We start from the raw sequence: 115,343 nt of genomic DNA, 5'->3' as shown, positions 1-115,343 counted from the left end.
GGGTAGAACTTATAAAAGGCTTAATTCAGGAAGTGAGAAGAAAGCGAATAGTTTGAATGACAGAATATTATTTGTTTCAGAGGCAAGAGCAGCTGCTTTGTTCTCTTTACTTACGTTTATTCTTTGTGTTACTAAGCTTTTATATAAACAGACAATTTGGCTGCTTTTGGTGCTTTGGCTTTTTGTTTGATGATAACGTAGCTTTACATCATGAACATAAAAAGCCGGCATGCCCTGCATGAAACTGGCAGAAGATAAAACGATGACAAAAATCAGATCAACTACCGTATGTGGCATCTACCACAATGGCGAAGTAGCACTTGGCGCTGACGGTCAGGCTACCATGGACAAGCACATAGCAAAAAGCAATGTGAAAAAAATCCGCAAGCTGCTGGATGGCAAAATTGTAACCGGCTTTGCAGGCTCTACTGCTGATGCCTTTACTTTGCTGGAGCGCTTTGAGGAGAAACTGGGAGCGTACCAGAGCAACATGAAGCGCGCGGCCATAGAGCTTGCCAAAGACTGGCGCAAGGACCAGTACCTGCGCAAACTGGAGGCCATGATGGTGGTGGCCAACAAAGAGGAACTCCTGATTATTTCCGGAACAGGCGATGTACTGGAGCCGGACAACCAGATTGCAGCCATTGGTTCTGGAAGTATGTACGCGCACGCTGCCGCTTTGGCACTTAAAAAGCACGCACCGCACTTATCGGCAGAAGAAATGGTGCGCGAGGCGCTGAATATTGCAGCTGATATCTGTATCTATACAAATCATAACCTTGTGGTGGAGAAGCCAGCATAGTAAGTACAATTTTTCAGACTGAAAAAATCAAAAAAATAGCAGACAGAAATTGAATTTTTCTGTCTGATGAATGTTTAACAACTGAATCCGGAGGTCATATACCCGGCTATCATTCCACCCTCATACGTTTGGTGTTCGAACAGCTGCTGTTTATATGCCGTAAGGTATAAATCAGTAAATAATTCATAAATTGCCGGGCCAAACTGCCTTACATGGCAGAGGTTGGTGCAAAATAATCAACTATGCAGGTAACAGATTTCTTAAAGAAACACTACAAACATTTTAATGCAGCCTCTTTGATTGATGCTGCTGAAGGTTACAAAACACACCTGAACAACGGTGGTAAAATGCTGGTGACATTGGCAGGTGCTATGTCGACAGCTGAGTTAGGCATCATCCTGGCTGAGATGATTCGCCAGGATAAAGTACATGCTATCTCCTGTACCGGTGCAAACCTGGAAGAAGATATTTTCAACCTGGTGGCGCACGATTTCTATGAGCGTGTTCCGCATTATCGCGAGCTTTCTGCCGCTGATGAAGAGGAACTGCTTAGCCGCCACCTGAACCGTGTAACAGACACTTGTATTCCGGAAGAAGAGGCCATGCGCCGCTTGGAGCACGTGGTCTTGAAATACTGGGAGAAAGCAGATAAGGCTGGTGAGGCCTATTTCCCGCACGAGTTTTTCTATCAGATGCTTTTGTCAGGAGATCTGGAGCAATACTACCAGATAGATCCGAAGAACAGCTGGATGCTGGAAGCAGCAAAGAAAAACCTGCCTATCATCTGCCCGGGCTGGGAAGACTCTACGCTAGGTAATATCTATGCAGGTCACGTTATCAGCGGCGACATCAAGAATGTACATACCATGAAAACGGGTATCCAGTACATGATGCAGCTGGCTGACTGGTATACTGAAACTGCAAAAGAAGAATCTACAATAGGTTTCTTCCAGATCGGTGGTGGTATTGCCGGTGACTTCCCGATATGCGTAGTGCCAATGCTGCACCAGGATCTGCAGCGCGAAGGGGTTCCGCTGTGGGGTTACTTTGCCCAGATTTCTGACTCTACTACCAGCTACGGTTCTTACTCAGGCGCTGTGCCTAACGAGAAGATTACGTGGGGTAAGTTAGGCAAAGACACACCGAAATTCATGATTGAGTCGGATGCTACTATTGTAGCGCCACTTATCTTCGCGATTGTGTTGGATATGTAAGAAAAGTAAACCTGCTTTTAAAAGTAGCAGGCTTTGATAATATAAAAGCACCGGCTCACGATGAGCCGGTGCTTTTTTTGTGTCTTCTAAAAACAGCTATTGCCTGCATTAAGACAAGCGGGTTATCATCAATCAACAGGTTTGGTACAAACAAACACCGGAACACGCTGTATCGAGTTTACGCCGTAGCCGCCATAGTTCCATACCTCATCACTGTCTATTGGCTGTACGTTGCCGGCTGAATCGGTGGCCCGGCAGCAAATCTCAAATTCTCCGGGTTCGTTCACTATCCAGTCATACTGCCAGCGCTGCCAGGCAAACTCTCCGATTGATTTTCCGAGTTCAGCCTCATCCCAGGTTTCACCGCCGTCTGCACTGAATTCTACTTTTGTAATGGAGCCCCAGCCTGACCAGGCCTTGCCGATAATGGTTGTTTTGCCTGTCAGTACGTAGCGGTTGCGCTGCACCAGGTCGGGCATGCCCGGGGGCATCATGGTGGAGTTCACATTGATTTTGGTGACAGGGGTACCGGGGTCGTCTGCGGCATCTTTGTACCAGAGATGGTCTGTTACCTTCTGAGCTAGCTTTGCTACAGTGGATTGTGGTTTTTTGTATCGGTACTGAATGGCTTGCTGCACCCCCCGGAAAGGCTCCTTAATAGCAGTGATAGACTTGAGCCATTTTACTGATGTCATACCGTACCAGTTAGGTACAATTAGCCGGAGCGGGAAGCCATGTTGTGCCGGTAAAGGAATACCGTTCGCCTCATATACCAGCATCACTTCTTCGCGCATCGCTTCTTCAAGGGGAAGGCTGCGCTCAAAGTTGTGCTCAAAACCCTGGTCAAAGCCTCTGTCATGGCCTGTGAAGAGGATTTCGACGGCATCTTCCAATATGCCCGCCTCCTCCAGTATACCTCGTAATGGAGTGCCTGTCCATTCGTAGCAGCCGATTGACTCATCTTTCCAGGGCCACACAATAGGGCGGGGATACAGCTTTACACGCCCGGTGCCCCCGCACTCCATCATCACCGGGATTGTTCTGGCGGGGCGGCTCTTGATATCGTCCAACGTCAGCGTCATCCTCTTTTGAACAGCACCGCCGATTTCGATGGAATAGGTATCCGCATCTATTTGTGGGATGTCGAAATGAATGAGCAGGTAATGCATGCCCAACGGGGTAATGTCCCACTGTACGCCTTCCGGGTGGTGGCCGTGATTGCGCAGGCCCAGTACAACTTCCTCGCGTGTAAAGTCTGTATTGGTGGTAACATCCTGCTTTGCATCATTCTTTTGCATTGCCAGCAGCTCACAGCCCTTGTGTTTACGTGATTCTGTCTCGTTTTTGTCCCAGGCTGGTGCAAATTCGTATCCTTCCGGCTGCTTATATTCTTTCTTTACTTTCAGAGTTTTCATAGAGTCCCTTTGTTTGTTCTTATAACTAATTTTAAACTAGGGTGCTTTGTTGGTTGGGGTCTTCCACCTTCTACAAGTGCAGCAGGTGCTTTAAGAAAAGAAAGGCCAGTCTGTAAACTGGCCTTTCTTCCTTATGTTTCTCCTGTATCAGGCAGGAACCATCATTTTCTCTTCACGGTCCCAGTGGCGATGTTCTTTGATTGCCTCTATAAAATGAACCACAAATTCTTTTGCCTCTGCATCGTTGCCTGCCGTAACAACGCCCTTGTCCGTCATCACATTACCGGAGGTCTTGTCAGCAAATTCTACCCCCAGCACATCTGCTTTCTCAAACAAAGCGATGCCATTTCCGGAAGTGGCAATGGCTTTGCCGTGCTTGAATGCTTCATTGATGAAGTGCAGGGCATCGCCTTCTTTCATCAATGCTTCCAGGTGCTTCTCACCGTCAGGGATGTATACCGCGTCATACATAATAGAACCAGTTGTAATATGGCTCTTATCTGTTTCCATCTCCTCGCCGGTGCTGGAGGTGCGCATGCCATGGAACTTGGATACTATTTTAGCACGCGCGCCAGCGTCCATCAGCGCCTGCTTTACCTGCATGACCTCGCAGTAATCGTAGCCGTCTTCCAGGAGTATGGCAATTTGCCTGGATTTGGCCGTTCTGATCTTATTTTTTTCCATGCTCACGAACTCTGTCTCTTTCACAGATTTGCCCTTCTTCATCTTTTTGCTGGCATCGTCCGCCACATAGTTGTTACCGCTTTTATCTGGCTCAAATTCTTTTGGTATTTCCACGCCAATGCCTTCTGAAACGCGCTGTGCTAAATCAGGAGAGATTTTGTTGAAGTGTCCCAACATGCGCCGGCGGATGTCCTTAGACATTACCTTACCTAATTCAAAATGCGCGGCCTTCACAATATGTTTTTTCTCTGGCTCCGTCATGGAGTTCCAGAAGAGGGTAGCCTGGCTGTAGTGGTCGTTAAAGCTTTCGCTGCGGCCACGTATTTTATGTCCTTCCACTCTTTCAGCATGATGTATGTAGCCTCCCATGTTTCCAGGGGCCATCATCGGGCAGCCACCGCCAAGGGAATTCGGCCAGTAGTTCACTTTGCCTTTGTTAATGGTCTGGCGCATAAAGCCGGCTCCCTGGTGGTTATGCACCGTGGTAACAGGGCGGTTTATCGGCACCTCTCCAAAGTTAGCGCTGTTGAAGCGGTTTAACTGCGTGTCAATATAAGAGAAGAGGCGGCCCTGCAGCAGCGGATCGTTTGTCACATCTATACCTGGCACTAGGTTACCCGGGTGGAACGCCACCTGCTCTGTTTCTGCAAAGAAGTTGTCGGGGTTGCGGTTCAGCACCATTTTGCCCACTGGCCGCAGCGGCACCAGTTCCTCAGGTATGATTTTGGTGGCATCCAGCAGGTCGAAGTCGAACATAAACTCATCTTCCTCCTCCACAATCTGCACGTTTAGCTCAAACTCCGGGTAGTCACCCATCTCGATGGCTTCCCACAGGTCGCGGCGCAGCCAGTCGGCGTCTTTGCCCGCCAGCTTCTGAGCCTCGTCCCAAACCAGGGAGTGAGAGCCAAGTAAAGAGCGCCAATGGAACTTGACAAAGCGGGCTTTTCCTGCTTCATTGATAAACCGGAAGGTGTGCACGCCAAATCCGTCCATCATCCGGAAGCTTCTTGGTATGGCCCGGTCCGAGAGCACCCACATGATCATGTGCATTGATTCCGGCATCAGCGAAGCAAAATCCCAGAAAGTGTCATGCGCGGCAGAAGCCTGCGGTATTTCATTGTCCGGATCAGGTTTGATAGCGTGCACCAGGTCTGCGAATTTGTTGGCGTCCTGAATAAAGAAAGGTGGCATGTTGTTGCCTACCAGGTCGTAATTGCCTTCTTCGGTATAAAACTTGGTGGCGAAGCCCCGTACATCCCGCACCGTATCAGCAGAGCCTCTGGAGCCAACCACAGTTGAGAAACGCACAAACACCGGCGTTCTGGTGTTCGGGTCCGTCAGGAATTTAGCCTTCGTGAATTCTTTCAGGGAGTCGTCATAGGCCTGGAAATAACCATGCGCCCCTGATCCCCTTGCATGCACCACCCGCTCCGGAATAGACTCGTGGTCGAAGTGCGTCATCTTCTCACGGAAGTGGAAGTCTTCCATCAGGAGCGGCCCCCTTGGACCTGCCTTCAGATGATCTGCCGTATGGTTCACCCGTACTCCCTGGTCCGTTGTCATGTACTGGTCTTTCGGATCCTCCCGGAACTGTTCAAGCTGTTCGTCCTTGCTGTTTTCGTCGATATTCGGTTTGCTTTCTTTCAATTTACCTTTGTCTTCGTTCTCTTTCATGATTGGTGTGGATCAAGGTTTATAGGAATATAGATTAAATACCAGCTTATAAAGCATATTATTGATAGACTGTATAAGAGTTGAAACAGTGATAATCAGCCTTGGTGAAATACCGTTTTCTATGATGAAGCTACGGGTAACAAAGGTATAATGTTGAATAATTTAGTGATAATACTAGATTAAAATCCCATTAAAATTGTATTATATAGGAAGTGCATTTATTAGAGCGGCGGCTGTAGCCCCTCCTATGGAGTGGAAGCAACTGGTTCAGACTCTGTAAGAGAACTACTAAACCAGATGGTACTGTTCCTTTAGTTTTTATAATACTACTGCAGTACGTTCAGGTGCAGAAAAGCCTCGACGTGATGAGGCTAATTGAATTTTAAAGCAGAAGCGGGTATTGTTAGAAGCAGTATCGGAAATTGTACTGTGAAACGACAGAAAAGGAATATCTTTTTCAGGCTTTTCAATAAAACAACTTACAGGAGAAGGTTGCTGCCTCTAAGGCGGTAAGTTTAATTTAGAGAGGAAGGCAGGCAGTGCTACAGTTTAGCTTATCAGTTCTCTTCTGCCAAACCGGAATTCATCATCCTTCAGATAGTAATCCCCGCACTTTTGCATAATGGTAAGGTTATCAAGAGTTATTTCCCAGTTAAAGTTGTAGTTGCATAAAAACGACAGAACAGGGCCAAGTACCTCAGGGGTCGTGTCGCCCAGAGCTAACGTGATATGAGGCAGCCATAGGTTTGGGTTATAATAGACTCCCATTTCTACACTCATTTCGGCAATGTCGCGGTGCAGGCGGCCATGCAGGTCGTTCAGTGGTGGTGTGCGCAGTACGGGTATAAATATAACCGGATTTTGTCCGGGGAAAACCCCGATTCCTGTAGTTCGGACGGTAATTTTACGTGTTTCAAGACAAGTCAGTTCCAGGTACTCCTTCAACTCCTCCATGTCTGGTATCTCAGCAGTAAGTGCTGTCAGGTGGGGGTATGGGGTGATTTTAACACCACTTAAACCGAATCTACTCTCCAGGTTGGATGTCAGTTCTGACACACGCTCTGAAGCTCTTTTGTCTAAAAGCGAAGTAATCGCAATCATAAGGGTAGAGCTTTTAGTCCTAATATTAGCTAAAGGCAAACCTTGCTTTGGCTATAGCATAAAGATATGAAACGTACCTTATTTATTATTGTTTAAGTAGCGGGGGGTGAATATTAGGCGTCTTATGTTAAAAAATAATCTTTCGACACTATATCATCATCACTGTTACAAACTATTCATAATATACTGCTAAGCCTTATAAACTTACTATCAGTTGGGGCTTAACCGCTTGGCTCACCTCACGAATCTGAGAACATTATAAAGTTCCTGTCAGAAAGCCCCGTGATGCTGTTCAGGAGGTGCTGTTATATTAAAAAAAGTTTAATTGCACCTTCGGGAGCGTTGCTGTGTTTTTAGGAGACGGACAAAATTAAGTACCTTTGTTATTCAGTATACGCTAACACATGATTTCGATCAACAACCTCAGTTTCCATTTTGGCAGCCGCCCCATGTACGAGGATGCCAACCTGCACATAAAACCCAAAGACAAAATCGGCCTTATCGGGTTGAACGGCACAGGTAAATCCACACTGCTGCGCATCATAGTAGGGGAGTATACCCCGGACAGTGGCAGCATACAGATGAGCAAGGAAACCTCTATCGGCTTTCTGAACCAGGATTTGCTAAGTTATGAGACACATGAAAGTATTCTTTCTGTGGCCATGCAGGCCTTTGACGAAGCGATAAGCCTGCAGCAGGAAATAGACAAGGTGCTGGTGGAGTTTGAGAATAATTTCCATGACGACCTGGTAGACAAACTGGCACACCTGCAGGAGCGCTTTGAGGCTTTGGGAGGTTATACGATGCAGGCCAGTGCGGAGGCTATACTGGAGGGACTTGGCTTTAGTACGGCAGAACTACAGCAGCCATTGGCTACCTTTTCCGGCGGCTGGCGCATGCGGGTAATGCTGGCAAAAATCCTTTTGCAGAAGCCATCGCTGCTGCTGCTGGATGAGCCGACCAACCACCTGGACCTTCCGTCCATCAAATGGCTGGAGTCTTACCTGGAGCGTTATGAAGGGGCAGTGGTCATCGTGTCGCACGACCGGGAGTTCCTGGACCGGACCACAAACATGACGGTGGAGGTGTCGAACAGCAAGCTGAACGTATATGCCGGCAACTACTCATTTTACATGGAGGAGAAAGTACTGCGCGACGAGATTCAGAAGGGTGCGTTCGAAAACCAGCAGGCCCAGATACGGCAGGCAGAGCGTTTTATTGAGCGCTTTAAAGCAAAAGCCTCTAAAGCCAAGCAGGCACAAAGCCGCATGAAGCAACTGGAGCGCATGGACCGCATAGACGATGTAGCTCCGGATGCCGCAAAGGTGAACTTCAGCTTTAAGTTTAACACGCAGCCAGGCCGCCATATTCTCCGCCTGGAGCACATGAGCAAAAGCTACGGCGATAAGGTTATTTTCAAGAACACCAACGTGCACATTGAGCGGGGCGATAAAATAGCTCTGATTGGTGCCAACGGTAAAGGTAAGTCGACGTTGCTGCGTATTATTGCGGGCACCGAGCCTATCAAAGGGCAGCGGGAGTTGGGCCATAACGTCATCATGTCTTTTTATGCGCAGCACCAGCTGGAGTCGCTGAACGTGGACAACGAGATTCTGCAGGAAATGCAGCAGGCGGGCTCCAAGAAATCAGAAGTAGAGCTGCGGACGCTGCTCGGCTCCTTCCTTTTTACAGGTGATACGGTTTTCAAGAAAATCAAAGTGCTGTCAGGGGGGGAGAAGAGCCGGGTTGCATTGGCAAAAACGCTTATTTCAGAAGCTAACTTCCTGATGCTGGATGAGCCGACCAACCACCTGGACATGCAGTCAGTGAACATCCTGATACAGGCATTGGAGCAGTATGAGGGTACCTTTGTGGTGATTTCGCACGACCGTTTCTTTGTTGAGAATGTGGCAACCAAGATCTGGTACATCGAAGACTATGAACTGAAGACCTACCCTGGCACCTACCATGAGTTTGAGGCCTGGCAGGAAAAGCGTGAGAAGGAGCAAAAGAAGCTGGAAGCCGCAACTCCGGAGCCAAAGCAGCAGGAAAAGCAGCCTAAGGAGAAAAGCGATTTCTCGCAGCTCACGAACCAGCTGAAGCAGGTAAACAGGCAGTTGCAGGAGGTAGAGAAGGAAGTGCAGCAGCTGGAAAAAGAGAAAGCGGACTATGAGAAACAGCTGGCTGATCCAAAGGTTTTCGGTACTATTGAACTGCTCCAGGAAGTAACTCAGCAATTTGAAGCCGTACAGCAGAAGCTGGATACAGCCCAGGAGAAGTGGGAAGAAATTATGCTGGAAATTGAAGAAATAGAAACTAAAATAGCCGAGTAGTCTAAAGGAAGCAGAACTACCGGCTACTTCTGCGTACTTTTTCCAGTCTTTACGCTGAGTACAGGAGACAGGGAATGTGTTCTTTTAAATGAATGTACGGCTGTAAGATATAGGTATAAATGTAGTAAAGCAGCAAAGGCCCAGGATACAACTCCTGGGCCTTTGCTGCTTTTGAGGCATCTGCAGTGAAATTGAATTCTGCTTTCCCGAATGCCTCTGCTCTTCCGGCAGTTTGCAAAACCTAACAGGCGAACGAGCAGGAAGGTAGTTTTAGGCCTGGCTCTGGTAAACGAGCACACTGAGTGGTGGTATGGTTACCGACTGCCCTGCTGCAATTTGCTCAGCAGTTTCGTATTCTTTTTTTTCCTTTTCCTGTAGCCATTGCTTTTCTTTCGAGTTAAGAAGTTTGCTCCAGTGTGTTCTGGTGTCCGGTAATGCATAGCTTATTTCTTTTTCAGAAAAATTGAACAGGCTGATCAGCTGCTCAGATTCGTCATGGTTCTGGCGCATAAGTACCAGGCCATCCTGTTCCAGTGTCTGTGCTTTTACATCAGCCTTGTTAAAGTTCTGCAGTACAGAATGCTTTCGGCGTAGCTGAATAAGGGCCTGGTGCCATTTCAGGAGCTGCCGGTGCTGCCCTTGCTCTCTTTTGTCCCAACTCAATTTGGAACGCTCAAAGGTTTCTTCGTGCTGTGGGTCGGGTAGATCGCCTTTGAACTTATAATCAGCGAATTCCTTTTTACGCCCTTCCTGCACCGCCTTTATAAGTTCTTTATCTGAGTGGCTCACAAAATACAGGAAAGGGTTGTCTTCACCGTATTCCTCGCCCATGAAGAGCATCGGAATGTAAGGAGACAGGAGGGTAGCCGCTGCAGCTATTTTCAGCCTTTCAAAGTCTACCAGTACCGACAGCCGCTCTCCCTCCGGGCGGTTCCCGACCTGGTCGTGGTTTTGGTTGAAGGCTACAAAATGATTGCCCGGCACAGAAGCGGAGGAGGCTCCAAAGGTTTTTTTACGGAACTTCACATAGTCACCGCTGTGCACGAATCCATCTGTGAAGGCTTTCGACAACTGCTCCATTTTGCCGAAGTCCTCATAAAACCGGAGCCCTTCTTTGTCCAGCAGCACGTACAGGGCGTGGTGGAAATCGTCCAGCCATTGTGCATTAAATCCAAACCCGCCAACTTCTGTTCTTGCCACAACCCTTGGGTTATTCAGGTCACTTTCTGCAATCAGGTAAAAGGACTTGCCCATTTGCTCCGTCAGGGGCTGTAGCTTTTTCTGCAACAGTTCCCAGAAGGACACGGCGCTCTGGTCGAAGATGGTATGAATGGCATCCAGGCGGAGCCCGTCGATATGGAAATACTCTAACCAGTATACCGTGTTGTTCGCAAAGTATTCCCGGACAGCATCAGAATAAGCACCATCGTAATTGATGGCCTTGCCCCAGGGGGTGTTATACTTTTCGCTGAAATAGGGACCGAATTTCTCAAAATAGTTTCCTTCCGGCCCCAGGTGGTTGTACACCACATCGAGGTAAACGGCTATGCCTTTGGCATGGCAGGCATCCACCAGTTTCTTTAACCCCAAAGGCCCTCCGTAAGAATGCTGCACCGCGTAAGGGTACACCCCATCATAGCCCCAGTTCCGGTTACCAGGAAAGGCTGCCACCGGCATGAGCTCCAGGGCATTTATACCTGTTTCTTTCAATGCATCCAGCCGGGGGATAATAGCTTCGAAGGTACCTTCTGGTGTAAAGGTGCCCACATGTAGTTCGTAAAGCACCAAATCCTGCAAGGGCAGGTTTTTCCAGTCGGCATCGCGCCAGGCATAGACTCCATGGTCTACCACCTCTGATGGACCATGCACACCCTCTGGCTGGTGGTGGGAGGCAGGGTCAGGATAATCCTGACCGTCTTCCATTTTGTAATAGTAGCGCAGGCCGGGTGCCGCGTCCTCCAGTTCAGCTGTAAAGTATCCCCATTCAGCGCAATCCATTTCTATTTCGCGTTCCTGCGGGTGCAGGAGGTGGAGTGTCATCTTTTTCTTTTCGGGAGCCCACACCGTAAAACGGCATCGGCCATTACCCAGGAATTCTGAGCCGGCGGTTTTCATTCTAGTTTATATTAGCTCTGTGTGAAGCCTTCACTGAAAAGCAGAAACAAAAGTTAAAGCTGTAGCTTTAGTCCAGAAGAACCACAATGCCCTCATCCCCGGAAATACTGATGTTTTTCTCTACCTGCTTCCCTTCCCGCTCCGGGTCTGTGGCCAGTACTATTTTGCCTTTAAAGGTATGGTGCTCAGCCCGGAACAAACAGGGTTTGTGGCTCAGGTTGAGGATGACCAGGAACTGCCTGTTTTCATGCTTTCGGGTAAAGGAAAGAAGGGCTCCCTTTGAGGAAACAGGGGCATAGGCGCCAATATGCAGCGCAGGTTCCTCCTGGCGCAACTTTATCAGCCGGCGGTAATAGGTCAGCATCGAATACTCGTCGTTGCGTTGCGCTTCCACATTCACCCTCCTGAAATTGTCCGGAAGGCGAAGCCAGGGCTTTCCGCTTGTAAACCCTGCATTCTCACTGCTGTCCCACTGCATGGGGGTCCGCTCCGGGTCACGGCTCAGGTCTTTATCCGGCATGTTCAGCCCCTGTGGGTCCTGCACCTCTTCCGGTGGAATGGGTACATCGCGCATCCCTATCTCGTCTCCGTAATACATGGTCGGTATCCCCCGGAGCGTAAGCAGCAGCATAGCGGCTACCTTCGCCTGTGAGTAGCCCACACGGCTGGTGATGCGCGGCTGGTCGTGGTTACCGATAACCCAGTTCGGCCACCCGCCTGGCGGAATGGCCCCCTCGTATTCATCTATCTTCATAGAGAGTTTTCTGGCATCCCACTCCTCGTTCACGAGCATAAAGTTGAAGGGCAGGTGCACCCCTTTGTTGTCGGAACCATAGTAGGTGACAAGCCGGTGAATAGGGAGGTAAATCTCTCCAATCATCACGCGTGCCTCGTACGCATCCGTTACCTGGCGCATTTTAGCTACAATGTCATGTACTTCCGGCTGGTCCGTTGAGTACGCCGGAACCAGCTTTTCGTAGGTGGCCATGTGCTCCTTGTAATCCGCGTTAACCGGGTTGTCACGGAGGTGCTTGTCTTTCACCATGTGCCACATCACATCCACTCTAAAGCCGTCTACGCCTTTGTCAAGCCAGAAGCGCATGACATCGAACATAGCCTCCTGCACCTCCGGGTTTCGCCAGTTCAGGTCGGGTTGTTCTTTTAAAAAGGCGTGGTAGTAGTATTGCTGTGTATTCTCATCCCATTCCCAGCCGCTGCCGCCAAACACACTCAACCAGTTGTTGGGTTCGCTGCCGTCTTCTGCGGGATCCTCCCAGATGTACCAGTCCCGCTTGGGGTTATCGCGCGATGACTTTGACTCCAGGAACCAGGGGTGCTGATCGGAGGTGTGGTTAGGCACCAGGTCCAGAATGAGTTTCATGTCGCGGTCATGTACCTCTTTCAACAGTGCATCAAAATCATCCATGGTGCCAAACAAGGGGTGAATGGCGCAATAGTCAGAGATATCATAGCCAAAATCGGCCATGGGCGAGGGGTAGATAGGAGAGACCCAGATGGCAGTAACACCCAGCCATTTCAGGTAATCCAACCTGCTGATGATGCCCTTCAGATCGCCGACGCCATCCCCGTCGCTGTCCTGAAACGAGCGGGGGTATATCTGGTAAATGATTCCTTCGTGCCACCATAAATGATTTAGTTCCTGCTGATTCGCCATATGTTCTGTCTATAGATGTGTTTGCTGATAAATTTTTATGTTCAGTTTTGGTTGTACGGAACAAAGCATAAGGAGATATTATGCAGTTAAAATATAGCGGCAGGTGGTTTAAGAAGTTTAGTAAGCTGCCGTAAGTTTTTTAAAAGTGCAGGCAGTTGTTGCTGATGAGGCGAAGCAGGAGGGGCAAAAAAGCAGCAGGGCTGTAAAAGAAAGAGCCGCACTATCAAATGATAATGCGGCTTGCCTTGTAGCGGGGAGCAGAATCGAACTGCCGACCTCAGGGTTATGAATCCTGCGCTCTAACCATCTGAGCTACCCCGCCGAATTGTGGTGCAAATATAGGGCATTGTTTCTTAAATAAGCAAGCAGGTTTTTGAAAAAAAAATATTTTATTTTTAAGATATATAAAGATTGGGAAATTAACCTTATACTTACTCAGATACTTTATAATGAATTATGACCAAAGCTACGAAGACTAAATTTGTTCGCGAGTACCCGATCAATGCTTCAGCAAAGCTTCTTTACCCTTATTTATCTACACCAGGCGGACTTTCGCAGTGGTTCTGTGATAATGTAACCGTAGACGAGGATAAAATTTACAACTTCTACTGGGATGGCAAAAACCACTTTGCGGAACTGACCGGCTACCGTACAAACCGTTCTATTCGCTTTCTTTTCCTTAACGACAGGAAAATGCATATGGCTGATCCGGCCTACGTGGATTTTTCGATCGAAACAAGTGAGTTGACACAGGAGCAGTTTCTGAAGGTAACAGATTACACTGATGAAGATGACATAGAGGAGCTGGAGGAACTGTGGGACAACCTGATGCAAAATCTTCGGGAATTAGTAGGGGGGTAGCAGGTTTACCATTGCATCTGCTTATCTTTGCACGATATTTGAGAGCCTTATGATAGGCTCGGGCTCTGTGGTGCCCAGCCATTTTGCCCCTTGTTGCTCATGAAGAAATTAGATAAGCTTATATTAAAGGCCTTTTTCGGCCCGTTCTTTTTAACATTTGCTGTGGTGGAGTTTATTCTGCTCACACAGTACATGCTCAAGTACCTCGATGAACTTGTAGGAAAAGACCTTGGTGCCGAGGTGTTCGGAGAGCTTCTTTTCTATTTCAGTATTAACATGGCACCTGTGGCCCTGCCACTGGCTGTGCTGCTTTCTTCCCTGATGACCTTTGGTACCCTCGGTGAGCACCATGAGCTAACGGCCATCAAAACCTCTGGCATCACCCTCACGCGTGTGCTGCTCCCGGTTTTTCTCTTTGTTTCCCTTCTGACCATCGGGGCATTTTTCTTTAACAACCACATTGTGCCAAAGGCTAACCTCAAAGCCTACAGCCTGCTCTGGGACATCCGCCAGAAAAAGCCAGCCATGAACTTTAAGGAAGGCGCATTTTACAATGGCATACCCGGGTACAGCATCAAAGTAAACAAAAAGATGAACGACGGCCAGACACTGGGCGACGTGATGATTTACGACCACTCCAAAGGCGGGTCCAATACAACCGTGATACTGGCAGACTCCGGCGAAATGTACATGGCCCACAACGATAATTACCTGGTGCTGGAGTTATACAGAGGGAACACGTATGTGGCGCAGGGCAATGCCTCTTTCAGAAGCTCGAACGATCAGTTTGTGCGGCAGAAGTTTGATGTCAGCAAGATTATCCTGAGCATGGCCTCCTTTAACCTGGACCGTACCCGCGAAGAGCTGTTTTCGGACAACAAGATGATGAAGAACATCCAGCAGCTGACTACGGTAACTGATTCCTTGCGCAAGCAAAGTGTGCGGGAGGTTAGTTTCTTTGCACCCAACGTAGATCCTTTTTATTCTTACTTCAAAGCAGACACCGGCCAGGTGAAAAACGGCCTCCGTCTGATGGGTAAGACATTGGATCGGGAGATAGAAGCACCCACAGAGGAGGTGCTGCGGGTGGCAACCAACAAAGCGCGGAATGTGAAGAGCTTTACCAGTAGCTATAAGGAGCGTGTGAAGAATACTTTGCGTGAGGCGAATAGCTATGAAGTTGAAATCTGGAAGAAGTACACACAGTCGGCAGCCATTATTATCATGTTCCTGATCGGAGCCCCTTTAGGTGCCATCATAAAAAAAGGGGGGCTGGGCGTACCGGTGCTGATCTCAATCTTCTTCTTTATTCTGATGTATGTGATGGCCATATTAGGGGAGAAGTGGGCCCGGGAGGGCATGGTGCCGGTAGGAGCCGGGCTATGGGCGGGTAACTGCATTCTGCTGCCCATTGGTCTTTTCTTCCTTTACCAGGCGCGCAACGACTCCAGTTTGCTGGAGGTAGACTTCTGGCGCAAGTTTGTGGCCCGCCTTCGCCGCAACAAACTATAGCCTTGCCGATATATAATTTGCAGCAAAAGTTTTTTTGTAAAAAGTAAATTATATACCTTTGTGGCTTGTATAGTAGTCTTTGCAAGAAAAAACAGATTGATATATTTACGCAATGAGATTAACCACTGAAGCGAAACAAGACATTTTCGAAAAGCATGGCCTTAGCAAGTCTAAGACTGATACAGGTTCTGCTGAGTCACAGATTGCGTTGTTTACAACACGCATCTCAGATCTAACAGAGCACCTGAAAACGCACAAAAAGGACTTTAGCACGCGTTTAGGCCTTTTGAAACTGGTAGGTAAAAGAAGAAGACTTCTGAACTACCTGCAGAAAAACGATATTGAAAGATACAGAGCAATCATTGCGGAACTAGGTATCCGTAAGTAAGCTTTCAAGCGTTAGGGAATTTCTTCTACAGGGATTCCCTAATCTTTTTTATAGCACCTCCCTTTCCTTCCTCAATTGCCAGTACCGACAGCGGCCACAATGGGTAGCCCTGTCTTTTTGATGTAAAAGAAAAACTGATGATGCCTTACAACGCGATAAACAAATCCATAATACTTCCGGATGGCCGGGAGATAACAATTGAAACAGGAAAGCTTGCCAAGCAGGCTGACGGCTCCGTAGTAGTGAAAATGGGTAACACCATGCTGCTGGCAGCTGTCGTTTCTAACAAAGAAGCCCGAGAAGGGGTGGACTTTTTGCCTCTTTCAGTAGACTACCAGGAAAAATTTGCTTCATCCGGTAAAATTCCCGGTGGTTTCCTAAGAAGAGAAGCCAGATTGTCAGACTATGAAGTTTTGGTTTCCCGTCTGGTAGACCGTATCCTTCGTCCGATTTTTCCTTCTGACTACCATGCCGAAACACAGGTAACCATCAACCTGATTTCTGCTGACACAGAAATTATGCCCGATGCGCTTGCTGCCCTTGCAGCCTCTGCGGCCATCTCGGTTTCTGATATTCCTTTCAATGGTCCTATCTCTGAGGTGCGTGTAGCCCGTGTAGATGGCAAACTGGTGATTAACCCTAGCGTGACTGAGTTGCAGCGTGCGGACATCGACCTGATGGTGGGTGCTTCTTTCGATAGCGTGGCCATGGTAGAGGGAGAGATGAACGAAGTGTCTGAGGCAGAAATGCTGGAGGCAATTCAGTATGCCCACGAGGCAATTAAGGTGCAGTGCCAGGCGCAGGTAGAGCTTGCCGAACTGGTAGGTAAAACTGTAAAGCGCGAATACTCGCACGAAACACATGACGAAGAACTGCGTCAGCGTGTGTATGAGGCAACTTACCAGAAGGCTTACGAAGTAGCCAGAAGAGGCCGCGCCAACAAAGCCGAGCGTAAAGAAGGTTTTGCTGCTGTTTTAGAGGAGTTTGTGGCCTCCCTGCCGGAAGATCATACCTACGACATGGGCCTGATTAAAACTTACTTCCACGATGCAGAGAAGGAAGCCGTTCGCAACATGATCCTGAATGACCGTGTTCGTCTGGATGGCCGTAAGCTGGATGAAATCCGCCCTATCTGGTCCGAGGTTAACTATCTGCCAGCTACACACGGTTCCGCTATTTTTACCCGTGGCGAAACACAATCACTGACTACTGTAACACTGGGTACTAAGCTGGACGAACAGATGATCGACAGCGCCATGGTATCCGGTACAAATAAATTCTTACTGCACTACAATTTCCCGGCTTACTCTACCGGTGAAGTGAAGCCAAACAGAGGCCCTGGCCGACGTGAGGTAGGTCATGGCAACCTGGCCCTGCGTGCCCTCAAGAAAGTGCTTCCGCCGGAAGATCAGAACCCATACACCATCCGTATCGTTTCCGACATCCTGGAGTCAAACGGTTCTTCTTCTATGGCAACTGTATGTGCGGGTTCTTTAGCCCTGATGGATGCCGGTATTCCTGTTAAAGGAGCTGTTTCCGGTATTGCAATGGGACTTATCACAGACGAGAAAACAGGAAACTTTGCGGTGCTTTCTGACATCTTGGGTGATGAGGATCATCTGGGAGATATGGACTTCAAAGTAGCTGGTACAAAAGACGGTATCACTGCCTGCCAGATGGACATCAAAGTGCAAGGCTTATCTTACGAAGTGCTAAGCCAGGCGCTTGCTCAGGCAAATGCCGGTCGACTGCACATCCTGAACGAAATGGCCAAGACTATTTCTACAGCCAACGCTGATTACAAGCCGCATTCACCACGTTCCTTCAACATGGTGATCGATAAAGAATTTATCGGTGCCGTAATCGGACCAGGCGGTAAGGTAATTCAGCAGATTCAGAAAGACACGGGTGCTACCGTTATCATCGAAGAGAAGAACGAGAAGGGGCACGTAAACATCTTTGCCACCGATCAGGAATCTATGGCAAGCGCCGTTTCCAAGATAAAGGCCATTGTTGCCCAGCCGGAAATCGGTGAAGTATACATCGGTAAAGTAAAATCCATCCAGCCTTACGGTGCCTTCGTAGAGTTCATGGCGGGTAAAGACGGCTTGTTGCATATTTCTGAGATCAAGCACGAGCGCCTCGAAACTATGGAAGGTGTGCTGGAGATTGGCGAAGAAGTGAAAGTGAAACTGATCGATGTAGATAAGAAGACTGGCAAATTTAAGTTGTCCCGCAAGGCTATCTTACCTAAACCAGGTGCTCCTGAGCAAAATCAATAGTAATATTGTCTCATAAAAGAACTCTTGGTGCCTCACTTTGGTTAAGTACATGGTGCCAAGAGTTTCTTTCATCACCAAAGCCTCACATCTTGATTTTATTTGTAGGATGTCAGAACTTTGCGCGATTTTGTAGTGTTCAGACACCGAACTAAAATTTAAAATTTCACATTTTTTGCAATAACAAATTACTCTGATGAGACAACTCAAGATAAGCAAACAGATTACGAACCGCGAGAGCCAGTCGCTTGACAAATACCTCCAGGAGATTGGTAAAGTAGATTTGCTTACACCAGACGAAGAGGTTTCGCTGGCTCAGAGAATCAGAGAGGGAGATCAGTTTGCGCTTGAGAAATTAACAAAAGCCAACTTACGATTTGTAGTGTCGGTGGCAAAGCAGTATCAGAACCAGGGCCTTTCTCTGGGTGACCTTATCAATGAAGGTAACTTGGGTCTGATCAAAGCAGCCAAGCGATTCGATGAAACAAGAGGTTTCAAGTTTATCTCATATGCCGTTTGGTGGATCCGTCAGTCAATTCTGCAGGCTTTGGCAGAGCAGTCGCGTATTGTGCGCCTGCCGCTAAACCGTGTGGGTTCCCTAAACAAGATTTCGAAGTCTTTCTCAGAGCTTGAGCAGAAGTTTGAGCGTGAGCCATCACCGGAAGAAATTGCCGAAGTACTTGAATTAACTACTGCGGAAGTTGTAGATACCCTCAAAATATCTGGCCGCCACGTGTCTGTAGATGCGCCTTTCGTGCAAGGAGAGGAAAACCGCCTGCTGGACGTGCTGGAGAACGAAGACGAAGAGTCGCCGGATATGGGCCTGATGAACGACTCGCTGCGAAAAGAAGTACAGCGTGCCCTTTCTACCCTCACAAAACGCGAAGCTGACGTAATTTCCCTTTACTTTGGTCTGAATGGAGAACATTCACTGACGCTGGAGGAAATTGGTGAGAAGTTTAACCTGACACGCGAGCGTGTGCGCCAGATCAAAGAGAAGGCTATCAGAAGACTTCGCCATACATCCAGAAGCAAAGCATTGAAGCCTTACTTAGGCTAAAGGCTCATTCACACGAAAAGTAATAGCCCTGGCCCTAAATGCCAGGGCTTTTTTATTCCACGATGCAAGGCAAAATCAGCAGCCTATGCAGGCAGAGGCACAGAAATTTTGTATGTTTGCATCCAAATTTCTTTTGAAACAGATTTGTAATGGAAATAGAAAAAGTAAAATGTTTGATTATCGGTTCGGGGCCGGCAGGTTATACAGCTGCTATTTACGCCTCCAGAGCCGGTCTTAACCCCGTTTTATACCAGGGCCTTCAACCAGGGGGGCAGCTTACCATCACCAACGACGTGGAGAACTATCCTGGTTATCCTCAGGGTGTTAACGGCCCGCAGATGATGGAAGACTTCAAAACTCAGGCAGAGCGTTTTGGTACTGATGTACGCTATGGCATAGCCACAGCAGTAGATTTTTCTTCGCAGCCACACAAGGTAACTATCGATGACCACAAGGTGATTGAGGCGCATACAGTTATCATTTCTACAGGTGCTTCTGCTAAATGGCTTGGACTGGAGTCTGAGGCAAGGTTGAACGGAAGCGGGGTGTCTGCTTGTGCCGTTTGTGATGGCTTTTTCTACCGTGGCCAGGATGTAGCCATTATTGGAGCCGGCGACACGGCTGCCGAAGAGGCGACTTACCTGTCTAACCTGTGTAAAAAGGTATATATGATTGTGCGCCGTGATGAAATGCGTGCGTCCACTATCATGCAGGAGCGTGTAAAGAATACCAAGAACATCGAAATACTCTGGAACTCCATCACAGATGAAATCCTGGGAGAGCATGCCGTTGAGGCTGTACGTGTAAAAAACGTGCTGACAGAGGAAACGCGTGAGATTCCGGTAGCAGGTTTCTTTGTGGCCATCGGGCATAAGCCAAACTCAGATATTTTTGCCGATTACCTGAACCTGGACGAAAACGGCTATATCCGCACGATTCCCGGTACTTCCAAGACGAATGTGGATGGCGTGTTTGCGTGTGGCGATGTGCAGGATTTTACCTATCGGCAGGCGGTGACGGCTGCAGGTTCCGGCTGTATGGCTGCCCTGGATGCAGAACGCTATCTGGCAGCTCAGAATTTGCACTAGAACTTTCATATAAGAAAGCATCCTGCCATTTGGTTAAAAGCACGAATGGCCTGGTGTTTTACAATAAAATGGCTGTGCTGTAGTTTACATAGCGAAATATGTGATGCGGTTTGGGCAGCACAGCCAAGGTTTAGAAAAGAATGTTTACATCCAAAGCACCCCTTTCTTTTGTACTGTTGTTTCTCTGCATGCTGTGGTGTGCCGGAGGTGCCATGGCGCAAGGCAAGGTGAAAGACCTTTTTAAGGTTAAAACACCTAAGATCCAGTACGTGCGCCCTGATACGACCATCCTCATCAAGTATGAGGATTTTCCGGATGAAGGGTCTGACGCGGATGCCTCTATCTTCTTCAACCCAAAGAAGGAGCTCTCTATTGTGAGCGAAGACACTTCTGAACTTGACCTGGGGGAGCAGCACATTGTAGAGATGTCGGAAGAGGTATTGGTAGATTCCAGCTGGATTAAAATAGCCGGCTACTACGCTATCTGGGATACCCATAACCTGAACCCCTACAGGATGGATGGGCGGCAGTTGAAGGACACCGTTGATATCAGGCTGTATGACATGGCTTTGAACCGCAAGTACAATATGCCATTGGAGTCTACGCCCATCACGAGCCATTTCGGAGCAAGGGGCGGGCGCTGGCACTACGGCACAGACATAGACCTGAATACCGGTGATACCATTTTCGCCGCTTTCGATGGGGTGGTGCGTATTAACAAGTGGGACGGCGGTGGCTATGGCAACTATATTGTGGTGCGGCATTACAACGGGCTGGAGACCCTGTACGGCCACATGAGCAAAGCCATTGCGCAGCCAGGTCAGTATGTAAAGGCAGGGGAATTGATAGGGTACGGGGGGAGCACCGGGCGTAGTTCAGGTCCGCACCTCCACTATGAGGTGCGTTACCAGGGAAACCCGCTGGATCCGGAAAACATTTATGACTTCCCTGATTACCTGCTGAAAGGGGAGAGCTACCAAATTACTGCCGCCGTTTTCAATTATTACAACAAAGCGAAGAGCGGGGGTACGAGTGCTGGCAGACGTGCCGCATATCACAAAATCCGTAGCGGCGACACTCTTTCAGGTATATCCAAGAAATACGGAGTGCCAGTCAGCCAGCTAACAAAGCTCAATGGCATGAGTACCCGTTCAACCTTACGCGTTGGGAAGTCCCTGCGCATCAGATAAACACTACAACTACATGAAGTTAGATATTCTCGCCTTTGCCTCGCATCCTGATGACATTGAATTGGGTTGCTCAGGTACGCTCATTGCACACATTGCCGCTGGTAAGAAAGTGGGCATCGTGGATTTGACGGAGGGAGATCTGGGCACACGCGGCACACCCGAAATTCGTTTACAGGAGGCGGCGGACGCAGCCAGCGTAATGGGAGTAGTTGTACGCGACAACCTGGGGTTTGCCGATGGGTTCTTTCAAAATGACAAAAAGCACCAGCTGCAGGTAATCCGTAAGATACGGCAGTATCAGCCGGAGATTGTCATTGCGAATGCCATCCACGATCGACACCCGGATCATGGGCGTGGTTCTGAACTGGTAACCGAAGCCTGTTTCAAAGCGGGGCTACGGATGATTCCTACTACCGATGATACCGGTGAAGTGCAGGTAGCATGGCGTCCGAAGGTGGTGTATCATTTTATCCAGGACCGTTTGATTACCCCGGATATTGTGGTGGATGTGACGCCCTACTGGGAGAAAAAAATGGAAACAATAAGGGCCTTTAAATCCCAGTTTTACGATCCCAATGCCTCGGAACCAAATACGTACATCTCATCCCCGGAATTCCTGGGTTTTGTAGAGGCCAGAGCCAAAGAACTTGGCCATGCCATAGGAGTGACGTATGGAGAAGGCTTCACCAAAGAACGCCTTATCGGTGTCCGAAACCTGTTCGACCTGGTTTGAGGTATTAAACAACTTTCTTCAGCTACGAAAAGCAAAGGCCGCTGCATTCATGCAGCGGCCTTTGCTTTTATATATGTGAATTCTCCTTTAGAAGAGTTCCTGTAAAGCTTACCTTGTCCTGTTCTTTCTCCAGTTAGAAGTAGCAAGGGCGCTATCATTTACTGCATTAGTAACGGTTTCTGGTTTTTTCTTGTTTAGGAGCATGGCAGCAAGTACTACAGCAATTTCTTCAGCAGGCTCTTCTGGTTGCTGCTGTAAGGAATCCGGAGCAAAATAGCGCTCTATGAATTTTGTGTCAAAGTTGCCACTGACAAAGGCTTCATGCTGCAGCACATACGTGCCAAAAGGTAAAGTAGTCTCGATACCGGTGATCTGGTATTCATCAATGGCCCGAAGCATTTTGTCTATCGCTTCCTGGCGGTCCTTGCCAAAGGTTACCAGCTTGGCTATCATCGGGTCATAATAAATCGGGATATCCATACCCTGCTCAAAACCGTCATCCACCCGGACCCCTAAACCCTGCGGGCGCTGATACGTTTCGAGTCGGCCAATGTCTGGAAGAAAGTTATTGGCAGGGTCTTCGGCGTACACCCGCAGCTCCAAAGCGTGGCCTTTTATTTGCAGGTCTTCCTGCCTGAAAGCTAGTGGTTTGCCTTCTGCTATGTGTATCTGTTCTTTAACCAGGTCCAGGCCCGTAATCTGCTCTGTTACCGGGTGCTCTACCTGCAGGCGCGTGTTCATCTCGAGGAAGTAGAAATTCAGGTTCTCATCCAGCAGAAACTCTACTGTACCCGCCCCAATGTAATCACAGGCTTTTGCCACGTTCACGGCACAGGTACCCATTGCCTCCCGAAGGGCAGGTGTGAGCACTGCGGAAGGCGCTTCTTCAATCACTTTCTGGTGGCGACGCTGTATGGAACACTCGCGCTCGAACAGGTGCACGATGCTTCCGTGCGTATCGCCTAAAACCTGGATCTCGATATGGCGCGGAGAGCCAATATATTTCTCTATAAAAACAGAACCGTCGCCGAAAGCAGAAGTTGCCTCGCTCACAGCTAGCTTCATCTGGTCTTCAAATTCTGCTACGCTTTCAACCACACGCATGCCTTTGCCGCCGCCACCGGCACTCGCTTTAATCAGGATAGGGAAACCCACCTCTGTGGCGATTTGCTTTGCCGCTTCCACGTCCGTAATGGCTTCTTCAGTGCCGGGTACCATCGGAATGTCATATTTCGCTACAGCGGCCTTGGCGGCCAGTTTACTGCCCATCAGTTCGATGGCGGCCGGAGACGGACCAATGAAAATAATGCCCGCTTCTTCCACTTTTGCAGCAAAGCCTGCATTCTCTGATAAGAAACCGTAACCTGGGTGTACAGCATCTACCTTTAGTTGCTTACAAACTTCAATGATGTAGTCGCCGCGCAGGTAAGACTCGCTTGATTTAGGTCCACCCACACATACGGCCTCATCGGCAAAGCGTACATGCAAAGCGTTGCGGTCGGCTTCGCTGTAAATGGCTACTGTTTTGATACCCATTTCTTTAGCTGTTCGCATCACCCGCAGGGCAATCTCTCCCCGGTTGGCTACAAGAATCTTATTGATTTTTCTCATGCAGAAGCGTTTGTTTGTTTCCTTCAAAGAAAAGGCTTTAATACGAAACTTAAAAATGAGCCATCGAAAAGCAGCAGGTCTACAGCTCATAAATTGTAAATGAGTTGAATAAACCATAACTTTGCAAAGCAGTATACCTAAATTATATATTTTGTATATATTGTATAAAGCAAACTGAAATTATACAGATAACCTAATCATTACACAAGTGGATTTATTTGAAAAGTTGTTGACCAACAGAGGTCCTTTAGGCAGCCACTCACATTATGCACATGGCTATTTCACATTTCCTAAGCTTGAAGGTGAGATTGCTCCCCGCATGAAATTCAGGGGGAAAGAGGTGCTAACGTGGAGCCTGAACAACTATCTTGGCCTTGCCAACCATCCTGAGGTGCGCAAAGCTGACGCAGAGGCTGCCGCTGAGTGGGGAATGGCTACGCCTATGGGTGCCCGCATCATGTCTGGTAACACCAATCTGCACGAGCAACTTGAGTCTGAACTGGCTGATTTTGTGCAGAAGCCGGATGCGCTGTTGCTAAACTTCGGCTACCAGGGGGTAGTGTCTATCATAGATGCCCTTGTAGATCGCCACGATGTAATAGTTTACGATGCTGAGTCGCATGCCTGTATCATTGACGGTGTGCGTCTGCACCAGGGCAAGCGCTTTGTATACAGCCACAACGACATGGAAAGCCTGGAGAAGCAGCTGGAGCGTGCTACACGCTGGACAGACAACACAGGTGGTGCCATTTTAGTGATAACAGAAGGGGTGTTTGGTATGTCCGGTAACCTGGGCAAACTGAAAGAAGTAGTGGACCTGAAGGAGAAATTCAATTTCAGGCTGTTTGTAGATGATGCACATGGTTTCGGAACAATGGGTGCCACAGGTGCCGGTACCGGAGAGCACCTTGGTGTGCAGGATGGTATCGACGTATACTTCTCTACCTTCGCGAAGTCTATGGCCAGCATCGGTGCCTTTGTGGCGTCTAACGAGCAGGTAGTGGAGTACCTTCGCTATAACATGCGTTCTCAAATCTTCGCGAAGTCCTTGCCAATGCCGCTTACAGTGGGTGCCCTGAAGCGCCTGGAGCTGCTGCGCTCTAACCCTGAGCTGAAAGATAAGCTGTGGCAGGTAGTGGATGCGCTGCAAAGCGGCCTGCGTGAAAAAGGTTTCAACATCGGAACAACCGAATCTCCAGTAACACCAGTGTTCCTGAACGGCCAGATTCCGGATGCCACCCAGTTAACCCTTGACCTGCGTGAGAATTACAGCATTTTCTGTTCGATCGTAGTATATCCGGTAGTACCGAAAGACGTGATTATGCTGCGCCTTATCCCAACCGCTGCCCACTCCCTGGACGATGTAAACGAGACGATTGCGGCGTTTGAGAAAATTGCACAGAAATTGGACAAAGGCTTGTACTCAAGCCCGGCAGTTACCGCTTAACTGGCTCTAAAGGCTTATATTAAAAATCCTTAATTTTTGCTTGTTTTCATTAAATGTGTATATTAGAGCAATAAATTCAAATGTTTCACAAATAATCAATGCACAAATGAACAACAACTTTAACAAACTCAAGGACCTTGTAATGTCGCTGGAAGCGGACTTCGAAAAGTTCTACGAAAAAGGAAACGCTGCTGCTGGTACGCGTGTACGTAAAGGTATGCAAGACCTGAAAAACATGGCTCAGGACATCCGTAAGGAAGTTCAGGACATGAAAAACAGCACTGAAAGCGCAAAATAAGACATCCCCTAACAGGGCTGATAATAAAAAAGGTGGCTTATTTAAGCCACCTTTTTTATTTAACATGCTATTTTTGAGTTAGTTAACAGTAATCAGGAAATAGTTTTTCTTTCCTTTCTGCACCACCAGGTATTTTTGCTGCAGCAGGTCAAAAGAAACCGCATCATCAGGGTTCTGCACCTTCTGGCGGTTCACACTAACGCCGCCGTTCTTGATCATGCGCTTCGCTTCGCCTTTCGATTCGAAAATCTGGCCGCCTGTTATCTCTGACAGAAGGTCTGTAACGGTGGCTGCCTCAGCATAGCTTTGCTTGCTCACCTCAAGCTGTGGAACTCCTTCGAACACAGACAGCAAAACGTCTTCCCGAAGTCCTCTCAGTGTCTCTAAATCCCCTTTGCCGAATAAAATTTCTGAGGCTTCTACAGCAGCCTGATAGTCTTGTTCTGAGTGTACCCGAATTGTAACATCTTTAGCTAAGGCTTTCTGTAAAGCCCGCTGATGGGGCGCTTGTTTGTGCTCTTCAGTTATAGCGGTGATTTCATCCTGCGGTAGCAGCGTGTATACCTTAATCAGTTTTTCTGCTTCCTCATCTGACAGGTTCAACCAGAACTGGTAAAATTTATAAGGAGAGGTCAATTCCGGGTCAAGCCACACGTTGCCGCCTTCTGACTTCCCGAACTTGGTGCCATCTGATTTAGTAACCAGTTTACCTACCAGCGCAAACGCCTTTCCTCCGTCTATACGCCGGATAAGCTCTGTACCTGTAGTGATGTTACCCCACTGGTCTGAAGCGCCCATCTGTAAAGTAACGCCTTTGTTTTTATATAAGTGGTAGAAGTCGTATCCCTGAATAAGCTGGTAAGAGAACTCCGTGAAGGACAGCCCTTCGGCACGGTCGCCTTCCTCATCGGCACTGATGCGTTTCTTTACCGATTCTTTCGCCATCATGTAGTTTACCGTCAGGTGTTTGCCTACCTCACGCAGGAAGCCCAGGAAGCTGAACTCCTTGAACCAGTCGTAGTTGTTAACGATTTCGGCAGAATTGGCGCCGCTGTTAAAATCCAGAAACTTCTCCAGTTGCTTGCGGATGCCTTCCTGGTTTGCCCGGAGGGTGTTTTCATCCAGCAGGTTTCTTTCCGCTGACTTTCCTGAGGGGTCGCCGATCATGCCGGTGGCTCCGCCAACCAGCGCGATGGGTTTATGCCCTGCCCGCTGCAGCTGCACCAGCAGCATGATAGTAGCCAGGTTGCCGATGTGTAGGGAAGAGGCTGTGGGGTCAAAACCAATATAGCCAGCCGTCATACCGGAGGCAAGTTGTTCTTCTGTTCCTGGCATGAAGTCGTGGAGCATGCCTCTCCATCTCAGTTCTTCTATCAAATTCATGTAAACCAAATTCGTGTATCAGGGCAAATATAAAAAAGAGTTAGCAGTTTGGAGCCCACAAATCAGTTTCCATCAACAGAAACCATGTTTCTTATGCTGTTTCAGCAGTTGTGCCCGGCCTATCAGGTTTCTTAAATACAGAACCTCTCATACAAGCTGGAGTAAAACAACTACTGGTTACGCACAACAGAAGCTATGACATTTTCCATCAGAGCTGCAGGAGTGGAAGATCTCCCGCAGATAAAAGCCATTGATGATTATATTTTTGAAGAGGACGCTTACCCCACATTTGTTTTACGACAACTAATCGATATCACTCCTGAACTCATCAAAGTTGCCGCAGTGGAAGGAGAGGTGGTGGGTTATGCGATAGGTCACCACAACATGGAAACGGGGGAGGCATGGATACTTTCGGCTGGTGTGTTACCGGGTTGCAGGTGTGGTGGAATCGGTTTTCGCCTGCTTCAATCTTTAGTAGAAGATATGGCTGGCAATGGAGCAAGAACCATTGTTTTAACAGTGCAGCCACACAATAAAGCTGGCATTAACCTTTACCAAAAGTTGGGTTTTCAGGCTTTCAGGACATCAGAAAATTATTATCTCGACCAACTGCCCAGGCTGATCATGAAGAAGGACTTGAAGTAACCCATAATGATGCTGTTTTCGATACTAAGAGCGCAAGATAAACTGCTGACTCAGACGTAATCTATGCTGAAAGAATAAAGTAAGTCCTCAAGCCAAACACTTTCATAGTGTACATAAACCATTACTTTAAGCCTGAACAGAGGGTGTATTTAATTTCACAAGAGCCTCATTTTATCCTTTGACTTTCCCCCTGATGCTTTAAATTTGTATGGAAGAGTTCGCTTTTACTCAGCAGCTTTCTGCTGTTTTTCCAACTAATAGTTACCATGTCGCACACTCCCGAAGGCATCTTAGAACAGCTAAAGAAGAGGCAGTTTGCCCCTGTGTATTTTCTGCAGGGAGAGGAGCCTTATTACATTGACCTGATTGCGGATTATATAGAAGAGCACGCGCTGGAGGAACATGAAAAGGGATTCAACCAGGTGGTGGTGTATGGCAAGGATGTGGATGTTTCGACGGTGCTGCTACAGGCAAAACGCTTCCCGATGATGTCAGAGAAGTCGGTGGTGATTGTAAAAGAAGCGCAGAGTGTACTGGACATCGAGCGGGAAGAGGGGATGAAGCAACTGGAGACATACCTTCAGCACCCACTGCCGTCCACGATTTTAGTTTTTTGCTACAAGCACAAAACACTGGATGGACGTAAGGCGCTGGCCAAGGCGGTGAGCAAGCACGCCATACTGCTCACCACAAAAAAACTGTACGACAACCAGGTACCAGCCTGGGTGAATAATTACCTGAAGCAGAAAGGAGTTAAAGCCACGCCGCCAGCAGTTCTCATGCTGAGTGAGTTTATCGGGGCCGATTTATCCAGGCTTTCGAATGAGATAGAAAAACTTTTGATTAACCTGAAACCTGGCGCAACAATTGATGAGCGGGTTGTACAGGAGAACGTGGGCATCAGCAAGGAGTATAATATTTTTGAATTGCAGTCGGCCCTGATTGCGCGCGATGCACTGAAAACACATCGCATCATTCAGTATTTCGAGGCAAATCCCAAAAACAACCCGCTGATACCGAACCTGAGCCTGCTTTTCTCTTTTTTTACAAAACTGCTCAGCCTGCACACTGCAGCCGATAAATCGGAGGCAGGCATACGCAAAAGTTTGGGGAATCGGGGCTTTCTGGTAAAGGAGTACATGCAGGCACTACGGGTTTTCCCATTACAGCGCTGCATCGATATCATCCATTTTATCCGGGTGGCTGATTTGCAGGTGAAAGGTATAACAGGAGGCGACATGTCTGATGCCGCCATATTAAGGGAACTGGTATTTAAGATGCTGCACCCGGTGCCGCGTGTTGTAGCTGTATAGAATCTATTTATCCACAGCACACAATATTTAGCGGCGGCCCGACATTATATAGGTAATATACGATGTATGGTGCTACGGATGACTTGCATAAATGTTGGTCGTGCGGGAGAGGCTGTATAAAATTCATTAACTTTGAAACAGGGCGGTTATCACAAAGGGTGAAGGAAAGCCCTGCGGCAACAGGTTTAATTTTATTTGAGAGCAGAACATTTTGAAGGCCTGCAGAGGCAATTGATAGACATATGAAGATAGCGTACAAAATAGCACTTGCATCCGTACTGGCAGGAGGCTCTCATGTGGTGGTAGCCCAGCACACGCAGGTTTTTACCAACGAAGAAAGGTATTTCCATGAGGGAATAGAGCTGTTCGACCGGGCCAAGTATGGTGCGGCACAGGAAGCTTTCAGAAAGTATATGGAACTGGTAGGAGACGAAGCCCGCAAGGCTGATGCACAATACTATTATGCGCTCAGCGGCCTGTATCTTTTCCATCCGGATGCAGAGCAGTTGATTCTGAACTTTGCGCGTAACTACCCGTCGCACCCCAAAACGGCGCTGGCTAATTACGAGCTGGGCCTGTACTACTTCGAGAAGAAAGACTATAAGAAGTCAATCGAACTGCTGAAGCAGGCGCCCACACACCTGCTGAGCATCAAGCAAAACAAAGAGCTTGAGTTTAAGCTGGGTTATTCCTACTTCGCAACAAAAGACTTCGACAACGCCAAAATCTATTTCGATAAGAACAAGACAACAGGTTTCCGTGAAGATGAGCATCGCTTTGCCTATGCCTCTAACTACTATGCCGGTTATATTGCCTACAGGCAGGGAGACTATGCGTCTGCCAAGGCTGACCTGAAGATTGCCGAGAAGAATGAAGCTTATGCGAATATCGTTCCTTACATGATCACTGAAATCCTGTACAAGGAGAACGATATCTATGAGGTAATCCGATACGGGGAGGCTTCGCTGGCAAGAAAACCTGCCGTACAGCAGTCAGATGAAATCGCGCTTTTAGTCGGTGACGCTTATTACCAGAAGGCTGATTACAAAACCGCGGAGAAGTACTTCAACCAGTTCGCCTCGGGTAAGCGCACGCTTGATCCGGTAGTCCAGTATAAAATTGCGCTCACGGACTATAAGAACAACAACTACAAGAATGCGATAGCCAACTTCAAGGAGATAGCGCTGAAAAGGGATGCTATCGGACAGAATGCTGCTTATTACCTGGGCTTAAGTTACCTGAAGGAAAACAACAAGCAGTTTGCCCTGACAGCCTTTGACCAGGCGCGCAAAAACGACCAGGACAAAGACGTAACAGAGGCAGCTACACTAAAGTATGCCCAGGTAAGTTATGAGCTGGGGAACTTCAGGGAAGTAATCAGCTCGCTTGCGGAGTTCAACGAAAAGTATCCTGATTCGGAGCAGGGAGAGGAAGCCGACAAGCTGCTGAGCGAAGCCTATTTCGGCTCGAACAATTATGCAGAGGCTATCCGCCATATCGAGAGCCTTCCGAATAAAAGCTGGCGCATCCTGCAGACGTACCAGCGGGTTACCTACCATCACGCCGTAAACCTGTTCAATGATGCCAAGTTCCCGCAGGCTGTACAGATGCTGGATAAGTCCCTGCAGTACCCTTACGACAAGGAGGTGACAGCGTCTAGCCACTTTGTGAAAGGAGAGGCCTATTCTATCGGGCAGCGCTATAACGATGCCATCGCCAGCTATGGTGCTGTTTTCAGAACTACGCCTTCTACAAAAGCGGATTATTACACCAAGTCGCGCTACGGTTTAGGTTATGCCTACTTCAATACAAAAGAGTATGACAAGGCCCTGCCGCACTTCAAGGCATACCTGGAGTCTATTCAGCCGAGCAACCCGAACTACAACGATGCGACTGTACGACTGGCCGACCTGTATTATGTAAACAAGAACTACAACGAAGCACTGAACCTGTATGAGCGTGTGCTCTCTTCCAGTTCGCCGGACCGTGACTACGCGCTCTTCCAAAAGGGGGTCGTGCTGAGCATCAACAATAGGAACGAGCAGGCCAAAGCAGCACTGCAGGAGCTAATCAATAAATACCCGAAGTCGCGCTACCTCGATGATGCCTATTACCAGCGGGCCCTGATTGACTATGAATCAGGTAATTATCAGGCTGCCGTAACCGGTTTTACCACCCTCATCAATACAGTGCCGGACAGCAAACTGGTACCCAATGCACTGCAGAAACGCGGTACAGCCTACAGGAACCTGGGGCAGAATAATTTAGCCATCGCCGATCAGAAGCGTGTACTGGAGGAATATCCGTCTGCTAAAGTAGCCAGCGGCGCCCTTTATTCGCTACAGGAGGTGCTGGGAACAGAAAATCGCAGCAATGAGTTTGATGCCTACCTGGATAGGTTCAAAGTAGCCAACCCGGAAAGTGATGCGCTGGAAAGCGTGGAATACGAGGCTGCTAAAACCTTGTACTTCAGCCAGAAATACGACCAGGCGGTGCCTAAGTTCGAGTCTTACTTAAAGTCTTACCCGAAGAGCTCTTTCGCAGCAGATGCCCGTTATTTCCTGGCTGACTCTTACCTGCGCCAGAACAACATGCAGGTAGGCCTGCAGCGCATGAAGGAAGTAATTAGCGAAAACCGCTCAGAATATGTGAACCGTGCGATACAGCGTGTGGCAGACCTGGAGTTTGAGGCGAAGAACTATCCTGAGGCCATCAAATACTACAGCCGTCTGCGCGATTTAGCCACGAATAGAAAAGAGCAGCAGACAGCCCTGACGGGTCTGATGCAAAGTTACTTCCGCACCAACGACTATGAGGCCACAAAGCGTGCGGCAAATGAGTTGATTAGCCAGGGCAACGCTTCTCTCAATGCCTACAATTCCGCCTTACTTTTCAGGGGCAAGGCAACCTATGCCCAGGGCAACCTGGACCAGGCACTGACGCAGCTGCGCGAGACAGTGGAATCAGCATCTGATGTGAACGGCGCCGAGGCGAAATACCTGATAGCTGAAATTCTGTACAAGCAGAAGAAGTACCAGGAGTCGCTGGATGTGGCTTTCGATTTCAACACCAAGTACTCGAACTATGATTTCTGGCTGGGCAAGGCCTTCCTGATTATTGCAGATAACTATGCCGCACAGAATGAGATGTTCCAGGCCCGCGCTACCTTAAACTCCATCATCGAGAACGCGCCGAACCAGGAGATTGTAGCGGAGGCGAAGCAGAAGCTGGCAAAGCTTGATGGCAACAACCCAGCAACGCAGCCGCAGCAGAATGTGGCGCCACAGCAGGATACAGTTCCTCAGCAGCAGCCTCAACAGGGGCAGCAGGGCGCTGCCCCGAAGCAGCAGCCGGCTCAGCAAAAGAAGACGACAACAACAAAGAAGCAATAGGAAGAGATTACAACATCAGATTTTTAGAACCGGATCATCATGAAAAATAAGATAAGATTAGCCTCACTTGCTATTGTTTTGTGTGTTGGGTACAGCTACCAGAATAATGTGCAGGCGCAAAACCAGGGCTGGGGCGAGGGCGCCAAACTGGAAGATGCCGAGGTAGTTGTAGAGAAGAACCGTGTGATTGAACTTCCGCAGGCTGCCCGTAACTTCGAGAAGTTCCGTGTAGACCCACCTGAAACCGGCGACCGCAATGTGCGCTACCGTTTTGTGGACTACCGTTTGCCTTCGCAGGATATTAACCTGCAGATGCGTGTGCTTACCATAAAGCAGGATGAGTTGACAAAACTGTACGGCAATTATTTGAAGGGAGGAATCGGTAACTATGCTTCCCTGTACCTGAAAGGTTACTTCCACAACAAGCGTAGCGAAACCTCAGACATTGGCGCCGAAGTGAGCCACATCTCTTCCGCCCGTGGCCCTGTAGACAAAGCCAACTCAGCAGTCGCCAACTCTGATATCAGCGTGCATGGCGAGCAATACCTGCGCGACATGACAGTGGGCGGCAAGGTGAAGTACGGTCGCGATAAATACCACTTCTATGGCTACGAGCCGCTGCTGGAGGGTGACCAGGAGGTGGAGAGAGACACCATCCGCCAGGTGTTCAACAGAATCTCTGCCGATGCCTTCCTGCATAACCAAACCTCAGGCTCTCCTTTCCAATTCAGGGGAGATGCACAGTTTCGCTACCTGAACGACCGATATGCCATGAGCGAGAGTAACCTCGCGATGAAGCTGCGCAGTGAATACGGCATTGATGAAGCGTCAGCCTTCAGGGTAGACGCAGACCTTTCTTTCCTGTCGCATAAAGACTCCGCCACTGTCAGCCGTAATTTCTTTAAGCTGAACACAGCCTATGAGCGCCAGTTAAATGCCATCCGCCTTACGTTAGGTGCCAAAGTTGCTTATACCGGCGACACGGTTAACAATGCCCGCAAGCTGAATGTGTACCCGATGGTACGTGTCGGCTTGGAGCCTATCAAAGGTAACCTGTTGATTTACGCAGGATTAGGTGGTGACCTGGAAAGGGTTACTTTATATCAGCTGACGCAGGAGAACCCATGGCTCGCACCTGATGTTCGCGTAGCAGATATAAACAAAGGGCTGGAGGTGTATGGTGGCTTCCAGGCGAACCTGGCGAACTATGTGCAATTGAATGCGCGTGTAGCTTACCAGAACTACCGCAACCTGTACTTCTACAACAACACTGTTGCCGATCCGGCAAAGTTTGACCTGGTGTATGATGATGGTGTTACAAACGTGCTGAATTTTTATACGGAGGCTTCTTTCAACTATTCCGATGAAATCAGGCTGGGTATAAAGGCTGATTATAACAGCTATAACACAGATGAGTTAGAGAAACCCTTTCATCGTCCGGAGCTGATGTCGAGCATTTACGGCACCTACAACTTCTATGATAAGATTCTCTTTAATTCAGAACTTTACTATATTGGGAGTTCATTCGGGCGCGTTTACCGTGCTGATGGCTCATCAGAGTTGCGGGAAACGGACACCATTGTGGATCTGAATCTGAAGGCGGATTACCGCTTTACAAATAACTTTACCATTTTCCTGATGGCTAATAACTTGCTCGGGCAGAAGTACGAAAGGTTCGTGAATTATCCGAGCAAAAGCATCAACATAATAGGAGGCGTAACTTACTCATTCTAATTGCTTATGGTAGAAAAGCATATTAAGTCACTGCTCTATGACCACGACTGTGTCATCATCCCCGAGTTTGGCGGGCTGATAACACGTTATGTGTCAGCTAAAATCAATCCGGTGAAGCATACGTTTGCGCCACCCTCCAAGAAGATTGCTTTCAATGAGAAGCTTGTTCTGAACGATGGCTTGCTAATCAGCACCATTGCTTACCACAACAACATCTCTAAAGAAGAGGCACAGCAGCTGGTGACTTCTTTTGTGCACCTGGCAAAAGCTAAACTGCATACTGAAAACCGGTTTGAGCTGCCGGAAATCGGGGTGTTCCGGTATAACCCGGAGCAAAAGCTGGAATTCGAATACATGGAAGGAGACAACCTGCTGGACGCGAGCTTTGGATTGCCTGAGCTTGTTGCCCGACCTGTGCGGGTGGAGGAGCCAGCGGTGCTGCGCACCCTTATCAAGGAGCGACAGCAGGAGCGGGCGGAAGAAAAGCAGCCGTTCCGTAAACGCCTCAAGAGAGCTTATAATGTTGCAGCCGGCCTGGCTCTTGCCGGTTTAACAGGCTCCGCACTGTATTTTCTGTCGCTTCAGGCAGATTACAACCTGAGCAGCCTGAATCCCATTTCGCTGTTTAACTCAAACTACACCTTGAGCAAAGCTTCTTTAAGTAACAGGTATGCAGCTAATTATATGCCTGTTTCAGAAGATGAGCGTGTTGCTTTATATGCAGCTATTCTTCCGGAAGAAGCTACTGAAGTAGTTTGGGAAGAGGAACAGCCTGAAACTGTAGCAGAAGCCTCTTTTACCTCTGGTGCTGACAGTGCTGCTTTAACTGTTCTTGCAGAGGAGCAAGTAAATCAGGAAGTTAAAGAAGAAGTGGTTCTTCCTGCCAAAGAAGTAAAGCCAGCAGAGCCGGTGCTCACAATTAAAGAGAAGAGCGGACGTTCCTACATCATCATCGGCGGCTATTCTACAACAGAGAACGCGGCTGTAAGACGTGATGCTGCCCGCCAGGACGGTCATGATTCTAAAACACTGACGCCCGGGCCAAACAGCAAATTATACCGCGTTTCCATAGCTGACTTTGCTACACCAGAAGAGGCAAAAGCGGCGCTTAACAACTATAAAAAATCATTCGGAGAAACTATTTGGGTACTTAATTACTAACATGACCTCACTCTTATTACAAATCACGACTACTGCTGCTGACACAACAGCAGCCCTTGCTGAGGGAGCCGAAGCAGGACAAGAATCTGTAAGGCTGATTGACCTGGCGCTAGCAGGTGGCTGGGCCATGATACCGCTCGCGTTGCTTTCTCTCGCTGCCATTTACATTTTTGTGGAACGGTTCCTTACCTTGAAGAAAGCCGCAAAAAACCCGGAAGGCTTTAACGACCGCATCAAGAAAATGGTATTGGCCGGAGATATCAACGGCGCCAAAATGCTTTGCGCGCAAACCAACACTCCGGTTTCACACATGATTGAGAAAGGCCTGACAAGAATTGGTAACCCGCTTAAGAACATCGAGACTTCTATCGAGAACGTGGGTAAAATCGAAATCAGCCGTTTAGAGAAAAACCTTTCTGCGCTGGCTACTATTGCGGGTGCTGCCCCTATGCTCGGGTTCCTTGGTACAGTAACCGGTATGATTGGTGCCTTTATCGCTATTGCACAGGCAGAGGGTTCTGTAAGCCCTAAGTTGCTTTCAAGCGGTATCTACGAGGCCATGGTAACCACTGCTACCGGACTTATCATCGGTCTTCCGGCTTATGTAGGATACAACTACCTGGTATCTAAAATTGACAGCATTGTGCATGCCATGGAATACTCTTCTATTGAGTTCCTTGATGTATTACAAGAACCACAACTGTAGAAATGAATCTTCGCTCCAAAAACAGGACTAATGCAGAGTTCAGCATGTCGTCTATGACGGACATTATATTCCTGTTGCTTATCTTCTTCATGCTTACCTCTAACTTTGTAACGCCATCCGGCTTGCCGGTAAGCTTGCCAAGCAGTAAGACTTCTGACATTGTAATGCAGAAGATAAGCATCACGATTAGCAAGGACCTGGAATATTACCTGAACGACAGCCGTATCGCGCCAGAGGAAATAGAGCCACAGCTCACAGCGCTGCTGCAGGGAACAGAGCAGGGTGCTGTGGTGTTACACGTAGACAAGAGCGTGCCTGTGGAACACCTGGCAAGGGTGGCCGGCATCGCTAAAAACCTGAATGCAAGTGTTACGCTGGCAACAGTGCCAGCCGAATAAGAAAGAACTATGGCAATTGCCCAATCCCATGAGGAAGAAAAGAACAAGCGCATTGCGGCTGGTGTCAGCATTGGCATGCACGTGCTGCTTGTCCTTTTCCTGATATACATGCTGGCATGGCGGGCACCTGATCCGCCTGCACCCCAGTTCGGCATTGAGTTGAACTTTGGTATGGATGCTGCAGGCAGTGGTAACATCCAAACGACAGCAGCTAAAAACGTGTCGAAGAACACAGAGGACAGTAAACCTGCCCCTACACAACCAGACCCGCTGCCAGAGCCGCAACCTATCGCCAAAGCGACGCCACCATCCCCGCCTCAGCCGGTGGAAACACCGAAAGTGACGACTACTACAGCGGAAGCACCGGTTTCGGTGAAGGAGGTAACCAAACCACAGCCAAAGCCGCAGCCTACTAAGGAAGAGGTGAAGCCACAGCCAAAAGCAGAACCGACAGAGGAAGTGGTGAAGAAAGAGCCGGAAAAGCCACGGTCGCTTTACCCGGGCAAACCCACTACCAGCACCGGAAACGGTAAAAGCGGCTCATCTGATGAGGCTACAGGCAACAACAATGGCGACGATAAAAACGCGGTTGGAGATAAAGGTGACCCTGAAGGCAAAGTAGATGCGAAGGCACTTTACGGAAAAGCCGGTGGTGGCGCAGGAGGCTCCCTGAACATGCCGGGCTGGCGCTATGATATTGAGCCTCGTAAAGACCCTTACAGCAACGAAACTGGTATCGTAAAGTTCAATATCAGGATTGATGCAGACGGAAACCTGACCGGGGTGACGGTGGTAGAGAGCAATGTGTCGCCGCAGGTAGTGGCCTGGTACAAAGAGCAGCTTCAGAAAACGACTTTCAGCCGTACAGGCTCCGGAACGACGAACGCAGGAGCTACTGGCGTGGTAACATTCCGGATTACCTCCCGCTAAACAGCATACACGATTACGATTTATGACTTATCAAGAGTGCCTTGATTATTTATACCAGCAATTGCCGATGTTTCACCGCATCGGCAATGCTGCTTTTAAGAAGAGCCTGGACAATATAATAGCGCTTTGTGAGGCCTTGGGGCAACCGCAGCACCAGTTCAAAACAGTGCATGTAGCGGGCACAAATGGCAAGGGCAGCAGTTCTCATATGCTGGCTGCCGTGTTGCAGGAGTCCGGTTACAAAACAGGTCTGTATACCTCGCCCCATCTTAAATCCTTTACCGAGCGTGTACGCGTGAATGGGGTAGAGGTGCCCGAAAGGTATGTGGTGGATTTTGTTCAGCAGCACAAGCCTTTATTCGAAAGCATACAGCCTTCTTTTTTTGAGATGACTGTGGCGCTGGCCTTCAAATACTTCGCCGATGAGCAGGTGGACATTGCCGTCATAGAGGTAGGACTTGGCGGCCGGCTTGATTCAACGAACATCATCATACCGGAGGTGTCGCTGATTACGAGTATTGGCTACGATCACCAGGCCCTGTTAGGAGACACCATCACCGCTATTGCCACCGAAAAGGCAGGAATCATCAAAGCGGGTGTGCCTGCCGTTATCAGCACCCGCCAGCAGGAGGCGCAGGAGGTTTTCGAGGCTAAAGCCGAAGAGGTAGGAGCACCACTTTATTTTGCAACGGACCTTTTCAGGGTGGAGCGAACAGAAGCCTCTAATGAGCGGCAGGTCTTTCAGGTATACCGGGAAGAAAAGTCTTTCCTGCCGGGCCTGGGCCTGGATTTAGGAGGCACCTACCAGAAGTATAACCTCCCGGGCGTGCTGCAGACACTTTTCCTTTTACACGACAAAGGCTACACCATCACGAATACCTCCTTAAGAAAAGGTCTGGCGAACACGAAAGCTATTACGGGCCTGAAAGGGAGGTGGCAGGTGTTGAACAGGAAGCCTTTAACTATCTGTGACACGGGCCATAATGAGGATGGAGTCAAGCAAATACTGAAGCAGTTGGAAGCGTTGAAGCCTAAGCACGTGCACATGGTATTCGGTGTCGTAAACGACAAGGATGTCAACAGTATTCTGAAGCTGCTGCCAGCGCAATACTCGTATTATTTCTGCCAGGCCAATATACCACGCGCTCTTCCTGCACACGAGTTGCAGGAGAAAGCAGCAGCAGCAGGCCTGCAGGGGCAGGCGTTTGACGCTGTACCTGCAGCAGTTGAGGCTGCTAAGGCAAATGCTGCACCCGATGAGGTTATTTTTATTGGAGGTAGTACCTTTGTGGTTGCAGAGATTGAAGAACTATAATTAATGGCAAGATCTAAATTAGCAAAATTTGCCGCTATCGGTGAGCGGCATAATGTAATAGAACCGGGCGATGAGCGATACGGCCAGTTAAAAGGGAAGTGGCGCACGGAACACTTTCAAAACAACAATCCCATTGTACTGGAAGTAGGTTGTGGTCGTGGAGAATATACCTTAGGTATGGCCCGGCTTTTTCCAAATAAAAACTTCATAGGGTCTGATATCAAAGGAGAGCGTCTTTGGAAAGGAAGCACACTGGCAGAGGAGGACGAAATGCAGAACGTGGCTTTCCTGAGGACTTTTATCGAGCAGATGGATGATAACTTTGCAGAGAACGAAATAGATGAGATCTGGATAACATTCCCGGACCCACGCCCCCGCGACCGTGACATCAAGCGCCGCCTCACGTCGCCTCGTTACCTGGAATTGTATCGAAGGATTCTGAAGCCTGGCGGGCTAATTCATCTTAAAACGGACAACCTTGGCCTGTATGAATACACCTTAGAGGTGCTGCAGGAGCAGGAGGCTGACATCAGCCACCTGTTGCATACCTCCGACCTATATCAGTCAGACCTGCAGGAGCATACACTGGGTATTTATACTACCTACGAAAAGCGATATCTAGCTGAGGGTGTTCCTATTAAGTACCTCCAGCTGCAGTTTAAGTAAGCATTAAAAAAACACCCAACACCGTGCGGATTTTTCTCCTGCTGTGTTGGGTGTTTTGAATTTAAAAGTAGTTGTCTCCAGGGGCTGTTGGTAGTGCCTAGAATTTATTGCTCTTCAACCAGTTCAGGCCACGTTCAAACCAGGCATCAGTAGTAGTAGGGTTGTTTAAGCCAAACCCATGGCCGCCGTTCTGGTATACATGAAGTTCTGCCGGCACCTGGTGCTGCAGGAGAGCCTCATAAAAAACAATGCTGTTTTTTACCGGCACGGCTTTGTCATCTGAAGCATGCACTAAAAAGGTCAAAGGTGTCTGCGCGGTTACTCTTTTCTCATTGGAGAATTCATTCTGTTTGTCTGCTGTGGCTTCCTTTCCAATTAGATTGTCAAAGGAGCCCTGGTGCGCGAACGTTTTGTTACTGCTGATAACAGGGTAGAGGAGCATCATGAAGTCCGGGCGAAGGTTCGTTCTGGAAGGGTTGGGGATATAAGCCTGCTGAAAGTGTGTGCCAGCGGTAGAGGCCAGATGCCCTCCGGCAGAAAAACCCATGATTCCGACCTTCTCCGGGTTGATATTCCATTCCTTGGCGCCCTCACGTATGAGCAGCAGGGCCTGCTGTGCGTCCTGAACAGGTGCCAGGTCAGGGCGTGTGGAGGTTTTCGGGTCAGGTAACCGGTACTTTAGCACAAATGCTGCAATACCCTGTTCGTTAAACTTCCTTGCCACATCGTGCCCCTCGTGGCCTGCCGCTACAATGGCATAACCTCCTCCCGGGCAAATAAGTACTGCAGTGCCTGTTGCTTTCTCTTTTGGAGGAAGATACACTGCAAGCGTGGGTTTCCTGATTTTACTGAACCGTAGCCTGCCGCCCTCGTTACTGGAAGCCTCTTCATCCGGACCCGGAATATCATTCGGAATCTGTTTGCTATATAAAGGAATTTCCAGCTGCTTTTGCTGGCTTAAAGCGTTGGTCAATGGCATAAAGCAAATTAAGAGTAAAAGCAGGAGCAGGTTTTGCCTCTTCATAAAATTTGTTGTTTACAGGTGCGACTTGGGGAACAGTAAAGAAGGTTTACGCCAATTTAAGTACAAAGAAGAGAAAAGGAAGCCATGGGAGTGTGCACATGGCTCTTCTTATCTTGCGTCTCAAGCGTACACGGTGGCGTTACCTAAGCTTCTTCTATTTCTTCAAATATTTCCTGCAGTTCATCGAAGTCTTTCAGACCTGGCTTAATTTCATGCCCCCCCTGCAGACCAATACCTGCTGGCTTTATCTTATCAAGCGTGTGCTTGATGTTTTCTTTGTCTATTCCGAAGCCGATGTACACATTGAATTCCTTGGCGATGCTCTTCAGAAACTTCATGTTCGTTTCATCCACTTTTTGGAAGTCATCCGAATACACAATAAACGCATGCACAACAGGGCTGTACAGCTCCATCATTTCTAAAAGCTCGCTCTCTACCGTGTCCTTGTTGATGAATATCTTTTGTATAACCGGGCGCGATATTTCTTCAATCTCATCAATCAGGTAAGGAGTGTCCAGCTGGATGTAGTCGAGGCCAAACTCTTCTGACATGTCGTTGATGATTTCAGGCTTGGCGCGGGTAAACTCCCCCGCAATCTGAACACCTGATACCCATCCTGCAATTTCCTTCAGCGTTTCCGGTTTCACGCGCTCCGGGTCATCCAGTTTCAGGTTAAAACCAATTATGTCTACACCCATTCCGGCGCAGTAACGCGCATCACTTAAATTATTAATGCCATTTACTATAACAGAGGTACGTAAGCCCATGTTTGATTATTTATTTGTATAATTTAAAATTTCCTGTAGCTGTATTGTGATTCAAAGTAAAACCCATTTACTGAACCATGCCAACTTTTTACGCTTTTTTTCTATATTGGGATGGTTTTCTAACCTGTTTAACGCTATTGGAATTGGATTATTTACCTTCCTGAATCTTTATAACTCTCTTGTTGTTGCTATATTTGCATTATCAATAAATATTTAAGTAGAAATACACTTTTTATATAGATGAGTAACAAAGGAAGGGTATTAGTAGCCATGAGCGGCGGCATCGACAGTTCGGTGGCAGCCGTAATGCTGCATGAGCAGGGCTACGAGGTAGTGGGGATGACAATGAAAACTTGGGACTATGCCTCCAGCGGGGCAAGCAAGAAAGAAACCGGTTGCTGCAGCCTCGACTCCATCAACGATGCCCGTAACATTGCCGTTCAATTAGGATTCCCGCATTATATTATAGACATCCGCGACGAGTTTGGAGATTATGTCATCAACCATTTCACAGAGGAGTACTTGGCGGGTCGTACGCCAAACCCATGTGTGCTGTGCAACACGCACATAAAATGGGACGCGCTGTTGCGCCGTGCCGACCAGCTTGGCTGTGATTTTATTGCGACCGGGCATTATGCCAATGTGCGCGAAGAGAACGGCCGCTACATTATTTCAAAAGGGCTTGACGAGAACAAAGACCAGTCTTATGCGCTGTGGGGCATCTCACAGAAGAGCCTGAGCCGCACCATTTTCCCGCTGGGAAAACTGCATAAATCAGAAATCCGCCAGATGGCCATGGACCGCGGCTTCACTGAGCTGGTGAACAAGCCGGAGTCCTATGAAATTTGTTTTATTCCGGATAACGATTACCGCGGCTTTCTGAAGCGCCGTGTAGCCGGGCTGGAAGAAAAAGTGGCCGGTGGTAACTTTGTGCTCGAAGATGGCACAGTAGTGGGCAAGCATGAAGGCTACCCTTTCTATACCATCGGGCAGCGCAAAGGCCTGGGCATTGCCTTAGGTTTCCCGGCTTACGTTACCCGCATCGAAAAGGAGACTAACCAGGTGGTATTGGGTAACTATGAGGAACTGGCGAAAAATGCCATGACCGTTGGCAAACTCAGCATGTCCAAGTACGAAAACCTGATTGACAGGCCAATTCCAACTGTAACAAAGGTGCGTTACAACGACCCTGGTACTGAGGCTATCATTGAGCAGGAGGGAGATAAAATGAAGGTACACTTCCTGAGCGGTGTGCATGCCATTGCGCCTGGCCAGGCCGCTGTGTTTTACGAGGGAGACGATGTAGTAGGAGGTGGATGGATCGAGTCTAATTATAACCTGGATTATATTAAACTAGACGTGCTACAATAATGAGAAAAGCGCTGTTGCTTTTGGTCGTACTGGCTGGCTTTTTAGCCGGCTGTGAGGACAAGTACAAAGAACCTGATCCGCAGGCCATGGGCTACGGCTACTATCCGCTCGAAGTTGGGGATTACCGCATCTACAATGTGCTGGATATTAAATACCTGCATGATGTGGGCGATACCACCCGTTTCCAGTTGAAGGAACGCGTGGAAACCTCCTTCTATGACCAAACCAACAAGCTCAATCATAAAATAATCCGCTCTGTTCGGCCGGATGCCAACAGCCCCTGGGTAGATGATTCTGTGTTTGTGGTATCAAAGCAGAACACCATGGTACTGCTTACAAAGGACAACACGAAATATGTAAAGCTTGTATTTCCCATGAAAGCGGGCCTTACCTGGCTAGGCGATGCTTATAACAACAGGATAGCAGACAGTTATACACCCGGGAAGAGACGCTCGGACTATTATGAGAGCAAGGAATCGTATACCTATATGAATCCTGGACAGCCCATCACCATCAATGGTACAGTTTATCCGAAGTCTGTTATTGTTGTGCAAGGTTCTCCAACAGAAACCTGGATTGGCTATGATGATCGCAAAGAGGTGTATGCAGAAGACATCGGAATGGTGTACAGGCTGTTTACCCGTATCATTTATTGCAATGATACGGATTCAGAAGACTGTGATTACGCCATTGGTTATAAGCTTCAGGGCCACGAGCGCCACGAAGAGTTAGTGTCCTACGGAAAAGAATAACCTATGCGTCAACTGTTCCTCTTCCTCAGTTTTACACTCCTTATTATACCTGCCGTATCGGCGCAGGAAACAGGTGGTGGCGCTGGGGCAGAGGAACAGAAACGCTTGGTGTACTTCACAGATAAAAACAATACGCCCTACTCCATTTCCAACCCGCTTCAGTTCCTGTCGCTGAAGGCCCTGGAGCGCAGGCAACGGCAGAACATCCCCCTCACACACCGGGACCTGCCTGTAAACCCCGCCTATGTAGCGGGTCTAAAAGCTCTGGAGGTGACGGTGTGGTATACTTCCCGTTGGTTCAATGCAGCCGTGGTACAGTGCTCTGATGCGAAGATGCAGGAGATAGAAGCCCTTTCCTACGTCAGAAGCTCAAGAACTCTGAACCGTATTGCTCTCAAAACGGAAGCCAGGCAGCATGTAAAGCAGGAGGTGGAGGAGTTGGTGTCAACATCTTCAAGAACAAAAGTATCGCTCGAAAGCAGTGACTATGGCCCAGCCTTTCACCAGGCCGACATGCTGGGTGCGGATGCGTTGCATGCTGCCGGATATGCTGGTGAGGGTATGACCATTGCTGTCTTCGATGCAGGTTTCCCTGCTGTGAACACCCTCGATGCTTTTTCGCACCTTTTTCAGAATAACCAGCTGAAAGGTACGTTTGATTTTGTGCAGAAGCAGCAAAACGTATTCGGCGCAGATGCACACGGCACCGCCGTACTCTCCACCATGGCAGCTTATGCCCCTGGTAAAATTATCGGGACTGCCTATGCGGCCAACTACCTGCTGCTGCGTACGGAGGAGGCCGCTTCTGAACACAATATAGAAGAAATCAACTGGTTGCTGGCGGCAGAGTATGCCGATAGCGCCGGTGCCGATGTCATTAATTCCTCACTTGGCTACACGACCTTCGACAGTCCTTCCACAAGCTACACGTACAGCGACATGGATGGCAATACCGCCTTGGTATCAAAAGCGGCAGACATGGCGGCTGCAACAGGTATCCTGGTGGTGGTGAGTGCCGGAAATGAAGGGGCCAGAACCTGGCGCTATATTTCAGCCCCAGCTGATGCCGATTCTGTTTTGGCAGTTGGGGCCGTAGACTCCCTTGGCGTGAAGGCTGCCTTCAGCTCCTTTGGGCCTACAGCAGACGGCCAGGTGAAACCGGATGTGGTGGCACTGGGTCAGAGAGCCTACGTGCTCACAAGGACAGGGGCAGTAGTGCAGGCAAACGGCACTTCTTTTGCCGCGCCTATCATGGCAGGTTTTGTAACAAGCCTCTGGCAGGCAAACTACAGTAAGACCAATATGCAGATGATACAGCTTGTGCGGCAAATGGGGAGCAACGCTACCTCACCGGGAAACAGTACCGGTTACGGTATTCCGGATTATGCCAATGTGCTGACGTCACTCCCACAACTGCCTTTGAAGGGTACTGCGTATATCTCGAACCCGGTAAAGGAGGAGGCGATTGTGCTGGCATTGAATCAGAACTGGTGGAGGCAGAGCCTGGAGGTGCAGGTGCTGGACGCCACCGGCAAGCAGGTGTTCCGGCAGTTTATACCCTCAGCGCAGGCAGAGCAGGCACTGCATCTTCAGCCACAGCAGTTAAAGGCCGGGCTGTACCTGTGCCGCCTGCGCTCCGGCAGCCGCGTCATCACACTTAGGTTTGTAAAATTGTAAGTTTAAAACTGTCATGCCGAACGCAGTGAGAAGTCCGGGTTCCGCAATCTGACAGATTGCTCACTGCGTCCGAAACAGCATTTATACATTAAGCTGACTGCCCTGGCTCTTCCACAGAGGGAATGAGTCCTTCTTTTAATCATTAAATAGTTACCTTTGCCGGTATGAAACCTATCATTGCCCCTTCTGTACTTGCCTCTGATTTTGCCAACCTGCAGGCAGAGGTAGAAATGCTCAACAAGAGCCAGGCTGACTGGCTGCACATCGATATTATGGACGGCCGCTTTGTGCCTAACATTTCTTTTGGCTTTCCGGTGATGGAAGCTATCAGGCGCTATGCGCAGAAGCCAATGGATGTGCACCTGATGATTGAAGAGCCGGAGCGGTACATCGAACAGTTCCGAGCAGCCGGTGCCGATACCATCACTGTACACTACGAAGCCTGTACGCACTTGCACCGCACGGTGCAGCAGATAAAGGCCACCGGGGCGAAGGCCGGTATTGCCCTCAACCCGCACACATCTGTGGCTTTACTGGAGGATGTGGTGGCAGATGCCGACCTAGTATTGCTGATGTCGGTGAACCCTGGTTTTGGCGGTCAGAAGTTTATTGAGAACACCTACCGTAAAATAGAGGCAATGAAGAACCTGATCATTGCCCGTAACTCCAAGGCTTTGATTGAGATTGACGGCGGAGTGAATCAGGACAATGCGCAGCGTTTACTCGAGAAAGGTGCTGATGTGCTGGTAGCAGGAAGCTTTGTTTTCTCTTCTGCTGATCCTGTCCAAACGATCGCCGACCTTAAATCCTCAAAATAAACAGGACTCATGCTGAAGTACTTGCCTGTATGGTTCCTGCTGCTGTTGCCCCTGGCTGTTTCAGCGCAACAGGCACGAATCATCGGTAATGTGCTGAACACAGAGCGTCAGCCCCTGGAACTGGCCACAGTAGCCGTAAAAGGTACTTCGCTGGCAACCCAGACAAAGGCCGGTGGGGCTTTTGAGCTGCAGGTGCCGGCCCAAAAGGAACTGGTACTGCTGGTCAGGTACCTGGGGTACAAGGAGCTGCAGCAGACAGTACAGCTGAAGCCCAATGAAACACTGCGCCTGCAACTGGTGCTGCAGCCCAACAGCCAGGCGTTGGGTACACTGGACGTACGCGGGAAGAATGATCAGGACACGCGGGAGCAGGTGAGCGTGACGAAGCTGGACCCGCGGGACATCAGGAACCTGCCGTCCGCCTACGGCGACTTCAACAAAATACTGGTGACACTGCCCGGCGTAACCAGCAACAACGAGCTTTCCAGTACCTACTCGGTGCGCGGCGGCAACTACGACGAAAACCTTGTGTACGTCAACAACATCGAAATCTACCGGCCTTTCCTGATAACAGCCGCGCAGCAGGAGGGGCTGAGCTTTGTGAATCCGGACCTGGTGGAGAACATCAACTTCTCTTCCGGCGGATGGCAGCCGAAGTACGGGGATAAGCTGTCTTCGGTGCTCAATATCCAGTACAAACAGCCCAGGAAATTTGCCGGCTCTGTTAGCGGTGGTCTGACGGGTGGTACCTTGCACCTGGAGTCCGCTTCGAAAAACAGGAAAGTGTCTTACCTGGTGGGGGCGCGCCATAAAAACGGGCAGTACCTGCTGCAGGGCTTGCAGGTGGATGGCAGGTATAATCCAGTCTTCACCGATGCACAGGCTTATGTGAGCGTGGATCTTTCAGGTGACACATTAAAAAGAGGACGCACGGTATTAGGTATTTTGGGCAGTTACGCCCGGAACAATTTTACTGTTGAGCCGGAGTCGCAGGTTACCACCTTTGGTACGCGCCAGGCCCCGTTACGCCTTTCGGTGGGATTCGAGGGGCAGGAGCTGATGGAGTATACGACGTATCAGGCAGGGCTGAACCTGACGCACCGTTTTTCAGATAATGTTACCTCTGAAGTCATCATTTCGGCTGTGCATTCCTGGGAGCGCGAGTTTCGGGATGTGGAAGCCTACTACCGGCTTTGCGACGTAAGCACCACCGGCAATAACATAGGGGAGTGCCAGCAGGAGCTGGGTTTTGGAACCCAATACGACAATGCCCGCAATACCCTGCTGGCACGCATCGGCACTGCCGAAATCCGGAACAGCTGGCGTATGAGCCAGCGCAGCAACCTACAGTTCGGTGCTAAGATAAGTTCAGAAAACATAACCGATAAGCTGGCAGAATACGGTTTCACCGATTCCGCCGACTTTGTGAGTCAGAATTACTTCCTGCGTTCGGCCCTCGATCTGAACACCCTCCGTTACAGTGGCTATGTACAGCAAACCATCGAACTGGATTCGCTTAAAACCATCACCTACGGGCTACGGGCCACTTACTGGGATTATAACCAGGAGCTGAACATTTCGCCACGGGTACAGTATTCCTTTATCACGCGGCATAACCCGGATCTGTCTTTCAAGGCCGCACTGGGGGCTTATTACCAGCCACCGTTTTACCGCGAGCTGCGTAATTTTGAGGGGGAGCTGAATCCGCAGATCAAAGCGCAACGGGCAGTGCATGCCATCGTGGGCAGCGATTACCTTTTCCAGTCCTGGGACCGCGACTTTAAATTCACGGCAGAGGCCTACTATAAGTGGATGACCAACGTGATCCCGTACGACATCGACAATGTGCGCCTGCGCTATTATGCCCGCAACAATGCCAAAGCTTACGCAGCTGGTTTGGATATGCGCGTACATGGGGAATTTATACCCGGTGCGGAATCCTGGCTGAGCCTGGGGCTGATGACGACAAAAGAGAATGTGCTGGGCGATTCCTTGTCTGTTTACAACGCAGCAGGTGAAGTGGTAGGTAAGCAGGAGCAGGGCTACCTGCGCAGGCCGACAGACCAACTGGTGAACGTGGGGGTTTTCTTCCAGGACCACCTGCCGGACAATCCCACTATCCGGATGTACCTGAACCTGGTGTATGGCAGCGGCCTGCCTTTTGGCCCTCCCCGCCAGCCGGAATACCGGAACGCCTTCGACGGCAAAGCCTACAAACGCATCGATCTGGGTTTTTCCAAATTGATTGTACTGGAAAGTGAGTTGGTGGAGCGAAAAGATGTGTCGCTGGAGAGCCTGTGGATTGGCCTGGAGGTGCTGAATTTGATTGACGCCAGGAACCGCGTGTCGTATACCTATGTCAGCGACGTCAACGGCCTGACCTACGCCATTCCCAACTTCCTCACCGGCCGCCGCCTCAACCTCCGGTTTGTAGCGAAGTTCTGATAAGTTTCAGTATTACAACACACAGTGCTTGCTGTCATCTCGAGCAAAGCGAGAGATCTGGGATATTGCATGACCCTTCATAATCCAGATCTCTCGCTTTGCTCGAGATGACAATAAAAGAACAGAACCTACTCCTGCACATCCTCATTCAAAAACCTCCAACCAGGGTTAAGGCTCCTGATCAGGTTCTCCTTTTTCGAACGACTCCATTTCTTGATTTCTTTCTCCCTTTCAATAACATGGTTGACATCAGTAAATCGCTCATAATAGACCAGGTTGTTACAATGATACAGACCAGCAAAAGTAGAAGGATTGCCTGCATTTGCTGCATGCTCCCTAAGCCGTCGCACTAAATCATTTGTCATCCCAGTATATAGTGTCGTCTTTTTTGGATTGGTTGTGATGTATACAAAGTAGTTGTGAGAGACCATAGTATAGATACGGAACATCAACACATGTTGTCATTTCGAACATGCCTGAGACGAGAGTCGAAAGGGACCTGCGTAGCAGTGAGAAATCTGAATGATTTCATGACCCTGCCATAACTCAGATTTCTCCCGATGGTCGAAATGACAATAATGGTCGAAATGACAATAAAGGAAAAAGGGAAGCTACACTAACTGTAACTTCCCTCTCTCAATTTGCAACTTATCCTTACTTCCGCTTCTTCCACTCATTATAGGCCCTTTCTATCTGGGGGGCATACTCTTTGTAGGTTTCCGGCTCTGTTGTGCCAAGCTTCATGGCCTTGGCAGACAGGGTAGAAGCCATCTGGTATTCTTTGTTGTAGGCGTACAGCCTCGCTTTGATCCAGTTGTTAAAGAAGTTGTCTTTGATGGCGATGGATTTGTTTATCCACTCCAACGCCTTCTCATGGTGTTCCTTGCGTGGGAGCATGTATTCGGCACATTGCGCCCAGATATACCAGTCGTCCGGAGCTGCTTTGGCAAGCGCCTCGTTGATATTGGCCAGGGCTTTCTTTTCTACCTCCGTCTCTATGTTCAGGGTCACTTTCCTGTTCTCCCACATCAAATTCAGTTTGCCTTTGTTGGCACTCAGGTCTGAGAAGGAGAATTGCATCGTCTCCGTAAAAGTATTCTTCTTTGGTCTTACCTCCAAGTAGGCCACATCGTTCAGTTCATTATAGCCTTCCAAACCCCACAGGCCGGTGTCCTTGTTCAGTACCACCTGCCATACCGAATCGCTTTGCGGAAAAATGAAGAAAGAGTACGTGCCGGCGGGTACACGCTCCTGGTTCAGGAACAGGTCGTCGGTGAAAGTGATAAGCGTTGCCTCGTTGGCACCAGCGCGCCAGAGGGAGCCATAAGGCACAAGGTCACCGAATATCTTTCTGCCTTTCACACTGGGGGCGTGGTAATTCACGGTAATGTCAGTTAAACCAATCGTCTGCTTCACCATCGCCGCAGGGCTGGCCTGTGGCAGCACCACCTGGGCGGAGGCAGAATAGGTGCCGGTGAATAGAAATAACAGCAGACAGAACAGGTAATTTTTCATGGTGATGTAGTGTTGATAGCCCTTAGATATTTTACAGCATAGGAGAAAAAATTATGCCAGAGTATACGAATTCTTGAATAATGTGCGAAGGTAGTAAAATTAGCCGCAGGTTTTACACGGCTGTTCTTCCTCATCAGGCAGGGTGCAGTTCTTTTTATACTGCTCATACACTCTGTTCATCTATATGTGAAAGAATAAAAAGATGCTTTTATCTAGTCGAATAGCACAATATTCTGCTTTAAAAATATTTGTAGACAAGCATGAAACATTTGCATCTTTATATAGTATAACGCCTATTTAATATTGATTAATTATAACGGTTTTTACAAGAGCTATTACCAGCTAAATTCATCTTGTTCATGTTATAAGTTGTTGTTAGTCATATACTTTATGTAAGATAATAGCTGCTCTATTGCCTTTAGATTATAGTATTCAGCTACTTGATTATAACCAAATATAATTGTTAGCATAAATTCTTTTAATAAAAATACTTTACATAACTTTGTGCCATTGTAAAATAAGTACATAAATTTGAACTATTAGAACTTTAGCCGAGTTGGTAGCATTATAATAGTCAATCACGTCTAAAAATTTACCCATTCCACTTCAGACAGTAGAAATGTAGTCCCGGCGGTTTCCAGGTAGACCTTAGGACAATTGCATCTTCGCTATGTGCCACAGCTTTTCGCCCTGGTGAAGGCCTTGCTGTGTATTTTTTCACCTCTTTAACCTATTTGTTCATCAACTAACACATGAATGTAAAACATTTACTCAAACCAAAGGCTAATTGGCGGGTCTTCTTCCTAGCTGCCTTTATTACATCACTCACAATGCTGGGAGTTACAGCATTTGAAAACTATGCACCGACGGTGTCATCTGACAAACTGGATTATGCACCAGGTGAAGTAGCTATAATTACTGGTTACGGTTGGACGCAAGATGAATATGTGGATGTGCACTTCGAGGAAACGCCTGCATATCACGAAGAGCATCAGCATGATTATCATGGAATCAAAGTTGAACAAGATGGTACCTGGACAATCAGATACCAAATTGAAGAACGGCATTTAGGAGTTGCATTTGATGTGCATGTAATAGGCAAGCAGTCTGGAGCTGAAGCACATACTCATTTTACTGATGGTAGTGCTGATTTCAAAGTAGAAGGTGTTCCTGCAAACACTAATATTACCGTTGGATTAGACTACGAAGCTGCGGTTGGAACTTCATTAACTTCTATATCTTTTTTATCGCAGAATACTTCCTCATCTATTGCAGCAAAAAATGGGAGTGGTTTGATAAAGTTTAAATATCCTTTATTATTAACTGGTTCAGATGGTAAATTATATAAAGTAACAGGTTTAAATTCTACGGTTGGTAGGACTGTTACAAACTTGAATTATACTACTTCAGAAACTCTTAATACAGTGGAAAGTAGTGTAGAATCAGGGGGACAGAGTGCTGTTAGTAATATAAAAGCTATTTACAAAAAAGCGACAACACTAACAGCAGCTAACATAACAGGTCAACAAGGAGGTTCAGTAACACTATCGGCTAACCTAAAAGAAAGTGGAGTGAACCTTGTGAGTAAAACAGTAAGATTTACTTTTAATGGTACAAACTATACTTCTCCTCTAACTAATAATGGAGGAAATACAAGTGTAACAATTAATATTGGTAATATTGCTGTAGGAGACTACTCATATGCAGTTGCCTTTCTAGAAGACACTGAATTCGCAGGTAGTACTGCAACTGGAACTGTTACAGTTACTCCAGCTTGTACGGCTCCAGTAGTTTCTGTTCCAGCTATAGCCTCCGTAAATACTGAAGCAGGCACATGTGGTGCCTCGGTTTCTTTTGAAGCCACAGCAACAGGTACTACGCCATCTATCACTTATATTATCAATGGTAAAACTGAAGTATCTCCATTTGTATTTCCTGTTGGTTCTACTACAGTAACTGCCACTGCAGCTAACAGCTGTGGAACAGATAGTAAGTCATTCGTANGACTGTTGAGGATAACGCTGGCAACACTGAAACTGCCACTCAGGTGGTAACAGTGACAGACAACGTGAAGCCAAGCATCACGGCTCCTGCTGCCGTGGCTGCCACGACCAACACTGCTTGTACTGCCACAGGTGTTGCCTTGGGCACGCCGGTGACTGGAGACAACTGCGGCGTGAAGAGAGTGACCAACAACGCTCCTGAGGCTTTCCCACTTGGTGAGACTACTGTAACGTGGACTGTTGAGGATAACGCTGGCAACACTGAAACTGCCACTCAGGTAGTAACAGTGACCAATACATCTCCGAGCAATATCCTTATAACTGGTCCAGTAGATCCAGTTCAGCTAAACAGTAGTGTTACTCTGAAAGCTACATTCTCTGACAACAACATCAAGTCAGCAACTTGGGATTGGGGTTATAAAACTACTACTGGTGCATCTGTAGTAACGAATCAGAATATCAGTGCAAATACAACTACTGCAAGCCACACTTACCCAGCAGCTGGTGTTTATACTGTGACTCTGAAACTAGAAGATCATTGCGGTTCAACAGCTGAAGAAACATTTAAGTATGTTGTTATGTTTGATCCAAATGGTGGATTTGTAACAGGTGGTGGTTGGATAGATTCACCTCCAGGTGCACATGTTGCTAACCCTGAAGATAAAGGAGGTAGAGCAAACTTCGGTTTTGTAGCTAAGTATAAAAAAGGTTCGAATGAAGTTGATGGTAACACTGTGTTTCAATATCAGACTGGTAACCTCAGTTTTAAGAGTTCGAGCCATACAGCTGGTACACTTGTAATATCTGGAGGTATAAAAGCAAACTTCAAAGGTGAAGGTTACATAAACAACGATGCTACCACTGTTTACCAGTTTACGGTTGTAGCCACAGATGGGCATGCGACAGGTGGTGATGGCAAAGACCGTTTTAGAATGAAAATAGTTAATAAGAGTAACGGTACTCTTGTTTATGACAATCAATTTAATGCTGATGAAAACGCTGAACTTGATAATAGAACAGTTCTTGGTGGTGGTTCTATTGTAATTCATCAGCCTACTAAGACAACTTCAGGAAGTAAACTTGTTGCTGCATCTAAGCCGGAACTCGAGCAACCAGCTACCAAATTCCAGAACTACCCGAACCCATACAACGACAGAACAACGATCACTTTCACTTCTGTGAAAGAAGAAAGCTTCGCCCTGGAAGTGTATGACGTGAAAGGTGCGTTGGTGAGAAAAGTAGACATGGGCGTGACAGAGGCTGGCAAAACTTACTCTTATGAGTTTGAAAGCCGCAACATGCCGGAGGGTATGTACTTTGCACGACTGATTACGCCTTCAGGTGTACAGACAATCAAAATGGTGCTGAAAAAATAGTACCAGGTCTTAAGCCTTTTTAAAAGCAAAAGAGCCGGTGCCCCAAAGGGTGCCGGCTCTTTTGCTTTTAAAAAGGCTTATCAAGACGCTAATTTTTTTCAACTGCAGAAGTTGTTCACTAGATAAGCGCTTGCCAGCATCATACTGCTGTTGCCAAAGTCAGCAGAAGCTAAAACCCTCAGGCTGTATCTATCCATTTCCTTTTCTGTTCACTAATATAGTGCGTAGTACATGTTGTGTTATATCTACAACCTTTTCATTTCCTGAAGGTATAAGAGGGGAGATGATGTAATTCAGAACGCTTTCTGTAGAAGAGGCGTCACCTTAAGAGTGTACCATGGTTGTTTGCAGATTAATATTACGAAAGCTTTTCGAACTGATCTCCTAGTGGTTCTCCAGCTGTGTTTTACTTCTTATGTGCTGCCTGTTTTGTTTAAGTTGCATATTTTAACAGCGTTTGTTTTTATATATTCAAAAAACCGCTTTACTTTGTAGCATTCTACATGAGCGCAACTTATCTCTATAGCACCCCATCTCCTTTAGCAACACCAGTTGCTTCGGCTGCACATGTACGTTTCTACCACATCCATCATTCCTCGTAAGAGGAATAAAACTACTATATTGCCCCCCAGGGTGTGTGCCCGATTTTGTTCTTTGCCGGAAGCAAAGGCATCTTTTCCTGTTATAAAAAAAGAATTCTCTAAAAATACCTTTTATGCTACGATTAGCTATCCAGAAATCCGGTAGGCTGAGTGAAGATTCGCTGAACCTGATCCGTGAATGTGGTATCTCCTTTGTCAACAGCTCCCTGAAGCTCAAAACTGAATCAACGAACTTCCCACTCGAAATTCTGTACCTCCGCGATGATGATATTCCCGGCTATGTAGCCGACGGCGTGGCCGACATCGGCATAGTGGGCGAAAACGTGCTGGTAGAAGAGGGGAAGCAGTCGCTGACGGTGGAGAAACTGGGCTTCTCTAAATGCCGCCTGGCTCTTGCTGTTCCTAAAACCATGGAATACAACTCCATCCAGGACCTGAACGGAAAAAACATAGCCACTTCCTACCCGAACCTGCTGCAGGCTTACCTGAAAGAGCAGGGCGTGGAGGCGGATATCCATACCATCAGCGGCTCCGTAGAAATTGCCCCAAGCATCGGCCTGGCAGAAGCGATTTGTGATATTGTGAGTTCGGGCAGCACCCTCATCAGCAACGGTCTGAAAGAGGTGGAGCGCGTGTTCAAATCAGAGGCAGCCCTTATTGCAAATGAGGACCTGAGCGAAGAAAAGCGGGAGATCCTGGAAAAACTCCTGTTCCGGATACATGCCGTGCAGCGTGCTCGCAAAAAGAAGTATATTCTGCTGAACGCACCAAACGAGAGCCTGGATGAAATCCGTGCCTTACTGCCAAGCATCAAGTCGCCTACCATTCTGCCGCTGGCCGAAGATGGCTGGAGCTCGCTGCATTCCGTGGTGAATGAAGACGACTTCTGGGAGATTATCGAGAAGATAAAAGCTGCCGGTGCACAGGGCATTCTGGTTATTCCGATAGAAAAAATGATTATCTAAGGCATGCGTAAAATCATAAATCCAAATCAGGGGGAATGGCAGGAGCTGGTAAAGCGCCCTACCAAAAAACTGGAAGAACTGGAGCCGGGCATACTCGAAACATTCAGGCTGGTGCAGGAGCGGGGTGATGCTGCCCTGCTGGAACTGGCTGCGAAGTACGACGGGGTGCAGTTGGAAAGCCTTTTAGCCACAGAAGAAGAAATTGCGGCGGCAGAATCCAGGATATCCGCGGAACTGAAAGCGGCCATTCTACAGGCATACAGCAACATCCAGGTATTTCATACACAGCAGGCAGAGCCGATGAAGCAGGTAGAGACCATGCCGGGTGTGACCTGCTGGCGCAAAAGTTTGGCCATCGAAAATGTAGGCCTGTACATTCCGGGTGGCACAGCGCCTTTGTTTTCCACGCTGCTGATGCTGGGCGTGCCGGCACGTATTGCCGGATGCAAAGAACTTGTGCTTTGCACGCCTCCATCCAAAGATGGCTCTGTACACCCAGCCATATTGTATACCGCTTCTCTTTTAGGGGTGAACAGGGTGGTGAAGACAGGCGGTGCACAGGCTGTAGCCGCACTGGCTTTTGGTACAGAAACAGTGCCTGCCGTTTACAAGATATTCGGCCCCGGAAACCAATACGTGACGGTTGCCAAGCAACTGGTGAGCAAAGCCGGTGTGGCGATTGATTTACCTGCCGGACCGTCGGAGGTGCTGGTGATGGCCGACGATTCTGCCAACCCTGCTTTTGTGGCCGCCGACCTGCTGTCGCAGGCAGAGCACGGGGCGGATTCGCAGGTGGTACTGCTCACGACTTCTGAAAAACTGCTGGCGAAAGTGGAGCAGGAACTGGAAGCACAGTTAGCTGTTTTGCCCCGTAAAGAATTTGCACAGAAAGCACTGGATAACAGCATCGGAGTTGTTTTGGGAAGCGTGTCAGAAATGATGGACTTCTCGAACCTCTACGCCCCAGAGCACCTGATCCTTTCCATCCTCAATTTCGAAGAGGCGCTGGACAGCATCACCAATGCGGGTTCGGTTTTCCTCGGGAACTACAGCCCGGAGTCTGCCGGTGACTATGCTTCGGGCACCAACCACACGCTGCCTACCAATGGCTATGCCCGCGCCTACAGTGGCGTGTCATTAGACAGCTTTGTGAAGAAGATTACCTTCCAGTACATCACGCCGGAAGGTTTGCAGCAGATTGGCAGCACCATCGAAACCATGGCCGCCGCCGAAGGGCTGGAGGCGCATAAAAATGCAGTTAGTATAAGATTGAAGGAGGTAAACCGTGTTTAACCTGAATGCTATTATCCGGCCGAATGTGCAGAAGATGAAAGCCTACTCTTCGGCCCGTGACGAATTTAAAGGCGCTGCCAGTGTGTTCCTGGATGCCAATGAAAATAACCTCGGCAGCCTTGCCGGCGAAAACTATAACCGCTACCCGGACCCGCACCAGAAGAAGCTGAAGGAGCGCATTGCGGAACTGAAGGACGTGCAGCCAGACCAGATTTTCCTGGGCAACGGCAGCGACGAGGCCATCGACCTGCTGTTCCGGATGGTGTGCCGCCCCGGGCAGGATGCTATGCTGCACCTGCCGCCTACCTACGGTATGTACGAGGTGTCTGCCAACCTGAACGATGTGGCGCTGGAGGCCGTGCAGCTGACGCCTGATTTCCAGATACCGGTAGAGGAGCTGCTGGCGCAGGTGAAGCCGAACACCAAAATCATCTTTATCTGCACGCCGAACAATCCCACTGGGAACGCCATCGACACGAAGAGCATAGAAACCATTCTGCGCAATTTCAACGGATTGGTGGTGCTGGACGAGGCTTACGTAGACTTCGGCCATACGCCAAGCTGGACCACCCGCCTGGCTGAATTCCCGAACCTGGTTGTGTTGCAGACTTTTTCAAAAGCGTGGGGAATGGCCGGTTTGCGCCTCGGTCTTGCTTTCGCCTCTGCCGAAATCATCTCTGTACTGGATAAAATCAAGCCGCCTTACAACATCAACGAGGCCACGCAGGAACTGGCACTGGAGGCCCTGACCCGTTCTGAAGCCCTGAAGGACATGGTAGAGGAGATTGTGCAGGAGCGCACGCTGCTCATGCAGGTACTGCCTACACTGGACGCGGTAGAGAAAGTTTTCCCTTCGGATGCCAACTTCATCCTGGTGAAGGTGAAAGACGCAAATGGCCTGTACAAATACCTCCTGGGCGAAGGCATTGTGGTGCGCAACCGCTCCAGCCTGCCCGGTTGCGAGGGCTGCCTGCGCATATCAGTCGGTACACTGGAAGAAAACCAGCAGTTGATACAGGCGATTTCTGAGTTTGAGTAGGCCTGTACTCCTGATTTGATTAACCTGCACCAAAGCCTTCAACTCAGAAAGCAAAAGCTGTACTGTCATTTCGAGCGCAGTGAGAAATCTGTGTTATTTCATGACCCCGCAATATTTCAGATTTCTCACTGCGTTCGAAATGACAATGGTTTTATATAATAGGTAGGTACCTTCCGCCCTTGCTGTGTCTTTTGACCAGCAAGCATTTGTAGGTGAAAACACACAACAAGGGCTGCGTTTGAAGCCAGAAGTAAAGTATTTACCATTAAGCTTTCGAAGCAATTAATTAAACCAGTCCACATAATTTTAAAAGACTACCATCACTTAGTCCCTATGTCATTTGCCCTTTATCTATAGACCTCAACATGAAAAAAGCATTAATCATAGACCGTGACGGCACCATCCTGGTTGAGCCGAAAACGGATTACCAGGTAGACTCTTTTGAGAAGTTTGCCTTTGTGCCCGGCTCCATCAGCAACATGGCGAAGATTTTCCGCGAACTGGATTACGAGTTCGTGATGGTAACCAACCAGGACGGCCTGGGCACCGACTCTTACCCGGAAGATACCTTTTGGCCTTATCAAAACAAGATGCTGGAGATTCTGGAAAGCGAGGGAATCAAATTTGATGACATCCTGATTGACCGCAGCTTTGAGCACGAGGGGCTGGAGACACGTAAGCCGGGCATTGGCATGATGAAAAAATACCTGGCAGGAGAGTATGACCTGGAGAACAGCTACGTGATAGGCGACCGTCTGACAGACGTGAAGCTGGCGCAGAACCTGGGAGCCAAAGCCATTTTTATCGGCGACACTCCGGCAGAAGGGGCAGCCCTGAGCACAAACAGCTGGGAGGAGATCTACGCTTTCCTGAAGCAGCCAGCTACACGCAAAGCAACTGTAAGACGCCGCACTTCTGAAACAGACATCCTGGTGGAGCTAAACCTGGATGGTACTGGTAAAAAGGATTTAAATACCGGCTTAGGCTTCTTTGACCACATGCTGGAGCAGGTGGCGAAGCACGGAAAGCTGGACCTGACTGTACAGGTAAAAGGCGACCTGCACATAGACGAGCATCACACCATCGAAGACACAGGTTTGGCATTGGGCGAAGCCTTCCTGCAGGCACTAGGCGATAAGCGCGGTATCAGCCGCTATGGCTTTTTCCTGCTGCCTATGGACGACGTGCTGGCCCAGGTGGCCATCGACTTCAGCGGCAGGCCCTGGGCAGTATGGGATGGTGAGTTCAGGCGGGAAAAAGTAGGGGACATGCCAACAGAGATGTTCTACCACTTTTTCAAGTCTTTCAGCGATACCTCCAAATCGAACCTGAATGTAAAGGTGGAAGGGCAGAATGAGCACCACAAGATAGAGGCTGTTTTTAAAGCTTTTGCACGGGCCATCCGAATGGCCGTAGAGCGAGACCTGCAGGATACCACCATCCCTAGTACAAAAGGTACGCTTTAGAGGAAAAAATATAGCAGTAAAAGAAGTGTCTGTGTTCAACCGCTTCTTTTACTGCCATTTTATATAATTTAATTAGCCCGGAGCCAATCTTCTGCTTCTTCCACTGTTTCGAAGGTGCTGATACATTCATAATCCTGCACAAAGCGCAGTGATTTGTCTGTAGAGAGCCTGCTTAGTTTACTAGGCGAGTACACCCAGGCAAAACATAGCATCCCGGCCGCATTCATCCTTGGCATCCAGTCTTGCCCAACCCATTTTGAAGCGCCAGACCATATTCCTTCCACATTGGTGTTGTCGTTCAGGATTTTATAGCATTGATGTTCCTCCATGAAGTGGAGGATCTTTTCACAGCCTGCTGTAACTGTATCAACATTTACATATCCCCGCCAATTCACATAGATCCAATCTTCCAGGTGGTTTAGCTCGATTACAATATAAGTGTCTCTGTATAAAATTTCGTTTCGTGCTAATTTCATCATTCAGCTCACCTTTTAGTACGAAGGCCACAAATTTAATACGCAAAAATGAAGGAAGCTACTAAATATAGTATATTTATTATATCTTAATATATAAGGCAGTATCCAGCTAAAATGCTATATGTTTTTTCCTGTTACCAAATCGGGAGTTTTCAAAACATTGATTTCCTGATTTTTGCCAGTTAAGAAACAAATTGTATATAGCCGGTCCACCTCCTTAATGAAAAATCAAATTTTTACACAAAACTGTAAAATTTATACTAGGAGTATGCGACCGGGTGCTGCGCGGCTCATATTATCCGGACAACTGCTGTCTTTAAACGTTATTCCCCTAATCCCGGAATCTACCCCAAAGGGTCCTGCTGGAGTCAGGTTCTACCAGTCGTCTTTAGTCAGAAACCTGGTAAAGTCGCCTATACTACGTTCAGCCATAGCAGGTCATTCTTTAATTCGCAGGCTCTTGGGTGGACTGATACCTGTCTTACAATATCTACTTTCGATACTGTTTTACCTCGTATGCCTGCACAACCTAAAAATTGTTCTTTTTTCATTATAAAAATTTAAGCGTAACTTTAAGACTAACGGGTAAAAAGAAGGTTTCATTGTTGCCTCAAACCTCCTGAAGCACGAATCTCCCGGCTTAGGGAAACAATACTTCAGTTGCATAGCTAGTTATAATAGAAGCAGGCATCCTGCCTTTTCCCATATTTCTTCAGAATTAATTTTACATTCCTTCGGGAGATACCGGTCAGCATGAGGCGAATTGTTATTTTTTTTATTTTTCTGTTTTTTTCTCACCCTTACACTTTTTCCCAGGATATAGGTTTTGATAATGTTGCCTCCGCTGCGGTTACTGCTGAAGCGGTTCAAAAGTTATCTAAAGCCATTACTTTTCAGACCGCTTCAGATGTGAATGAGGAGGAAGTCCGGTATTCAGAGTTTCTGGACCTTCACGACTACCTCGGGGAAGCATTTCCTGCCTTGCACCAGCAACTGCAGAAAAAAGTTGTGAATGGTTACAGCCTGCTGTATACCTGGCTAGGCAAGGACCCTGAACTGCCTCCTATACTGTTAAGTGCACACATGGATGTGGTGCCGGTAGAGGAAGAGACAAAAGACGACTGGCAGCAGCCCCCTTATGCGGGCGTGGTGAAAGACGGCTACATCTGGGGCCGTGGGGCTTTAGACGACAAGTACCGTGTAATAGCCATTATGGAGGCTGTGGAGCAGCTGGTGCTGCAGGGGTATAGCCCCGAAAGAACTATTTACCTGGCTTTTGGGCATGATGAAGAAATAGGGGGCACCGCCGGGGCTGGCAAAATAAGCGCTTTTCTGCAGGAGCAGGGTGTGAGACTCGAAGCTGTGTTTGACGAAGGGCTTGCCATAGCCAAAGGCGTGCTGCCGGGTATAGAAGAGCCTATTGCTTTTATCGGCACGGCCGCAAAGGGGGGCATTAACCTGCAGCTAAAGGTAAAAGGGGAGGGAGGCCATTCTTCTGCACCACCCCGCGATACCCCGATCTCCATTTTAAGTGCTGCCCTGAGTCGCCTGCACGACAACCCTTTTCCAGCCCGCATGATTCCGACCTCAAAAGAAACCATGGAATTGATGGCTGATAAAATGGGAGGCAGGTACAAATTTGCCATGCGGCATTATGGCCTTTTCAAAGGTAAGATTTTAAAGATGCTGGCACACGACAGGGCCACCGATGCACTCATTCGCACACAAATGTCTCCTACTGTTTTAGAGGCCGGAGACGCTTATAACGTGATGCCTCGTATGGCGAAGGCTGTACTGAACATTCGCATACTGAACGGGGAAACAAAGCAAACGGTGCTGGAGCACGTTAACCGAGCCATCAACGATGAGCGGGTGCTGGTAGAGCAGGTGGGCGTGTATACCCCGCCATCGCCCATCACTACAACGGATACCTGGATTTATGCTGCATTAGAGCAGAGTATCAGGCAAACCTTTCCGGATGTTTCACTTGTGGTACCAGCTCTCTTCCCGGGTTCAACAGACGCGAAGCATTATGCCAGTCTCACGAACAACATCTTTCGCTTTGCGCCACAGGTGGTAAGCCGGGAGGATGCACAGTTGGTGCATAATGTAGATGAGCGCCAGGAGGTGGAGGTTTTCGAAACCAGCATTGGCTTCTATAAGAAGCTGATAAGGAATACCTGTGGCGATGCTCCTCTCCAGGTAGTACTGCAGCAGGAGGAGGAGGGTTTTCCGGTTGATGTAACGAATGATTAAAAAAACAGGGCTAATTGTTGGGAGTTTTCAAATTAGCCTCTACATTTGTAAAAGTCGGGGCTAAGTTAGCCTTTCCTGTTAAAGACAAAGATATAAGTGAATCAGAACCTACATACAGCTTGGTGGTGGCACGTTGAAAATCAGAACGTGAACAGCACAGCTATGTAGTTTATGAAGAAATGAAATAGCACACGATATAAGAGAAAAGCCCGCTGTTCACAGGAATAGCGGGCTTTTTGTTTAGCACCTTCTATAAAACAATGAAGAACTACAAAATCAGTACTACCTTTAAGCGCCTGCTGGCCGATACGCTGACACCTGTTAGCGTATACCTGAAACTACGCGATCGCTTCCCTAACAGCATCCTGCTGGAAAGCTCCGATTACCACGGCGCGGAGAACAGCTTCTCTTATATCTGTTGCAGCCCTATGGCCAGCATCAAGGCGGAGAACGAGGTGCTGACAGAGACTTTCCCGGATGGCAGTGTCCGCCATACCGACATCACGAAAGAGGTAAATGTGCCCGCGCAACTGGCTGCTTTTGCCGGAAGTTTCGACATAGAAGAGCAGAATAAGTTTAACTTCATCCACAATGGGCTCTTCGGCTACATGAACTACGATGCCGTGCGTTACTTTGAGGATATAGATTTGAACCTTCGGCCGGACCGCCAGCAGATCCCTGATTTATACTATGCGGTGTACCGCCACATCATTGCCATCAACCATTTTACGAACGAGGCTTTCATTTTCGCCCATAACTACAACCAGGGCAGCGATGATGGCATCAGCCAGCTGGAGGCGCTGCTGAACAGCCGCAACATCCCGAGCTATTCTTTCAAGCCTGTAGGTGAGGAAGAGCACAACATCAGCGGCAACGATTTTTTAAAGAACATCGAGAAGGCAAAGCAGCATTGTTTCAGGGGGGATGTGTTCCAGTTGGTGCTTTCCCGGCGTTTTGCCCAGGCCTTCCAGGGGGATGAGTTTAACGTGTACCGGGCCCTCCGCTCTGTAAACCCTTCGCCTTACCTGTTTTACTTCGACTACGGCAGCTTTAAAATTTTCGGCTCCTCTCCGGAGGCGCAGCTGGTGATAAAAGACAAAAAGGCAAGTATCTTTCCAATTGCAGGTACCTTCAGAAGAACCGGAGATGATGCCGCGGATGCTGCCCTTGCCGAGAAACTACTGGCAGACCCGAAAGAGAACGCCGAGCACGTGATGCTGGTGGACCTGGCCCGTAACGACATCAGCCGCAATGGCCACAGCGTGAAAGTAGAGACCTTCCGCGAGATACAGTTCTATTCCCATGTGATTCACCTGGTTTCCAAAGTATCCGGAGAGCTGAACAAACAGGAGGATTCACTGCCGATGATAGCCAGCACTTTTCCGGCGGGTACCTTGTCTGGGGCACCTAAGCATATGGCCATGCAGCTCATCGACCGCTACGAAACCACCAACCGAGCCTTTTACGGTGGCTGTATCGGCTTCCTTGACTTCAACGGGAACTTTAACAGCGCCATCATGATTCGATCTTTTTTAAGCAAAGACTATAAATTATACTACCAGGCCGGTGCAGGCATTGTGGCCGCTTCTAACCCCGAGAGTGAGCTGCAGGAGGTAGACAATAAACTGATGGCACTGCGCCGTGCCCTTCAAATAGCACAGGAGATTAACTGATATGAAAGTTCTTGTTATTGATAACTACGACTCGTTTACTTATAACCTCGTGCACCTGCTGCAGGAGTTAGGCGCACAGGTAACGGTGCGGCGGAATGATAAAATCACCTTGGAGGAGGTCGGTAAATTTCAGAAGATCATGCTCTCACCAGGCCCGGGTATCCCGGATGAGGCAGGTATTCTGAAGGATGTCATCCGTACGTATGGGGCGAGCAGGAGCCTGTTTGGCGTATGCTTAGGCCATCAAGCCATTGGTGAAGTATATGGTGGCAAGTTGTTTAACAGCAATGAGGTGTGGCATGGAATTGCCACACCAGTGCGTGTGGTAAGCGAGGACGAGCCGCTATTCCGGAACCTGCCACAGCAGTTCGGAACAGGCCGCTACCACTCCTGGTTAGTGGAAGAGCAAATGCCGGACTGCCTGGTGCCAACCGCGGTAGACGAGGCTGGCCGTATTATGGCCCTCCGCCACAAGGAGCATGATGTACGAGGCGTGCAGTTCCACCCCGAGTCAGTGCTGACGGAGCATGGAAAGCAAATCATAAAGAACTGGCTGGAAAGCTGAGTTAGTAGCAGGATTACGGGGCAGAGGGTAAAAGACTTTACAAGAATAAGGTCATCCTGGTCCTTTTACAATGACCTTTTTCCTGTTTACAAATTCTTTTGTCCTTTGTCTAACAGTCTTTAATATAAATAAAGCAATGAAAGAAATATTGAATCACCTGTTCGAGCATAAGACGCTTACAAAAGAGCAGGCCCGGGAAGTGCTGGTAAATGTGACTGCAGGGAAATATAACCAGAACCAGATTTCCAGCTTCCTGACTGTTTTTATGATGCGGAGCATTACGGTAGACGAACTAGAAGGCTTCCGGAGCGCCTTGCTCGACCTTTGCCACCGCGTTGATCTGGATGCTTATCAACCAATAGACTTGTGTGGTACGGGTGGTGACGGTAAAGATACTTTCAACATCAGCACGCTGTCCTCTTTTGTTGTGGCGGCTGCCGGCGTGCATGTGGCCAAGCACGGAAACTACGGCGTGTCTTCTTCCTGTGGTTCCTCGAATGTGCTGGAGGCTTTGGGTGTCAGGTTTACAACGGATACCGATGCACTGGAACGAAGCATCGACAAATACAACATCTGCTTTTTGCACGCGCCCCTGTTCCACCCCGCCATGAAGAGCGTGGGGTCAATTCGCAGAGAGTTAGGTGTTAAAACTTTTTTCAATATGCTGGGCCCGATGGTGAACCCAGCCTTCCCAAAGCGCCAGATGGTAGGAGTTTTCAGCCTGGAGCTTGCCCGCATGTACGGCTATCTTTACCAGCAGCAGCCAGACGTTCACTACAGCATTATCCACACCCTGGATGGTTATGATGAAGTTTCCCTGACTAGTCCTTTCAAAGTGATTTCTGATAACAAAGAGGCCTTGTATGATGCGGAAACGCTGGGCCTTCCAACCCTGCAGCACGGTCAGATAAAAGGCGGTGGGGATGTAGCGGCATCAGCAGAAATCTTCCTGAACGTACTGGAAGGGAAAGGCACGGAAGCGCAGAAAGCGGTAGTAGCAGCTAATGCCGGTATGGCTCTACAAACGGCCAAGCCGGAATTGGCTGTTCAGGATGCTGTTGCCCTTGCGAAGGAAACACTTGAGTCAGGGGAGGCTTATGCCTTATTTAACAGGCTGATAAACGACGAGAAACTGGCAACGGCCTGACAACCGGCTTCCTGCCATGAGCAAGGCAGGTACGGCGAGGTTGGACGGCTCAATTCATAAACTTAAATTTGCCTCCAATAAGGCACCAGCATACGAAACAACATGAACATCTTAGACGAAATCATTGCCCAGAAATATAAAGAAGTAGCCGAGCGCAGGGAACTGTACCCGGTAAAGCTGCTGGAGAAAAGTATTTACTTTGGTACTCCCTGTGTTTCCCTGGAGCACTACCTGCTGCGCCCCGATAAAAGTGGCATTATTGCAGAGATAAAGCGAAAGTCACCTTCTAAGGGTGACATTAACCCCTATGTTTCTGTAGAGAGAACCTCTATCGGCTATATGCAGGCGGGTGCCTCCGCTTTGTCTGTCCTGACAGATACAAACTACTTTGGGGGAAAGAACGAGGACCTGATTACTGCCAGAAAATTTAACTATTGCCCCATCCTGCGTAAAGACTTTGTGGTCGACGAGTACCAGATCGTGGAAGCAAAGTCTATTGGTGCGGATGCCATTCTACTGATTGCGGCGGCGCTGGAGCCTGCCCGCCTGAAGGAACTGGCCGCCTTTGCACGAAGCCTCGGCCTTGAAGTATTACTGGAGGTACATGACCTGGAGGAGTTGCAGCAGAGCCTGAATGATAATGTTACGGTGGTGGGGGTGAACAACCGTAACCTGAAAACCTTTACTACCGATGTCGGTTTATCTTTTGAGCTGGCAAAGCACATTCCTGAAGGGATGACCAAGATTTCGGAAAGTGGCCTGAGCCAGCCGCAAACACTGGTGGATCTGCAGGAGGCAGGCTATAACGGCTTCCTGATTGGCGAAAGCTTCATGACCAGCAGCCGGCCGGAGCGTGCTGCCGCTGCCTTTATAAAAGAATTCCTGGCACTGCAGGAAAAGAAGGGGACCCTGGCATGAAGGCAAAAGTCTGCGGCATGCGTGAACCCGAGAACATCCGGCAAGTAGCTGCGCTGCAACCGGATTTTATGGGTTTTATCTTCTACCAGGCATCCAAGCGTTTTGTCGGAGACACCATCACACCCGAATTGCTGGCTTCGCTGCCTGCTTCTGTCCAAAAAATAGGTGTGTTTGTGAACCAGAGCACCGAGGAGATAAAAGAAACGGTAAAAATTTACGGACTGGACCTGGTGCAGCTACATGGCAAGGAAACGCCACGGCAATGCCAGGAGCTGCAGGAAGCAGGCATCCGGATGATCAAAGCGTTCTCTGTGGACGATGCTTTCTCCTTTGAAAGCACCTTGCTGTATGAACGGTACTGCGACTATTTTCTGTTTGATACCAAAGGCAAGCAATACGGTGGTAATGGGGTGGTTTTTGATTGGGAACTGCTGAAAGGGCATATTTCTACCAAACCGTACTTCCTGAGCGGTGGGTTGAGCCTGCAGAACCTGCAGAGCGAGGAGTTCCAGAAGCTCAGGCCCAAACCTTTTGCCGTGGATGTAAACAGTGGCTTTGAACAGGAGCCAGGCTTGAAAAAGGTGGCGCAACTGAAGGAACTGATGCCGTTAATAAAAAGCAAGTTATAATGTGCCACCCGACGATAGGAGCGATCTGAATAAGTAAGTCAAAACCTATATCAGATTTCTCCCTTTGGTCGAAATGACAATTAGTAATAGAGACTAAAAACATGAAATACTCAGTTGACGAAAACGGCTTTTACGGCAAATTCGGTGGAGCCTATATCCCTGAAATGCTGTTCCCGAATGTAGAAGAGCTTCGCGAAAATTACCTCAAAATCATGCAGGAGCCCGCTTTCCAGGAGGAACTGCAGGCACTGCTAAAAGATTATGTGGGGCGCCCCACGCCGCTTTATTTTGCTAGGCGCCTGTCGGAGAAATACAACACCCAAATCTACCTGAAGCGGGAAGACCTGAACCATACCGGGGCCCATAAAATCAACAATACCGTAGGCCAGGTGCTTATGGCAAAGCGGCTGGGTAAGAAACGCATTATTGCCGAGACAGGTGCTGGTCAGCATGGGGTGGCCACCGCAACGGTGTGTGCCCTGATGAACCTGGAGTGTATCGTGTACATGGGCGAGGTAGATATTCTGCGCCAGGCACCTAACGTTGCCCGCATGAAGATGCTGGGTGCTACGGTGGTACCTGCCACCAGCGGAAGCCGCACTTTAAAAGACGCTACCAACGAAGCTATCCGCGACTGGATCAATAATCCTGAAGACACTTACTATATCATTGGCTCTGTAGTTGGTCCACATCCATACCCAGATATGGTGGCACGCTTCCAGGCTATTATCTCGGAAGAGATGAAGTGGCAGTTAAAGGAGAAGACAGGCAAAGAGAACCCGGATTATGTGGTCGCCTGTGTGGGAGGTGGCAGCAATGCAGCGGGTGCTTTCTACCACTACCTCGATACACCTGAAGTGAAACTGGTTGCTGTGGAAGCCGCCGGGATGGGCGTAGAGTCAGGGGAGTCTGCTGCTACGTCTGTGCTTGGTAAGGAGGGCATCATCCATGGTAGCCGTACTTTACTTATGCAGACGGAAGACGGGCAGGTAACGGAGCCTTACTCTATCTCTGCCGGTTTGGACTACCCGGGAGTTGGACCGATGCACGCGCACCTGCACGAGTCGAAGCGGGCTATCTTCGAAAACATCACCGATGAGGAAGCATTGCAGGCAGTACTGGAACTCACAAGGCTGGAAGGGATAATTCCGGCGCTTGAAAGTGCCCATGCCATTGCTGCGCTGGATAGAATAGGAGCAAAGCCTGAGGATGTAGTGGTGGTGAACCTGTCAGGCCGGGGTGATAAAGATTTGACAACGTACTTAGATAGATTCCAATTAAATGGATAACAGAATCAAGACGCTTTTTGAACAGAAGCCGCAGGGCCTGCTCTCTGTTTACTTCACAGCAGGTTACCCTAACTTAGAAGACACTGTACCGATTATACTGGAGCTTGAGAAAAATGGCGTAGACCTGATTGAGGTGGGCATGCCGTTCTCTGATCCACTGGCTGATGGACCTACCATACAGCAAAGCAGCGATATAGCGTTACGCAACGGGATGACGATTGCAAAGCTGTTTGAGCAGTTAAAAGATATCCGGCAGAAAACACAGATTCCGCTGGTGCTGATGGGCTACCTGAACCCGGTGATGCAGTTTGGCGTGGAGCGCTTCTGCCAGATGGCAAGGGAAGTAGGTATTGATGGCATCATTCTGCCTGATTTACCGCTTGCAGATTATGTGCGGGAGTACAAGCAGTTGTTTGAAGAAAACAACCTTAGTAAAATTTTCCTGGTTACGCCTCAGACCCCGGAAAAGCGTATCCGCGAGATAGATAGCCATACCAATGGCTTTGTCTACATGGTTTCCTCTGCCTCCACCACCGGCAGCACTACCGGCAAGGCAGTGGCCAACACAGATTATTTCCAGCGGGTGCGGTCAATGGAACTGCGTAATCCCGGCCTGATAGGTTTTGGCATTCATGACAACGACACCTTTACACAGGCATGCCAGCATGCGAAAGGCGCCATTATCGGCAGCGCGTTCATTAAGGCGCTGGCGCAGGAGGGAAGCCTCCAAGAAAACATCCAGTCATTTATTCAACGCATTAGAAACGAACGATGATCATACAATTACAGCAGGGCATATCCGCTGATATAAAAGAAAATATCCTGCAGGAAATTAAAAAAGTGGGCTTCAAGGGAAATGAAGTAGTCACTCAGGAAGGCCATTACATTGTAGGAATAGGTAAAAAAGATTTTGATATCCGTACGATTGGCCAGTTGAAAGGTGTGGCGGACATACACCGCGTGTCGGATGAGTACAAGCTGATTTCCCGCAAATGGAGAGTAGAGCCTACCCGTATCGACATTGGCGATGGCGTGGTCATTGGGGAAGGAAGCTTCAGCATTATGGCAGGGCCTTGTTCTATTGAAAGTGAGAAACAGATACAACTGGTAGTCGACCACTTGGTAGCAAACGACGTTAAGATCATGCGGGGTGGCGTGTTCAAACCAAGAAGTTCTCCTTATGCGTTCAGAGGTATGGGTATGGAAGGGTTGCAGATGTTTTACCGCATTTGCCGCGAGAACGGCATCAAAATCATCACCGAGGTGATGCAGGTGTCGCAGATTGAGGAGATGATTGACTTTGTGGATGTATTCCAGGTGGGTGCCCGCAACAGCCAGAACTTTAACCTGCTCGATTCCCTGGGTGAAGCACAAAAGCCCGTATTGCTGAAGCGTGGCATCTCCGGTACACTGGAGGAGTTGCTGCAGGCAGCAGAATACATCTTCTCGAATGGTAATGAAAAGATCATGCTGTGCGAGCGTGGTATCCGCTCCTATGAGAATGCCTACCGCAATGTGCTGGACCTGAATGCGGTGCCGGTACTGAAAGCGAAAACCCATCTTCCTGTCATTGTGGACCCATCCCACGGCATTGGCCTGCGCGATTATGTAGAGGAAATGTCTTTAGCGGCAGTGATGGCAGGCGCTGATGGTGTTATCTATGAAACGCACCAGAAGCCGGAAGAAGCTTTCTCTGATGGGCAGCAAACACTCAACTTCCAGGAGTCGGAGCGCCTGATTAAGCGCATGCGCAAGGCCTATGCGCTGCGCGAGAGTTTCTAAAACAACAAAGAATATCCAATTGAAAAGCCTGATTCAGCCCTGAATCAGGCTTTTTCATGAGAAAACAGCTAAGTATTGCATTTTCTCCGTATTCAAAAAGAGCAATAAATGAAACTATGGATAAACTGTACCCGATTTACCATTTCTTCAAAGGAAGTTTTCTAAGTTGTAAAAAAAAGCCGGCTTCTGGACTCATACTCCTGATAGGCTTCTTACTATCCGGGTGTTCTAATTTTCAGGAATCATCAAAATACCAATTTACGGAAGGGTTCTATAGAGTGAAACTACACGATGACAAGCCAACAAGACGCATGTATGTGGACCCGCTTCAGGAAGACTCTTTAATGCTGTATCCTGTTCGTCCTTCAGCTCAGGGGCCTGTGCTGGATTCATTAAATAAGGTAGTGCTGAACACGGCTTTTGAAACAGATGAGCCACTTACAGAGCATTATTCTTTTGCCACACCCTCTTTCGACATAGATTTACTAAGCATCCCTTTCAAGTACCGACCCGGTACATCCGGTTTTCCGAAACAACTCAACACCAGTATTCAGGCCGCACTTTACTTAGGTTTGCGGAACGATTACTTCAGAATGGGATATAACAGAACCCCCATCGGTAATTATAAAAGGCACTTTAATCATTTTGGCTTTAGTATAGGGCTTTTCTCCGGCCTTGGTTCTACCGTAATGAACGAATCTGTTACACTGGGACAGGTTGCTTATGAGTATGAAGGAGTTGTTTTAGTGAATGGGATAGCGGGTATAGTTGGCATCAACAATTTTACACTGGGCCTGGCTGTTGGCGTAGACCATTTACTGGATGAAAACCGGCAGGAGTGGATTTATCAACGAAAGCCATGGGTGGGGCTGGCATTCGGCCTTAACCTGAACTGACAAAAGAAAGCGATCTAAGAAGCAACGTATGACCCAAACTAGCACCGATATTAACCTCAGGGATCTCCGGCATAAGCATCCGAATGACATTGCCGAAACCATCACCGAACTGAACGCGAAGGAACGGATCCTGGCTTTTTTGCTGCTTCCCGGCGACATGAAAGCGGAAGTATTCACCTACTTTAACCACAACGTGCAGGAGGAGATGCTGAAAGAACTTGGCTCGCGTGAAACGGCAGCCATGCTCGAGAACATGGCCCCTGATGACAGAACCGAAATCTTTGAAAACTTTCCTGACCTCCTGATAAAAGAATCCATCAATTTTCTTTCTCCGGAGGAGAAAAGCATCGCCCTGAACCTGCTGGGCTACCCCGAAAAAAGTATCGCCCGCCTGATGACTCCCTATTATATACAGGCAAAGAAAGGCTGGACGGTAAAGCAGGCGTTAAACAACATTAGGCGGTACGGAAAAAAGGCAGAAACGCTGAACCATATCTACGTGGTGGACAAGGACAACAGGCTGGTGGATGACATAAGGATTGGAAAACTCCTGATGGCAGATGAGGAGCAAACGATTGAGTCGTTGATGGATTACGAGTTTGTGAGCCTGGTTACCACCATGACCCGGGAGGAATCCATTGAGCAATTCAATAAGTATGACCGTGCTGTAATGCCGGTAGTGTCGGAGAGCGGCGTGTTGGTAGGCATTGTCACGTTCGATGATATTTTTGATGAGATTGAGCGCAGGGATACAGAGGACATACAGAAGTTTGGTGGTCTGGAGGCGCTGGAATTATCCTATACTGATACACCGCTTTTAACGCTGGTAAGAAAGCGGGCAAGCGTACTGCTCATTCTGTTTCTGGGAGAGATGCTGACTGCCTCGGCCATGGGCTTCTTTGAAGGCGAAATTGAGCAGGCGGTTGTGCTGGCGTTGTTTATCCCCCTGATTATTTCCAGCGGCGGGAACTCCGGTTCGCAGGCAGCCACCCTGATTGTGCGCGCCATGGCCATCAAGGAGCTCGGGGTAAAGGACTGGTGGTATGTGATGCGGAAAGAGGTTTTGTCGGGCTTGTTGCTTGGGATTATTCTGGGTGCTGTCGGTTATTTGAGGATTATACTCTGGCAGCAGGCAGGCTTCTACGACTACGGCGAGTATGCAAATTTAATTGGCGTCACGATTGGCCTCTCACTTGTTGGTATTGTGTTGTGGGGTACCCTTTCCGGCTCCATGATTCCGTTTCTGCTGCGGAAATTAGGCTTAGACCCTGCTACCTCATCGGCACCTTTCGTGGCTACGCTGGTAGATGTGACGGGGCTGGTTATTTATTTCTCTATTGCGGCGGCGATTCTAACAGGCACCTTGCTTTAATTTTTTTAAGCATTGGCTATAAATTTCCACAGCAAGTTTTATCTTTGTAGCAATGGCAGGTATAAGAACACATTTCCATCATCATCGTGCACGAAACAAGCGTTTCGGAGATGCCTGCCTTTGGATTTGCTAATAAAACGATATCTATATCCAAAGCCTGACTCCGAATAGGGTCAGGCTTTTTTGTTTGTCTGAATCTGGATTTACAGGATGAATGGGATGTACAGCATGCGTGCAAAGGCTATTTATTGATTGCAAAAGGGCTTTAAACGAACATGCCGATAATAATAAAGTCTTAGTTCTACTGTCTGAAACTTAATGTTTGAATAGAATGAATCTGGTTATAGTTGATTACAAAGCCGGTAACGTACAGTCGGTGCTGTTTGCGCTGGAGCGCCTGGGTATACAGGCTACACTGAGTGCCGACTTTGAGACTATCAAGTCTGCTGACAAAGTTATCTTCCCGGGTGTGGGAGAGGCTTCATCAGCGATGGCGCAGCTGAAGGCCCGCAACCTCGACAAACTCCTGCCCACCCTGGAGCAGCCTTTTTTCGGTGTTTGCCTGGGTATGCAGCTGCTGTGCGAGCACTCCGAGGAAGGCGACACTGATTTGCTTGGTATCATACCGCTGCAGGTAAAGCGCTTCCAGACAGATCTGAAAGTGCCGCACATGGGCTGGAACCAGTTAGAGAACCTTTCTTCGCCGTTGTTTCAGGGGATAAAGGAGCAGGAGTACGTTTACTATGTGCACAGCTACTATGTGCCGAACAGCGACTACACCATTGCCCAGTCCCAGTACCCGGAGCCCTTTTCAGCTGCTCTACAGTACAAGAACTTTTATGCCGCGCAATTCCACCCTGAAAAGAGCGGACCTGCCGGATCACAAATCATCAAGAACTTTTTAGCCCTATGATGGACATTATACCTGCTATAGATTTGATTGGCGGCCAGTGCGTGCGCCTGACGGAAGGGGACTTTTCGCAGCAAACTACCTACAACAGCAATCCCCTGGAAGTTGCGAAGCAGTTTGAAGCACACGGCATCAAGCGCCTCCACCTGGTAGACCTGGACGGTGCCCGTGCCCGGAAACCGGTAAACTTAGCTGTTCTGGAGACTATAGCTGCCAAAACGAGCTTGACCATCGATTTCGGCGGGGGGTTGCAGTCGGAGGAGGCGGTGCAGCAGGCTTTTGATGCCGGTGCCACGCAAATCACGGCTGGCAGTATAGCAGTGCGTGAACCAGAAACAGTAAAAGGCTGGCTGCAAAAGTACGGGGCTGATAAAATCATTGTTGGTGCAGATTTTAAGGGCCAGCATATTGCTATCAGTGCCTGGACAGAAGAAAGCGATTATGCTTTGCAGGATTTCATGTCTGATTATGTAAAGACCGGTGCAAAGCTGTTCATTTGTACGGACGTCAGCAAAGACGGTAAGTTACAGGGGCCATCTATTGATACTTACCGGGAACTGAAGGCTACACTTCCGGAAGCGGGTTTGATAGCAAGTGGTGGTGTAACGACCATGGAAGACCTGGAAGTGCTGCAGAAAATAGGAGTGGAAGGAGCCATCATTGGCAAAGCCATTTACGAGGGCACCATCCAGTTAAAAGATTTAGAGCGATTTATATGTTAACCAAACGCATTATACCTTGCCTCGACATCAAGAACGGACGCACCGTAAAGGGCGTGCGCTTCGAGAATATTCGCGATGCAGGAGATCCGGTGGAACTGGCGAAGTGGTACGCCGAGCAAGGTGCCGATGAACTCGTTTTCCTGGATATTACGGCTACTAACGAAGAACGAAAAACCTTTGCTGAACTCGTACGCGATATAGCCCGTCACATCGATATTCCCTTCACCGTAGGTGGTGGTATCAGTGCTGTGGCCGACGTGGAAGTGCTGTTGCAGGCAGGTGCTGATAAAGTGTCCATCAACTCTGCCGCCATTCGGAATCCTCAGTTGGTGGAGGATTTGGCGAAGCGTTTCGGCAGCCAGTGCGTCACGGTGGCAGTGGATACAAAGCATACCGATGCCACAGGCTGGAAAGTCTACGCCCGTGCCGGAACCGTAGAGACCGAACATGCCACAGTAGACTGGGCACGCAGGGTAACGGAATTGGGTGCAGGCGAGATACTGCTCACCAGCATGAACAACGACGGAACGAAAGCAGGTTTTGCCCTGGATATCACAGGCGCTGTAGCCCAGGCCGTATCAGTACCGGTTGTTGCCTCTGGTGGTGCCGGTAGTATGCAGCATTTTGCAGATGTGTTTCATCAGGCGCATGCTGATGCAGCTTTGGCAGCCAGTCTGTTCCACTTCCGGGAACTTGAAGTGCCTGTGCTGAAAAGCTACCTGAAGGAGCAGGGCGTGGATGTGCGGCTATAATCAATTTTGAATGAGTGATGGAGTGGATGAGTGAATGTGTGATGGAAGGTGCCATGCCGTTCAAGACAAGAATTTATACTCTCTTACTCTTTGATTCTCTAACTTTTTAACTTAAAACAGGTGGAATTAGACTTTGATAAAGCTGGCGGATTAATACCAGCCGTGATACAGGATGAACTGACGGGGCAGGTGCTGATGCTTGGCTATATGAACCAGGAGGCGCTTGCTAAAACGCGCCAAGATGGACTGGTAACCTTTTTTTCACGCTCCAAAAACCGCCTCTGGACAAAAGGAGAAACCTCTGGCAATACCCTGGAAGTGCTCAGCATTACCCACGATTGTGACAATGATGCGCTGTTGATTAAAGTAAAGCCAAACGGGCCTACCTGCCACACCGGCACCACCAGCTGCTTTGGAGAGGAAGCTGCCGCAAACCGTACCGCGGCAATCAGGTTTGTAGCAGAACTGGAGGAAGTAATCCAACAGCGTAAAGCCAATCCGGCTGAAGGTTCTTATACTAATTTTCTATTTGATAAAGGCGTGAACAAAATTGCCCAGAAAGTAGGAGAGGAAGCCGTTGAAACAGTAATAGATGCCGTGGCTGGCAAACTCGACACGATGAAAGGCGAAGCGGCTGATTTGCTGTACCACCTGCTGGTGCTTCTTTCTGCCACCGGCCTGCAACTGAAAGATGTTGTAGCGGTATTGCAGGAGCGGCACAAGAAATAAAAAGCTGTATATGTACAGCTGAAAGCAAAAAGGAGCAGCGGTATATAATATGCCGCTGCTCCTTTTTGCCTCTAAAGCTTACTGCTTTGATGTATGTCCTACCTTACCGCCCTTAAATTATTCTCCTTAACGGTTGTATGTTCATGCCATGTATTTTATATAGCTAATACCTGTTTGATTGCATCCGCTACTTCACCTCCTTTTTCCTCCTGCAGAAAATGCCCTGCTCTAAATTGAATCACCTTTGCCTCCGGAAACGCTGCCTTCCATTTATCCAGAAAATGATGCGGCAGCAGCGCATCTTTCTCGCCCCATAGTATCAGTTTCGGGATGCTACGCAGCTTTTCCCGCTGCTCCCATAGTGCTTTGAAATAAGGATTGGCTTCATGTAGCGCTTTTGCAAAATGCCAGGTGCCCAGCCTGGCTGTTGAAGAAGATAAAGGCTTCATGTAATGCTGGTGGATGTCTTTTGGAAGGTGCTTGCGCTCGTGGTATCCTCTCGGGAGTAAAAGCCGGGCAGAAAAACTGAGTTGCAGATATAAGAACCTCCCGATGCTGCCACTCATAAACCTGCTTATTTTACTTATTTGTTTTTCCTCCTGCAGGTCCCATATCCAGGTATTCAGAAGAACGATGTTCTTCACATTTTCAGGATGGCGCAGCGCATACCGCAACCCAATGGGGCCTCCGAAATCGTGCACCACCAGCGTAATGTTCCGGAGCTGGAGATGCTCTATTAAAGCTTCCAGATTATCGGCATGTGCTGCCGGCGTGAAAGCGAAACCCTTCGGCTTATCAGAAAGGCCAAAGCCCAGATGGTCTGGCGCAACACAGCGATAGGTGCGGCTGAGGGATTTGATCTGCTGCCGCCACACAAAAGACCAGGTAGGGGTTCCGTGTACGAACACAATGGGTGCTCCAGTGCCTTCGTCTACAAAATGCATGTGCCCCGCCTCAAGTTTAAGCGTGTGGTGCTGAAACGGGTAGAGGATACGGTCGAGCCATTTCGGAGAGTTCATCGTTATTGGTTTATGAGGTTGTATACTTACTTATCAGCAGGTGGGCCACTTCGTCTATAGGATAATGCCTGTTCAGCAGGTAGTGTGCGGCCATCCCGTCAATGGAAGCGAAAAGCAGCTTTGCTTCCAGGTCAGGAAATGGCACACCGGCTTCCCTCAGGTTGTTTTGTAACTGTGTCACTATATACTGCTGCTGGTCTTCTATTTCCTGCCTTAATGGAAGCAACACCTGGCCCTGGAACCGCAGGCTGTGTAACAGGCGCCAGAAATCCCTTTTATCTTTCAGTTTCTGCACGGTTTGTAAAATGTGCTGCTTCAAAGATGAGACTCCTGGTGCGGCAGTTGCAGGGGCAAAAGACGCTATAATATCATTGTTGCCGAGCAGAAAAATTTCCTGTAACAGCTCCTCTTTGCTGGTAAAGTAGTTGTACATCAGCCCCAGGGACACACCGGCCTCCGAGGCGATATTACGAATGGAAGTAGCCGCAAACCCTTTTTCTGAGAAGAGTTTAAGGGCAGTGTCTGCCAGTAATCTTTTACTTTTCTCTCTTTTCTCCTGCGTCTTTTTCATATCAATTGAATGAACGGGTGTTCATTCAATTTAGTTTAGCTTACCCTTGAAACAAACCTTTCCACCAAAAATTGGTGTTGGTACACCTTTCTTACCGCTTGCAGTTCCGTAGGAATAAAAAGATATCTAAAATATTTACTTGTGAGACATAAAACAGAAAACAGGAATAAAGGAAAGCACTGGCTCAAGATTGGGGCCTGGGTACTGGGAATAGCTTTTTTTCTTTTTGTTGGCTTATTCTTTTTAACAATATGGCTGCAAAACAAACTGGAGCGAATGGTAGCGCAGCAGTCGGATAGGGTTTATTCGATGCAACTGTACGGGCTGCAGCTATCTCCATTTATAGGAAACGTTTCAGTAGACAGTCTGTCGCTGATGCCTGATTATGAGCGATGGGAGCAGTTGCACAGTCAGAACCAGGATGTACAGCCCATGCTGCTTGACGTTCAGTCAAAATCTATTGATGTGGTTGGGGTTAATTACCTGGCGGTGCTGTTCGGCAAAGATGTGGATGTGGACGAAGTGAGCATCGTGCAGCCTGAACTGCAGATGACCGTCATGCGGGAAGATACCACCTCCCAACAAAAGCCGCTGCATCAGTCAGTGCCCGACAAACTAAAAGGGTTGAAGATTGGCCATATCAGGCTGGACAGGGGGAAAATAAGTTACCGGGATGGTACCAAAGATAACATCAAAGAAGTGGCCAGTATCGGGCAGTATCACTTAACCATTGATGACGTTAAACTGGACAGCCAGTCGTTTCAGGCGCAGGACAGGGCATATTATGCAAACAGCATCCTATTCGAGGCTGCGCAGGGCAGATTCCTGACGCCTGATGGCCTTTACAGGCTGACCTCAGATTCTTTGAGGTTAAATACGCAGGGCAGGATGCTGGAGGCAAAGCAGGTGGTGTTGGACCCGACTACGGATGCTGCCGGTATGGCACGTGCCAAGGGCGAGTCGGTATCTTATATGGAAATAGAGGTTCCTGTAATTTCCTTCAACGGCGTAGATTATCCTGCGCACTCCAGAAAAGGCCACTTCATAGCCAGGCAGTTGCTCATACATGACCCTTCTTTTTACATATTCAAAGACAAGAAGAATTTCAGCAATAAGACGAAGACGCCGCTGCTACATGAGATGGTTCAGAATATGCCCACAAAGTTTTTGCTGGATAGCTTAAAGCTGAAAAGTGGTTTTATAGAGTACGAGGAGATTGTGCCGGAGGCAGCAGTGCGGGGACGCATGACCCTGGAGAACCTGAACATTTCAATGTCTAATTTCAGTAACATGCCTGAGCACATCTCCATGGAAAATCCGGCAGTGGCACACGTAAGAGGAGTAGTGATGGGCAAGGTGCCAGCCAACATGACAGTGAGAATGCCCCTGCTGGCTGAAAACGGATACCATACCGTACATGGTGAAGTAGCGTCAGCTAACCCTGAAATTCTGAACCCTATAATTGAGCCTACTGCCTTCATGCGTATTGAAAGCGGACACATCAGCCGCGGTAGTGTCGATTTAGAATTCACCAATGAACAGGCTACCGGGACAATGCACCTCATTTACAGTAATTTTGAGGTGGAGCTTCTATCCAAAGGAACAGGAGGAGAACAGTCGCTGGGAAAAGAAATATTGTCAGAACTAGCGAATTGGATAGTCATCAAGGAAAGTAATCCCGGCGATGCAGGAGAGGAACCAAGGGTAGGCGAAGTAGAAGTTCAGCGAAATGAAAAGAAATCTATGTTCAGTTACTGGGCTAGAGGGTTAATAGACGGTTTCAAGTCCATTGCCACCATAAAATAGCAATCGCTTTAAGGCTACGCACACCAAGCTTGTGCAGCAAACATATTAAAAACCTCCGGTGCAGCACTCACTAAGGCAGGTTGCGAAATGCTGCACCGGAGTTCTTTTCTCCAGCTATGCTACATTGGTGGTTTTAATCAGCAGTTTTCTGTATTTGGTGAAGATGCTGGACTTAGACACAAAGCCTATATAAACATCATTCAACAGCACCGGCAGGTTCCAGGCGCCGGACGCATCAAATTTCTTCATTACCTCTGCCATGCTATCATTGTATTGCACCACGGCAGGTGGCTTCACCATGAGTTCTTTTACCGTTACTACTGCATATTTTTCTGTTTTGAACATGATTTCGCGCACATTCTCCAGTAGAATAACCCCTTCCAATTTCTGCTCTGCATTTACTACCGGGAAAAGGTTGCGGCGGGAATCGGCTATTACCTGCACCAGTTCACCAAGTGTGGCATCAGGGGACACAGGCTGAAACTCAGTTTCAATCAGGTGCCTTATTTTCATGATATGCAGGATGGTGCGGTCTTTATTGTGCGTCAGCAGCTGCCCCCGCTGTGCCAGCTTCTTAGTATCAAGTGAATACGGTTCGAAGTATTTCACCATGGCAAATGAAGTGGCGGATACGATCATCAGCGGAATCATAAGGGTATAGCCGCCGGTTATCTCTGCTATCAGGAAGACGGCGGTGAGGGGCGCATGCATCACCCCACTCAGAATACCTGCCATGCCTACCATAGAGAAACTGCTGACAGGCAGGTTGCTGATGTTAAGCAGGTTTACCAGCCGGGAGAAGAAAAAACCGGTGCAGGCGCCCACAAACATCGAGGGGGCAAAGTTACCGCCGTTTCCACCGGAAGCGATGGTGATGGTGGTGGCAAACACTTTCACCAGTGCCAGTGCGCCCACAAAGGAGAGTACCACCCACTCATTTGTGCCGAAAAAGGCAAGCCAGCTATCCTGCAGCAGGCTTTCGGCATTGTTGGCTTCCAGCAGGGTTATACTTCCGTAGCCCTCCCCAAACAAAGGGGGAAACAGCATAATCAGTAACCCAAGCAGCATACCGCCGACAAGTGCCCGGATGTAGGCTTTCCCTTGGTAATCCTCAAAAACCTCCTCCACGCGCAGCGCCATGCGGGTGTAGTAAACGGACATCATACCTGCTAAAATACCCAGCAGTACATAGAAGGGCACATGGTTGGCAGCAAAAAGCTCCGTCTGGCCAATATTGAAAAGAATCTCTTCCTGCAATATGATTTTGGAGCATAGGGCTCCAACCACTGCCGAGATAATCAGTGGAATAAAGGCGGCGATGCTGATGTCTGTCAGCAGGACCTCAATCGCAAAAAGTACTCCGGCAATGGGCGCATTAAAAACAGCCGCAATGCCTGCCGCCGCCCCACTGGCTAAAAGTAAAGTGCGATCGCGGTAATTCAGGTGGTAGTCGCGGCCATAATTAGAGCCGATGGCCGATCCCGTTACCACAATGGGAGACTCCAGGCCTGCCGATCCGCCAAAGCCAGCGGTAATCCCACTCGTGAGCACGTGCGAAAACATTTTGTGCCGTTCCATCATGCTTGACTTTTGCGAAATGTTATACAACACATTGGCCGTTCCGCGGCCGATGGTGCCATGAAAAAGGGTGCGTACCAGCAGTACTGTAAGCAGGATACCGATGATAGGAAAAACCACAAGCCAGTAAGGCTGATCTAACAAACGGTTTCCATAGGCCAGCAGCACGTGGATATAATGCACCAGCGACTTAAGCGCAACGGCAGCCAAGCCTGCTGTTAAACCCACCAGCACACTGGAAATCAGCATAAATTCACGGTCGGAGGTATGGCGGCGTAGCCAGAGGAGCGGAATTTTATATTTTTTATAATGAGGCATTGCAGATGCCCGCCTTACCGGGAGCTTTTTATAAGAAAGTAAAATTATGAAGAACATTGGCCAACCTCAACCAGAAATTGCATTGTTATGGGGCCGCCCTCACAAAAATTAGCTGCGTAGCCCCAACTTACTCGCTCTTTTTCCTGTTAATAAGAGGTAGTATCCCTATCTATACATGAAGTTGTTTTAGCGCATAGGTTATGGCCGTACAGTTACAGCAGGAAAATGGTTTTCTTATTCTACCGGATGAACAGGGCCCCTTTCATATTATAGGGGATGTGCATGGTTGTTTTGAAGAACTGCTGGCCCTGCTGCAACGCCTGCATTACCATGTTTATTTTAATGCGCATGAGCAGCGTTACGAAGTAAAGGCACCTTTAAATTTCAAAGCCTTGTTTGTCGGAGACCTGGTTGATCGGGGGCCGAATTCACCTGAAGTGCTCCGCCTGGTTATGGACATGGTGGAAGCAGGACAAGCCTACTGTGTGAGCGGAAACCACGATAATAAACTCTACCGCAAACTACTGGGGCATAATGTGCAGATACGGCATGGCCTGGAACTGACGGTTGCGCAGATGGAAAGCTATGATGCTGCTTTCCATGAGCGGGTGCGGCACTTTATCGGAAACCTCCCGCACCATATCATTCTGGATCAGGGCAGGCTTGTGATAGCCCATGCAGGACTGGAGGAGCGCCTGCACGGCCGGAACACCAAGAGTGTCCGGGCATTGTGCCTGTACGGTCCTACGACTGGCGCTGTAGATGAAAAAGGCCTGCCTGTGCGTCTGGATTGGGCTGCAGCCTATTGTGGAAAAGCGATTGTGGTGTACGGGCATACACCGGTTCATGAGCCTATCTGGCGGAATAATACCATAAATATTGATACGGGCTGTGTATTCGGAGGAAGCCTCACTGCCTTAACCTATCCTGATCATGCACTTACTGTAGTAAATGCTTACCGGAAATATGCTGATCCATTAAGGCCTTTTATTTACCATCATCCTCACGGGCAGCAGCCTTCTTCGCCTCCTTATTCTTCTTCTCCTTCTTAAGCACCTGCTCCTGGTATTTATCATAATTCACCACTTCTTCGAGGTGCTCCCGGTGCAGGTATTTTTTAAACTCTTTCAGGTTCGTGTGTTCCCAGAAGGGAATTCTGTTCTGCACAGCAGTTCGCCCAATTACGTGCGCTGCCACAGGCGCCGTGATAAAGGTAAACGTAATAATGGCTAACACTTTCAGGAGCATGCTCGGCTGGTTAAAATAAATGCCCAACCCCAGCAGGATGAGCCCCAGCCCAAGGGTGCTTCCTTTTGTGATTGCCGACATCCTTATGTAAAAATCAGGCAGGCGAAGTAGCCCTATTGTCGCCACCAATATGAAGAACACTCCGGACAGGATGAACACACAGCTGACGATTTCTTTAATTAGATTAATATCCAGGTTTTCGAACATGATCATTTTGTGGTTTTCATGAGATAGTAGGCAAAGGAAATAGAACCCAGAAACCCGAACAGGGAGAGGATAATGGCAACGTCAATAAAATCCTCGTTCCCAGTGTATTCCGTATAGATAGCAATAATCCCAATCACGTTGGCCACTATCAAATCGAAGGCCGTGATGCGGTCGGGGAGCGTGGGGCCAATAGCGAAGCGGACAGCCGTCAGAAGCAGGCAGAAGCTCAGAACCGCTATCGCAATAACCAATGTTGCCTGAAAGATGCTCATGTTGTCAGTTCGATTAATCTGCGTTCAAAGCCATGCTTAATGTGCTGCTTTAACTTTTCTATGTCATCGTCTTTTACATACAGGGCGTGCACATACAAGGTCTTCCGGTTTTTACTTACATCAATACTCAGGGTACCAGGCGTAAGCGTAATCATGTTTGCCAGTAGCATGATCTCAAAGTTTGTTTTAATGCGTAGCGGGATAGCGATCACCGTAGGATTCATGTAATAGTGAGGCGTCAGTATATCGAAGGCTATTTTTACATTCGCGACCAGCAACTCTTTCAGGAAGAAGAAACCAAAGTTCACTGCTTTGGGCAGCTTCCGGAAATATGTTTTGTTATAAAGAAAAGAGCTCAGCCAAAGCAGGATGAATAACAGCAAAAAAGCGAGAGAAGCAGTCAATGCGTTATAAGGTACAGGAAGCAAGCCCTGCCGCATAAAAATGAATACTGCCACAAACGTGATGAAACTATGTGTGTAAAAGAGCCTCATTATATCCTTGTTCCAGTTTATTTTCTGAGTCGTTCCAGGTTACCTTTTCTTCATTAACAGCAACCTGTAACTTATTTTAGTACGGCTTCTATGTAACTATTGGTGTAGAATAGTTGATCTGCAGCTCTCTGTGCCAGGTTAATGAAAGGGGCTGCGTAAAGGCTTATGAGCAGGATAAAGCCCAGAAGAAACGCTACCGGCACATACATAAACTTTATGTGTTGCAGATGGGTGGTTTTTACTTCCGGTGAAAGTACTGCCTTTTCTGGCTTTGGCTTCAAGAACACTTCATTCCAGATTTTTGTCATAGAAAAGAGCGTGACCAGGCTGACAGAAAGCGAAACTGCTACAATGCTGTAATTCCCTGCCTCAAAGCCTCCCTTTGCCAGCATAAATTTCCCCCAGAAACCAGACAGAGGCGGTATGCCGGCCAGGGCAAGCGCCGACAAAAGGAAAAGGAGCGACAGGAATGGCTGTTTCAGGTAAAGTCCGCCAAGTTTTTTCAAAGAGAAAGTATGGTGCTGCTGCGCTACCACGCCGCTTACCAGAAACAAGTTTGTCTTAACCAAAATGTTGTGAATGATGAAATAGATACTTCCCGCTACGGCCAGGGGGGTATAAATGGCCAGGCCCATCAGCATATACCCAATCTGGCTGATAATATGAAAGGAAAGTATTTTCCGGAAGTCCTTCTGAGCGGCGGCACCGATCACGCCTATTACCATGGTTAAGCCGGACAATACCAGCAGCAGGGGCAGCATGAAGGCAGCATCCGGTACAAACACAAGCGTAAAGAGCCGGATCAGGGTATAAATGCCCACTTTTGAAATCAATCCTGCAATAAAGGAAGAAATAGCAATGGGTGGTGTATGATAAGAGGCTGGCAGCCAGAAAAAAAGCGGGAAAATGGCTGACTTGATGCCAAACCCTGTCAGGAAAAATATACTGCTCAGGGTAAGCAGCGATAGGTTGGGGTGATCGGGGCTGCGAACAATCATCGCCAGTTCAGCCATATTTAGAGAACCAAACAGCGCATAGACCACTCCCACGCCTGTCAGCAAGATGCCCGAGGCAAAAAAGTTTATCGTCACATACTTCAGGGTGCCCTCCAGCTGCGCCCTTGTGCCGCCCAGGGCCAGCAGTGCGAAACAGCAGATGAGCAGCACTTCAAACCACACATATAAATTAAAAATGTCTCCTGTGAGGCAGACACCACTTACCCCCATCTGCAAAAACAGCAGCAGCGGGTAATAGCCATACCTTTTGCGTGTGCTGTCCAGTCCGTACAGGGCATAAAGAAAAACAGCAATGCCAATAACAGAGGCGCTAAGCAGAATGAGGGCACCAAAAAGATCTGCTACAAGTGTGATGCCGAACGGAGCCGGCCACTCTCCAATCTGCGTTGCCTGTATGCCTGCCTGGTTTACCTTGTGCAGGAGGAGGCCCGCTGACGCAAGCCAACCCAGTTGTGCAACTGCTGCAACAACACTCTGTATCCTTATACGCCGCCAGAACAGCAGGCACAACACGGCGCCATAGAGCGGCGTGAGTAAAGGAAGTATTAGGAGCAGGCTTGGTTTCATGCGTGGCGGGTGTGTCTCTTATAGCAGATTCAAATTTCTGAAGCTTGTGTAAGCCCGGTTCAGGTTTTGTCGGTATTATTCAGTTCGTCGAGGTTATTTGATTTAAAGGTCTGGTACACCCTGCGGATAAGCACAATGGCGAAAGCCTGTAACCCGAAACCTATGACGATGGCTGTCAGCAGGAGGGCCTGGGGTACCGGATCCGGGTAAGGTGCCGCTGCAACTTCCTTGTTTTCCGGAATGATGGCGACGCCGCCGCCTGTGATTCCGCCAACTACAAACAGGAAAAGATTAGTTGCCAGGCTAAAGAGAATAAGGCCCAATATCAGCTTGAACAGGTGCCGGTGTAAAATGAAGTACAAGCCCACCGAAAATAAGGTGCCTATCAGAAAGGGTAACAGTAACGCCATCGTTTATTCTTTTGACATCGTAAAAATCATCTTCAGTACCATGCCCATGACCAGCAGGTAAACACCCGCATCGAACAGCAGGGGAGTGCCCAGATAACCAATTATGGGCAGGTGCACATCCAGCCACAGGCCTGTCAGGAAGGACTGACCCAGCAGCAATCCTATCGTTCCGCTGCACACCGCCATCAGTAGTCCCAGGCCAATCAGGTAAACTGGCCTTACACGCACAAAAACAAAGTTCCAGTGGTTTTCCTTATATCCTTTGCGGCGTCCCCTGATGTTAGCATTTAATATTTGTATAAAATAGCGGGTGCGGCTGTGCCCCTCCTGGCGGGGGTGATGGTAAAGGGTAAGGCTAAAGAAAACCCGTGCAGTGGCATTGGCCCCATGCGCCAGCACATGGAAAACGAAGGCTATCGAACCTATCAACCCGCCGATGAACCCGCCCCCCGGGTGGTTGTGTCCTCTGAACAGGATGTATACAGAGAAAAGCAGGAAGACGGGCGTGAGCAGACGAATCGCCGTTGATAGTATAATAGTCCTCATGGTTTGCCTCCTTTCTCCGGGTTCAGGCGCAGCAAGGCAAAGATCCCAAGCGCCGCCACTGCCAAGACCGTTATTTCACCCAAAGTGTCAAAGCCCCTGAAATCGACGAGTATCACATTTACAATGTTTTTGCCGTGGGCCTCCAGGTAACTTGCTTTGCCGTAGAACTCCTTCAAATCTGATTCAACAGCATGCTCCTGCACAAGCAGCAGGGTGTACGTCATCACGAAGCCAAACAGGACCGAAATAAAAATGAATTTGTATTTCCGGAACTGGTGCGACAGGTACCAGAAGGCAGGCAGCTTGTGGAGCAGGAGCACGAAAATGACCACGGTGAGCGTCTCTATCAGCAACTGAGTAGCGGCCACATCCGGGGCTCCAAACAGAATATAAAACAGGGCGGCTGAGTACCCTACCAGTCCCATCACCACAATGGAGGTGAGGCGGGAGCGGGTACCGAGTATATAAATCAGTGCCGCCACTACCAATACAAACAGTACCAGTTCGTAAAGCCGTATGTCATCCAGCAGTTGTGCCCTTCCACCCAGGTTTACGTGCGGGGCATCCCTCCACAACACAAACAGCATTAAACTGCAAAAGAAAAGAACGATATAGATGATGTAGTTGCGCAGGTAACCGTTCTGCAGGGTATTGATAAATGCCTTTGCTCCCTTTAAGAATCCTTTGAAGCCTTCACGGTACATGCTGTCCGGGCCGTAACGATAAAGACTGTTCAGCCTGTGCGCTGACCTGTGCAGCACCGGCAGGTTTCGGTACAGGAAATAACCCAGCAGGAGTGTCAGCAGGCTCAGCGCGAATACTAGTGTAAACCCGTGCCAAAGCGCCAGATCAAAATGAACTTGCTCACGGGGCAAAATGCTGCGCGCAGCCCGCTCTAAAACAGGGGCAGGAAGTAAACCAGCCAACAACCCAAAAATTAAGCCTATCAAGCCCAGCAGCAGGGGGGGGAGGTACAAGTAAGGAGATGTATGGTGTTGTAAGGGGGTAGGATTGCCTGTTTTAAACCAAAACAAACGAAAGCTCATCAGGATAGCTACAGCCACAAAAGCAACACCAGCCAGTATGTTTACCCCTAACAGAAGCCAGTTAAAAGTAGGGCTTTCCAGCGAAGCCTCGTATAGCAGCTCTTTTCCAATAAACCCGAAAAATGAAATAATCCCGGCCATCGACAAGGCCGCCAGGGTGGCGGCTATGCCTGTAAACTTCATGCTTTTGCCCAGGCCCCTCAATGCTTCTATCTGGCGGGTGCCTGTGCTATGGTCTACTGCGCCAGCCACCAGAAACAAGGTGCCTTTGTACAGGGCATGGGCCAGCAGGAACACCAGCATTGCCTCTATGGCAATGGCGGATCCCAGCCCCAACATCATCACAAGCAGGCCCAGGGCACTGATGGTTGTGTAGGCAAGTACGGCTTTTAAGTCTGTTTGCTGCAAGGCTAGTATTGCCCCTAGTACGGCGGTAGCCCCACCCACTACAAGCAAGCAGGAAAGCCAAACCTCTGTACCACCTAAAACTGGTGTCAGGCGGGCCAGCAGGTAAATACCTGCTTTTACCATCGTAGCAGAGTGCAGGTACGCACTGACAGGAGTGGGGGCAGCCATGGCGTTGGGTAACCAGAAATGAAAAGGAACCTGAGCCGATTTGGAGAAGCACCCTAACAGGATGAGCAGCAGGGCCGGCAGGTAAAGTGCATGCGCAGTTACATCTCTGCTGCCAATCAACATTTCGCTGAAGGTGTAGTCTCCGCTTGCAATGCTTAGTAAGATGAGGCCACCCATCAGGCACAGCCCCCCCGCACCGGTCACAATCAAAGCCTGCCAGGCAGAAGTGCGGGATTCTTCCTGTTCGTGGTTAAAGCCTATCAGCAGGTAAGAACTGATACTGGTTAGCTCCCAAAACAGGAACAGGCAAAAAATATTGTCAGCAGTTACGACACCCAGCATGGCAGTCATGAAGAGTGTGAGGTACATATAAAAGCGCCCCAGCAGTGGGTGCTTCCCCAGATAGCCATAGGCATAAATCATGATCAGAATGCCAAAAAAAGAAATCAGGAGCGCAAAAAGCAGACTTAGCCCATCCAAGTGAAACGTAAAGTTTATACCCAGCTCAGGCACCCACGAAAAAGATTGGCGAACACTGCCGCCTCCTGTTATATACCCGACTTGCTTACAGAAGTAACTGAAAATGCATAGTGGCAGCAGTGCCAGCGGAATAACCACATACCTGCCCAGCCAACGATACAAAAGCGGCGCGGCAATGGAAACAAAGAGCCCTGCAAGTAGGGTATAGAGCATGAAAAGGTTACTTAATGTATATCTTTTTAGATAAAACCGTATGATAGAATACTTACCCTCCTGCGCTTTTTAGGTTACAGCCTATGAGATATAGCGCCATGTATTTTTAATTATCAGAAGTAATCAAAACACCCATACACCATGAACACGTTGAAACGATTGTTAATAGGCCTTGATCTTACCCCAATGGATGAGACGCTTATAAACTATGCCGCATTTTTGTGTGCTGAGTTACAAATTGAAAAGGTCTGCTTTATTCATGTAGAAAAAAGCCTTGATTTGCCCCAAGAACTGCGGCAAAATCTTCAAAGGGAAAACGTTTCAGCGGAAGAGGGGCTCCGGCAAATGGTTGCCTCCAAGGTTGGACCGGTGTTCGGGAAGCTGCCGATGGTAGAGACAGAGATATTGATTGAAGAAGGAACACCTTTAAAAGAACTACTGCATTGGTCAAAGATAAAAGACATAGACCTGATGCTGGTAGGCCGTAAACTGCGCCTGCGGGGTAGCGGTGTGCTGGCACAGAAGCTGCTTCGCACCGGCAGGTTAAGTGTGCTTTTTGTACCGGAAACATATGACCCAAGGCTGCGGCGGGTTGTGGTAAGTGTGGATTTCTCTAAGTATAGCGAGATGGCTATGGACCGTGTGCTTCATTCTGCCTTGTCTAAGCCTGCCATAGAGGTTGTGTGCCTGCATGTATATGATGTGCCGAGCGGCTATATTACCTTGGGTATGAGTTATGAGGATTTTGATGAGCGGATGCGTGGTTTTGCCAGGGAGAAGTTCCAACAGCTGCTGGAACGGTTCCCGGAGCTACAGAACAGGGCAGAGCTTTTACTCGTGCGCCAGGATGAACAGGCCGATATCGGGGAATTGGTGGTAATGGAAGCAAAACGAGCCCGTGCGGATATGCTGGTAATTGGTGCGAAGGGAATGTCGGCAGCAGCGCTATTTGTGATTGGCAGTGTGACGGAGAAAATACTGCGCCACGACCTGGATATTCCTTTACTGGTTTTCAAGAATAAGAATGAAGAAATGGGGTTCCTGGATGCCTTGCTCCGGTAGTATTGGCTCTTTAAACCTGAAAAACGCAAAAGTGCCCTTGCTGTTGTTATACAAGGGCACTTTTGCGTTTGGGCCTGACAAGTCTGAAAGAACTTTAAATATTCTCGACCATTTTACGGGAAGTAGACCGGAGCAGCAGGTAAGCCACCACGCCGGCTACAAAAGAAGCACTTAGAATGGCCAGTTTAGCCTGCGCCAGGAAGGGTGAACCCACAAAGGCGAGGTTGGCAATAAAAATAGACATGGTAAAGCCTATGCCACCTAAAAGCCCTGCTCCAACTACCTGCAACCAGCTAAAAGTTATGGGTTTTGATACCAGTCCTGTAACTGATGCCAGTCCTGTGAAAAGCATTATCCCGACAGGTTTACCCAGCACCAGGCCAAGGATAATGCCCCAGGAAATAGGATTTGAAAAGCCCGCGGTCAGGGTGGCATCTACATAGATACCTGCATTAGCCAGGGCAAAAATAGGCATAATGGCATAGGCCACCCAGGGATGAAGGGAATGCTCTAGCCGGTGTAGGGGAGAGAGCGCCTCTTCGCAGTTTTCTTCGATGGTATAAACAGCCGCCTGGTATTGTTCCTCTTCCATTGTCTCCACTTCCCGCTCCGGGTTTGCCTGTGGCGCAAAAACCGTCTGCAGCTCTGCTATGATGTTGTTGGTTGACCTGACAAATTCAGGTTCTGTTATCTTAGAACGTGCCGGAATGGTGATAGCTAAAAGAATACCGGCAATAGTGGCATGTACCCCTGACTTCAGAAACAGCACCCACATTACTATACCTAAAAGCGTGTAAATCCAGATGCTACGCACTTTCACAGAACTTAATATCAATAGAAAGCCAAAAGTGAGCAATGCACTGAAAAGGTACACAAAGTCAACTTCAGCTGTGTAAAACAAGGCAATCACCAGCACGGCACCAATGTCATCTACAATGGCAAATGCTACCAGGAAAAGCTTTAGCGAAAGTGGCACCCTGTTTCCAAGCAAAGTGAGTATGCCCAGGGCAAAAGCAATGTCCGTTGCCATCGGGATACCCCAACCCGACATTCCTTCTGTATTATTATTTAGAAAAACGTAAATTAGCGCCGGTACCAGCATACCGCCTATAGCAGCTACAACCGGGAAGGCTGCATTCTTAAGGGAGGCAAGCTCACCCATCAGCATCTCCCGTTTTATCTCCAGGCCAACCACAAAAAAGAAAATGGCCATCAAACCATCGTTAATCCAGAGAATGGCAGCCTTCGTTAAGCCAAACTCCCCGAAAGCAATGGTTAAAGGCGTGTTCCAGGTTTCCACATAGGAGTCTGCCCAGGGAGAATTTGCCCAGGCAAGGGCAATGAGAGTAACAAACATTAAAAGTATACCGCTGAACGACTCGGCCTGAATAAACTGCTGCAAAGGATAAACGATGCGACGAATAAGCGGGATCTTTGTTGCCATATTTGATTTTATGTTCTGAAATTAAATACTTGTTAAAGCAAAAGACGTGACTACGGTGCAAAGGTTATTATATGCAGCCAGTGGGCGGGAAGGTAAATAAGCTGTAGCTGGACTATGTTTGAACTTTGAAAGCAGCCGTTTTTCCTAAAAAGGTATAAAAAAAACAGCCCCTGAAAACTCCGGGGCTGTTCCTGTGATTAACATTTTTTTAGCTGATAACTTCTTTGTTGATGTAGCGCGAGTTCAGGAGGCTCAGGGCTCCCATGTACTTCAGGTTAAACCGGAGTGTATCACCTACCTTACATCTGTTTCGGTTTTCTCCCAGTTCCACAACCAGCATATCGGAACTGGCACCTATTACATTCAGCTCTTCGCGTTCTGCTTGTCCATCTTTAGGGATAAGAAACTTTGGGTTGATGTCAAGCAAGCCAACATCCAGAATCGCCCTGTGGGATGTTTTACCATATAGGCTCTCGTCCACCTCAAAGCTTTCGCCACTGGGGTTTTCCGCCAGCAGGCCACTCGGCACCATCGGTTTTTCGGTTAGTTCAATAATCTCTGTTTCCAGCTCAAACACATCATCATACATTCCTTCAAATGTCTCACCCGTAAAAAGGTTTGCGCCAAAGAACAAGGCTTCGCCAATCCGGAAATGGTTGATACCTTGTGGCAACTGGTGGTTGAACAGTAGCGGAATTGTGACCGTAGTGCCTCCGGAGACCCAAGGTATTTCCTTGTTAAACTTAGCTTCTATAATTTGCTTGTACAGGCTAAGCTGAATCAGCTTGTCTCTTGTGGGCATCACCCCGTGCAGGCAATTAAAGTTTGCGCCTAAGCCTACCACGGATATGCCTGGTAACTTAAATACCTTTTCATAAAAGTTTACCAGGTCTTCGCCCATAACGCCCTCCCGAAGGTCGCCCATTTCAATCATGATGATGATTTTGTGGACTTTATCCTGCCTCACAGCCTCATCCGACAGCATCCGGATAGTTTCCAGCTCTGTCTCAAAGCTGACGTCGGCATACTGTATTATCTCGGGTATGCTTTTTTTAGGAGCGGGTTTGATGTAAACCGTCTGAACATCAGGCGCTACATTTTTAATGGCTTTCAGATTGGTGACGCGGGAGTCATGAATTTCACGGACTCCAAGCGCAAGCACCTCTTTCAGGAAAATTTCCTCTCCACAAAGTAATTTCGTTACAATGCCCCAGTCGATGTTGTGTTCCTTGAAAACTTTGTCGAGGTGGTTGTAATTATGTTTTAATTTATCGCGGTACAGCTTTAGAACTGCCATGTTTATCTTAGTAATCTATACTCTAAATATTTATTTGTGAAGCCCATCTTCTCATAGAGGTGACGGGCCGGGTTTTGTGGCTCCACGTGTAGGGCTATGCTCCCTGTGGTATTGTCGGCCGCCATCTGAACCAATTTTTTCCCTACGCCTTTGCCGCGCTGGCTGCTGTGCACAGCAATGTAAACCAGTATATTTTCAGGTATAAATCCGCTCATACCTGTATTATTCAGTATTAATACACCCACTACGGCGTCACCTTCCCGCGCTACCATAACAGACCCTCCTTTGCCTTCCGCTTCGGATAGAGCATAGTCCAGGCATTTAGCAATGTCTTTCCGTTCGTCTCCATATTCATCGAGTTGATGGAACAGGAAATCGATTACTTCCTCTTTGTCTAGCCCTTGCTGGTTGGTTGGGGTGTAAATGTCGTATCGGACATTGTTGTTTTCTGCCATGTTTTTTGATTGTTATCGGGATATAAGTATGTCAGTAGGATGTAAAGTATAAGCGAGGCTGTTAAGCCGTAAAGGTTCGGGTCCAGGTTCATGGGTAGTTTGAACGTCAGGTTCAGCCATGGTATGTGTACGATGCTGTGGGCTGAAAGTGTACGTTCCACCAGCTCCTGCAATTCAAATTCGCTCAGGCTGACCCAGTTGCTGCTCACTTCTGCCGGAAAATAAGGGTGTAATGTTTGGGCGAGCCCCAGCACATCAGCATCGGGGGCAGGGGCGGAAATGGTGCTTACCTGCAGCACCACTGTGACCACACCACCTGTTAGCATCGCCCAGAAAGCACCCACACTACTGCGGCGTTTCCAGAACAGCGCTCCAAGTACCGGAACAAAAAGCCCGGAGACCATAAATGCGTACGAGTACAGCATCAGGTCAAGCACGTTCGTCATGGTAGTGGCCAGCCAGAGGGCAAAGGCACCAACGGCCAGGGTAACCAGTTGAGAGAGGCGCAATGTAGAGGGTGCCTCAGAATCTATTTTCCAGAAGTGGCTGATGACATCCGAGACTATGTTGCCGGAAGAGGCCATCAGGCAGCTGTCTGCCGTAGACAGGATGGCTGAAAAATAGGCAGAGAGCATCAAACCCATCAGGCCTACCGGCAGTACTGTACGCAGGAGCATTGGCAAACCGGTTTCAGGGTCTACCACAGCACCGGCACCTAATGCTTCGAACATGCCCTGTTCTGCAGCCACCCGGGCAAGAATGCCGAGGCTTACTCCCATAAAAGCCATGATGGGCCACTCAAAGAGGCCCGCCAGGTACCAGGCTTTTTTGGCTGTTTTTTCATCACGGCAGGCATAGATGCGCTGGTAAAGCGTCATGCCCACAAACCAGATAGGGATAATGGTGATGGCCCAGTTCACCAGCTGCTGCCAGGTAATATTCGTCAGGCTCAGGAACTCCGGCGGGAGGATAGCCTGGATGGCAGCCATGCTTTTACTGCTTTGTGCGGAAAGCCAGTCCAGGTTGGTAAGCTGCGAGAAGCTTATTTGCTCCACGCCACCGCCCACAGCTAAAAAAGAAACCGGTATGCCAATAAACACCAGTCCGCTCATTAGGATGGCCCACTGTACGGTGTCAGTGTATATCACGGCTTTCATACCACCCATTACGGTATACACCACGGCTATAACACCCATTATCAGAAGGGCTGTGTTAAGGTCAAGGTCAATGAAGGTGCCACTGGCCAGCTTCGCGCCCGCCAGAATCTGGGAGCTCGTGAAGCCGGTGTAGCCTATAGCGGAAATAATGCCAGCCAGCAGCGCGACACGGGAGTTAAAGTAATAGCCGAATATCTGTGGGAAAGTCAGGAATTTAGCAAATGCAGGGTTGTTCTTGACCTTCGGGATCAGGAATACTGCCGCCAGCCAGGCACCTAAAAGTCCGGTAAACAGCATCCAGGACCCTGACAGCCCCATGGCAAAACCAAGTCCACCCAGGCCTATAGAAAAGCCTCCACCTACATCTGTGGCTACAACCGAAAGCCCGATATGCCCGCTGCCCATAGAGCGGCCGCCTACATAATAATCGTCAGCACCTTCGTTCTTTTTCAGAAAGTAGATTCCTACGCCCAGCATCGCCAGCATGTACAGTACGAAAATAAGTAGATCGATGTAGTGCATCTATTGGTATAGTTTAATTTTTATGCGTAATGGGTACGGAGGTTAATCCTGAAGATACTTAAAAAGGTGCTTAAATTTTATATTTGAGGACCTATGGTGCTCTGTAGAGCCATGAATTAATGTTGTGCCGCAGGCTTAAGTGCAAATATTTGCTTCACGTTGTCCGTAAAGGCAACATTCATCCCTGATTCCTGTGAAGCGGTTTTATGGGCACAGTACCATTTACAGGAGAAGCTAACCTGCAGGTAAAAAACAGGAAGTACTGCAGTAATCATGAAGCATATTTAATGTCCTGTGAGCTTACGTGCCATCCTCTTTTAAATAGAGAACGAAGAGGGGAAACTGAGAAGCAGATAACTTTATCTGCTAGTCTGATTTGTACTTTCAGGCAGGGTGATTCAAATTCCCCTGAAATGTGCACATCTATAACAAACTATTATAGAAAGGATTACCCCCTGCGCCGGCTGATGACTGCAAATTGGCAAGCATTCCATTGCCATTGTTGTATATTTGTCGTCAGCAGCACATGAAAAACCGACCAACAACCTCTAAAGCGAACTTCAGTAGAAAATTTAGCAGAATGTTCTCTGCCGGAGAACAGACCACGGCTGTTCTCTATACCCTGAAATGGCTGGCTATTTGTGTGCTGGTGGGTGTGCTGGCAGGCTCGGCATCTGCCTTTTTTCTTGTGTCGCTGGATTGGGTAACAGATTACCGGGAGGCCAACACCTGGATTATCTGGCTGCTCCCCATAGGCGGTTTTGCTGTTGGTTTGCTATATCACTATTATGGCGGGCGCGCTGTTAGGGGAAATAACCTGCTATTGGAGGAAATTCACAGGCCGCGGGAAGTGGTACCTTTCCGGATGGCGCCGCTGGTGCTGTTCGGCACACTGGTAACGCACCTTTTCGGTGGCTCTGCCGGCCGCGAGGGTACAGCAGTGCAAATGGGAGGCACCCTTGCTGATCAGTTCACCAGGCTATTCCGGCTACGTCCCCGCGACCGAAAAATATTGTTGATTACAGGTATTAGCGCCGGGTTCTCTTCCTTGTTTGGTACACCTCTGGCGGGAGCCATTTTTGGCCTGGAGGTTTTTATACTGGGTCGGCTGCGATACGAAGCCTTATTGCCTAGTTTCCTGGCAGCCGTGATAGCAGACTATGTCTGCCTGGCGTGGGGTGTTGGCCACACGCACTATGCCATTCCTTTCGTTCCTGAAATGACAGTCCAGGGAATAGCTTATACCCTCACGGCGGGAGCTGTTTTTGGGTTAGCCGGTATGGCTTTTGCAAAGAGCACGCATTTTTTTACGTATCAGTTCAATCAGCGTGTTTCCTACGCACCTTTCCGTCCATTACTGGGTGGTGCTGTGATAGCAGTCGTGGTCTGGGCTATGGGGACCACCAAATACATTGGCTTAGGTATTCCCACCATTCTTCAGTCTTTTGAGGTTGCCCAGCCCTGGTATGACTCCTTCCTCAAGATTGTACTAACTGCTTTCACCCTGGGGGCTGGATTTAAAGGGGGAGAGGTTACACCACTTTTCTTTACCGGGGCTACCCTAGGCAATGCCTTATCGGGGGTAGTGCCGCTGCCTATGGCTTTGCTGGCGGGAATGGGCTTTGTAGCAGTTTTCTCCGGTGCCACCAACACCCCGCTTACCTGCACCATCATGGCCATTGAGCTGTTCGGGGCTGAAAGCAGTGTTTTCATGGCACTCGCCTGCGTTACGGCTTATCTTTTCTCCGGCCACTCCGGCATCTACGGTTCCCAAATTATCGGCACACCCAAGCACCTTTTCTTTGGCCGCGAAAAAGGCCAGAACCTTTCTTCCGTGGCAGCAGCACGCCGGAAGAGAAAGCAATAAGTTTACCGCACAAAGTGAACGTTTCCCGTTTTTCCGTTGAATGCCCGGGGGAAGGGGCTCTGATTGGGGGTTCTTCAGTGCCGCGTGAGCGGCAGCGTCCACGGGCAGAATAGCACCACCGCGATAGTCAAAGCATTACAAACACCTCTTTTCAGACTCATTTACAGGTAATAAATGGGCAGACACGAACATGCTTTTCAGATTTCTGAAAGCTGTGTTTGAACATGGTTGTACCTGTTTTATTGAAAAGGTGAGTAATTACTTATTTTTATTCTAAAACCAGTAGTTATGGGGGAACGAATTAGCTCATTTACCGCTTGTTACGTATATTACAATACCTAATTGCTATTGTACAACCACCAGATGTTCAGGTTATGGCACGAGTTGGAATCCTGATGCTGCTATGCTTTACCCTTTGCCTGCTACAATCTCCGGCAACGGCACAAAAATCACATAAAACAGACAGAGACACTGTTTTTTTTGTTACCAAGCGCAAAAAAGTCTCGATTCCGTTTAAGCTGGTACACAACCTGATTGTTATTCCAGTAAAAATAAATAATTCTCAGCCGCTTAATTTTATCCTCGATTCTGGTGTAAAAAACACGCTCATCACACACCTGTACCACGATGATGCCCTTGAATTGAAGGACGTAAACAAAATTATCATCAACGGACTAGGAGAGGGCCACACCATTGAAGCCTACGAGTCGTTTGGCAATGAAATGTTTATGCAGGGCATCAAGGGTATCAACCACCAGGTCTATGTGCTGCTCGAAGATGTATTTGACCTTTCCAGTTACATGGGCATGCCGATGCACGGAATTATCGGGTATGATATCTTTAAGAACTTTATCGTTAAAATAGATTACAGTTCTAAAGTGCTGACACTCTATAAGCCCGACACAAAGCTGAAGAAAAAAAGAAAGGCGGAGGAGCACCCGCTGCATATAGAAGGAACAAAAGCCTATGTATACGGAAAGGTGCGACAGCACAATGGCGACACTGTAGACGTTAAACTGGTGGTAGATACAGGGGCTAGCCATAGCCTCTCCCTTTATCTACCATCCGATGAACGCCTGGCGCTGCCACCTAAGGTAATGGAAGCTTTCCTGGGTAGGGGCCTTAGCGGCGACCTGCACGGCAAAATCGGACGCCTAAACGCCTTTGCACTGGGAAAGTATGAGTTGCAGGACCTGCCCGCATCCTACCCGAACGAAGAATCTATCAAAATGGCAATTAACCTGGGAGGTCGGAACGGAAACTTGGGCTCAGATGTGCTTTCCCGCTTCACCGTTATCTTTGATTATCCGCATTCCAAGCTCACACTCATTCCAAACCGCAGGTTTAGAGAACCTTTCAATTACAACATGGCTGGTTTCGAGGTGGTTACCCCCTTGCCGGGCACTAATTTCTATGTTATTTCGAATGTGGTGGAGGGCTCTCCTGCAAAACAGTTAGGGCTGAAACCCGGGGATCAGCTCGTGGATATTAACGGCCGAAAATGTACCGAACTCATGTTGCCCGAACTAATGGAAATTCTGAAAGGCAAACCCGGCCGGAAGTTACGCCTGCGGCTGCGGCGGCAAAAAGAAATTCTGAATGTAGACCTGGTGCTGCAAAGCCGCATTTAAGTTTGATTCCCCCAAACTTTACTTCCCGCTACCTGCGTCGGCAGCCTGTAAGTCGAGGTAAATCTGAAGGCCCAGCAGAACAACGGCAAATATTATCAGGAACAAGGCAGCAAAGAACCTGGCTTTCGGGATAGGCTTGATATAGGTGTTCCCCTTTTCATCCGTCGCAGAAAACCGCAGATCAGAAAGTACAAGGCCATTTCCAAAACTTAACCAGACAGCCGCTGTCAGCGCCTCACGCGTCAGGAACAGCGATACCATGCCGATAACAGAAAATAAGATGCCGATTATAACCCGGATTGACATTTTTCCCATGTAACACAAAGATGTAAGAAGGCTGGCGCAGCCGTACAATTGAAGTGCAAGTTAATTCATTTACAGCTACCAGGCGATTTGAAGCTCTTCTAAAATGGAAAATCAGTTTTTAGACCCTTTTTAGCCTTATTTCTACTGGTTTGCACCGTTCTTCATAAATTTTTATGCTCTAAATTTTGAAATAATAAATTTTATGTGAAACATTTGTCGTGTTCATCTGGGTATAAGTAACGTACTCATTTTTTAACAACTTACTAAGGCAATGCAAAAAAAGGCGCTTTTATCATTAAGTATGATAAAACACTCTTCAAATACGGAGAGTGCGACTTTTTCTATCCTTCTAACAAGGGTAGTTTTTACACCTTCCATATCTGTAGTCCGCTACAGGCCCTAGGCCGGCGTACTTACCGACTGCCTATGCGGTAGTCATTCTTTCATCAATCTTCCTGAATAGCAAAAGACACCGGGCATAACGATGCCTGCAGGTCAAGGCTATTGTTATCCGGTTTTTTTATATCATTTATACGCCCTGCTTTGCACGGCAAGGGCTTATTATTTTCTATAAGATGAATCCATCCGAATTCATTGTTATTGTTGCCGGTGAGCAACACACCATTTATGCCCAGCAGATATGCCAGGAAATGGAGCAATCAGCTAAAGCCAGAGGAACAGGCATAGCCAAGCGTTCTCCGGACTATATCGTCCAGAAAATGCAGGAAGGCAAGGCTGTTATTGCGCTCCACCACGACGGCACCTGGGCTGGTTTCTGCTACATCGAAACCTGGGGTCACGGCAAATATGTGGCTAACTCTGGTCTGATCGTAGCGCCGGATCTGCGCAAGAGTGGCCTTGCCCGCCAAATCAAGCAGAAAATTTTTGAGTTGTCGCGCAAGAAGTATCCTGATGCAAAAATTTTCGGCTTAACGACTGCTCTTGCTGTGATGCGCATTAACTCCAGCCTGGGGTATAAACCTGTTACCTTCTCTGAACTAACAGACGATGAGGAGTTCTGGAAAGGCTGCCGCAGCTGCGTGAACTTTGAGATCCTGCAGAGTAAGAACCGAACCAACTGCCTTTGTACAGCGATGCTCTACGACCCTGCCAAAGAGGAGAGTTTCATGGCTTTGCCCGTTGTAGAGAAGAAACCGCAGCCAAAAACTTATAGCGTGCAGGAGCGATGGACGCGGCATCGCCAGCGCCCATCGCAGCAGCCGGAAAACACGTCTTCCAAAGTGTCGGCAGCTTAGTTACCCTTAACCTGACAAAAAACATATAGAATGAAAAAAGTAGTTTTAGCCTTTAGTGGCGGATTGGATACCTCTTATTGTGCCATTTACCTGGCCCAGGAACTAGGCCTGGAAGTGTATACAGCCATTGTAGACACAGGTGGATTTTCTGCTGAAGAACTGGAAGACATTGAGCGACGTGCCTATGCCATGGGTTCTAAAAAGCATACCCATCTTGATGAAACGGAAAACTTCTACAACAGCTGTATCCGCTACCTGATATACGGTAACGTACTCAAGAACAATGTCTATCCGCTGTCGGTGAGTGCAGAGCGTGTAACACAGGCACTGGCCATCGCTAACTATGCTAAAACGATTGACGCTGATTATGTGGCGCATGGCAGCACCGGCGCCGGTAACGACCAGGTGCGCTTCGATATGATTTTCCAGGCCATTATACCGGAAGTGGAAATCATCACGCCTATCCGCGATAAAAAGCTGTCGCGGGAAGAGGAGATTGAATACCTAAAGCAGCATGGGGTGGAAATGGATTTCAAAAAAGCGCAGTATTCCATCAACAAAGGCATCTGGGGAACATCCGTAGGAGGGAAGGAAACCTTAACCTCTCACCTGCCTTTGCCAGAGGAAGCCTACCCGACGCCGCTGAGCAAGCAGGACCCGGAGCGCGTAACGCTGCATTTTGAGAAAGGCGAACTGGTGGGTATAAATGAGCAGACTTTTGCGCACCCGGTACAGGCCATTCAGCACCTGCAGGAAATGGCGGCACCTTTTGCTATTGGGCGCGACATACACGTGGGCGACACTATCATTGGCATCAAAGGACGTGTTGGCTTCGAAGCCGCCGCACCAATGGTCATCATCAAGGCGCACCATACGTTGGAAAAACACGTGCTAACCAAGTGGCAGCTTTACTGGAAAGACCAGCTGTCCGTCTGGTATGGCAACTGGCTGCATGAGGGACAACTGCTCGACCCTGCCATGCGTGACATAGAGGCCTTTTTGCAGAACACACAGCAGAATGTAACTGGTAAAGTGCACGTGCTGCTGGCGCCTTACCGCTTCCAGGTTGAAGGTATTGAGAGTGCACATGACCTGATGAGCAATAAGTTTGGCACTTACGGAGAAATGAACCGCGCCTGGACTTCGGATGATGTAAAAGGCTTCGCGAAGATTTTCGGCAACCAGACAAAGATGTACCATAGCATCAACAGCGAGACAGCATGGGAGACCAAGTAAATGTGAAAGCCGGTATAGTAGGCGGTGCAGGCTATACCGGAGGAGAACTATTGCGCCTCCTGGTGCACCACCCGAACGTACACATTGCTTTTGTTCACAGCAACAGCCAGGCGGGCAAACCTGTGTATGACGTCCACAAAGATCTGCTAGGTGATACTGAGCTTGCTTTTACCGATACGCTAGAGCCAGCCGTGGATGTGCTGTTTCTTTGTGTGGGCCATGGCGAGGCGAAGAAGTTTGTAGAGGCCAGCGACCTGCCGAAACACATAAAAATAATCGACCTGAGCCAGGATTTCCGCTGGAACGAAAGTGTTACAGAAGCTTCTGTTAGTGGCGCCGGACGCACTTTTGTGTATGGTTTGCCGGAGCTGCAGCGCGAGGCGATAAAAGAAGCGGAGAACATTGCAAACCCAGGCTGCTTTGCCACTGCCATACAACTGGGCCTGCTGCCTTTGGCGGCAGAAAAGCTATTGACAGAGGAGGTGCACGTAAGCGGCATTACCGGTAGCACCGGCGCCGGGCAAAGCTTGTCAGCCACGTCGCACTACAGCTGGCGCAGCAGTAACATCTCCAACTATAAAGTGCTGAACCACCAGCACCTGCACGAGATACGCCGCACGCTGCAAGGGCTGCAGGAAGAGAAACTGCCGGAGATAAACTTCGTGCCTTACCGGGGACCTTTTACGCGCGGCATTCTGTGCACTTCCTATCTCCGCAGCAGCCTGAGCCAAAGCGAAGCAGCAGAACTATATAAAGCTTTCTATAAGGAGCATCCTTTTGTCAGCATAAGCGCGTCTGTACCTGACCTGAAGCAGGTGGTAAACACAAACAAATGCCTGTTGCACCTGGAAAAGCAGGGCGACAACCTTGTCATCACCAGTATGATTGATAACTTACTGAAAGGAGCCTCCGGCCAGGCGGTGCAAAACATGAACCTGCTCTTCGGCCTGAACGAAAGGGCTGGTCTAAACCTGAAAGCATCCGCTTTCTAGAAAGTGAAAAATTCAACAATTAACTTATAATACCTATAACCATGTACATCAAGTACTTCCTTTACTGTTTAACCTCTTACCTCTAACTTCATCTTTATGAATTTATTCGACGTTTATCCCCTCTTTGATATCACACCTGTAAAAGCACAAGGCGCCTATCTCTGGGACAAGAACGGCAAACGCTACCTTGACCTGTACGGCGGACACGCAGTCATCTCCATCGGCCATAGCCACCCGCATTATGTGAAGCGCATGGCAAGGCAACTGTACGACATCGGCTTTTATTCTAATTCTGTTCAAATGCCACTACAGCAGGAACTGGCAGAAAAATTAGGTAAGCTTAGTGGCTACGAGGACTATAACCTCTTCCTGTGCAGTTCCGGTGCCGAGGCAAATGAGAATGCGCTTAAAGTAGCTTCTTTTCATACAGGTCGTAAAAAGGTTATCGCATTTAAAGGAGCATTTCATGGCCGCACATCTGCTGCCGTGGCCGCAACGGATAATCCCGCGATACAAGCGCCTATCAACCAAACGGAAAACGTCGTATTTGTTCCTCTTAATGATGTTGCTGCCTTCCATGATGCCCTTGAGGTGCATGGTGCTGAACTGGCCGCTGTGATTGTGGAGGGCATACAGGGTGTAGGCGGCGTGCATGCGCCGGGAAAAGATTTCCTGAAGGAAGTAGCTGCTGGTTGTGAGCGTGTGGGAGCGCTTCTTATCCTGGATGAAGTACAGACAGGCTACGGTCGCACAGGCAAATTCTTTGCTCACCAGCACTCTGATGTGAAGCCAGACCTGATAACTGTTGCCAAAGGAATGGGAAATGGTTTCCCCGTGGCAGGTGTGCTGATTCACCCGAAAGTAGAAGCGAAGCATGGCATGCTGGGTACGACCTTTGGCGGAAACTACCTTGCTTGTGTGGCAGCCCTTGCGGTGCTGGAAGTAATAGAAGACGAAAACCTGCTGGAGAACGCGCAGCGCATCGGCAAGAGGCTGATAGAGGCGATGCGGGAGTTGCCGGGGGTGCGTGAAGTACGCGGAGAAGGGTTGATGATAGGGGTGGAACTGGAGGAGCCATGCGCCCCTATCCGGAAACAACTACTCACGGAGTACGGCATCTTCACCGGGTCTTCCTCTGACAAAAACACGCTGCGTCTCCTGCCTCCTCTGTGCATTGGCGCCCGTGAAGTAGAAACTTTCCTTTCTGCTTTTGAATCCATTCTTCATACTTCTACCATACAAGCCGACTAATGAAAAAATTTACTTCTGTGCAGGATGTTGCCAATCTGAAAGAATTGGTGCTGGAGGCACAGCAATTAAAGCAAAATCCATATCAGCATAAAACATTAGGCCAGAACAAAACACTAGGCCTGCTTTTCCTGAACCCAAGCCTGCGCACCCGCATGAGCACCCAGATAGCAGGTGCCAACCTGGGCATGAATGTGATGGTGATGAACCTCGACAAAGAAGGCTGGGCGCTGGAAACACAGGAGGGTGCCGTCATGAACGGAAGCACCGTGGAGCACATCAAGGAAGCAGCAGCCGTAATGGGGCAGTACTGTGACATTATTGGCATCCGCTCTTTCCCGAAGCTGCAGAACCGCGAGGAAGATTACAGCGAAGACCTGCTTCATAAATTTATTTCCTATTGCAAAGTGCCGGTCGTGAGCTTGGAGTCTGCCACGCGCCACCCGCTGCAAAGCTTTGCCGACCTGCTGACCATTACCGAAAATGCTTCGGCAGGAAAACGGCCTAAAGTGGTGCTGACATGGGCACCGCACGTGAAAGCCATTCCGCAATGTGTCGCCAACTCCTTTGCGGAGTGGATGGGGCAGGCGGAGGTGGACCTGGTCATCACGCACCCCGAGGGGTACGAACTGGCCGACGAGTTCACCAAAAATGCCCGGGTAACCACCAATCAGCAGGAGGCGCTGCAGGATGCAGACTTTGTCTATGTTAAAAACTGGTCGAGCTACACCCAGTACGGGCAGGTGCTCACAGACGGCGAAGGCTGGATGATGACAAACGAAAAGCTGCAAAACACCAATAACAGCAAGGTCTTGCACTGCCTGCCGGTGCGCCGCAATGTAGAGCTAAGCGACGAGATCCTGGACGGACCTGATTCGCTGGTGCTGGAGCAGGCAAACAACAGAGTTTATGCTGCGCAAACAGTGCTGAAGCGACTGCTGGAGGGTTTAAGGTAAATAAGGGTGGCTGGTAAGACTTTATCTTCTTACCAGCTACAATGAAATGAAATATGCAAGAGCTAAACATCATAAAGATTGGTGGCAACATTCTGGACAAACCCACCCAGCTTCAGCGCTTCCTCAGCGATTTTGCTTCTTTGCCAGGTTCCAAAATGCTGGTGCATGGTGGCGGGAAGATAGCCTCGACTATTGGCCAGCGGCTGGGTATTACACCAAAGTACAACGAAGGCCGCCGTATTACAGACGCAGAAACGCTGGAACTGGTAACGATGGTCTATGGTGGCCTTATCAACAAGCAGGTTGTCGCGCAGCTGCAGGCATTAAGCTGTAATGCCATTGGTTTAACAGGTGCCGATGCCAATGCCATACTGGCGTCTAAAAGGCCGGTGAGAGAAATAGACTACGGCTATGCCGGTGATGTGGCAGGTAATAAAAGCATTAATGCAGAGGTGCTGCACGGGCTTCTAGCAATGGGAATAACGCCTGTTTTTGCACCACTGACACATGATGGACACGGGAGCCTCTTAAACACCAATGCCGATACCATCGCCTCGGTGCTGGCAACTGCCCTGGCTTCCCTGTACCAGGTGAGGCTAATTTACTGCTTTGAGAAAAAAGGCGTGCTGCAGGATGCCACAGATGAGGCTTCCGTGATTTCGGAAATAAATCCTGTCAAGTTCAGGGAGCTGAAAGAAACAGGCGTTGTGTCAGAGGGGATGATACCGAAACTGGATAATGCGTTTGCGGCACTAGGCCAAGGCGTGAAGGCCGTGCAGATTGGAGATGCCTCCGAAATTAATGATATTGTAGCAGGCGGAAGGGCGGGCACGCTGCTTACGCTGTAGTTTTACCCTTAAGCACTTTAAACCAACTATAATGAGTTCTGAAAAAAAAGTAGCCATCCTTGGCGGCGGCAATATGGGTATTGCGCTTGCTAAAGGCATGGTGGCATCCTGCAAATATGCTCCTGCTGCTATCACCCTGACCCGCCGCAACCTGCGGGCACTTGAAAGCATGGAGAAAGAAGGATACAAAATATCAAACGATAATGCCCGTGCCGTAGAAGAGGCTGATATCATTATCCTTAGCATGCTTCCTCAACAACTTGATTCTGTGTTGGATGCTGTGGCGGAGAAGGTGGATGTGCAACGACATCTTTTCATATCGATTGTAACAGGCGTAACAGTGGCAGACATTGTGGAGCGGGTAGGGAAGATGGGACTGCAGGTGATTCGTGCCATGCCGAACACGGCCATCGCCATTCGGGAGTCTATGACCTGTATTGCCGGCAACAAGGCCTCTGAAGAGAACCTGAACCTGGTGAAGGAAATATTTGAGGCAGTAGGCGATACCGTCGAGATTGAGGAGGAACTTATGACATCGGCTACAGCGCTTTGCGCCTGTGGTATTGCTTTCTTCCTGCGCTCTATACGGGCGGCCACACAAGGCGGCACAGAAATAGGCTTCCATGCGGCAGATGCACTGCGTATGGCTGCACAGACAGCCAAGGGAGCTGCCTCTTTGCTGCTGCACTTCCAGAGCCATCCTGAGAATGAGATAGACAAGGTAACCTCTCCTAAAGGCTGCACCATTGCCGGCTTAAACGAGATGGAGCATAACGGTTTTAGTTCTGCTCTTATAAAAGGCATCAAAACCTCTTCTAATAAGGCGGAACAGCTTTATCATAAAGAAAAGTAAAACAGACAATATTCCCTCAAATGACACTCCGAAAGCGCTATGAGGAAGCACTGGAACTGCTGCAAAATTTAATTCAAACCCAGTCCTTCAGCAAAGAAGAGGGTGATACGGCAGACATGATTGCGCACTTTCTGAGAGAGCGTGGCGTGGAGCTTCACCGGGAACAGCACAATGTGTGGGCGTTCAACAAACATTATGAGGAGGGTAAGCCCACCATCCTGCTAAACTCGCACCACGACACTGTAAAACCAAACCCCAGCTGGTCCCGCAATCCGCTTGAGGCTGCCGTGGGAGAAGGCAAGTTGTTTGGGTTGGGCAGCAATGATGCAGGAGGTTGCCTCGTTTCCCTTATCGCTACTTTTCTGCATTTCTATGAGCGGGAGGACCTGAAGTACAATATAGTGCTGGCAGCTACGGCAGAAGAGGAAATCTCCGGCAGGAATGGCATTGAGTTGATTCTGCCGCAACTGGGTGCATTGGAGGCTGCCATCGTTGGCGAGCCGACAGAGATGCATCTGGCCATAGCAGAAAAAGGTTTGATGGTGCTGGATTGTGAGGCAAAGGGCAAGGCAGGGCATGCCGCCCGGGAAGAAGGGCTGAATGCCATTTATGAGGCACTGCCGGATATAAAGTGGTTTCAGCAGTACCGTTTTCCGAAGGTCTCTGATTACCTGGGCCCGGTGAAGATGAGCGTGACGATGGTGCAGGCAGGTACACAACATAACGTAGTGCCAGACAGCTGCCGGTTTACAGTAGATGTTCGCTTAACAGATGCCTATACCATAGAAGAGGTGCTGGCGGTAATACAGCAGCATGTAAAGGCAGAGGTAACCCCACGCTCCATGCGCCTGAAGCCTTCCGCGATCCCGGTCCATCACCCTTTGGTACAGGCAGGCATTCGGATGGGGCGCCAGACCTACGGTTCTCCCACTACGTCAGATCAGGCACTTATGCCTTTCCCGTCACTGAAGATGGGTCCTGGCTTCTCCGGTCGCTCCCACATGGCAGATGAGTTTATTTATCTGGAGGAGATAGAGGAGGGTATTAAGCTGTACATTGAACTGCTGGAGCAGGTAGTCTGAGCGGCGTTAGCTTCGTAACCATCTGCGAGTTGCCATGCTGCGTTTTTCACCAGTATGCAAAGCCGCTGCTCATGTTGTATGGTTTACTTATTACGAAGCGATTAGCTGCGACAACTATTTTTGATTTAAAGCTATAAAAGCATGAATATAGCTGTTGGTGAAAACACGCAACAGCGGCGAACAGTGAAAACGCACAACAGCGGCAAAATTTATTACTAGCACATTATTTAGTCAGCACATACACACATTATTTTATTAGCACATTCCAACATGAAACTTTGGCAAAAGAACACAGGCACAGAAGCTGAGATAGAGAAATTTACAGTGGGCAAAGATGCAGAGCTGGACATGCAGCTGGCGCCTTTCGATGTGCTTGGCTCACTGGCGCACACGCGCATGCTGCAAAGCATCGGGCTGTTGACTGCCGAAGAATTAGATGTGCTGCAGGCAGAACTGAAGAATATATACAAAGCTATTGAAGCAGGTAACTTTGCCATAGAGCCGGGTGTGGAAGACATCCATTCGCAGGTAGAACTGGAGCTGACTCGCCGTGTGGGGGAAGCCGGGAAAAAAATTCACAGCGGCCGTTCCCGAAACGACCAGGTACTGCTGGACCTTAAGCTGTTTTTCCGGCACCAGCTACAGGAGACAGTTGAAAGCACAAAAGAGCTTTTTGATTTGCTGCAGCAACAAAGCGAGAAGTACAAAGAGGTGTTATTGCCCGGTTATACGCACCTGCAGATTGCCATGCCTTCCTCTTTTGGCTTGTGGTTCGGGGCCTATGCCGAAAGTTTAGTAGACGACATGTACCTGCTGCAGGCCACTTATAAAATAGCTGACAAAAACCCGCTGGGCTCTGCTGCCGGCTATGGTTCCTCTTTCCCCCTCAACCGCCAGATGACAACAGATTTGCTGGGCTTCGGGAGCATGAACTATAATGTGGTGTACGCACAGATGGGCCGTGGTAAATCAGAGCGTGTAGTAGCGACAGCACTGGCCGCTGTGGCAGCCACACTGGCTAAAATGGCGATGGACCTTTGCCTGTACATGAACCAGAATTTCGGTTTCATCACGCTGCCTGATAGCCTCACCACCGGCTCCAGTATTATGCCACACAAAAAGAACCCTGATGTGTTTGAACTGCTGCGCGGTAAGTGCAATAAGCTGCAGGCCCTGCCAACGGAAATTTCGATGCTGCTCATCAACCTGCCTTCCGGCTACCACCGCGATCTGCAGCTGCTGAAAGAGAATCTCTTCCCGGCTTTTGAAGAGCTTCAGAACTGCCTGCAGATGATGGCTTTTATGATAAAGCAGGTCCAGGTAAAGGAGAACATCCTGCAGGACGAAAAGTACCAGTACCTCTTTAGCGTGGATGCCGTGAATGCGCTGGTGCTCGAGGGTGTGCCTTTCCGGGATGCCTATAAAAGAGTAGGAGCTGATATAGAGGCCGGCACATTTGCCCCAACAGCAACCGTGACGCATACGCATGAAGGCAGCATCGGGAACCTCTGCAATGAAGAAATAGCTTCTCAGATGAAGAAGGCTTTGGAGCAATTTAACTTTGAGCGCGTGCAGGCAGCATACGCAGAACTTTTAAGTTAGTAGATATAGTTTTTGGCGCCTTTAGGTTCTTAATAAATTTGCTGCTACTGGTGCACAAGGTGGTTATGTGGGAAAGTACAGGACAGGAATGCAGAAATCCAAGTTTCTCATTCAAGTAAAAGAGGGCCAGAAGCCCTCTTTTTTATTTTAGAGCAACCCAATAAACGTACGCTTTGCAATTGCTCCTGGTGGTGTTTTTTTCCCTTTTAAAGCAGGTACTTTAAATCTTGTTAGAATTAAATATCTATTCTTTTTTATCGCGTATAACAGGCAAATCTTAGCATTGAGATAATGTAAGTTTCAGCCGTGATTCCTATCAAAATTCACACCCAGCCAGATGATTCTACCTGTGGGCCCACAAGCCTGCATGCAGTCTATCGCTATTTTAAGGACCCTATTTCACTGAGTGAAGTAATAAAAGAGGTTCCTTACCTCGATGAGGGAGGAACCCTGGAGGTGTTGCTTGCCTGCCATGCCCTGCAGCGGGGATACAAGGCACGCATCTACACTTATAACCTCCATATCTTCGACCCGACCTGGTTTTCCCTTAGCAACGAGGAAATTATCATAAAGCTGGAGAAACAGATGCAGGTAAAGAAGGGTAGTAAGCTTCAACGGGCCTCTCGTGCTTATATTGATTTCCTGCACCTTGGCGGTGAGTTGCACTGTCGCGACCTCACTAAAACCATGCTGCGGGAGTACTTTGACAAAGGGATTCCCTTGCTTACCGGCTTAAGTGCCACCTACCTGTACCAAAGCGCGCGGGAACTGGAAGACGAGCTTGGGAAATCCATCTATCATGATGTGCAAGGCTATCCGATGGGGCACTTTGTCGTGCTCTGCGGCTTTGCCGAAGACCCTAAATTCATTGTGGTAGCTGATCCTTACCGTGAGAACCCTTATTTCGGTGACAATTACTACGAAGTGAAAGCCTCTCACCTGATTAACTCCATTATGTTGGGGATGGCCACTTTTGATGCTAACCTGTTAGCAATACGACCTGCCAATCAAGACCCAGTGCAAGAATAAAACATGCGAAAAATAGTAGTTGTTGATTATCCCAGGGATTGGGATGAAGCGACAGAAGACACTGAAGTAGTCGATACGCAGACTTACCTGACCGACTCCACTTATATCGACATCAAGAACGCCCGGATTTTTAACCTTAGCCGCTCGTACCGCTACCAAAGCGCAGGCTACTACGTATCCCTTCTGGCAGAAGCCAGGGGCCACAAAGCCATCCCCAGCGTGACAACTATGCAGGACCTGAAAAGCCCCACAATAGTCAGGGCGATTACAGTGGAGCTGAACGAGCTGATTCAGAAAAGCCTGGCGGGGCTGCGGTCAAACACTTTTACCCTTAGTATCTACTTTGGGCACAATGTGGCGATGAAGTACGAGAAGCTGTGTAAGCAACTGCACGACCTTTTTAAAGCTCCCCTGTTGCGGGCCCAGTTTGTTTACAAAGAAGAGTGGGTGTTGCAGAGCATATCCCCGATACCTGTTAACGAGGTACCTGAAAGTCATAAAAAGGATTTAAAGCGCTTTGCGAAAGCATATTTTGCAAGGCACCGCTTCTCCAGTGCCCGTATATCCCGCAAAATTTACGATTTGGCCATCCTGGTAGACCCGAATGAAAAAGCGCCGCCCTCCAACGATAAAGCCATACAATATTTTGTGGAGGCGGCAGAGAGCCAGGGCTTTTACACAGAACTGATAACAAAGGACGACTACCGCAGGCTTCCTGAGTTTGATGCGCTTTTTATCCGGGAAACTACGGCTGTGAACCACCATACCTACCGCTTTGCCCGAAAAGCGAACGCAGATGGACTTGTCGTCATCGATGACCCTGTTTCGATTCTGCGCTGCACGAACAAAGTCTACCTCGCGGAACTGCTGACGAAAGCAAAGGTGCCGGTTCCCAAAACCATGATCATCCACAAAGACAACCGGGCACAGGTAGAAAGCGCCTTGGGTTTGCCTTGTGTGCTCAAGAAACCCGACAGTTCATTCTCTCAGGGGGTAGTTAAAGCGAGGGATGAGGAAGAACTGAAGCAGGAACTGGATAAAATGCTGGCTGACTCAGAACTGATTATCGGCCAGGAATACAAGCCCACTGATTTTGACTGGCGCATCGGCGTGCTGGACAAGCAGCCCCTGTATGCCTGCAAATATTTTATGGCCAAAGGGCACTGGCAAATCTATAACTGGAACGGTAAAAAGAAGAAGGATGAGGAAGGAGCGGGCGAAGTAGTGCCTTTTGAGCAGGTGCCTTTCCATGTGTTGCACACAGCCCTGAAAGCAGCAAACTTAATTGGCAACGGCCTGTATGGGGTGGATGTGAAAGAGATTGACGGGAAAGCTTATGTGATTGAGGTAAACGACAACCCGAGTATAGATGCAGGAGTGGAAGACAAAATCCTGAAGAAAGAGCTCTATGTCTCGATCATCAAATCCATTAAAAGACGCATTGACACGCATAAAAACAGCCGGAACTATGAATAACCCGAAGCAAACCCTGCACCTGTTCCAAGGTTTTGGTGTAGAATTAGAATACATGATTGTGCAACGCGATACCCTGCAGGTAGTTCCTATTACAGACAAGCTGATTTATGAAGAGGTAGGTGAATACCTGTCGGATGTGGAGTTCGGGGACATTGCATGGAGCAACGAGCTGGTGCTGCATGTGGTAGAGTTGAAAACACAGGAACCAGCTCGCAGTTTGCTGGGCTTACAGGAGAAGTTTCAGGCGCACGTGCAAAAAATAAATGGGGTGCTGGAAAAACACAACGCCATGCTATTGCCGACAGGTGCGCACCCGCTCATGAACCCGGATACCGATACACAGTTATGGCCGCACGAGCACAATGCTGTTTATGAAGCCTACAACCGCATATTTGACTGCCGCGGTCACGGTTGGTCCAACCTGCAGAGCACGCACCTGAACCTGCCTTTCGCAAACGACGAAGAGTTTGCAAAGCTGCATGCCGCTATCCGGGTATTGCTGCCAATTATTCCGGCCATCAGTGCTTCTTCACCCATCCTGGATGGTAAAGTAACTGGCCTGCAGGACACGCGGCTGGAGGTGTATCGCCACAACCAGGACAAAATACCTGCCATAGCAGGAAAAATAGTGCCGGAGGCTGTCTTTTCAAAGCAGGAATATGAAGAGCAGATCCTTCAAAGAATATACCAGGACATCGCGCCTCACGACACGGAGGGAGTTTTACAGGAAGAATTCCTTAATTCCCGTGGCGCTATTGCCCGTTTTGTACGGGATGCCATCGAGATACGCATCATCGACATTCAGGAGAGTCCGGTGGCCGATATAGCAGTGTTGCAGGCGATTGTGATGGTGCTGGAGGCGCTGGTGGCGGAGCGGTGGGTACCGCTTGCCGATTTGAAGAAATGGGATGAGAACGAGTTGGCAGCGCTGTTGCTGGAGGTTATCCGGAAAGGGCAGAAGGCTGTTGTCACCAACCCGGACTATGCCCGTTGTTTCGGGTTTGTGTGTAGCGGGAACTGCACAGCAGGGGAGCTCTGGAAGCATCTTGTGGAGGAGCTGCTTGTGCTGGATGACGAACCCGAAGTTGCACATGCACTGAACATACTGGTATCCAGGGGCAACTTGTCTACCCGGATTTTGAAGGCAACAGGTGAGGACCCCTCTGATGAAAAAATACGGGAAGTATACCAGCAATTGGCAAGGTGCCTGCAGCAGGGCGGGGTATTTCTTCCTGGGGAGCTATGTTGAGCTTTGTATTAACCTGCGAGCATGGTGGCAACAATGTGCCTGCTGCTTATGCCTCTCTTTTCGAGGGGGAGCAGGAACTGCTGGCTTCTCACCGTGGCTACGATATAGGCGCAAAGGAACTGTTCGAGGAGCTGAAAAGCCTGGCCCACGCCTCCTTTTTTGCTGAGACCTCACGACTTCTCGTAGAGTTAAACCGCTCGCTTCACCACAAAAACCTTTTTTCTTCTGTCACAAAAAAACTGCCTGCCCGGGAAAAGCAGCGGGTCCTGCAGGAATATTATTTCCCTTACCGGCAGGCTGTAGAGGCCCGGATTCAGGAATATGTCAGTGCAGGTATGCAGGTTTTACACATCTCCGTGCATTCCTTTACGCCGGGGCTGGAGGGTAAAGAGCGGAAAGCAGATATTGGGTTGCTATATGATCCAAACAGGGGGTCTGAAAAAAACTTTTGCCGTAACTGGAAAAAGCATTTTCTGCAGCTGGAACCTAGCCTTCGTGTTCGGTTTAATTATCCTTATTTAGGTGTTTCTGATGGATTCCCCCCCTACCTGCGGCGCAGTTATTCAGAGCAGCAGTACATAGGCATAGAACTGGAGGTAAACCAAAGTTTTCCATTAGGAGACAGGTACGAATGGAAAAGGATACAGCGTATCGTAAAAGAGAGTCTGCAAAGAACACAACTGCTTTAGCAGCAAAAGAAAAGTTTAGCTACCCCATCAAAATATTGGAAAAACTGCGTTTCCGATAACAAAATGAAGTCATATGAAGTATTGTACAGGAGTATATAAACCTTTTGTGGGGCAGAAGTAACGTGTAGTAGGCAAAAGAGGTGGCTATATAAATAAGTTTATTCACCAATAAATCCTTAAACTATGAAAATGAAAAGTCTACTACAGTTAGTTGTAGTTCTGCTCACGGGGCAATTCCTTTTTTCGTGTAGTTCAGCTGAGTACTACAAATTTTCCGCTCAAAAGCCTGAGGCTTACAACAAGGTGCAGAAAGAGAAGCATGCCCCTGTTGAATTAAATGCATCTATGGCGGAAGTAGCTCTTGCTGCCGCTAATGAGGAAGCCAAGGAAGCAGAGTCAGCACCGGAGATAGAGGCGAGTGCAGCCGTAACGGCCCCGGTGAAGAGAAGCAAAGCTACGGCGATAGTGAAAACGCCTGCTGTTGAAGAAGTTGCCCCTCTGAAGAAGAGAGAGGTAACAATAACAGAGGCAGAGGCCCTGGCCATGGCCAAAGAACGCTTTGCTAATATGACAAAGGCAGAGAAAAAGACACTGAAGAAGGAGTTGAGGGAAGCTTACCGCCAGGGAGGGGGAGGTGCTAACATCATCGAAATCATTCTGGCGGTGCTGTTACCGCCGCTGGCTGTGTTCCTGCACGATGGCATTGGTACTTCTTTCTGGATAAGCATTATCCTGACACTGCTATTTATTATACCAGGTATCATTTATGCCCTGCTGGTAGTAACAGATACTATCTAACACACAAAATTAAGCTAAAATAAAAGGAGCACCGTCAGCAGCGGTGCTCCTTTTATTTTAAGGGTACTTGAATTAACCTCATTTTTTCGATATCGTTACAGGAGTATATTGACTTAAACAAGGCACATACATAATCCTTACAAAACATTTACAAAATGGAGTACAAGGACTATTATACCATACTGGGAGTAGATAAAAAAGCTTCACAGGCCGACATCAAAAAGGCATACCGCGCACTGGCGAAGAAGTATCACCCTGATAAAAACAAAGGCGACAAAGCTGCGGAAGATAAATTCAAAGATATAAGTGAAGCTTACGAAGTGCTGGGAGACGAAACAAAGCGCCAACAGTACGACCAGCTGGGAGCTAACTGGCGGCAATTCCAGAATGCAGGTCCGGGAGGCGGACAGTACTACGGACAACCGGGAGGTTTTACGGAGGCAGATTTCAGCGACATGTTTGGCGGCGGGGCCGGAGGTGGGTTCTCAGATTTCTTTCAGCAGTTTTTTGGCGGAGGCGGGGGCGGCTTTGGCCAGGCCGGAGGTGGCAGAGCCAGAGCTCGCCAAAGTCAGGACTATAAGGCTGATTTAGAGATTTCTTTAACGGAGGCATATACTGGCACTTCCAGGCTCATCAACCTGAATAATCAGCAGCTCCGCATCACCACCAAACCCGGTGTGGCCGACGGGCAGCAGTTGCGCATAAAAGGCAAAGGCGGCCCAGCAGCGGGAGGTGGCGCTCCGGGAGATTTATACATTGACGTCCATGTACATCCGGACCCTCGGTTCGAGCGGCGCGGCAACGATTTGTATACCACGCTGCCTGTTGACTTATTCACAGCCATTTTGGGAGGACAGGCACAGGTAACTACTATGAGTGGCTTGCTCAAACTGAACATACCCGCCGGCACTCAGGCAGGCAAAACACTGCGCCTTCGCGGAAAAGGAATGCCTGTTTACGGTAAATCAGACCAGTTCGGTGACCTTTACGTAAAAATAGAAGTAAATCTGCCTACAGACTTGTCTGCCGAAGAACGCCAACTCTTTGAAAAGCTACGTGATATGAGGCAGGCAAAGGCAGTCTGAAAATTTTATTGTCAACTAAGCTTAAGGTTTTTTGCCATGTTAGTGACCTTTGAACAAACCAGAACCTACAGCCCCTTAGAGGAATTTTTAGATAGTGTTGCTGATCAGCAGCTAACATACTATGCTTCGGACCTGCTGGAGAAGCATTGTTGTGATAGCATGGAGCAATTGGGGCAGGCTGTGCGACGCGCTACAGAGGTCTGCCATACCATGCACCTTCCGCTTCGGGAGAACTTTAAAGTTGTCTACCGCTCGCAGAACGGGGAAGTAGTGCAGGATTGGCGTCTTTCCCCCATGGCTTACCTCCTCATGGTCATTAACTCCGATTCACACAACGATGTGGTGGCTCGCATGCAGGTAGAAATGGTAAAGCGGGTGCTTAATTCATAGTCAGAGGCACAGGCTGTGGCAGGGCCTCCTGCCTGCTTAGTACAGCCCCCCAGTTGAATTGCAGGCACAGGCGGCGCATATTGTCCGGCAAAGCAGCTTTAATCTGCACCGTCTCCCCGGAAAACGGATGGCTGAAACACAGTTCGGCGGCATGCAGCAGGAGGAAAGGACTTTTCAGTTCCTCCAGAAACATCTTGTTGTGCCGCCAGTCGCCATGCCGTTTGTCACCTACTATATAGTGCCTGATGTGGGCAAAGTGCTTTCGTATCTGGTGCATCCGGCCTGTTTCAGGCTTTATCTTCACAAAGCTGTAGCGGGAGGTCTGGTAAGGCCCTACCGGTATTGGCAATTCCGTAGTGGCAAGACGGCTGTAGTGTGTTACTGCTTCCTGTGCTGCTTTGTGCTGGTGGTCTTTGTCCGGGCGTATGGGACTGTCTATGGTATCAGCCTCAGGCGTATATCCGCGCACAATGGCAAAATAGGTTTTATCCGGCTGGCGTTCTTCAAAAGCTTTCACAATAGGAGTAGCCGCCTCCGGCGACTTGGCAAACAACAACACACCTGAAGTACCTCTGTCGAGCCGGTGCACGGTGTACAGGTGGTAACCTAACTGGTCGCGCAACAGTTGCAGGGCAAATTCCTTTTTTTCTTCGGCAATACGTGTGCGGTGCACCAATAACCCATTTGGTTTATTGATGGCTACATAATGCGCATCTTCGTAAATAATCTCCAGCACTATTTTTTATTTTTTTTGCAAAGATACTGTTCCTCTCAAAGTTTACCTCTTTAGAGCCTTGCTTTATAATCAGTGGCTATCTAACGGGGCATGAACGCTTGATTCAGCGTATATTTGCAGAACATTTGATTTCAAAGAAGCATAAAACGGCAGCAGCGATGGCAATATCGATAGACAATCTCCGGAAAGGCAAGAAGTACAGGTTAAAGAATTACGGAGAAGAATTTGAGTTTCAGGTAGTAGAAATGCCGGAAGAGGGAGTATATAAAGTAAAGGACCTAAACACCTTAGACACTTACCTGCTGCACGAACTGGTGAAGTACGGGAAAGGCAAAGATTATGATCTGGATGAGCTGTAACCTTTAGCCACGGCTCACTTTGCCTTTGTTTTCCCAATGGCTTTTCTCAATTTCCAGGCTGCCCGGTTTCCGTACTATTCGTCGTACATAGCGTTCTCCTGCTATACTTCCGTCTTCCCGCCTGTTGCCAATAAAAAGGGTAACAGGCTCCCCGTACTCATTTGTGATGTAGGTGATATCTTTCCCCAGCAGTTTCTGATCGAACCGCTCCTGCGGGGCATAAATCTTGTCCAGCACTTTCAATAATTTCGGGTTAATGGCCATCTTTTATTTTATCTGGGTTAATGTATAGCTTTGTTTCCAGGAGCCAGCACAATATTGCTCCTGCATTCCTTATACTTAAACACAGGCTGAAAGATGCTCTTTATCACGTTACGAAGGATGTAGTTCAAGTTACCAAGGTGCAAGCTATGCTGTGGTTGCTTTGAATTTACGGCAATATCAAACCTCTCTCTGCGTTGAGTCAGGAGGAGGGAAGCCAACTGCTAAACGTACTTGACTTCCCCTCGTATAAACCCGAAGAAACCGAAACTTATGCATGCACCACAAGCACATTATTTTGTTTATATATTAGGAGACCAGTCCCGTAGTAGCCTGAGAATTGGAATAGCCGGAGACCTGCTACAGCAGGTTAACCAAGGTGCTGCAGGAGATGCCGCCCTGGAAGGGAAGAAGCCAAAATTGGTTTACTATGAGCATTATGAACGGGAAGAAATAGCCCTTAACCGGGAGCAGGAAATAAAAAACGGTGGAGAGGACTTTACTTTGCGCCTGATCGAGTCGATGAATCCAAACTGGCTTGACCTGAGTGATACACTGGTCTAAACAGTTAAGAATGTTTTGATGTATGAGATACATGACTCATCCCGAACTTTTTAACCGGGAGTAGGCGACAAATTCATTGAGGATGTTGGCCATTGCCAATCGGATACGGTAAAGCGGTGTAGAGGCTTCTCTATACCGCTTTCCTGTTCTATGGCAGCCCTGCCGCAGCAGTTG

At 48.6% G+C, this 115,343-nt stretch carries 100 protein-coding genes and 1 tRNA gene; 71 read left to right on the top strand and 30 right to left on the bottom strand.

Annotated elements, in window-relative coordinates; all coding sequences use genetic code 11:
• The first annotated feature begins 262 nt into the window (after nt 1-262).
• A complete protein-coding gene (hslV, locus tag ACYVB1_RS01855; RefSeq protein ID WP_460920005.1) occupies nt 263-802 on the top strand; it encodes an ATP-dependent protease subunit HslV in 540 nt (179 codons plus the stop codon).
• A gap of 242 nt (nt 803-1,044) precedes the next feature.
• Nucleotides 1,045-2,016: a deoxyhypusine synthase family protein gene (locus ACYVB1_RS01850; protein WP_460919909.1), complete on the top strand. Its 972-nt coding sequence runs from the start codon at nt 1,045-1,047 to the stop codon at nt 2,014-2,016.
• Nucleotides 2,017-2,144: 128 nt separating this feature from the next.
• Here the strand turns inward: ACYVB1_RS01850 and ACYVB1_RS01845 are convergent, their stop codons facing one another.
• The 3 genes from ACYVB1_RS01845 to ACYVB1_RS01835 form a co-directional block, all read right to left on the bottom strand.
• Entirely contained in the window at nt 2,145-3,431 is a 1,287-nt protein-coding gene (locus ACYVB1_RS01845) for a sulfite oxidase (RefSeq protein ID WP_460919907.1), read from the bottom strand.
• 147 nt (nt 3,432-3,578) lie between these two features.
• Nucleotides 3,579-5,789, bottom strand: coding sequence for a catalase (locus ACYVB1_RS01840; protein ID WP_460919904.1), 2,211 nt, complete (start codon nt 5,787-5,789; stop codon nt 3,579-3,581).
• 549 nt (nt 5,790-6,338) lie between these two features.
• Nucleotides 6,339-6,890, bottom strand: coding sequence for a 2'-5' RNA ligase family protein (locus ACYVB1_RS01835; RefSeq protein ID WP_460919902.1), 552 nt, complete (start codon nt 6,888-6,890; stop codon nt 6,339-6,341).
• Nucleotides 6,891-7,294: 404 nt separating this feature from the next.
• Here ACYVB1_RS01835 and abc-f point away from each other — a divergent pair, with 404 nt between their 5' ends.
• The gene (gene abc-f, locus ACYVB1_RS01830; RefSeq protein WP_460919900.1) at nt 7,295-9,223 is read left to right on the top strand and encodes a ribosomal protection-like ABC-F family protein; all 1,929 of its coding nucleotides are present in this window, start codon (nt 7,295-7,297) and stop codon (nt 9,221-9,223) included.
• Between the two features lie 270 nt (nt 9,224-9,493).
• Here the strand turns inward: abc-f and treZ are convergent, their stop codons facing one another.
• From treZ to ACYVB1_RS01815, 3 genes are all read right to left on the bottom strand, one after another.
• Entirely contained in the window at nt 9,494-11,338 is a 1,845-nt protein-coding gene (gene treZ, locus ACYVB1_RS01825) for a malto-oligosyltrehalose trehalohydrolase (protein WP_460919898.1), read from the bottom strand.
• Between the two features lie 67 nt (nt 11,339-11,405).
• Complete coding sequence (locus ACYVB1_RS01820) at nt 11,406-13,013, bottom strand: alpha-amylase family glycosyl hydrolase (RefSeq protein ID WP_460919896.1); 1,608 nt, start codon at nt 13,011-13,013, stop codon at nt 11,406-11,408.
• A 248-nt stretch (nt 13,014-13,261) separates the two neighbouring features.
• Nucleotides 13,262-13,335, bottom strand: a tRNA-Met gene (locus tag ACYVB1_RS01815).
• A gap of 134 nt (nt 13,336-13,469) precedes the next feature.
• On the opposite strand from ACYVB1_RS01815, the gene ACYVB1_RS01810 reads away from it, so the two are divergent.
• From ACYVB1_RS01810 to bshB1, 8 genes are all read left to right on the top strand, one after another.
• The gene (locus tag ACYVB1_RS01810; RefSeq protein WP_460919894.1) at nt 13,470-13,874 is read left to right on the top strand and encodes an START-like domain-containing protein; all 405 of its coding nucleotides are present in this window, start codon (nt 13,470-13,472) and stop codon (nt 13,872-13,874) included.
• A gap of 99 nt (nt 13,875-13,973) precedes the next feature.
• A complete protein-coding gene (locus ACYVB1_RS01805; RefSeq protein ID WP_460919892.1) occupies nt 13,974-15,386 on the top strand; it encodes an LptF/LptG family permease in 1,413 nt (470 codons plus the stop codon).
• 112 nt (nt 15,387-15,498) lie between these two features.
• Nucleotides 15,499-15,774 carry a 30S ribosomal protein S15 gene (gene rpsO / locus ACYVB1_RS01800; protein ID WP_460919890.1) on the top strand — a complete coding sequence of 92 codons (276 nt, stop codon included), beginning with the start codon at nt 15,499-15,501 and terminating at the stop codon, nt 15,772-15,774.
• A 137-nt stretch (nt 15,775-15,911) separates the two neighbouring features.
• Nucleotides 15,912-18,056 (top strand): polyribonucleotide nucleotidyltransferase, encoded by a 2,145-nt coding sequence (gene pnp, locus ACYVB1_RS01795; protein ID WP_460919888.1) that lies wholly within the window; start codon nt 15,912-15,914, stop codon nt 18,054-18,056.
• 193 nt (nt 18,057-18,249) lie between these two features.
• Complete coding sequence (locus ACYVB1_RS01790; RefSeq protein WP_115565947.1) at nt 18,250-19,113, top strand: sigma-70 family RNA polymerase sigma factor; 864 nt, start codon at nt 18,250-18,252, stop codon at nt 19,111-19,113.
• 149 nt (nt 19,114-19,262) lie between these two features.
• Entirely contained in the window at nt 19,263-20,201 is a 939-nt protein-coding gene (gene trxB / locus ACYVB1_RS01785; RefSeq protein ID WP_460919886.1) for a thioredoxin-disulfide reductase, read from the top strand.
• Nucleotides 20,202-20,341: 140 nt separating this feature from the next.
• Nucleotides 20,342-21,391: a peptidoglycan DD-metalloendopeptidase family protein gene (locus tag ACYVB1_RS01780; protein WP_460919884.1), complete on the top strand. Its 1,050-nt coding sequence runs from the start codon at nt 20,342-20,344 to the stop codon at nt 21,389-21,391.
• Nucleotides 21,392-21,404: 13 nt separating this feature from the next.
• Entirely contained in the window at nt 21,405-22,124 is a 720-nt protein-coding gene (gene bshB1, locus ACYVB1_RS01775; RefSeq protein WP_460919882.1) for a bacillithiol biosynthesis deacetylase BshB1, read from the top strand.
• Between the two features lie 108 nt (nt 22,125-22,232).
• Here the strand turns inward: bshB1 and accC are convergent, their stop codons facing one another.
• Nucleotides 22,233-23,735 (bottom strand): acetyl-CoA carboxylase biotin carboxylase subunit, encoded by a 1,503-nt coding sequence (gene accC, locus ACYVB1_RS01770; protein ID WP_460919880.1) that lies wholly within the window; start codon nt 23,733-23,735, stop codon nt 22,233-22,235.
• A 208-nt stretch (nt 23,736-23,943) separates the two neighbouring features.
• Between accC and ACYVB1_RS01765 the strand changes: the two genes are divergently transcribed.
• Together ACYVB1_RS01765 and ACYVB1_RS01760 are read left to right on the top strand one after the other, a co-directional pair.
• A complete protein-coding gene (locus tag ACYVB1_RS01765) occupies nt 23,944-25,182 on the top strand; it encodes an aminotransferase class I/II-fold pyridoxal phosphate-dependent enzyme (RefSeq protein WP_460919878.1) in 1,239 nt (412 codons plus the stop codon).
• A 106-nt stretch (nt 25,183-25,288) separates the two neighbouring features.
• A complete protein-coding gene (locus tag ACYVB1_RS01760) occupies nt 25,289-25,480 on the top strand; it encodes a histone H1 (RefSeq protein ID WP_460919876.1) in 192 nt (63 codons plus the stop codon).
• 78 nt (nt 25,481-25,558) lie between these two features.
• On the opposite strand, the gene tyrS is transcribed toward ACYVB1_RS01760, so the two are convergent.
• Nucleotides 25,559-26,863, bottom strand: a complete 1,305-nt coding sequence (tyrS, locus tag ACYVB1_RS01755) for a tyrosine--tRNA ligase (RefSeq protein WP_460919874.1) — start codon at nt 26,861-26,863, stop codon at nt 25,559-25,561.
• Between the two features lie 195 nt (nt 26,864-27,058).
• Here tyrS and ACYVB1_RS01750 point away from each other — a divergent pair, with 195 nt between their 5' ends.
• From ACYVB1_RS01750 to trmB, 10 genes are all read left to right on the top strand, one after another.
• Complete coding sequence (locus tag ACYVB1_RS01750; protein ID WP_460919872.1) at nt 27,059-27,508, top strand: GNAT family N-acetyltransferase; 450 nt, start codon at nt 27,059-27,061, stop codon at nt 27,506-27,508.
• Between the two features lie 266 nt (nt 27,509-27,774).
• On the top strand, nt 27,775-28,821 hold the full coding sequence (holA, locus tag ACYVB1_RS01745; protein WP_460919870.1) for a DNA polymerase III subunit delta: 1,047 nt from the start codon (nt 27,775-27,777) through the stop codon (nt 28,819-28,821).
• Nucleotides 28,822-29,063: 242 nt separating this feature from the next.
• On the top strand, nt 29,064-32,213 hold the full coding sequence (locus ACYVB1_RS01740; protein ID WP_460919868.1) for a tetratricopeptide repeat protein: 3,150 nt from the start codon (nt 29,064-29,066) through the stop codon (nt 32,211-32,213).
• A gap of 39 nt (nt 32,214-32,252) precedes the next feature.
• Nucleotides 32,253-33,947, top strand: coding sequence for a hypothetical protein (locus tag ACYVB1_RS01735; protein ID WP_460919866.1), 1,695 nt, complete (start codon nt 32,253-32,255; stop codon nt 33,945-33,947).
• A gap of 6 nt (nt 33,948-33,953) precedes the next feature.
• Complete coding sequence (locus tag ACYVB1_RS01730) at nt 33,954-35,108, top strand: HU domain-containing protein (protein WP_460919864.1); 1,155 nt, start codon at nt 33,954-33,956, stop codon at nt 35,106-35,108.
• A 1-nt stretch (nt 35,109) separates the two neighbouring features.
• Entirely contained in the window at nt 35,110-35,814 is a 705-nt protein-coding gene (locus tag ACYVB1_RS01725; RefSeq protein WP_460919862.1) for a MotA/TolQ/ExbB proton channel family protein, read from the top strand.
• A gap of 2 nt (nt 35,815-35,816) precedes the next feature.
• A complete protein-coding gene (locus ACYVB1_RS01720) occupies nt 35,817-36,212 on the top strand; it encodes an ExbD/TolR family protein (RefSeq protein WP_460919860.1) in 396 nt (131 codons plus the stop codon).
• Nucleotides 36,213-36,221: 9 nt separating this feature from the next.
• Nucleotides 36,222-37,142 (top strand): hypothetical protein, encoded by a 921-nt coding sequence (locus ACYVB1_RS01715; RefSeq protein WP_460919858.1) that lies wholly within the window; start codon nt 36,222-36,224, stop codon nt 37,140-37,142.
• Nucleotides 37,143-37,164: 22 nt separating this feature from the next.
• Nucleotides 37,165-38,457, top strand: coding sequence for a bifunctional folylpolyglutamate synthase/dihydrofolate synthase (locus tag ACYVB1_RS01710; protein WP_460919856.1), 1,293 nt, complete (start codon nt 37,165-37,167; stop codon nt 38,455-38,457).
• A gap of 3 nt (nt 38,458-38,460) precedes the next feature.
• The gene (gene trmB / locus ACYVB1_RS01705) at nt 38,461-39,123 is read left to right on the top strand and encodes a tRNA (guanosine(46)-N7)-methyltransferase TrmB (protein WP_460919854.1); all 663 of its coding nucleotides are present in this window, start codon (nt 38,461-38,463) and stop codon (nt 39,121-39,123) included.
• A gap of 97 nt (nt 39,124-39,220) precedes the next feature.
• On the opposite strand, the gene ACYVB1_RS01700 is transcribed toward trmB, so the two are convergent.
• Together ACYVB1_RS01700 and trpF are read right to left on the bottom strand one after the other, a co-directional pair.
• Entirely contained in the window at nt 39,221-40,147 is a 927-nt protein-coding gene (locus ACYVB1_RS01700; protein ID WP_460919852.1) for an alpha/beta hydrolase, read from the bottom strand.
• 143 nt (nt 40,148-40,290) lie between these two features.
• Complete coding sequence (gene trpF, locus ACYVB1_RS01695; RefSeq protein ID WP_460919850.1) at nt 40,291-40,914, bottom strand: phosphoribosylanthranilate isomerase; 624 nt, start codon at nt 40,912-40,914, stop codon at nt 40,291-40,293.
• A 240-nt stretch (nt 40,915-41,154) separates the two neighbouring features.
• Here trpF and mnmA point away from each other — a divergent pair, with 240 nt between their 5' ends.
• The 5 genes from mnmA to ACYVB1_RS01670 all read left to right on the top strand — a co-directional run bounded on the left by mnmA (nt 41,155) and on the right by ACYVB1_RS01670 (nt 47,977).
• Nucleotides 41,155-42,285, top strand: coding sequence for a tRNA 2-thiouridine(34) synthase MnmA (gene mnmA / locus ACYVB1_RS01690; RefSeq protein ID WP_460919848.1), 1,131 nt, complete (start codon nt 41,155-41,157; stop codon nt 42,283-42,285).
• The gene (locus ACYVB1_RS01685) at nt 42,285-43,037 is read left to right on the top strand and encodes a hypothetical protein (RefSeq protein WP_460919846.1); all 753 of its coding nucleotides are present in this window, start codon (nt 42,285-42,287) and stop codon (nt 43,035-43,037) included. The genes mnmA and ACYVB1_RS01685 overlap by 1 nt, the downstream gene beginning before the upstream one ends.
• A gap of 3 nt (nt 43,038-43,040) precedes the next feature.
• On the top strand, nt 43,041-44,714 hold the full coding sequence (locus tag ACYVB1_RS01680) for a S8 family serine peptidase (protein WP_460919844.1): 1,674 nt from the start codon (nt 43,041-43,043) through the stop codon (nt 44,712-44,714).
• A 164-nt stretch (nt 44,715-44,878) separates the two neighbouring features.
• Complete coding sequence (rpe, locus tag ACYVB1_RS01675) at nt 44,879-45,532, top strand: ribulose-phosphate 3-epimerase (RefSeq protein ID WP_460919842.1); 654 nt, start codon at nt 44,879-44,881, stop codon at nt 45,530-45,532.
• A 9-nt stretch (nt 45,533-45,541) separates the two neighbouring features.
• Nucleotides 45,542-47,977, top strand: coding sequence for a TonB-dependent receptor (locus ACYVB1_RS01670; protein ID WP_460919839.1), 2,436 nt, complete (start codon nt 45,542-45,544; stop codon nt 47,975-47,977).
• 128 nt (nt 47,978-48,105) lie between these two features.
• Here ACYVB1_RS01670 and ACYVB1_RS01665 read toward each other — a convergent pair whose 3' ends face one another.
• On the bottom strand, nt 48,106-48,408 hold the full coding sequence (locus ACYVB1_RS01665) for a GIY-YIG nuclease family protein (RefSeq protein ID WP_460919837.1): 303 nt from the start codon (nt 48,406-48,408) through the stop codon (nt 48,106-48,108).
• Nucleotides 48,409-48,631: 223 nt separating this feature from the next.
• Nucleotides 48,632-49,492 (bottom strand): DUF2911 domain-containing protein, encoded by an 861-nt coding sequence (locus ACYVB1_RS01660; protein ID WP_460919835.1) that lies wholly within the window; start codon nt 49,490-49,492, stop codon nt 48,632-48,634.
• 2,068 nt (nt 49,493-51,560) lie between these two features.
• Between ACYVB1_RS01660 and ACYVB1_RS01655 the strand changes: the two genes are divergently transcribed.
• The 5 genes from ACYVB1_RS01655 to hisB all read left to right on the top strand — a co-directional run bounded on the left by ACYVB1_RS01655 (nt 51,561) and on the right by hisB (nt 58,236).
• Entirely contained in the window at nt 51,561-52,871 is a 1,311-nt protein-coding gene (locus ACYVB1_RS01655; protein WP_460919833.1) for a T9SS type A sorting domain-containing protein, read from the top strand.
• A 715-nt stretch (nt 52,872-53,586) separates the two neighbouring features.
• Nucleotides 53,587-54,438, top strand: a complete 852-nt coding sequence (gene hisG / locus ACYVB1_RS01650; RefSeq protein ID WP_460919831.1) for an ATP phosphoribosyltransferase — start codon at nt 53,587-53,589, stop codon at nt 54,436-54,438.
• 3 nt (nt 54,439-54,441) lie between these two features.
• On the top strand, nt 54,442-55,731 hold the full coding sequence (gene hisD, locus ACYVB1_RS01645) for a histidinol dehydrogenase (protein WP_460919829.1): 1,290 nt from the start codon (nt 54,442-54,444) through the stop codon (nt 55,729-55,731).
• Nucleotides 55,724-56,770 carry a histidinol-phosphate transaminase gene (gene hisC, locus ACYVB1_RS01640; RefSeq protein WP_460919827.1) on the top strand — a complete coding sequence of 349 codons (1,047 nt, stop codon included), beginning with the start codon at nt 55,724-55,726 and terminating at the stop codon, nt 56,768-56,770. Before hisD ends, hisC begins: the two co-directional genes overlap by 8 nt.
• A gap of 365 nt (nt 56,771-57,135) precedes the next feature.
• Entirely contained in the window at nt 57,136-58,236 is a 1,101-nt protein-coding gene (gene hisB / locus ACYVB1_RS01635; protein WP_460919825.1) for a bifunctional histidinol-phosphatase/imidazoleglycerol-phosphate dehydratase HisB, read from the top strand.
• 68 nt (nt 58,237-58,304) lie between these two features.
• On the opposite strand, the gene ACYVB1_RS01630 is transcribed toward hisB, so the two are convergent.
• Nucleotides 58,305-58,715: a hypothetical protein gene (locus ACYVB1_RS01630; protein WP_460919823.1), complete on the bottom strand. Its 411-nt coding sequence runs from the start codon at nt 58,713-58,715 to the stop codon at nt 58,305-58,307.
• A 906-nt stretch (nt 58,716-59,621) separates the two neighbouring features.
• Between ACYVB1_RS01630 and ACYVB1_RS01625 the strand changes: the two genes are divergently transcribed.
• From ACYVB1_RS01625 to hisIE, 15 genes are all read left to right on the top strand, one after another.
• Complete coding sequence (locus ACYVB1_RS01625) at nt 59,622-60,968, top strand: M20/M25/M40 family metallo-hydrolase (RefSeq protein ID WP_460919821.1); 1,347 nt, start codon at nt 59,622-59,624, stop codon at nt 60,966-60,968.
• Nucleotides 60,969-61,228: 260 nt separating this feature from the next.
• On the top strand, nt 61,229-62,641 hold the full coding sequence (locus tag ACYVB1_RS01620; RefSeq protein WP_460919819.1) for an anthranilate synthase component I family protein: 1,413 nt from the start codon (nt 61,229-61,231) through the stop codon (nt 62,639-62,641).
• Between the two features lies 1 nt (nt 62,642).
• Nucleotides 62,643-63,206 (top strand): anthranilate synthase component II, encoded by a 564-nt coding sequence (locus ACYVB1_RS01615; protein ID WP_460919817.1) that lies wholly within the window; start codon nt 62,643-62,645, stop codon nt 63,204-63,206.
• A 136-nt stretch (nt 63,207-63,342) separates the two neighbouring features.
• Nucleotides 63,343-64,353 carry an anthranilate phosphoribosyltransferase gene (gene trpD, locus ACYVB1_RS01610; protein WP_460919815.1) on the top strand — a complete coding sequence of 337 codons (1,011 nt, stop codon included), beginning with the start codon at nt 63,343-63,345 and terminating at the stop codon, nt 64,351-64,353.
• A gap of 102 nt (nt 64,354-64,455) precedes the next feature.
• Entirely contained in the window at nt 64,456-65,271 is an 816-nt protein-coding gene (gene trpC / locus ACYVB1_RS01605) for an indole-3-glycerol phosphate synthase TrpC (protein WP_460919813.1), read from the top strand.
• Nucleotides 65,268-65,900 carry a phosphoribosylanthranilate isomerase gene (locus ACYVB1_RS01600; protein ID WP_460919811.1) on the top strand — a complete coding sequence of 211 codons (633 nt, stop codon included), beginning with the start codon at nt 65,268-65,270 and terminating at the stop codon, nt 65,898-65,900. The genes trpC and ACYVB1_RS01600 overlap by 4 nt, the downstream gene beginning before the upstream one ends.
• Before the next feature lie 101 nt (nt 65,901-66,001).
• Nucleotides 66,002-67,189, top strand: coding sequence for a tryptophan synthase subunit beta (gene trpB / locus ACYVB1_RS01595; protein ID WP_460919809.1), 1,188 nt, complete (start codon nt 66,002-66,004; stop codon nt 67,187-67,189).
• Nucleotides 67,182-67,964, top strand: coding sequence for a tryptophan synthase subunit alpha (gene trpA, locus ACYVB1_RS01590; protein ID WP_460919807.1), 783 nt, complete (start codon nt 67,182-67,184; stop codon nt 67,962-67,964). Before trpB ends, trpA begins: the two co-directional genes overlap by 8 nt.
• Nucleotides 67,961-68,971, top strand: a complete 1,011-nt coding sequence (locus tag ACYVB1_RS01585; protein ID WP_460919806.1) for a bifunctional 3-deoxy-7-phosphoheptulonate synthase/chorismate mutase — start codon at nt 67,961-67,963, stop codon at nt 68,969-68,971. The genes trpA and ACYVB1_RS01585 overlap by 4 nt, the downstream gene beginning before the upstream one ends.
• Before the next feature lie 278 nt (nt 68,972-69,249).
• Nucleotides 69,250-69,867: a hypothetical protein gene (locus ACYVB1_RS01580; protein ID WP_460919804.1), complete on the top strand. Its 618-nt coding sequence runs from the start codon at nt 69,250-69,252 to the stop codon at nt 69,865-69,867.
• A 28-nt stretch (nt 69,868-69,895) separates the two neighbouring features.
• The gene (gene mgtE / locus ACYVB1_RS01575) at nt 69,896-71,239 is read left to right on the top strand and encodes a magnesium transporter (RefSeq protein WP_460919802.1); all 1,344 of its coding nucleotides are present in this window, start codon (nt 69,896-69,898) and stop codon (nt 71,237-71,239) included.
• 331 nt (nt 71,240-71,570) lie between these two features.
• Nucleotides 71,571-72,152, top strand: coding sequence for an imidazole glycerol phosphate synthase subunit HisH (hisH, locus tag ACYVB1_RS01570; RefSeq protein ID WP_460919800.1), 582 nt, complete (start codon nt 71,571-71,573; stop codon nt 72,150-72,152).
• Nucleotides 72,149-72,871 carry a 1-(5-phosphoribosyl)-5-[(5-phosphoribosylamino)methylideneamino]imidazole-4-carboxamide isomerase gene (gene hisA, locus ACYVB1_RS01565; protein ID WP_460919798.1) on the top strand — a complete coding sequence of 241 codons (723 nt, stop codon included), beginning with the start codon at nt 72,149-72,151 and terminating at the stop codon, nt 72,869-72,871. The genes hisH and hisA overlap by 4 nt, the downstream gene beginning before the upstream one ends.
• Nucleotides 72,865-73,623 (top strand): imidazole glycerol phosphate synthase subunit HisF, encoded by a 759-nt coding sequence (gene hisF / locus ACYVB1_RS01560; RefSeq protein ID WP_460919796.1) that lies wholly within the window; start codon nt 72,865-72,867, stop codon nt 73,621-73,623. Before hisA ends, hisF begins: the two co-directional genes overlap by 7 nt.
• A 120-nt stretch (nt 73,624-73,743) precedes the next feature.
• Complete coding sequence (gene hisIE, locus ACYVB1_RS01555; protein ID WP_460919794.1) at nt 73,744-74,352, top strand: bifunctional phosphoribosyl-AMP cyclohydrolase/phosphoribosyl-ATP diphosphatase HisIE; 609 nt, start codon at nt 73,744-73,746, stop codon at nt 74,350-74,352.
• A gap of 155 nt (nt 74,353-74,507) precedes the next feature.
• On the opposite strand, the gene ACYVB1_RS01550 is transcribed toward hisIE, so the two are convergent.
• Together ACYVB1_RS01550 and ACYVB1_RS01545 are read right to left on the bottom strand one after the other, a co-directional pair.
• Entirely contained in the window at nt 74,508-75,371 is an 864-nt protein-coding gene (locus ACYVB1_RS01550; RefSeq protein ID WP_460919792.1) for an alpha/beta fold hydrolase, read from the bottom strand.
• Between the two features lie 10 nt (nt 75,372-75,381).
• A complete protein-coding gene (locus ACYVB1_RS01545) occupies nt 75,382-75,942 on the bottom strand; it encodes a TetR/AcrR family transcriptional regulator (protein WP_460919790.1) in 561 nt (186 codons plus the stop codon).
• A 141-nt stretch (nt 75,943-76,083) separates the two neighbouring features.
• On the opposite strand from ACYVB1_RS01545, the gene ACYVB1_RS01540 reads away from it, so the two are divergent.
• Nucleotides 76,084-77,748, top strand: a complete 1,665-nt coding sequence (locus tag ACYVB1_RS01540; protein ID WP_460919788.1) for an AsmA family protein — start codon at nt 76,084-76,086, stop codon at nt 77,746-77,748.
• A gap of 114 nt (nt 77,749-77,862) precedes the next feature.
• Here ACYVB1_RS01540 and ACYVB1_RS01535 read toward each other — a convergent pair whose 3' ends face one another.
• Nucleotides 77,863-79,644 carry a chloride channel protein gene (locus ACYVB1_RS01535; protein WP_460919786.1) on the bottom strand — a complete coding sequence of 594 codons (1,782 nt, stop codon included), beginning with the start codon at nt 79,642-79,644 and terminating at the stop codon, nt 77,863-77,865.
• A gap of 200 nt (nt 79,645-79,844) precedes the next feature.
• Here ACYVB1_RS01535 and ACYVB1_RS01530 point away from each other — a divergent pair, with 200 nt between their 5' ends.
• Nucleotides 79,845-80,696 (top strand): metallophosphoesterase, encoded by an 852-nt coding sequence (locus tag ACYVB1_RS01530; RefSeq protein WP_460919784.1) that lies wholly within the window; start codon nt 79,845-79,847, stop codon nt 80,694-80,696.
• Here the strand turns inward: ACYVB1_RS01530 and mnhG are convergent.
• The 7 genes from mnhG to ACYVB1_RS01495 form a co-directional block, all read right to left on the bottom strand.
• Nucleotides 80,632-81,105 carry a monovalent cation/H(+) antiporter subunit G gene (mnhG, locus tag ACYVB1_RS01525; protein ID WP_460919782.1) on the bottom strand — a complete coding sequence of 158 codons (474 nt, stop codon included), beginning with the start codon at nt 81,103-81,105 and terminating at the stop codon, nt 80,632-80,634. The two genes, ACYVB1_RS01530 and mnhG, sit on opposite strands and share 65 nt — an antisense overlap.
• A complete protein-coding gene (locus ACYVB1_RS01520; RefSeq protein WP_460919780.1) occupies nt 81,102-81,371 on the bottom strand; it encodes a monovalent cation/H+ antiporter complex subunit F in 270 nt (89 codons plus the stop codon). Before ACYVB1_RS01520 ends, mnhG begins: the two co-directional genes overlap by 4 nt.
• A complete protein-coding gene (locus tag ACYVB1_RS01515) occupies nt 81,368-81,865 on the bottom strand; it encodes a Na+/H+ antiporter subunit E (protein ID WP_460919778.1) in 498 nt (165 codons plus the stop codon). Before ACYVB1_RS01515 ends, ACYVB1_RS01520 begins: the two co-directional genes overlap by 4 nt.
• Before the next feature lie 71 nt (nt 81,866-81,936).
• The gene (locus ACYVB1_RS01510; protein ID WP_460919776.1) at nt 81,937-83,448 is read right to left on the bottom strand and encodes a proton-conducting transporter transmembrane domain-containing protein; all 1,512 of its coding nucleotides are present in this window, start codon (nt 83,446-83,448) and stop codon (nt 81,937-81,939) included.
• A gap of 59 nt (nt 83,449-83,507) precedes the next feature.
• On the bottom strand, nt 83,508-83,858 hold the full coding sequence (locus ACYVB1_RS01505) for an NADH-quinone oxidoreductase subunit K (protein ID WP_460919774.1): 351 nt from the start codon (nt 83,856-83,858) through the stop codon (nt 83,508-83,510).
• A gap of 3 nt (nt 83,859-83,861) precedes the next feature.
• Nucleotides 83,862-84,404 (bottom strand): MnhB domain-containing protein, encoded by a 543-nt coding sequence (locus tag ACYVB1_RS01500; protein ID WP_460919772.1) that lies wholly within the window; start codon nt 84,402-84,404, stop codon nt 83,862-83,864.
• On the bottom strand, nt 84,401-86,719 hold the full coding sequence (locus ACYVB1_RS01495) for a putative monovalent cation/H+ antiporter subunit A (protein ID WP_460919770.1): 2,319 nt from the start codon (nt 86,717-86,719) through the stop codon (nt 84,401-84,403). The genes ACYVB1_RS01500 and ACYVB1_RS01495 overlap by 4 nt, the downstream gene beginning before the upstream one ends.
• Before the next feature lie 279 nt (nt 86,720-86,998).
• Here ACYVB1_RS01495 and ACYVB1_RS01490 point away from each other — a divergent pair, with 279 nt between their 5' ends.
• The gene (locus ACYVB1_RS01490) at nt 86,999-87,781 is read left to right on the top strand and encodes a universal stress protein (protein WP_460919768.1); all 783 of its coding nucleotides are present in this window, start codon (nt 86,999-87,001) and stop codon (nt 87,779-87,781) included.
• Nucleotides 87,782-87,875: 94 nt separating this feature from the next.
• Here ACYVB1_RS01490 and nhaA read toward each other — a convergent pair whose 3' ends face one another.
• The 4 genes from nhaA to ACYVB1_RS01470 all read right to left on the bottom strand — a co-directional run bounded on the left by nhaA (nt 87,876) and on the right by ACYVB1_RS01470 (nt 92,656).
• Nucleotides 87,876-89,225 (bottom strand): Na+/H+ antiporter NhaA, encoded by a 1,350-nt coding sequence (gene nhaA, locus ACYVB1_RS01485; RefSeq protein ID WP_460919766.1) that lies wholly within the window; start codon nt 89,223-89,225, stop codon nt 87,876-87,878.
• 208 nt (nt 89,226-89,433) lie between these two features.
• A complete protein-coding gene (locus ACYVB1_RS01480; RefSeq protein ID WP_460919764.1) occupies nt 89,434-90,522 on the bottom strand; it encodes an alanine racemase in 1,089 nt (362 codons plus the stop codon).
• Between the two features lie 2 nt (nt 90,523-90,524).
• A complete protein-coding gene (locus ACYVB1_RS01475; RefSeq protein WP_460919762.1) occupies nt 90,525-90,977 on the bottom strand; it encodes a GNAT family N-acetyltransferase in 453 nt (150 codons plus the stop codon).
• Complete coding sequence (locus tag ACYVB1_RS01470; RefSeq protein ID WP_460919760.1) at nt 90,917-92,656, bottom strand: sodium:solute symporter family protein; 1,740 nt, start codon at nt 92,654-92,656, stop codon at nt 90,917-90,919. Before ACYVB1_RS01470 ends, ACYVB1_RS01475 begins: the two co-directional genes overlap by 61 nt.
• Before the next feature lie 526 nt (nt 92,657-93,182).
• Here ACYVB1_RS01470 and ACYVB1_RS01465 point away from each other — a divergent pair.
• Nucleotides 93,183-94,523, top strand: coding sequence for a voltage-gated chloride channel family protein (locus ACYVB1_RS01465; RefSeq protein WP_460919758.1), 1,341 nt, complete (start codon nt 93,183-93,185; stop codon nt 94,521-94,523).
• Between the two features lie 374 nt (nt 94,524-94,897).
• Nucleotides 94,898-96,154: an aspartyl protease family protein gene (locus ACYVB1_RS01460; RefSeq protein WP_460919756.1), complete on the top strand. Its 1,257-nt coding sequence runs from the start codon at nt 94,898-94,900 to the stop codon at nt 96,152-96,154.
• A gap of 18 nt (nt 96,155-96,172) precedes the next feature.
• Here the strand turns inward: ACYVB1_RS01460 and ACYVB1_RS01455 are convergent, their stop codons facing one another.
• Nucleotides 96,173-96,469 (bottom strand): hypothetical protein, encoded by a 297-nt coding sequence (locus ACYVB1_RS01455; protein WP_460919754.1) that lies wholly within the window; start codon nt 96,467-96,469, stop codon nt 96,173-96,175.
• A gap of 566 nt (nt 96,470-97,035) precedes the next feature.
• Here ACYVB1_RS01455 and ACYVB1_RS01450 point away from each other — a divergent pair.
• The 16 genes from ACYVB1_RS01450 (at nt 97,036) to ACYVB1_RS01375 (ending at nt 113,249) form a co-directional block, all read left to right on the top strand.
• Nucleotides 97,036-97,716, top strand: a complete 681-nt coding sequence (locus ACYVB1_RS01450) for a GNAT family N-acetyltransferase (RefSeq protein ID WP_460919752.1) — start codon at nt 97,036-97,038, stop codon at nt 97,714-97,716.
• A gap of 30 nt (nt 97,717-97,746) precedes the next feature.
• A complete protein-coding gene (gene argG, locus ACYVB1_RS01445; RefSeq protein ID WP_460919750.1) occupies nt 97,747-98,952 on the top strand; it encodes an argininosuccinate synthase in 1,206 nt (401 codons plus the stop codon).
• Entirely contained in the window at nt 98,937-99,944 is a 1,008-nt protein-coding gene (gene argC, locus ACYVB1_RS01440; RefSeq protein WP_460919748.1) for an N-acetyl-gamma-glutamyl-phosphate reductase, read from the top strand. The genes argG and argC overlap by 16 nt, the downstream gene beginning before the upstream one ends.
• Before the next feature lie 96 nt (nt 99,945-100,040).
• Nucleotides 100,041-101,195: an aspartate aminotransferase family protein gene (locus ACYVB1_RS01435; RefSeq protein WP_460919746.1), complete on the top strand. Its 1,155-nt coding sequence runs from the start codon at nt 100,041-100,043 to the stop codon at nt 101,193-101,195.
• Complete coding sequence (locus ACYVB1_RS01430) at nt 101,195-102,148, top strand: Rossmann-fold NAD(P)-binding domain-containing protein (protein WP_460919744.1); 954 nt, start codon at nt 101,195-101,197, stop codon at nt 102,146-102,148. Before ACYVB1_RS01435 ends, ACYVB1_RS01430 begins: the two co-directional genes overlap by 1 nt.
• A 53-nt stretch (nt 102,149-102,201) precedes the next feature.
• Complete coding sequence (gene argB / locus ACYVB1_RS01425) at nt 102,202-102,996, top strand: acetylglutamate kinase (RefSeq protein WP_460919742.1); 795 nt, start codon at nt 102,202-102,204, stop codon at nt 102,994-102,996.
• Nucleotides 102,997-103,027: 31 nt separating this feature from the next.
• The gene (gene proC / locus ACYVB1_RS01420; protein WP_460919740.1) at nt 103,028-103,849 is read left to right on the top strand and encodes a pyrroline-5-carboxylate reductase; all 822 of its coding nucleotides are present in this window, start codon (nt 103,028-103,030) and stop codon (nt 103,847-103,849) included.
• A 20-nt stretch (nt 103,850-103,869) separates the two neighbouring features.
• Nucleotides 103,870-104,931 carry a M20 family metallo-hydrolase gene (locus ACYVB1_RS01415; protein ID WP_460919738.1) on the top strand — a complete coding sequence of 354 codons (1,062 nt, stop codon included), beginning with the start codon at nt 103,870-103,872 and terminating at the stop codon, nt 104,929-104,931.
• A 270-nt stretch (nt 104,932-105,201) separates the two neighbouring features.
• Nucleotides 105,202-106,533: an argininosuccinate lyase gene (gene argH, locus ACYVB1_RS01410; RefSeq protein WP_460919736.1), complete on the top strand. Its 1,332-nt coding sequence runs from the start codon at nt 105,202-105,204 to the stop codon at nt 106,531-106,533.
• Nucleotides 106,534-106,839: 306 nt separating this feature from the next.
• A complete protein-coding gene (locus ACYVB1_RS01405) occupies nt 106,840-107,562 on the top strand; it encodes a peptidase-C39 like family protein (RefSeq protein ID WP_460919734.1) in 723 nt (240 codons plus the stop codon).
• Nucleotides 107,563-107,565: 3 nt separating this feature from the next.
• Nucleotides 107,566-109,038: a RimK family protein gene (locus ACYVB1_RS01400; protein ID WP_460919732.1), complete on the top strand. Its 1,473-nt coding sequence runs from the start codon at nt 107,566-107,568 to the stop codon at nt 109,036-109,038.
• Nucleotides 109,031-110,287: a carboxylate-amine ligase gene (locus ACYVB1_RS01395; RefSeq protein ID WP_460919730.1), complete on the top strand. Its 1,257-nt coding sequence runs from the start codon at nt 109,031-109,033 to the stop codon at nt 110,285-110,287. The genes ACYVB1_RS01400 and ACYVB1_RS01395 overlap by 8 nt, the downstream gene beginning before the upstream one ends.
• A complete protein-coding gene (locus tag ACYVB1_RS01390) occupies nt 110,281-110,976 on the top strand; it encodes an N-formylglutamate amidohydrolase (protein ID WP_460919729.1) in 696 nt (231 codons plus the stop codon). Before ACYVB1_RS01395 ends, ACYVB1_RS01390 begins: the two co-directional genes overlap by 7 nt.
• 189 nt (nt 110,977-111,165) lie before the next feature.
• Complete coding sequence (locus ACYVB1_RS01385; RefSeq protein ID WP_460919727.1) at nt 111,166-111,774, top strand: YqaE/Pmp3 family membrane protein; 609 nt, start codon at nt 111,166-111,168, stop codon at nt 111,772-111,774.
• A gap of 155 nt (nt 111,775-111,929) precedes the next feature.
• On the top strand, nt 111,930-112,859 hold the full coding sequence (locus ACYVB1_RS01380; RefSeq protein ID WP_460919725.1) for a DnaJ C-terminal domain-containing protein: 930 nt from the start codon (nt 111,930-111,932) through the stop codon (nt 112,857-112,859).
• Between the two features lie 36 nt (nt 112,860-112,895).
• Nucleotides 112,896-113,249: a hypothetical protein gene (locus ACYVB1_RS01375; protein ID WP_460919723.1), complete on the top strand. Its 354-nt coding sequence runs from the start codon at nt 112,896-112,898 to the stop codon at nt 113,247-113,249.
• On the opposite strand, the gene ACYVB1_RS01370 is transcribed toward ACYVB1_RS01375, so the two are convergent.
• A complete protein-coding gene (locus tag ACYVB1_RS01370; protein ID WP_460919721.1) occupies nt 113,239-113,985 on the bottom strand; it encodes a pseudouridine synthase in 747 nt (248 codons plus the stop codon). The genes ACYVB1_RS01375 and ACYVB1_RS01370 overlap by 11 nt on opposite strands.
• A 158-nt stretch (nt 113,986-114,143) precedes the next feature.
• Between ACYVB1_RS01370 and ACYVB1_RS01365 the strand changes: the two genes are divergently transcribed.
• Nucleotides 114,144-114,344: a hypothetical protein gene (locus tag ACYVB1_RS01365; RefSeq protein ID WP_460919719.1), complete on the top strand. Its 201-nt coding sequence runs from the start codon at nt 114,144-114,146 to the stop codon at nt 114,342-114,344.
• Nucleotides 114,345-114,347: 3 nt separating this feature from the next.
• Here the strand turns inward: ACYVB1_RS01365 and ACYVB1_RS01360 are convergent, their stop codons facing one another.
• On the bottom strand, nt 114,348-114,608 hold the full coding sequence (locus ACYVB1_RS01360) for a hypothetical protein (protein ID WP_460919717.1): 261 nt from the start codon (nt 114,606-114,608) through the stop codon (nt 114,348-114,350).
• Nucleotides 114,609-114,878: 270 nt separating this feature from the next.
• Here ACYVB1_RS01360 and ACYVB1_RS01355 point away from each other — a divergent pair, with 270 nt between their 5' ends.
• Nucleotides 114,879-115,169 carry a GIY-YIG nuclease family protein gene (locus tag ACYVB1_RS01355; RefSeq protein WP_460919715.1) on the top strand — a complete coding sequence of 97 codons (291 nt, stop codon included), beginning with the start codon at nt 114,879-114,881 and terminating at the stop codon, nt 115,167-115,169.
• Nucleotides 115,170-115,343 lie beyond the last annotated feature (174 nt).

This window comes from Pontibacter brevis (assembly GCF_054779655.1).
The sequence above is the reverse complement of the archived record's forward strand: the minus strand, read 5'-3'. Positions and strand labels throughout refer to the sequence as shown.

Excerpts from the sequence above, each read along its gene's own strand:
- hslV (WP_460920005.1), top strand. The coding sequence starts at position 263 with ATGACAAAAATCAGATCAACTACCGTATGTGGCATCTACCACAATGGC.
- ACYVB1_RS01380 (WP_460919725.1), top strand. The coding sequence starts at position 111,930 with ATGGAGTACAAGGACTATTATACCATACTGGGAGTAGATAAAAAAGCT.
- trxB (WP_460919886.1), top strand. The coding sequence starts at position 19,263 with ATGGAAATAGAAAAAGTAAAATGTTTGATTATCGGTTCGGGGCCGGCA.
- ACYVB1_RS01365 (WP_460919719.1), top strand. The coding sequence starts at position 114,144 with ATGGCAATATCGATAGACAATCTCCGGAAAGGCAAGAAGTACAGGTTA.
- argG (WP_460919750.1), top strand. The coding sequence starts at position 97,747 with ATGAAAAAAGTAGTTTTAGCCTTTAGTGGCGGATTGGATACCTCTTAT.
- ACYVB1_RS01820 (WP_460919896.1), bottom strand. The coding sequence starts at position 13,013 with ATGGCGAATCAGCAGGAACTAAATCATTTATGGTGGCACGAAGGAATC.
- ACYVB1_RS01390 (WP_460919729.1), top strand. The coding sequence starts at position 110,281 with ATGTTGAGCTTTGTATTAACCTGCGAGCATGGTGGCAACAATGTGCCT.
- ACYVB1_RS01805 (WP_460919892.1), top strand. The coding sequence starts at position 13,974 with ATGAAGAAATTAGATAAGCTTATATTAAAGGCCTTTTTCGGCCCGTTC.
- ACYVB1_RS01430 (WP_460919744.1), top strand. The coding sequence starts at position 101,195 with ATGAAAAAATTTACTTCTGTGCAGGATGTTGCCAATCTGAAAGAATTG.
- ACYVB1_RS01475 (WP_460919762.1), bottom strand. The coding sequence starts at position 90,977 with ATGGCAGAAAACAACAATGTCCGATACGACATTTACACCCCAACCAAC.
- ACYVB1_RS01480 (WP_460919764.1), bottom strand. The coding sequence starts at position 90,522 with ATGGCAGTTCTAAAGCTGTACCGCGATAAATTAAAACATAATTACAAC.
- abc-f (WP_460919900.1), top strand. The coding sequence starts at position 7,295 with ATGATTTCGATCAACAACCTCAGTTTCCATTTTGGCAGCCGCCCCATG.
- ACYVB1_RS01810 (WP_460919894.1), top strand. The coding sequence starts at position 13,470 with ATGACCAAAGCTACGAAGACTAAATTTGTTCGCGAGTACCCGATCAAT.
- ACYVB1_RS01850 (WP_460919909.1), top strand. The coding sequence starts at position 1,045 with ATGCAGGTAACAGATTTCTTAAAGAAACACTACAAACATTTTAATGCA.
- ACYVB1_RS01630 (WP_460919823.1), bottom strand. The coding sequence starts at position 58,715 with ATGATGAAATTAGCACGAAACGAAATTTTATACAGAGACACTTATATT.
- ACYVB1_RS01670 (WP_460919839.1), top strand. The coding sequence starts at position 45,542 with ATGCTGAAGTACTTGCCTGTATGGTTCCTGCTGCTGTTGCCCCTGGCT.
- ACYVB1_RS01400 (WP_460919732.1), top strand. The coding sequence starts at position 107,566 with ATGCGAAAAATAGTAGTTGTTGATTATCCCAGGGATTGGGATGAAGCG.
- ACYVB1_RS01760 (WP_460919876.1), top strand. The coding sequence starts at position 25,289 with ATGAACAACAACTTTAACAAACTCAAGGACCTTGTAATGTCGCTGGAA.
- trpF (WP_460919850.1), bottom strand. The coding sequence starts at position 40,914 with ATGGGCTTACGTACCTCTGTTATAGTAAATGGCATTAATAATTTAAGT.
- ACYVB1_RS01715 (WP_460919858.1), top strand. The coding sequence starts at position 36,222 with ATGGCAATTGCCCAATCCCATGAGGAAGAAAAGAACAAGCGCATTGCG.
- ACYVB1_RS01455 (WP_460919754.1), bottom strand. The coding sequence starts at position 96,469 with ATGGGAAAAATGTCAATCCGGGTTATAATCGGCATCTTATTTTCTGTT.
- ACYVB1_RS01750 (WP_460919872.1), top strand. The coding sequence starts at position 27,059 with ATGACATTTTCCATCAGAGCTGCAGGAGTGGAAGATCTCCCGCAGATA.
- pnp (WP_460919888.1), top strand. The coding sequence starts at position 15,912 with ATGATGCCTTACAACGCGATAAACAAATCCATAATACTTCCGGATGGC.
- ACYVB1_RS01735 (WP_460919866.1), top strand. The coding sequence starts at position 32,253 with ATGAAAAATAAGATAAGATTAGCCTCACTTGCTATTGTTTTGTGTGTT.
- proC (WP_460919740.1), top strand. The coding sequence starts at position 103,028 with ATGAGTTCTGAAAAAAAAGTAGCCATCCTTGGCGGCGGCAATATGGGT.
- ACYVB1_RS01620 (WP_460919819.1), top strand. The coding sequence starts at position 61,229 with ATGAAGAACTACAAAATCAGTACTACCTTTAAGCGCCTGCTGGCCGAT.
- ACYVB1_RS01500 (WP_460919772.1), bottom strand. The coding sequence starts at position 84,404 with ATGAGGACTATTATACTATCAACGGCGATTCGTCTGCTCACGCCCGTC.
- ACYVB1_RS01545 (WP_460919790.1), bottom strand. The coding sequence starts at position 75,942 with ATGAAAAAGACGCAGGAGAAAAGAGAGAAAAGTAAAAGATTACTGGCA.
- ACYVB1_RS01375 (WP_460919723.1), top strand. The coding sequence starts at position 112,896 with ATGTTAGTGACCTTTGAACAAACCAGAACCTACAGCCCCTTAGAGGAA.
- ACYVB1_RS01790 (WP_115565947.1), top strand. The coding sequence starts at position 18,250 with ATGAGACAACTCAAGATAAGCAAACAGATTACGAACCGCGAGAGCCAG.
- ACYVB1_RS01520 (WP_460919780.1), bottom strand. The coding sequence starts at position 81,371 with ATGAGCATCTTTCAGGCAACATTGGTTATTGCGATAGCGGTTCTGAGC.
- trpD (WP_460919815.1), top strand. The coding sequence starts at position 63,343 with ATGAAAGAAATATTGAATCACCTGTTCGAGCATAAGACGCTTACAAAA.
- ACYVB1_RS01470 (WP_460919760.1), bottom strand. The coding sequence starts at position 92,656 with ATGCACTACATCGATCTACTTATTTTCGTACTGTACATGCTGGCGATG.
- ACYVB1_RS01600 (WP_460919811.1), top strand. The coding sequence starts at position 65,268 with ATGAAGGCAAAAGTCTGCGGCATGCGTGAACCCGAGAACATCCGGCAA.
- ACYVB1_RS01415 (WP_460919738.1), top strand. The coding sequence starts at position 103,870 with ATGACACTCCGAAAGCGCTATGAGGAAGCACTGGAACTGCTGCAAAAT.
- ACYVB1_RS01355 (WP_460919715.1), top strand. The coding sequence starts at position 114,879 with ATGCATGCACCACAAGCACATTATTTTGTTTATATATTAGGAGACCAG.
- ACYVB1_RS01465 (WP_460919758.1), top strand. The coding sequence starts at position 93,183 with ATGAAAAACCGACCAACAACCTCTAAAGCGAACTTCAGTAGAAAATTT.
- accC (WP_460919880.1), bottom strand. The coding sequence starts at position 23,735 with ATGAGAAAAATCAATAAGATTCTTGTAGCCAACCGGGGAGAGATTGCC.
- ACYVB1_RS01615 (WP_460919817.1), top strand. The coding sequence starts at position 62,643 with ATGAAAGTTCTTGTTATTGATAACTACGACTCGTTTACTTATAACCTC.
- ACYVB1_RS01385 (WP_460919727.1), top strand. The coding sequence starts at position 111,166 with ATGAAAAGTCTACTACAGTTAGTTGTAGTTCTGCTCACGGGGCAATTC.
- ACYVB1_RS01395 (WP_460919730.1), top strand. The coding sequence starts at position 109,031 with ATGAATAACCCGAAGCAAACCCTGCACCTGTTCCAAGGTTTTGGTGTA.
- ACYVB1_RS01845 (WP_460919907.1), bottom strand. The coding sequence starts at position 3,431 with ATGAAAACTCTGAAAGTAAAGAAAGAATATAAGCAGCCGGAAGGATAC.
- ACYVB1_RS01510 (WP_460919776.1), bottom strand. The coding sequence starts at position 83,448 with ATGAAACCAAGCCTGCTCCTAATACTTCCTTTACTCACGCCGCTCTAT.
- tyrS (WP_460919874.1), bottom strand. The coding sequence starts at position 26,863 with ATGAATTTGATAGAAGAACTGAGATGGAGAGGCATGCTCCACGACTTC.
- bshB1 (WP_460919882.1), top strand. The coding sequence starts at position 21,405 with ATGAAGTTAGATATTCTCGCCTTTGCCTCGCATCCTGATGACATTGAA.
- ACYVB1_RS01700 (WP_460919852.1), bottom strand. The coding sequence starts at position 40,147 with ATGAAGAGGCAAAACCTGCTCCTGCTTTTACTCTTAATTTGCTTTATG.
- ACYVB1_RS01535 (WP_460919786.1), bottom strand. The coding sequence starts at position 79,644 with ATGCCTCATTATAAAAAATATAAAATTCCGCTCCTCTGGCTACGCCGC.
- argB (WP_460919742.1), top strand. The coding sequence starts at position 102,202 with ATGCAAGAGCTAAACATCATAAAGATTGGTGGCAACATTCTGGACAAA.
- argH (WP_460919736.1), top strand. The coding sequence starts at position 105,202 with ATGAAACTTTGGCAAAAGAACACAGGCACAGAAGCTGAGATAGAGAAA.
- hisG (WP_460919831.1), top strand. The coding sequence starts at position 53,587 with ATGCTACGATTAGCTATCCAGAAATCCGGTAGGCTGAGTGAAGATTCG.
- hisB (WP_460919825.1), top strand. The coding sequence starts at position 57,136 with ATGAAAAAAGCATTAATCATAGACCGTGACGGCACCATCCTGGTTGAG.
- ACYVB1_RS01740 (WP_460919868.1), top strand. The coding sequence starts at position 29,064 with ATGAAGATAGCGTACAAAATAGCACTTGCATCCGTACTGGCAGGAGGC.
- trmB (WP_460919854.1), top strand. The coding sequence starts at position 38,461 with ATGGCAAGATCTAAATTAGCAAAATTTGCCGCTATCGGTGAGCGGCAT.
- ACYVB1_RS01550 (WP_460919792.1), bottom strand. The coding sequence starts at position 75,371 with ATGAACTCTCCGAAATGGCTCGACCGTATCCTCTACCCGTTTCAGCAC.
- ACYVB1_RS01495 (WP_460919770.1), bottom strand. The coding sequence starts at position 86,719 with ATGCTCTATACCCTACTTGCAGGGCTCTTTGTTTCCATTGCCGCGCCG.
- ACYVB1_RS01450 (WP_460919752.1), top strand. The coding sequence starts at position 97,036 with ATGAATCCATCCGAATTCATTGTTATTGTTGCCGGTGAGCAACACACC.
- treZ (WP_460919898.1), bottom strand. The coding sequence starts at position 11,338 with ATGAAAACCGCCGGCTCAGAATTCCTGGGTAATGGCCGATGCCGTTTT.
- ACYVB1_RS01680 (WP_460919844.1), top strand. The coding sequence starts at position 43,041 with ATGCGTCAACTGTTCCTCTTCCTCAGTTTTACACTCCTTATTATACCT.
- trpB (WP_460919809.1), top strand. The coding sequence starts at position 66,002 with ATGAAATACTCAGTTGACGAAAACGGCTTTTACGGCAAATTCGGTGGA.
- rpsO (WP_460919890.1), top strand. The coding sequence starts at position 15,499 with ATGAGATTAACCACTGAAGCGAAACAAGACATTTTCGAAAAGCATGGC.
- argC (WP_460919748.1), top strand. The coding sequence starts at position 98,937 with ATGGGAGACCAAGTAAATGTGAAAGCCGGTATAGTAGGCGGTGCAGGC.
- nhaA (WP_460919766.1), bottom strand. The coding sequence starts at position 89,225 with ATGGCAACAAAGATCCCGCTTATTCGTCGCATCGTTTATCCTTTGCAG.
- ACYVB1_RS01435 (WP_460919746.1), top strand. The coding sequence starts at position 100,041 with ATGAATTTATTCGACGTTTATCCCCTCTTTGATATCACACCTGTAAAA.
- mgtE (WP_460919802.1), top strand. The coding sequence starts at position 69,896 with ATGACCCAAACTAGCACCGATATTAACCTCAGGGATCTCCGGCATAAG.
- trpC (WP_460919813.1), top strand. The coding sequence starts at position 64,456 with ATGAACATCTTAGACGAAATCATTGCCCAGAAATATAAAGAAGTAGCC.
- ACYVB1_RS01730 (WP_460919864.1), top strand. The coding sequence starts at position 33,954 with ATGGTAGAAAAGCATATTAAGTCACTGCTCTATGACCACGACTGTGTC.
- hisD (WP_460919829.1), top strand. The coding sequence starts at position 54,442 with ATGCGTAAAATCATAAATCCAAATCAGGGGGAATGGCAGGAGCTGGTA.
- mnhG (WP_460919782.1), bottom strand. The coding sequence starts at position 81,105 with ATGATCATGTTCGAAAACCTGGATATTAATCTAATTAAAGAAATCGTC.
- ACYVB1_RS01585 (WP_460919806.1), top strand. The coding sequence starts at position 67,961 with ATGATCATACAATTACAGCAGGGCATATCCGCTGATATAAAAGAAAAT.
- ACYVB1_RS01460 (WP_460919756.1), top strand. The coding sequence starts at position 94,898 with ATGGCACGAGTTGGAATCCTGATGCTGCTATGCTTTACCCTTTGCCTG.
- ACYVB1_RS01835 (WP_460919902.1), bottom strand. The coding sequence starts at position 6,890 with ATGATTGCGATTACTTCGCTTTTAGACAAAAGAGCTTCAGAGCGTGTG.
- ACYVB1_RS01725 (WP_460919862.1), top strand. The coding sequence starts at position 35,110 with ATGACCTCACTCTTATTACAAATCACGACTACTGCTGCTGACACAACA.
- ACYVB1_RS01360 (WP_460919717.1), bottom strand. The coding sequence starts at position 114,608 with ATGGCCATTAACCCGAAATTATTGAAAGTGCTGGACAAGATTTATGCC.
- ACYVB1_RS01505 (WP_460919774.1), bottom strand. The coding sequence starts at position 83,858 with ATGGCGTTACTGTTACCCTTTCTGATAGGCACCTTATTTTCGGTGGGC.
- ACYVB1_RS01840 (WP_460919904.1), bottom strand. The coding sequence starts at position 5,789 with ATGAAAGAGAACGAAGACAAAGGTAAATTGAAAGAAAGCAAACCGAAT.
- ACYVB1_RS01720 (WP_460919860.1), top strand. The coding sequence starts at position 35,817 with ATGAATCTTCGCTCCAAAAACAGGACTAATGCAGAGTTCAGCATGTCG.
- ACYVB1_RS01665 (WP_460919837.1), bottom strand. The coding sequence starts at position 48,408 with ATGGTCTCTCACAACTACTTTGTATACATCACAACCAATCCAAAAAAG.
- ACYVB1_RS01780 (WP_460919884.1), top strand. The coding sequence starts at position 20,342 with ATGTTTACATCCAAAGCACCCCTTTCTTTTGTACTGTTGTTTCTCTGC.
- ACYVB1_RS01710 (WP_460919856.1), top strand. The coding sequence starts at position 37,165 with ATGACTTATCAAGAGTGCCTTGATTATTTATACCAGCAATTGCCGATG.
- rpe (WP_460919842.1), top strand. The coding sequence starts at position 44,879 with ATGAAACCTATCATTGCCCCTTCTGTACTTGCCTCTGATTTTGCCAAC.
- ACYVB1_RS01685 (WP_460919846.1), top strand. The coding sequence starts at position 42,285 with ATGAGAAAAGCGCTGTTGCTTTTGGTCGTACTGGCTGGCTTTTTAGCC.
- ACYVB1_RS01515 (WP_460919778.1), bottom strand. The coding sequence starts at position 81,865 with ATGAGGCTCTTTTACACACATAGTTTCATCACGTTTGTGGCAGTATTC.
- ACYVB1_RS01530 (WP_460919784.1), top strand. The coding sequence starts at position 79,845 with ATGGCCGTACAGTTACAGCAGGAAAATGGTTTTCTTATTCTACCGGAT.
- holA (WP_460919870.1), top strand. The coding sequence starts at position 27,775 with ATGTCGCACACTCCCGAAGGCATCTTAGAACAGCTAAAGAAGAGGCAG.
- ACYVB1_RS01660 (WP_460919835.1), bottom strand. The coding sequence starts at position 49,492 with ATGAAAAATTACCTGTTCTGTCTGCTGTTATTTCTATTCACCGGCACC.
- trpA (WP_460919807.1), top strand. The coding sequence starts at position 67,182 with ATGGATAACAGAATCAAGACGCTTTTTGAACAGAAGCCGCAGGGCCTG.
- hisA (WP_460919798.1), top strand. The coding sequence starts at position 72,149 with ATGATGGACATTATACCTGCTATAGATTTGATTGGCGGCCAGTGCGTG.
- hisF (WP_460919796.1), top strand. The coding sequence starts at position 72,865 with ATGTTAACCAAACGCATTATACCTTGCCTCGACATCAAGAACGGACGC.
- mnmA (WP_460919848.1), top strand. The coding sequence starts at position 41,155 with ATGAGTAACAAAGGAAGGGTATTAGTAGCCATGAGCGGCGGCATCGAC.
- hisH (WP_460919800.1), top strand. The coding sequence starts at position 71,571 with ATGAATCTGGTTATAGTTGATTACAAAGCCGGTAACGTACAGTCGGTG.